The 111000-nt window shown below is 72.7% G+C and carries 116 protein-coding genes and 1 pseudogene (2 of these 117 running past the window's edge); 58 read left to right on the top strand and 59 right to left on the bottom strand.

Annotated elements, in window-relative coordinates; genetic code table 11:
* From ACIA8L_RS47525 to ACIA8L_RS47505, 5 genes are all read left to right on the top strand, one after another.
* Nucleotides 1–465, top strand: partial view of an ROK family protein gene (locus tag ACIA8L_RS47525; RefSeq protein WP_395915501.1) — the 3' portion only. Its footprint begins 288 nt before the window's first position; only the last 465 of its 753 coding nucleotides appear in the window; its start codon lies off the left edge, out of view; it ends in the stop codon at nucleotides 463–465.
* A gap of 244 nt (nucleotides 466–709) precedes the next feature.
* Nucleotides 710–1714, top strand: coding sequence for an ATP-binding protein (locus ACIA8L_RS47520; protein WP_395915499.1), 1005 nt, complete (start codon nucleotides 710–712; stop codon nucleotides 1712–1714).
* Nucleotides 1715–1839: 125 nt separating this feature from the next.
* Complete coding sequence (locus ACIA8L_RS47515) at nucleotides 1840–3129, top strand: MFS transporter (protein ID WP_395915498.1); 1290 nt, start codon at nucleotides 1840–1842, stop codon at nucleotides 3127–3129.
* An 85-nt stretch (nucleotides 3130–3214) separates the two neighbouring features.
* A complete protein-coding gene (locus ACIA8L_RS47510) occupies nucleotides 3215–3688 on the top strand; it encodes an ester cyclase (protein WP_395915496.1) in 474 nt (157 codons plus the stop codon).
* Nucleotides 3688–4326, top strand: coding sequence for a TetR/AcrR family transcriptional regulator (locus ACIA8L_RS47505; protein WP_395915494.1), 639 nt, complete (start codon nucleotides 3688–3690; stop codon nucleotides 4324–4326). Before ACIA8L_RS47510 ends, ACIA8L_RS47505 begins: the two co-directional genes overlap by 1 nt.
* On the opposite strand, the gene ACIA8L_RS47500 is transcribed toward ACIA8L_RS47505, so the two are convergent.
* A complete protein-coding gene (locus tag ACIA8L_RS47500; RefSeq protein WP_395915492.1) occupies nucleotides 4316–5665 on the bottom strand; it encodes a PQQ-binding-like beta-propeller repeat protein in 1350 nt (449 codons plus the stop codon). The genes ACIA8L_RS47505 and ACIA8L_RS47500 overlap by 11 nt on opposite strands.
* Before the next feature lie 116 nt (nucleotides 5666–5781).
* Between ACIA8L_RS47500 and ACIA8L_RS47495 the strand changes: the two genes are divergently transcribed.
* The 3 genes from ACIA8L_RS47495 to ACIA8L_RS47485 are packed head-to-tail and all read left to right on the top strand — an operon-like array spanning nucleotide 5782 to nucleotide 6959.
* A complete protein-coding gene (locus tag ACIA8L_RS47495) occupies nucleotides 5782–5973 on the top strand; it encodes a hypothetical protein (protein WP_395915490.1) in 192 nt (63 codons plus the stop codon).
* A gap of 27 nt (nucleotides 5974–6000) precedes the next feature.
* Complete coding sequence (locus ACIA8L_RS47490) at nucleotides 6001–6576, top strand: helix-turn-helix domain-containing protein (protein ID WP_395915488.1); 576 nt, start codon at nucleotides 6001–6003, stop codon at nucleotides 6574–6576.
* Nucleotides 6573–6959 (top strand): RidA family protein, encoded by a 387-nt coding sequence (locus ACIA8L_RS47485; RefSeq protein ID WP_395915486.1) that lies wholly within the window; start codon nucleotides 6573–6575, stop codon nucleotides 6957–6959. The genes ACIA8L_RS47490 and ACIA8L_RS47485 overlap by 4 nt, the downstream gene beginning before the upstream one ends.
* Here the strand turns inward: ACIA8L_RS47485 and ACIA8L_RS47480 are convergent, their stop codons facing one another.
* Nucleotides 6960–8213 (bottom strand): MFS transporter, encoded by a 1254-nt coding sequence (locus tag ACIA8L_RS47480; protein WP_395915485.1) that lies wholly within the window; start codon nucleotides 8211–8213, stop codon nucleotides 6960–6962.
* A 68-nt stretch (nucleotides 8214–8281) separates the two neighbouring features.
* On the opposite strand from ACIA8L_RS47480, the gene ACIA8L_RS47475 reads away from it, so the two are divergent.
* Complete coding sequence (locus tag ACIA8L_RS47475) at nucleotides 8282–8788, top strand: MarR family winged helix-turn-helix transcriptional regulator (protein WP_395915483.1); 507 nt, start codon at nucleotides 8282–8284, stop codon at nucleotides 8786–8788.
* On the opposite strand, the pseudogene ACIA8L_RS47470 reads toward ACIA8L_RS47475, so the two are convergent.
* Nucleotides 8777–9324, bottom strand: a pseudogene (locus ACIA8L_RS47470) (dihydrofolate reductase family protein). The gene ACIA8L_RS47475 and the pseudogene ACIA8L_RS47470 overlap by 12 nt on opposite strands.
* Before the next feature lie 24 nt (nucleotides 9325–9348).
* Nucleotides 9349–10242 carry an SDR family oxidoreductase gene (locus tag ACIA8L_RS47465; RefSeq protein WP_395915481.1) on the bottom strand — a complete coding sequence of 298 codons (894 nt, stop codon included), beginning with the start codon at nucleotides 10240–10242 and terminating at the stop codon, nucleotides 9349–9351.
* Nucleotides 10243–10335: 93 nt separating this feature from the next.
* On the opposite strand from ACIA8L_RS47465, the gene ACIA8L_RS47460 reads away from it, so the two are divergent.
* Nucleotides 10336–10902: a TetR/AcrR family transcriptional regulator gene (locus tag ACIA8L_RS47460; protein WP_395915479.1), complete on the top strand. Its 567-nt coding sequence runs from the start codon at nucleotides 10336–10338 to the stop codon at nucleotides 10900–10902.
* Nucleotides 10903–10951: 49 nt separating this feature from the next.
* On the opposite strand, the gene ACIA8L_RS47455 is transcribed toward ACIA8L_RS47460, so the two are convergent.
* From ACIA8L_RS47455 to ACIA8L_RS47445, 3 genes are all read right to left on the bottom strand, one after another.
* Entirely contained in the window at nucleotides 10952–11938 is a 987-nt protein-coding gene (locus ACIA8L_RS47455) for a helix-turn-helix transcriptional regulator (protein WP_395915477.1), read from the bottom strand.
* Nucleotides 11939–12001: 63 nt separating this feature from the next.
* Nucleotides 12002–12844: a chemotaxis protein CheB gene (locus ACIA8L_RS47450; protein ID WP_395915475.1), complete on the bottom strand. Its 843-nt coding sequence runs from the start codon at nucleotides 12842–12844 to the stop codon at nucleotides 12002–12004.
* A 146-nt stretch (nucleotides 12845–12990) separates the two neighbouring features.
* A complete protein-coding gene (locus ACIA8L_RS47445; RefSeq protein WP_395915473.1) occupies nucleotides 12991–13485 on the bottom strand; it encodes a YcxB family protein in 495 nt (164 codons plus the stop codon).
* 16 nt (nucleotides 13486–13501) lie between these two features.
* Here ACIA8L_RS47445 and ACIA8L_RS47440 point away from each other — a divergent pair, with 16 nt between their 5' ends.
* The gene (locus tag ACIA8L_RS47440; RefSeq protein WP_395915471.1) at nucleotides 13502–14104 is read left to right on the top strand and encodes a methyltransferase domain-containing protein; all 603 of its coding nucleotides are present in this window, start codon (nucleotides 13502–13504) and stop codon (nucleotides 14102–14104) included.
* On the opposite strand, the gene ACIA8L_RS47435 is transcribed toward ACIA8L_RS47440, so the two are convergent.
* The 4 genes from ACIA8L_RS47435 to ACIA8L_RS47420 all read right to left on the bottom strand — a co-directional run bounded on the left by ACIA8L_RS47435 (nucleotide 14089) and on the right by ACIA8L_RS47420 (nucleotide 17259).
* A complete protein-coding gene (locus tag ACIA8L_RS47435) occupies nucleotides 14089–15093 on the bottom strand; it encodes an ABC transporter permease subunit (RefSeq protein ID WP_395915469.1) in 1005 nt (334 codons plus the stop codon). The genes ACIA8L_RS47440 and ACIA8L_RS47435 overlap by 16 nt on opposite strands.
* A complete protein-coding gene (locus tag ACIA8L_RS47430; protein ID WP_395915468.1) occupies nucleotides 15090–15977 on the bottom strand; it encodes an ABC transporter ATP-binding protein in 888 nt (295 codons plus the stop codon). Before ACIA8L_RS47430 ends, ACIA8L_RS47435 begins: the two co-directional genes overlap by 4 nt.
* A complete protein-coding gene (locus ACIA8L_RS47425) occupies nucleotides 15974–16396 on the bottom strand; it encodes a GntR family transcriptional regulator (RefSeq protein WP_395915466.1) in 423 nt (140 codons plus the stop codon). Before ACIA8L_RS47425 ends, ACIA8L_RS47430 begins: the two co-directional genes overlap by 4 nt.
* Nucleotides 16397–16479: 83 nt before the next feature.
* Entirely contained in the window at nucleotides 16480–17259 is a 780-nt protein-coding gene (locus ACIA8L_RS47420; RefSeq protein WP_395915464.1) for a hypothetical protein, read from the bottom strand.
* A 128-nt stretch (nucleotides 17260–17387) separates the two neighbouring features.
* Between ACIA8L_RS47420 and ACIA8L_RS47415 the strand changes: the two genes are divergently transcribed.
* Nucleotides 17388–18098: a 2OG-Fe(II) oxygenase gene (locus ACIA8L_RS47415; RefSeq protein ID WP_395915462.1), complete on the top strand. Its 711-nt coding sequence runs from the start codon at nucleotides 17388–17390 to the stop codon at nucleotides 18096–18098.
* Between the two features lie 99 nt (nucleotides 18099–18197).
* Here ACIA8L_RS47415 and ACIA8L_RS47410 read toward each other — a convergent pair whose 3' ends face one another.
* On the bottom strand, nucleotides 18198–19814 hold the full coding sequence (locus ACIA8L_RS47410; RefSeq protein ID WP_395915460.1) for a copper resistance CopC/CopD family protein: 1617 nt from the start codon (nucleotides 19812–19814) through the stop codon (nucleotides 18198–18200).
* An 85-nt stretch (nucleotides 19815–19899) separates the two neighbouring features.
* Between ACIA8L_RS47410 and ACIA8L_RS47405 the strand changes: the two genes are divergently transcribed.
* From ACIA8L_RS47405 to ACIA8L_RS47325, 17 genes are all read left to right on the top strand, one after another.
* Nucleotides 19900–22134, top strand: a complete 2235-nt coding sequence (locus ACIA8L_RS47405) for an MMPL family transporter (protein ID WP_395915459.1) — start codon at nucleotides 19900–19902, stop codon at nucleotides 22132–22134.
* Between the two features lie 65 nt (nucleotides 22135–22199).
* A complete protein-coding gene (locus tag ACIA8L_RS47400) occupies nucleotides 22200–22577 on the top strand; it encodes an ATP-binding protein (RefSeq protein WP_395915457.1) in 378 nt (125 codons plus the stop codon).
* Between the two features lie 34 nt (nucleotides 22578–22611).
* Nucleotides 22612–24402 carry a glycoside hydrolase family 15 protein gene (locus ACIA8L_RS47395; protein ID WP_395915455.1) on the top strand — a complete coding sequence of 597 codons (1791 nt, stop codon included), beginning with the start codon at nucleotides 22612–22614 and terminating at the stop codon, nucleotides 24400–24402.
* A gap of 115 nt (nucleotides 24403–24517) precedes the next feature.
* Complete coding sequence (locus tag ACIA8L_RS47390; RefSeq protein WP_395915453.1) at nucleotides 24518–25168, top strand: carboxypeptidase regulatory-like domain-containing protein; 651 nt, start codon at nucleotides 24518–24520, stop codon at nucleotides 25166–25168.
* Nucleotide 25169: 1 nt separating this feature from the next.
* A complete protein-coding gene (locus ACIA8L_RS47385) occupies nucleotides 25170–26372 on the top strand; it encodes a phage tail sheath family protein (RefSeq protein ID WP_395915451.1) in 1203 nt (400 codons plus the stop codon).
* A gap of 13 nt (nucleotides 26373–26385) precedes the next feature.
* Nucleotides 26386–26877, top strand: coding sequence for a phage tail protein (locus tag ACIA8L_RS47380; protein WP_395915449.1), 492 nt, complete (start codon nucleotides 26386–26388; stop codon nucleotides 26875–26877).
* A gap of 766 nt (nucleotides 26878–27643) precedes the next feature.
* A complete protein-coding gene (locus ACIA8L_RS47375; RefSeq protein ID WP_395915448.1) occupies nucleotides 27644–27805 on the top strand; it encodes a hypothetical protein in 162 nt (53 codons plus the stop codon).
* On the top strand, nucleotides 27793–28524 hold the full coding sequence (locus tag ACIA8L_RS47370; protein WP_395915447.1) for a hypothetical protein: 732 nt from the start codon (nucleotides 27793–27795) through the stop codon (nucleotides 28522–28524). The genes ACIA8L_RS47375 and ACIA8L_RS47370 overlap by 13 nt, the downstream gene beginning before the upstream one ends.
* Nucleotides 28521–30041 carry a phage baseplate assembly protein V gene (locus tag ACIA8L_RS47365; RefSeq protein ID WP_395915445.1) on the top strand — a complete coding sequence of 507 codons (1521 nt, stop codon included), beginning with the start codon at nucleotides 28521–28523 and terminating at the stop codon, nucleotides 30039–30041. Before ACIA8L_RS47370 ends, ACIA8L_RS47365 begins: the two co-directional genes overlap by 4 nt.
* On the top strand, nucleotides 30038–30376 hold the full coding sequence (locus ACIA8L_RS47360; protein WP_395915444.1) for a hypothetical protein: 339 nt from the start codon (nucleotides 30038–30040) through the stop codon (nucleotides 30374–30376). Before ACIA8L_RS47365 ends, ACIA8L_RS47360 begins: the two co-directional genes overlap by 4 nt.
* Nucleotides 30373–30798 carry a GPW/gp25 family protein gene (locus ACIA8L_RS47355; protein ID WP_395915442.1) on the top strand — a complete coding sequence of 142 codons (426 nt, stop codon included), beginning with the start codon at nucleotides 30373–30375 and terminating at the stop codon, nucleotides 30796–30798. The genes ACIA8L_RS47360 and ACIA8L_RS47355 overlap by 4 nt, the downstream gene beginning before the upstream one ends.
* A gap of 5 nt (nucleotides 30799–30803) precedes the next feature.
* Nucleotides 30804–33368: a putative baseplate assembly protein gene (locus ACIA8L_RS47350; RefSeq protein WP_395915441.1), complete on the top strand. Its 2565-nt coding sequence runs from the start codon at nucleotides 30804–30806 to the stop codon at nucleotides 33366–33368.
* Nucleotides 33355–33837 (top strand): phage tail protein, encoded by a 483-nt coding sequence (locus tag ACIA8L_RS47345; protein ID WP_395915439.1) that lies wholly within the window; start codon nucleotides 33355–33357, stop codon nucleotides 33835–33837. The genes ACIA8L_RS47350 and ACIA8L_RS47345 overlap by 14 nt, the downstream gene beginning before the upstream one ends.
* A 3-nt stretch (nucleotides 33838–33840) precedes the next feature.
* A complete protein-coding gene (locus ACIA8L_RS47340) occupies nucleotides 33841–34905 on the top strand; it encodes a PASTA domain-containing protein (RefSeq protein WP_395915437.1) in 1065 nt (354 codons plus the stop codon).
* A 1-nt stretch (nucleotide 34906) separates the two neighbouring features.
* The gene (locus ACIA8L_RS47335) at nucleotides 34907–35371 is read left to right on the top strand and encodes a hypothetical protein (protein WP_395915436.1); all 465 of its coding nucleotides are present in this window, start codon (nucleotides 34907–34909) and stop codon (nucleotides 35369–35371) included.
* 5 nt (nucleotides 35372–35376) lie between these two features.
* Nucleotides 35377–36159 (top strand): hypothetical protein, encoded by a 783-nt coding sequence (locus ACIA8L_RS47330; RefSeq protein WP_395915434.1) that lies wholly within the window; start codon nucleotides 35377–35379, stop codon nucleotides 36157–36159.
* A 322-nt stretch (nucleotides 36160–36481) separates the two neighbouring features.
* Nucleotides 36482–37684 carry a methyl-accepting chemotaxis protein gene (locus tag ACIA8L_RS47325; RefSeq protein WP_395915432.1) on the top strand — a complete coding sequence of 401 codons (1203 nt, stop codon included), beginning with the start codon at nucleotides 36482–36484 and terminating at the stop codon, nucleotides 37682–37684.
* Nucleotides 37685–37740: 56 nt separating this feature from the next.
* On the opposite strand, the gene ACIA8L_RS47320 is transcribed toward ACIA8L_RS47325, so the two are convergent.
* Nucleotides 37741–38463 (bottom strand): MBL fold metallo-hydrolase, encoded by a 723-nt coding sequence (locus ACIA8L_RS47320; protein ID WP_395915430.1) that lies wholly within the window; start codon nucleotides 38461–38463, stop codon nucleotides 37741–37743.
* Between the two features lie 60 nt (nucleotides 38464–38523).
* Here ACIA8L_RS47320 and ACIA8L_RS47315 point away from each other — a divergent pair, with 60 nt between their 5' ends.
* On the top strand, nucleotides 38524–39087 hold the full coding sequence (locus tag ACIA8L_RS47315) for a TetR/AcrR family transcriptional regulator (protein ID WP_395915429.1): 564 nt from the start codon (nucleotides 38524–38526) through the stop codon (nucleotides 39085–39087).
* Here the strand turns inward: ACIA8L_RS47315 and ACIA8L_RS47310 are convergent.
* From ACIA8L_RS47310 to ACIA8L_RS47295, 4 genes are read right to left on the bottom strand one after another with little or no spacing between them, the layout of a single operon-like run.
* Nucleotides 39075–39698: a hypothetical protein gene (locus ACIA8L_RS47310; protein ID WP_395915428.1), complete on the bottom strand. Its 624-nt coding sequence runs from the start codon at nucleotides 39696–39698 to the stop codon at nucleotides 39075–39077. The two genes, ACIA8L_RS47315 and ACIA8L_RS47310, sit on opposite strands and share 13 nt — an antisense overlap.
* 33 nt (nucleotides 39699–39731) lie before the next feature.
* The gene (locus ACIA8L_RS47305) at nucleotides 39732–40202 is read right to left on the bottom strand and encodes a hypothetical protein (protein ID WP_395915426.1); all 471 of its coding nucleotides are present in this window, start codon (nucleotides 40200–40202) and stop codon (nucleotides 39732–39734) included.
* Between the two features lie 10 nt (nucleotides 40203–40212).
* Nucleotides 40213–40773 (bottom strand): RNA polymerase sigma factor, encoded by a 561-nt coding sequence (locus ACIA8L_RS47300; RefSeq protein ID WP_395915424.1) that lies wholly within the window; start codon nucleotides 40771–40773, stop codon nucleotides 40213–40215.
* Nucleotides 40770–41915, bottom strand: a complete 1146-nt coding sequence (locus ACIA8L_RS47295; RefSeq protein ID WP_395915423.1) for a S8 family peptidase — start codon at nucleotides 41913–41915, stop codon at nucleotides 40770–40772. The genes ACIA8L_RS47300 and ACIA8L_RS47295 overlap by 4 nt, the downstream gene beginning before the upstream one ends.
* Before the next feature lie 103 nt (nucleotides 41916–42018).
* On the opposite strand from ACIA8L_RS47295, the gene ACIA8L_RS47290 reads away from it, so the two are divergent.
* From ACIA8L_RS47290 to ACIA8L_RS47280, 3 genes are all read left to right on the top strand, one after another.
* The gene (locus ACIA8L_RS47290; RefSeq protein ID WP_395915421.1) at nucleotides 42019–44634 is read left to right on the top strand and encodes a CHAT domain-containing protein; all 2616 of its coding nucleotides are present in this window, start codon (nucleotides 42019–42021) and stop codon (nucleotides 44632–44634) included.
* A 421-nt stretch (nucleotides 44635–45055) separates the two neighbouring features.
* Nucleotides 45056–45688 carry a DUF402 domain-containing protein gene (locus ACIA8L_RS47285; RefSeq protein WP_395915419.1) on the top strand — a complete coding sequence of 211 codons (633 nt, stop codon included), beginning with the start codon at nucleotides 45056–45058 and terminating at the stop codon, nucleotides 45686–45688.
* Nucleotides 45689–45713: 25 nt separating this feature from the next.
* The gene (locus ACIA8L_RS47280; RefSeq protein ID WP_395915418.1) at nucleotides 45714–45968 is read left to right on the top strand and encodes a hypothetical protein; all 255 of its coding nucleotides are present in this window, start codon (nucleotides 45714–45716) and stop codon (nucleotides 45966–45968) included.
* Nucleotides 45969–46167: 199 nt separating this feature from the next.
* Here ACIA8L_RS47280 and ACIA8L_RS47275 read toward each other — a convergent pair whose 3' ends face one another.
* Nucleotides 46168–47322, bottom strand: a complete 1155-nt coding sequence (locus ACIA8L_RS47275) for an exo-alpha-sialidase (RefSeq protein WP_395915536.1) — start codon at nucleotides 47320–47322, stop codon at nucleotides 46168–46170.
* 89 nt (nucleotides 47323–47411) lie between these two features.
* On the opposite strand from ACIA8L_RS47275, the gene ACIA8L_RS47270 reads away from it, so the two are divergent.
* Entirely contained in the window at nucleotides 47412–49679 is a 2268-nt protein-coding gene (locus tag ACIA8L_RS47270) for an Hsp70 family protein (RefSeq protein ID WP_395915416.1), read from the top strand.
* Between the two features lie 13 nt (nucleotides 49680–49692).
* Here the strand turns inward: ACIA8L_RS47270 and ACIA8L_RS47265 are convergent, their stop codons facing one another.
* Complete coding sequence (locus tag ACIA8L_RS47265; protein ID WP_395915414.1) at nucleotides 49693–49956, bottom strand: hypothetical protein; 264 nt, start codon at nucleotides 49954–49956, stop codon at nucleotides 49693–49695.
* Nucleotides 49957–50082: 126 nt separating this feature from the next.
* On the opposite strand from ACIA8L_RS47265, the gene ACIA8L_RS47260 reads away from it, so the two are divergent.
* Nucleotides 50083–51555: an MFS transporter gene (locus tag ACIA8L_RS47260; RefSeq protein ID WP_395915412.1), complete on the top strand. Its 1473-nt coding sequence runs from the start codon at nucleotides 50083–50085 to the stop codon at nucleotides 51553–51555.
* Nucleotides 51556–51601: 46 nt separating this feature from the next.
* Here ACIA8L_RS47260 and ACIA8L_RS47255 read toward each other — a convergent pair whose 3' ends face one another.
* From ACIA8L_RS47255 to ACIA8L_RS47240, 4 genes are all read right to left on the bottom strand, one after another.
* Nucleotides 51602–51811 carry a hypothetical protein gene (locus ACIA8L_RS47255; RefSeq protein WP_395915411.1) on the bottom strand — a complete coding sequence of 70 codons (210 nt, stop codon included), beginning with the start codon at nucleotides 51809–51811 and terminating at the stop codon, nucleotides 51602–51604.
* A gap of 23 nt (nucleotides 51812–51834) precedes the next feature.
* Complete coding sequence (locus tag ACIA8L_RS47250) at nucleotides 51835–52368, bottom strand: GNAT family N-acetyltransferase (protein WP_395915410.1); 534 nt, start codon at nucleotides 52366–52368, stop codon at nucleotides 51835–51837.
* Between the two features lie 189 nt (nucleotides 52369–52557).
* On the bottom strand, nucleotides 52558–52791 hold the full coding sequence (locus tag ACIA8L_RS47245; protein WP_395915408.1) for a hypothetical protein: 234 nt from the start codon (nucleotides 52789–52791) through the stop codon (nucleotides 52558–52560).
* A 296-nt stretch (nucleotides 52792–53087) separates the two neighbouring features.
* On the bottom strand, nucleotides 53088–53798 hold the full coding sequence (locus ACIA8L_RS47240; RefSeq protein ID WP_395915406.1) for an NAD(P)-dependent oxidoreductase: 711 nt from the start codon (nucleotides 53796–53798) through the stop codon (nucleotides 53088–53090).
* A 94-nt stretch (nucleotides 53799–53892) separates the two neighbouring features.
* Here ACIA8L_RS47240 and ACIA8L_RS47235 point away from each other — a divergent pair, with 94 nt between their 5' ends.
* Complete coding sequence (locus tag ACIA8L_RS47235; RefSeq protein WP_395915404.1) at nucleotides 53893–54186, top strand: putative quinol monooxygenase; 294 nt, start codon at nucleotides 53893–53895, stop codon at nucleotides 54184–54186.
* Here the strand turns inward: ACIA8L_RS47235 and ACIA8L_RS47230 are convergent.
* On the bottom strand, nucleotides 54158–55258 hold the full coding sequence (locus ACIA8L_RS47230; RefSeq protein ID WP_395915402.1) for a PQQ-binding-like beta-propeller repeat protein: 1101 nt from the start codon (nucleotides 55256–55258) through the stop codon (nucleotides 54158–54160). The genes ACIA8L_RS47235 and ACIA8L_RS47230 overlap by 29 nt on opposite strands.
* Before the next feature lie 140 nt (nucleotides 55259–55398).
* Here ACIA8L_RS47230 and ACIA8L_RS47225 point away from each other — a divergent pair, with 140 nt between their 5' ends.
* On the top strand, nucleotides 55399–55848 hold the full coding sequence (locus ACIA8L_RS47225) for a pyridoxamine 5'-phosphate oxidase family protein (protein WP_395915400.1): 450 nt from the start codon (nucleotides 55399–55401) through the stop codon (nucleotides 55846–55848).
* On the opposite strand, the gene ACIA8L_RS47220 is transcribed toward ACIA8L_RS47225, so the two are convergent.
* A complete protein-coding gene (locus tag ACIA8L_RS47220; RefSeq protein ID WP_395915399.1) occupies nucleotides 55845–58232 on the bottom strand; it encodes a penicillin-binding protein in 2388 nt (795 codons plus the stop codon). The genes ACIA8L_RS47225 and ACIA8L_RS47220 overlap by 4 nt on opposite strands.
* A gap of 219 nt (nucleotides 58233–58451) precedes the next feature.
* On the opposite strand from ACIA8L_RS47220, the gene ACIA8L_RS47215 reads away from it, so the two are divergent.
* Genes ACIA8L_RS47215 through ACIA8L_RS47205 form a run of 3 tightly spaced genes read left to right on the top strand, consistent with a single transcriptional unit; the run spans nucleotide 58452 to nucleotide 60918 of the window.
* Nucleotides 58452–59333 (top strand): ABC transporter substrate-binding protein, encoded by an 882-nt coding sequence (locus tag ACIA8L_RS47215; RefSeq protein WP_395915397.1) that lies wholly within the window; start codon nucleotides 58452–58454, stop codon nucleotides 59331–59333.
* The gene (locus tag ACIA8L_RS47210) at nucleotides 59333–60175 is read left to right on the top strand and encodes an amino acid ABC transporter permease (protein ID WP_395915395.1); all 843 of its coding nucleotides are present in this window, start codon (nucleotides 59333–59335) and stop codon (nucleotides 60173–60175) included. Before ACIA8L_RS47215 ends, ACIA8L_RS47210 begins: the two co-directional genes overlap by 1 nt.
* Complete coding sequence (locus ACIA8L_RS47205; RefSeq protein ID WP_395915394.1) at nucleotides 60172–60918, top strand: amino acid ABC transporter ATP-binding protein; 747 nt, start codon at nucleotides 60172–60174, stop codon at nucleotides 60916–60918. Before ACIA8L_RS47210 ends, ACIA8L_RS47205 begins: the two co-directional genes overlap by 4 nt.
* 12 nt (nucleotides 60919–60930) lie before the next feature.
* Here ACIA8L_RS47205 and ACIA8L_RS47200 read toward each other — a convergent pair whose 3' ends face one another.
* Both ACIA8L_RS47200 and ACIA8L_RS47195 read right to left on the bottom strand, forming a co-directional pair.
* A complete protein-coding gene (locus ACIA8L_RS47200; protein ID WP_395915392.1) occupies nucleotides 60931–61521 on the bottom strand; it encodes a GrpB family protein in 591 nt (196 codons plus the stop codon).
* Nucleotides 61522–61547: 26 nt separating this feature from the next.
* Nucleotides 61548–61733: a hypothetical protein gene (locus tag ACIA8L_RS47195; RefSeq protein WP_395915390.1), complete on the bottom strand. Its 186-nt coding sequence runs from the start codon at nucleotides 61731–61733 to the stop codon at nucleotides 61548–61550.
* A 191-nt stretch (nucleotides 61734–61924) separates the two neighbouring features.
* Between ACIA8L_RS47195 and ACIA8L_RS47190 the strand changes: the two genes are divergently transcribed.
* Together ACIA8L_RS47190 and ACIA8L_RS47185 are read left to right on the top strand one after the other, a co-directional pair.
* Nucleotides 61925–62947 (top strand): LLM class flavin-dependent oxidoreductase, encoded by a 1023-nt coding sequence (locus tag ACIA8L_RS47190; RefSeq protein WP_395915389.1) that lies wholly within the window; start codon nucleotides 61925–61927, stop codon nucleotides 62945–62947.
* Complete coding sequence (locus ACIA8L_RS47185; RefSeq protein ID WP_395915387.1) at nucleotides 62944–64305, top strand: LLM class flavin-dependent oxidoreductase; 1362 nt, start codon at nucleotides 62944–62946, stop codon at nucleotides 64303–64305. The genes ACIA8L_RS47190 and ACIA8L_RS47185 overlap by 4 nt, the downstream gene beginning before the upstream one ends.
* A 292-nt stretch (nucleotides 64306–64597) precedes the next feature.
* Here ACIA8L_RS47185 and ACIA8L_RS47180 read toward each other — a convergent pair whose 3' ends face one another.
* The 4 genes from ACIA8L_RS47180 to ACIA8L_RS47165 form a co-directional block, all read right to left on the bottom strand.
* Entirely contained in the window at nucleotides 64598–64873 is a 276-nt protein-coding gene (locus ACIA8L_RS47180) for a hypothetical protein (RefSeq protein ID WP_395915386.1), read from the bottom strand.
* Nucleotides 64874–64898: 25 nt separating this feature from the next.
* Nucleotides 64899–65222 carry a hypothetical protein gene (locus ACIA8L_RS47175; RefSeq protein ID WP_395915385.1) on the bottom strand — a complete coding sequence of 108 codons (324 nt, stop codon included), beginning with the start codon at nucleotides 65220–65222 and terminating at the stop codon, nucleotides 64899–64901.
* An 8-nt stretch (nucleotides 65223–65230) separates the two neighbouring features.
* Nucleotides 65231–65809, bottom strand: coding sequence for a dihydrofolate reductase family protein (locus tag ACIA8L_RS47170; RefSeq protein WP_395915384.1), 579 nt, complete (start codon nucleotides 65807–65809; stop codon nucleotides 65231–65233).
* Between the two features lie 105 nt (nucleotides 65810–65914).
* Nucleotides 65915–66418 (bottom strand): nucleoside deaminase, encoded by a 504-nt coding sequence (locus ACIA8L_RS47165; protein WP_395915383.1) that lies wholly within the window; start codon nucleotides 66416–66418, stop codon nucleotides 65915–65917.
* Between the two features lie 506 nt (nucleotides 66419–66924).
* Here ACIA8L_RS47165 and ACIA8L_RS47160 point away from each other — a divergent pair.
* Nucleotides 66925–67494, top strand: coding sequence for a hypothetical protein (locus tag ACIA8L_RS47160; protein WP_395915382.1), 570 nt, complete (start codon nucleotides 66925–66927; stop codon nucleotides 67492–67494).
* Here ACIA8L_RS47160 and ACIA8L_RS47155 read toward each other — a convergent pair.
* From ACIA8L_RS47155 to ACIA8L_RS47125, 7 genes are all read right to left on the bottom strand, one after another.
* Nucleotides 67454–68278: a hypothetical protein gene (locus tag ACIA8L_RS47155; RefSeq protein ID WP_395915381.1), complete on the bottom strand. Its 825-nt coding sequence runs from the start codon at nucleotides 68276–68278 to the stop codon at nucleotides 67454–67456. The two genes, ACIA8L_RS47160 and ACIA8L_RS47155, sit on opposite strands and share 41 nt — an antisense overlap.
* The gene (locus ACIA8L_RS47150; RefSeq protein ID WP_395915379.1) at nucleotides 68275–68667 is read right to left on the bottom strand and encodes a hypothetical protein; all 393 of its coding nucleotides are present in this window, start codon (nucleotides 68665–68667) and stop codon (nucleotides 68275–68277) included. The genes ACIA8L_RS47155 and ACIA8L_RS47150 overlap by 4 nt, the downstream gene beginning before the upstream one ends.
* Nucleotides 68668–68710: 43 nt before the next feature.
* A complete protein-coding gene (locus tag ACIA8L_RS47145) occupies nucleotides 68711–69622 on the bottom strand; it encodes an NADP-dependent oxidoreductase (protein WP_395915378.1) in 912 nt (303 codons plus the stop codon).
* A gap of 1 nt (nucleotide 69623) precedes the next feature.
* Nucleotides 69624–70730, bottom strand: a complete 1107-nt coding sequence (locus ACIA8L_RS47140) for an LLM class flavin-dependent oxidoreductase (protein WP_395915376.1) — start codon at nucleotides 70728–70730, stop codon at nucleotides 69624–69626.
* A gap of 56 nt (nucleotides 70731–70786) precedes the next feature.
* Nucleotides 70787–71569 carry an SDR family NAD(P)-dependent oxidoreductase gene (locus ACIA8L_RS47135; protein WP_395915375.1) on the bottom strand — a complete coding sequence of 261 codons (783 nt, stop codon included), beginning with the start codon at nucleotides 71567–71569 and terminating at the stop codon, nucleotides 70787–70789.
* A 79-nt stretch (nucleotides 71570–71648) separates the two neighbouring features.
* Entirely contained in the window at nucleotides 71649–72290 is a 642-nt protein-coding gene (locus ACIA8L_RS47130) for a TetR family transcriptional regulator (RefSeq protein ID WP_395915374.1), read from the bottom strand.
* A gap of 71 nt (nucleotides 72291–72361) precedes the next feature.
* On the bottom strand, nucleotides 72362–73168 hold the full coding sequence (locus ACIA8L_RS47125) for an aldo/keto reductase (RefSeq protein ID WP_395915373.1): 807 nt from the start codon (nucleotides 73166–73168) through the stop codon (nucleotides 72362–72364).
* Nucleotides 73169–73332: 164 nt separating this feature from the next.
* On the opposite strand from ACIA8L_RS47125, the gene ACIA8L_RS47120 reads away from it, so the two are divergent.
* From ACIA8L_RS47120 to gsmA, 3 genes are all read left to right on the top strand, one after another.
* A complete protein-coding gene (locus ACIA8L_RS47120) occupies nucleotides 73333–75351 on the top strand; it encodes a hypothetical protein (protein ID WP_395915371.1) in 2019 nt (672 codons plus the stop codon).
* A 125-nt stretch (nucleotides 75352–75476) separates the two neighbouring features.
* Nucleotides 75477–75980, top strand: a complete 504-nt coding sequence (locus ACIA8L_RS47115; RefSeq protein ID WP_395915370.1) for a hypothetical protein — start codon at nucleotides 75477–75479, stop codon at nucleotides 75978–75980.
* A gap of 97 nt (nucleotides 75981–76077) precedes the next feature.
* A complete protein-coding gene (gene gsmA, locus ACIA8L_RS47110; RefSeq protein ID WP_395915368.1) occupies nucleotides 76078–76779 on the top strand; it encodes a sporangiospore maturation cell wall hydrolase GsmA in 702 nt (233 codons plus the stop codon).
* Nucleotides 76780–76856: 77 nt separating this feature from the next.
* On the opposite strand, the gene ACIA8L_RS47105 is transcribed toward gsmA, so the two are convergent.
* From ACIA8L_RS47105 to ACIA8L_RS47050, 12 genes are all read right to left on the bottom strand, one after another.
* The gene (locus tag ACIA8L_RS47105; protein ID WP_395915366.1) at nucleotides 76857–77525 is read right to left on the bottom strand and encodes a GNAT family N-acetyltransferase; all 669 of its coding nucleotides are present in this window, start codon (nucleotides 77523–77525) and stop codon (nucleotides 76857–76859) included.
* On the bottom strand, nucleotides 77518–78690 hold the full coding sequence (locus ACIA8L_RS47100) for an LLM class flavin-dependent oxidoreductase (protein ID WP_395915364.1): 1173 nt from the start codon (nucleotides 78688–78690) through the stop codon (nucleotides 77518–77520). Before ACIA8L_RS47100 ends, ACIA8L_RS47105 begins: the two co-directional genes overlap by 8 nt.
* Nucleotides 78691–78786: 96 nt before the next feature.
* Nucleotides 78787–78990: a hypothetical protein gene (locus ACIA8L_RS47095; protein WP_395915363.1), complete on the bottom strand. Its 204-nt coding sequence runs from the start codon at nucleotides 78988–78990 to the stop codon at nucleotides 78787–78789.
* Nucleotides 78987–79889 (bottom strand): NAD(P)/FAD-dependent oxidoreductase, encoded by a 903-nt coding sequence (locus ACIA8L_RS47090; RefSeq protein WP_395915361.1) that lies wholly within the window; start codon nucleotides 79887–79889, stop codon nucleotides 78987–78989. The genes ACIA8L_RS47095 and ACIA8L_RS47090 overlap by 4 nt, the downstream gene beginning before the upstream one ends.
* A 67-nt stretch (nucleotides 79890–79956) precedes the next feature.
* Complete coding sequence (locus ACIA8L_RS47085) at nucleotides 79957–80832, bottom strand: LLM class flavin-dependent oxidoreductase (RefSeq protein ID WP_395915359.1); 876 nt, start codon at nucleotides 80830–80832, stop codon at nucleotides 79957–79959.
* Nucleotides 80833–80842: 10 nt separating this feature from the next.
* Nucleotides 80843–81316, bottom strand: coding sequence for a SitI3 family protein (locus ACIA8L_RS47080; RefSeq protein ID WP_395915357.1), 474 nt, complete (start codon nucleotides 81314–81316; stop codon nucleotides 80843–80845).
* The gene (locus ACIA8L_RS47075; RefSeq protein WP_395915534.1) at nucleotides 81301–81729 is read right to left on the bottom strand and encodes a hypothetical protein; all 429 of its coding nucleotides are present in this window, start codon (nucleotides 81727–81729) and stop codon (nucleotides 81301–81303) included. The genes ACIA8L_RS47080 and ACIA8L_RS47075 overlap by 16 nt, the downstream gene beginning before the upstream one ends.
* Before the next feature lie 443 nt (nucleotides 81730–82172).
* Complete coding sequence (locus ACIA8L_RS47070; RefSeq protein WP_395915355.1) at nucleotides 82173–83615, bottom strand: PrsW family intramembrane metalloprotease; 1443 nt, start codon at nucleotides 83613–83615, stop codon at nucleotides 82173–82175.
* Nucleotides 83612–84553, bottom strand: a complete 942-nt coding sequence (locus ACIA8L_RS47065) for a hypothetical protein (RefSeq protein ID WP_395915353.1) — start codon at nucleotides 84551–84553, stop codon at nucleotides 83612–83614. Before ACIA8L_RS47065 ends, ACIA8L_RS47070 begins: the two co-directional genes overlap by 4 nt.
* 74 nt (nucleotides 84554–84627) lie before the next feature.
* A complete protein-coding gene (locus ACIA8L_RS47060; RefSeq protein WP_395915352.1) occupies nucleotides 84628–85185 on the bottom strand; it encodes a transcriptional regulator in 558 nt (185 codons plus the stop codon).
* A gap of 219 nt (nucleotides 85186–85404) precedes the next feature.
* A complete protein-coding gene (locus ACIA8L_RS47055) occupies nucleotides 85405–86733 on the bottom strand; it encodes a PEP/pyruvate-binding domain-containing protein (RefSeq protein WP_395915532.1) in 1329 nt (442 codons plus the stop codon).
* The gene (locus ACIA8L_RS47050) at nucleotides 86733–87080 is read right to left on the bottom strand and encodes a DNA-binding protein (protein WP_395915350.1); all 348 of its coding nucleotides are present in this window, start codon (nucleotides 87078–87080) and stop codon (nucleotides 86733–86735) included. Before ACIA8L_RS47050 ends, ACIA8L_RS47055 begins: the two co-directional genes overlap by 1 nt.
* A gap of 145 nt (nucleotides 87081–87225) precedes the next feature.
* Here ACIA8L_RS47050 and ACIA8L_RS47045 point away from each other — a divergent pair, with 145 nt between their 5' ends.
* Complete coding sequence (locus tag ACIA8L_RS47045; protein WP_395915348.1) at nucleotides 87226–88056, top strand: class I SAM-dependent methyltransferase; 831 nt, start codon at nucleotides 87226–87228, stop codon at nucleotides 88054–88056.
* On the opposite strand, the gene ACIA8L_RS47040 is transcribed toward ACIA8L_RS47045, so the two are convergent.
* Nucleotides 87993–88742 (bottom strand): YcnI family protein, encoded by a 750-nt coding sequence (locus ACIA8L_RS47040; RefSeq protein WP_395915347.1) that lies wholly within the window; start codon nucleotides 88740–88742, stop codon nucleotides 87993–87995. The genes ACIA8L_RS47045 and ACIA8L_RS47040 overlap by 64 nt on opposite strands.
* Before the next feature lie 112 nt (nucleotides 88743–88854).
* Here ACIA8L_RS47040 and ACIA8L_RS47035 point away from each other — a divergent pair, with 112 nt between their 5' ends.
* Nucleotides 88855–90774, top strand: a complete 1920-nt coding sequence (locus ACIA8L_RS47035; protein WP_395915345.1) for a cytochrome c oxidase assembly protein — start codon at nucleotides 88855–88857, stop codon at nucleotides 90772–90774.
* Between the two features lie 45 nt (nucleotides 90775–90819).
* A complete protein-coding gene (locus ACIA8L_RS47030; RefSeq protein ID WP_395915343.1) occupies nucleotides 90820–92241 on the top strand; it encodes a PepSY-associated TM helix domain-containing protein in 1422 nt (473 codons plus the stop codon).
* On the opposite strand, the gene ACIA8L_RS47025 is transcribed toward ACIA8L_RS47030, so the two are convergent.
* Entirely contained in the window at nucleotides 92168–92716 is a 549-nt protein-coding gene (locus ACIA8L_RS47025) for a copper resistance protein CopC (protein ID WP_395915341.1), read from the bottom strand. The two genes, ACIA8L_RS47030 and ACIA8L_RS47025, sit on opposite strands and share 74 nt — an antisense overlap.
* 69 nt (nucleotides 92717–92785) lie before the next feature.
* Between ACIA8L_RS47025 and ACIA8L_RS47020 the strand changes: the two genes are divergently transcribed.
* From ACIA8L_RS47020 to ACIA8L_RS46985, 8 genes are all read left to right on the top strand, one after another.
* Nucleotides 92786–93298 (top strand): copper chaperone PCu(A)C, encoded by a 513-nt coding sequence (locus ACIA8L_RS47020; RefSeq protein ID WP_395915340.1) that lies wholly within the window; start codon nucleotides 92786–92788, stop codon nucleotides 93296–93298.
* A 1-nt stretch (nucleotide 93299) separates the two neighbouring features.
* Nucleotides 93300–94418, top strand: a complete 1119-nt coding sequence (locus ACIA8L_RS47015; protein ID WP_395915338.1) for a Dyp-type peroxidase — start codon at nucleotides 93300–93302, stop codon at nucleotides 94416–94418.
* A gap of 434 nt (nucleotides 94419–94852) precedes the next feature.
* Nucleotides 94853–95464 carry a superoxide dismutase gene (locus tag ACIA8L_RS47010; protein WP_395915336.1) on the top strand — a complete coding sequence of 204 codons (612 nt, stop codon included), beginning with the start codon at nucleotides 94853–94855 and terminating at the stop codon, nucleotides 95462–95464.
* A gap of 4 nt (nucleotides 95465–95468) precedes the next feature.
* Complete coding sequence (locus tag ACIA8L_RS47005) at nucleotides 95469–95732, top strand: superoxide dismutase (RefSeq protein WP_395915334.1); 264 nt, start codon at nucleotides 95469–95471, stop codon at nucleotides 95730–95732.
* Nucleotides 95733–96060: 328 nt separating this feature from the next.
* Complete coding sequence (cbiM, locus tag ACIA8L_RS47000; RefSeq protein WP_395915332.1) at nucleotides 96061–97143, top strand: cobalt transporter CbiM; 1083 nt, start codon at nucleotides 96061–96063, stop codon at nucleotides 97141–97143.
* The gene (gene cbiQ, locus ACIA8L_RS46995) at nucleotides 97140–98072 is read left to right on the top strand and encodes a cobalt ECF transporter T component CbiQ (RefSeq protein WP_395915331.1); all 933 of its coding nucleotides are present in this window, start codon (nucleotides 97140–97142) and stop codon (nucleotides 98070–98072) included. The genes cbiM and cbiQ overlap by 4 nt, the downstream gene beginning before the upstream one ends.
* A complete protein-coding gene (locus ACIA8L_RS46990; RefSeq protein WP_395915329.1) occupies nucleotides 98072–99085 on the top strand; it encodes an ATP-binding cassette domain-containing protein in 1014 nt (337 codons plus the stop codon). Before cbiQ ends, ACIA8L_RS46990 begins: the two co-directional genes overlap by 1 nt.
* A 188-nt stretch (nucleotides 99086–99273) precedes the next feature.
* The gene (locus ACIA8L_RS46985; RefSeq protein ID WP_395915327.1) at nucleotides 99274–101457 is read left to right on the top strand and encodes a glycoside hydrolase family 3 N-terminal domain-containing protein; all 2184 of its coding nucleotides are present in this window, start codon (nucleotides 99274–99276) and stop codon (nucleotides 101455–101457) included.
* On the opposite strand, the gene ACIA8L_RS46980 is transcribed toward ACIA8L_RS46985, so the two are convergent.
* The 5 genes from ACIA8L_RS46980 to uvrA form a co-directional block, all read right to left on the bottom strand.
* The gene (locus ACIA8L_RS46980) at nucleotides 101428–101928 is read right to left on the bottom strand and encodes a hypothetical protein (RefSeq protein ID WP_395915325.1); all 501 of its coding nucleotides are present in this window, start codon (nucleotides 101926–101928) and stop codon (nucleotides 101428–101430) included. The genes ACIA8L_RS46985 and ACIA8L_RS46980 overlap by 30 nt on opposite strands.
* 75 nt (nucleotides 101929–102003) lie before the next feature.
* Nucleotides 102004–103491 (bottom strand): RICIN domain-containing protein, encoded by a 1488-nt coding sequence (locus ACIA8L_RS46975; protein WP_395915323.1) that lies wholly within the window; start codon nucleotides 103489–103491, stop codon nucleotides 102004–102006.
* Nucleotides 103492–103597: 106 nt separating this feature from the next.
* Entirely contained in the window at nucleotides 103598–104464 is an 867-nt protein-coding gene (locus ACIA8L_RS46970) for a class I SAM-dependent methyltransferase (protein WP_395915321.1), read from the bottom strand.
* Nucleotides 104465–104650: 186 nt separating this feature from the next.
* Nucleotides 104651–105055, bottom strand: a complete 405-nt coding sequence (locus ACIA8L_RS46965; protein WP_395915319.1) for a hypothetical protein — start codon at nucleotides 105053–105055, stop codon at nucleotides 104651–104653.
* Nucleotides 105056–105243: 188 nt separating this feature from the next.
* A complete protein-coding gene (gene uvrA, locus ACIA8L_RS46960) occupies nucleotides 105244–107712 on the bottom strand; it encodes an excinuclease ABC subunit UvrA (RefSeq protein WP_395915317.1) in 2469 nt (822 codons plus the stop codon).
* Between the two features lie 99 nt (nucleotides 107713–107811).
* Here uvrA and ACIA8L_RS46955 point away from each other — a divergent pair, with 99 nt between their 5' ends.
* The gene (locus tag ACIA8L_RS46955; RefSeq protein ID WP_395915315.1) at nucleotides 107812–108555 is read left to right on the top strand and encodes a DUF3592 domain-containing protein; all 744 of its coding nucleotides are present in this window, start codon (nucleotides 107812–107814) and stop codon (nucleotides 108553–108555) included.
* Between the two features lie 159 nt (nucleotides 108556–108714).
* Here ACIA8L_RS46955 and atzF read toward each other — a convergent pair whose 3' ends face one another.
* Nucleotides 108715–110400: an allophanate hydrolase gene (atzF, locus tag ACIA8L_RS46950; RefSeq protein WP_395915314.1), complete on the bottom strand. Its 1686-nt coding sequence runs from the start codon at nucleotides 110398–110400 to the stop codon at nucleotides 108715–108717.
* Nucleotides 110397–111000: the 3' portion of a 5-oxoprolinase/urea amidolyase family protein gene (locus tag ACIA8L_RS46945; RefSeq protein WP_395915312.1), read on the bottom strand. It continues 2891 nt past the right edge of the window; only the last 604 of its 3495 coding nucleotides appear in the window; its start codon lies off the right edge, out of view — the gene reads right to left on this strand; the stop codon is at nucleotides 110397–110399. The genes atzF and ACIA8L_RS46945 overlap by 4 nt, the downstream gene beginning before the upstream one ends.

Genomic DNA, 111000 nt, shown 5'->3' with positions numbered 1-111000 from the left:
GAGCACGCCACCGGCGCTCACGGCGACGACCTCGTGTTCGTGTTCGGCGGGGCCGAGGTCGGGGCGGGCATCGTCACCGGCGGCCGCCGGGTCCGCGGCGCCGACGGCTACGCCGGGCAGATCGGGCACCTGCAGGTCGGCGCCAACTACGACCCGTGCGCGTGCGGCCGGACCGGCTGCTGGACCACCAAGGTCGGACCGGCCGCGGCCGGGGCGGCACAGACCCCCGGGCAGCGGGTGACGCTCGGGCGGTGGCTCGGGCACGGCGTCGCGATCCTGGAGGCGGTGTGCGACCCGGGCCGCATCGTGCTCGGCGGCTACTTCACCGCCCTCGCCCCCGACGTCCTCCCGGTGGCCCGCAAGGCCCTCGACCGACCCGACCGGCTGACAGTGTCGGTGCTGGACGAATACGCGGCCGCCCGCGGCGCGGCCGCAGCCTCACTCGCGCTCGTGCCGGTCGCCTGAGGTCGCGCCCGCGCTTGCGCTGGTGCTGGCCGGCTGATGCGGCGTCACGGTTGCCGGTGCTGGATGAGCATGCGGCGGCCCGCGGTGCGGCCGGAGCTGCGCCGGTGCTCGTGCCGGTGGGTTGCGGTTGGGTGACGATGCCGGTGGTCGCGGGGGTCGGCCGAAGTGCTGGTCCATGCCCGGGACCCTACCGAGGGGGTACGACAGTTTCCGGTGAGCGGGCGGGCCGTACGGTGTAGCAATCATGAGCAGCGGCCTCGATCACCTCGCCGTGTTCTACGACGGCCTCGCCGACCTGGCCCTGACGCTGCGGCGGTTCGCGGGTGCCCGGGTCGTGCTCGCGTGCGGGCCGGCTCAGAACCGGGTTCTCGCCGCGGTCCTGCCCGGGGCCGTCACCCGCCCCGCGGTCGTTCCGGGCACGCGGCCGGCGGGGGCGATCGCGGAGTACCGCAAGATCTGCCGGGACCGCGGCGCCGACGGTGAGCGGCTCGTCATCGTCGGGCAGCCCCGCTACAGCCGCACCGCCGCCGACTGGCGCAACACCGGCATCTTCGAGGCGGCGTGCAACGTCACCCTCGCCCGGCGGCCGGTCACCGTGGTCTGCGCCTACCCGGCCGACTGCCCACCGGCGATCCGGGAGCAGGTCCTGCGCGCCCACCCGCACCTGCTCACCGCCGACGGCCCGGCGGCCAACGCCGAGTGCCGCGACCCCGAGATCCTGCTCGGTCTGCTCTCACCTTCCGTGCCGTGGCCGGCCCCCGGCGGCGCATCCCTGCTGCGGGTCAGCCGCTCGACCGGCCTGCACGACCTCAGCGACATCCGCTCCGCCCTGAGCGCCGCGCTCCTGCACCTGCCGACGCTCACCCGGGCCGACTTCGTCGCTGCGGTCAACGAGCTGCTGACCAACGCCTACCAGCACGGCGAGCCGCCGCTGGACCTGGCCCTGTGGTCCGACCGGGGTCACGTCGATTGCCGCATCACCGACCGTGGCCGTGGCCTCACCGATGCCCTCGCCGGTTACCGCCCCGACGAACCCACCAATCCGGCCCGCGCCGGCTTCGGCCTGTGGCTGGCCCGGCAGGCCAGTGACCGTATCGACATGTGGCGCGACCAGGACGGCTTCACGGTCCGGGCGGTCACCGCGGTGCCGACGACCAAGGTCCTGCCCACGAGTGGGGCCCGCGCGCGGGCGGAGGCGGCCCGAACCCGCCTCGTTCGCATCAACCGCCGGTTCGGCCTGGCGGGTTAGCACCAAAGCACAGAACGAGCGGGTCAGCACAGAAACCGAGCGGGCGGGTCAGCACAGCAACCGAGCGGGCGGTTCAGCACAGGAACCCAGCGGATTAGCACGGGCCCGCGCGGGTATAGGCGGACATGGCTGGACCCCGCGAGAGCGACAGCAACAGCAACAGTGAGCGCCGCTGGTTCGCCGAGCCCACAGCACCGGTCACGTGGCGGTACGTCACCGGCCTGGTCGTCGCCCAGCTCGTCTTCTACATCGCCCTGCTCGGCCCGGCGATCGTCGGGATCGGCATCAAGGTGCAGCAGATCGTGCCGGACGAGCAGAAGACGTCGGCGCTGGGGACGGTGGCCGGGTTCGGTGCGCTGTTCGCCGTGGTCGGCAACGTCGTGTGCGGGCGGCTCTCGGACCGGACCACGTCGCGGTTCGGCCGGCGGCGACCGTGGATTGTCGGCGGTACCATCGCGATGACCTTAGCTCTTCTGATCATGGCGGTGGGCAGCTCCGTCGCGGTCGTCACGGCCGGCTGGTGCCTGGCGCAGCTCGGCGCCAACGCGACCCTGGCGCCGTTCGTCGCCACGATCGCCGACCAGGTCCCGCGGCTGCAGCGGGGGAGTGTGTCGGCGCTGCTCGGCATCGCCCAGAACGTCGGCGTGCTCGGCGGCACGTACGTCGCGCAGGTGTTCCAGCACCACGTGGTGATCATGTTCGTGGGGCCGGCGGTCCTGTCGATCGGCGCCATGCTGCTCTTCGCGATCATCCTGCCCGACCAGCGGCTGCCCGTGCGCCCGCCGCGGATGAGCGGGCGGGAGTGGGTGTCGACGTTCTGGCTGAACCCGCGGACGCACCCCGACTTCGCGTTCGCGTGGTGGTCGCGGTTCCTGATCGTCCTGGCCACCTACATGTTCACCACGTTCCGGCTGTTCTTCCTGCAGGACCGGCTCAACCTGACCGCGGATGCCGCGCCGGCCGCGGTGACGATCGGCGTGCTGGTGTACACCATCGCGCTCATCGCCTCGGGCTGGGTCGCCGGGAAGATCTCGGACCGCACCGGCCGCCGCAAGTTCCTGGTCGCGAGCTCGACGCTGCTGTTCGGCGTCGGCACGGTGGCGCTCGCCCACGTCCGGACGGTCGGCCAGTTCTACCTGGTCGAGGCCCTGATGGGGTTCGCCTTCGGCGTCTACGTCGGCGTCGACCTGGCCCTCGTCGTCGACGTGCTGCCCAACCCCGACGACTCCGGCAAGGACCTCGGCGTGTTCAACATCGCGAACGCCCTGCCGCAGACCGCCGCCCCGCTGATCGGCGCCGCGCTGCTCTCGGTCGGCAGCCCGACGAACCAGAACTACCCGCTGCTCCTGTACTGCGCCGGGGCCGCCGCGCTCCTGGGCGCCCTCGTGGTCCTGCCGATCAAGAAGGTCCGTTGACTCGTTGCACCAATTGACTGGAACCGTCTTCGCACTTGCTCGAACGAGTTTGTGAGGCCACTGTGATTCGGTGGAGCGTGGTTCCATGACAACAGCCGCTGCACAGACGACAACCGCTGCACAGACGACAACCGCGGCCCAGCTCGCCCGCGACCTGCTCAACGCACTCAACGACGGCGACGTCGCCCGCATCGGTCCGCTCGTCGCCGCCGACTTCGTCGACCACGGCGCTCCGCCCTGGGCCCCGAAGGGCCGCGACGGCTACCTGCAGATCGCCGGCTTCCTGGTCGGCGTGCTACGGCTGCGATACGAGGTGCACGAGGTCGTCACGGCGGGTGACCTCGTCGCGCTGCGCACGACCGTCCACGGCCTCCACAACAGCGATCACCTCGGCTTCCCGGCGACCGGCCGCCCATACGCGATGCCGGCCATGCACATGTACCGCGAGCGCGACGGCGTCCTGACCGAGCACTGGGGCGTCCGCGACGAGCTCGCCGCCCTGTGGCAGGTCGGCGCGCTCCCGGCTCCGGCCCCGGTCGCACTGCCCCCGGCGGTGTGATGCCGGCGCGGCGCTACTCCAGCGAGGTCCGGGCGGAGCAGCGCCGCGCCACCCGTCAGCGCATCCTCGACGCCGCCCGGGACATGTTGCTGCACCGCGGCTACACGGGCGCGACGATCGAGGCGATCGCGGCCCGGGCCGGGGTGAGCGTGCAGTCCATCTACAACACGATCGGGGGCAAGGCCGCCGTCCTCAAGGCCGTCTACGACACGCTGCTGGCCGGCGACGACGAACCGATCCCGATCATGCGGCGCCCGGCGGTGGCCGCGATGCGCGCCGCCGCCGACCCGCGCGAATTTCTCGCCCGCTACGCCCGCCTCGGCCGTGACCTCTACGAACGGGCCGGCCCGCTCCTGCCGATCATGCTGGCCGAAGGCGGGGCGGGCGACCCCGCGGTGCGCGAGTTCACCGACACGATCGAACAAGAGCGCGCCGATGGTACGGCCGGGATCGCCGCCCTGCTCCACGAGCGCTTCGGCCTCAGGGACGGCGTCACCGTCACCGACGCCGCCGACATCCTGTGGACCCTGACCGCCCCCGACCTGGTCCTGCGGCTCGTGCACCGCCGCGGCTGGCCCCTGGCCAAGTTCGAGGCCTGGCAGGCCGCCGCGATGGCCGACGCGCTGCTCAGACGTTGACCGCGAGCAAGACCGGGGCGGTGCACGGCCGGAACCCGTCCGCCGACCGGGAGGCGGCGGCACCGGCGCAGCCGTAGCCCACCACCACTCGCGGTGCCGCGGCGTCGTCGGCGGCCGAGGAGAACGACGGCGGCCCCGGCACCTGCCAGCGGATCTCACGCGTGCGCGGGTCCGCCCCGACCAGGCCGGGCCCGCCGCGCACGGTGCCGGTGTCGAGGCTCACGCCGTCGAGCACCGACCAGCCCTTGATCCCGGCCGTCCCGAACGCCTCGCTCTGCGCACCGGTCCGGGCCGCGACCGCCCGGACCTGGTTGTCGTTCTCCGCCTCGACGTAGACCACCTCGGCGACGGCGTCGATCTCGCGGAGCTGCTGCGCGTACGGCTTGTCGGCGGCGCGGACCCGCCCGGTCACGACCCGCCACAGCACGGTGCCGTCGACGGTGGAGATCGCGGCCGCGCTGTCGTCGGAGGTGGCCAGGAGTACGCCGGGCAGGCCGTCGTAGGGGGAGGTGAAGCTGTGCCCGATCCACAGCCGGCCGTTGGCGCCGACCGGCGCCGACAGCCGGACCCGGGTCAGCGCACCGGTGGCCAGGTCGAGCCGCTGGAGCTGCTCGAGGCGGCCGGTGCCGAACTCGTCCAGGAACAGGGCCGGTCCGTCGCCGTGGTAGCCGGCGAACGCGGTCACCGCGGTCGCCCACCGCCGCTGCCCGGTGGCGAGGTCGACGGCGCTCACCTCGCCGGCGAGTGACAGCCAGACCGCCCGGTCGCCGGCCAGGCCGAACGCGCCGGCCGTGGCGATGTTGCCGGTGGAGTGCGGATACGGCGCGTCCCAGCCGCCGATCGCCCGACCGTCGGCCGCGGCGACGACGCCCGCCCGGTCGGGCCGGTCCTTGTCACCGGCCGCGACGACCATGACGTGCTGGGCGTCGGCGAAGAGCAGGCAGTAGTCCCCGATGTGGTCGAACGGCACCGCGGCCGTCCACCGGAGCCGGCCGGTCGCGGCGTCGTAGGCGAGCAGCCGGTCGCCGGCCCACAGGTAGTACGCGGCACCGACCTTGCGGCTGCACCCGGGCGCGACCCGGAACTCGCCGGTCCCGGCCGGGAACACGAACCGGCCGTTGTCCACGAACGCCCCGGGCAGCGGCACCGACCAGCGGATCGTCCCGCGGGTGTCGCAGGCGTCGGCGCAGAGGCGCTCCGCCGTCGGATACGGCGACGGCCCCGAAGCGGCGGGCGGGGCCGGATCGGAGCGCCGCAGCGCGACCACGACCACGACCGCCGCCACCGCGACCAGCGCGGCCGCGAGCACAGCGAACCAACGCCCCCGTCCGGCTCTCATGCGCGCAGCGTATCGGTGGGCGTCGAACCGGTACGAACGGGTCCAGGCACGCACGACTCGGTCCCATATGCGCACAGTTCGTTGCCGAAGCGCTTCTCTCTGTGATGATGGGATGCGTGGATCACGCACCGACCCCCGGCGAGCGGGCCAACGTCCTCCAGGACCACGCCTCCCGAGCCCGTCGCCGCGCGCGGGCCGGCGCGATGGCGGCCGAGCGGGCCGCGCGGATCGCCCTCGCCGCCGAAACGGCCGCCCGCGAGGCCCGGGACCGGGTGCTGCGGCTCGGGGCTCCGGTCGATCCGCTATAGCGGAGACATTCCGCTATAGTCGACGCCGTGGATGCACTCGTGGTGCGGCTCGGCGGGCGACTGCGTGCGCTGCGGCAGGCGCGCGGGCTCGGCCTGGAGGTGCTCGCCGAGGCCAGCGGGGTCAGCCGCAGCATGATCTCCGACATCGAGCGCGGCACCCGGTCGCCGACCGTGCTGGTGCTGGCCCGCCTCGCGACCGCGCTCGGCACCACCGTGTCCCGGCTGCTCGGCGAGGACGAGCCGGCCCGGGTGATCGAACTGCCCCGGGGCCGCCAGCACGCCATCGATCACCCCGCCGGGTGGCAGCGGCGCATCCTGTCCCCGGCGCTGCCGGGCGTGGAGTTCGAGCTCATCCGCACGCGCGTGGACGCCGGAGCCGTCATCGGCACCTTCGCCGCGCACGCTCCCGGCTCGCGCGAGTACGTCGCGGTCGAGTCCGGCGCGCTGACCGTGACCCTGGACGGCATCGAGCACCACCTCGGCGATGGCGACGCCCTGTATTACGCGGGCGACTGCGAACACGCCTTCGCCAACCCCGGCGACACCGAATGTGTCTACTACACCGCCATGTCCGTCATCGGCCCCCACCAGGAGCGCGTGTGAGCATCGCCCAGCTCGACCCGGCCGGACTCCCGGCCCCGACCGGCAACTACACCCACGGCACCCTCGTCACCGGCGCCCAGCGGACCGTGTTCGTCAGCGGCCAGGTCCCGTGGGCCGGGCCCGAAGGCCCGCCCCCCGCTGACTTCGAGACCCTGTGCCGGGTGGTCTGGGCCAATATCGCAGCGGTACTCGCTGAGGCCGGTCTGACCCTGCGACACCTCGCGAAGATCACGACCTACCTCGCCGACCGCCGATACCGCGAGGCGAACAGCCGCATCCGCGCCGAGGTGCTGGGCGGGCACCGCCCGGCCGTCACGATCATCATCTGCGACATCTACTCCGAGGACTGGCTCCTGGAGATCGAGGCCGTGGCGATGGCCTGATCAGCCGGGCGCCGACCCGGCCGCCGTGGCCTTCGCGGCCGGAGCCGGGGCCGGTGGTGCGACCGGCTCGGGCGTGCCCCGGGTGAGCCGCCGGGTGCCGGGGATGAACAGCTGGGACAGGGCCGCGCCGAAGAGGACGGCCGCGCAGACGGTGAGGACCCGGTTGGTCCCGTAGGCCTGGGCCAGGGGGCCGGCCAGGACGTTGCCGATCGGCATGGCGATGAACGAGGTCAGGGTGTCCCATGAGCCGACCCGGCCGAGGGCGCGGTGCGGCACGTTGTCCTGGATGGCGGTCTCCCAGCAGACGTCGAAGTAGATCAGGCCGGCGTAGCCGACGACCGCACCGGCCAGGACGGCGACGAGCTCGGCGGGCCAGACGTAGGCCAGGGCCCACAGCGGCATCAGCATCAGGGTCAGCCAGCCGGCCCGCAGCAGGCGCCGGGGCCGGAGCCGCATCGCGACGGCCGCGCCGATCACCCCGCCGAGTCCTTCCGCGGAGGCGATGAAGCCGGCCGACGCGGCACCGCCGAGGCGCTCGATGGCGACGACCTGCACCAGGACGAGGATGACGCCGTTGGCGATGTGGTAGACCGTGGCCCCGAACAGGCCGCCGACCAGCCAGTCGCGGCTGCTGATCTCACGCCAGCCGTCGGCCAGCTCGCGCAGCATCGGCTCGCGCGGGCCCCGCTCGGCGCGCACGCGCAGCAGCAGCGCGGCGGCCATCGAGGCGAGGAAGCTGGCCGCGTTGACGGCGAAGCCGGCCGGTGCGCCGAGGGCGGCGACGGTCAGGCCGCCGAGCGCGGGGCCGGCCACGGTGCTGCCGGTCTGCAGCATGCTCAGCGTCGCGTTGGCCGCCGGTCGCCGCTCGGCCGGGACGAGCAGCGGCTTGAGGGCGGTCATCGCCGGGCTGAAGAAGCTGCCGGCTCCGGCCGTGACCGCGGCCAGGGCGCCGAGCAGGAGCAGGTGATAGCCGCCGGTGGCGAACATGACGGCCATCGCGGCCGCGCCGAGCAGGCGGACCAGGTCGGAGCCGACCATGACCCGCTGGGGCTGCAGCCGGTCGGCCCAGACGCCGCCGAACAGCGTGCACACCAGCATGGCCGTGACCGAGCAGGCCATGACCACGCCGAGGTCGCGGGCGCCGCCACCGGCCCGGACGACGGCGACCGCGAGCGCCACCGTCTGGAAGCCGTTGCCGACCCAGGAGAGGGTCTGGCCGGCGGCGAGCAGCTTGAAGTCGGAGATCCGGGTCATGGACCGGGACGTTAGTTCACCGTCGAACTATTCACAATCTAATAATCAGACGGTGGCATACTGGCGGCATGAGCGAGGCGCGCGACGACGTCGACCACCACGTGGCCCGGTGGGCGGCGTTCTGGAAGGACGACCCGGCGTTCGCCCCGGAGGTCGAGGGCGCCCTGGTCCGGATGGGCCAGATCCTGCGGCACATCAAGCGGGTCGACGCGGCGGCGTTCGCGGACGCCGAGGACTTCACCCTTGAGGACTACCGGACGCTGCACGCGCTGATGGTGCAGCCCTACCCGACCGAGGCCAGCCCGGCCCAGCTGGCCGACGCCACCCACGTGACCCGGGCCGCGATGACGAGCCGCCTCGACCGCCTGGTCGCCGCCGGCCTCGTGCACCGCGAGGTCGACCCGGCCGACCGCCGCCGGGTGATCATCCGCCCGACCGCCGACGGCCGGGCCGCCTGGAACAAGCACATCTTCGAGGGCATGGCCCGCGACCAGCAGGTGCTGCGCGCCCTCACGCCGCAAGACCTGGCCCAGCTCAACGCCCTGCTGCGCAAGGTGATGCTGTCACTGGACTGATGCGGACACCCGGTAGGCCAGCAGCACGTTGCCGCCGCTGGTGCCGCGCACCTCGAGGAGCTCCAGCCGCCGCAGCGCGTCCGGGTGGTCGAACAGCTTCCGGCCGCCGTGCGCCAGTGCGGGCGCGACGACCAGCCGCAGCTCGTCGACCAGCCCGGCCGCGAGCAGCGACTGCGCGAGCGCGATGCTGCCGTGGATCCCGATGTCACCACCGTCCCCCGCCTTGAGCGCGGCGACGTAGTCGGCCGCCGGCCCGTCGACGAACACGGTGTTGGACCACTCGGTCGCGGGCTGGTCCGCGGTGAACACGTGCTTGGTCGTGCCGTTGATGAACCCGGCGAACGGCTCGACGTCGGAGTCGGCCAGTAGCCGGCCCAGTAGTCGTAGGTACCCCGGCCGAGCAGCACGGCGTCCTGGGTCCCGATGACGCGGGCGAGGTTGTCGAACACTCCCTCGTCGGCGTCGAACATCCAGTTGCCGGGCTCCTCGGCGACACCGTCGAGGGACATCAGCGAGTAGAGCACCACGTTTCGCATCCCCCGACCTTAGGGCGTAGTCGGTCAGGACTTGGTGTAGTGGCCCGCGTCGAGGTCTTCGAGCAGCGTCGGGTGGGTCGGCTTCCAGTCGTACTGCTGCTGGGTGTACTCGCTCGACGCGGGCATGTCGAGGCCGAAGAACATGCCGATCCAGCCGAAGTGGGCCAGGGCGTCCGCGGCCGGGACGGACGTGACGGGCAGGTCGAGGCCGCGGCCGATCGCCTCGGCGATGGCCTTCGTGGGCACCGCGGACTCGGCCACCACGTGCAGTACCGATGCCGCCGGAGCCTTTTCGACGGCCAGGCGGACCAGGGTCGCCGCGTCCAGCCGGTGCACGGCCGGCCAGGCGCCGTTGCCGTCGCCGACGTAGGCCGACACGCCCTGGCGGCGGGCCGTGTCGACCAGGACGGCGATGAAGCCGTGGTCGCCGTCGCCGTGCACGGTCGGGGCGAAGCGGAGGACACCGGCCCGGACGCCGCGGTTCGCGTACTCCAGGGCGGCGGCCGCGTTGGCCACGCGCGGGTGGGCGGACGGGTCGCCGCCGTCGTGCTCGGTGGCCGGGACGCCGTCGCGGCTCAGGCCGGCCACGCCGGAGGCGATGAAGAACGGGCGGCCGGTGCCGGCCAGGGCGTCGCCGAGCGTGGTGATCGCGAGCTGGTCGGTCCGCGCGGCGCCCTGCATGTCGGAGAAGTCGTGGTTGTAGCCGAGGTGTACCACGCCCTCGGCGTCGGTGGCACCGGCGCGCAGGGCGTCGAGGTCGTCGAGGCTGCCCCGGCGGACCTCGGCGCCGAGGGCGGCGATGGTCGCGGCGGCGCTGTCGGAGCGGGCCAGGCCGACGACCTGGTGGCCGTGGGCGAGGAGTTCGGCGGTGACGGCGGAGCCGATCCAGCCGCTGGCGCCGGTGACGAAGATGCGCATGGTGCGGTCCCCTACGGTTGAGGCGATGTCACTTGATGACATGACGAACGTACCACGTGATGTCATCAAGTGACATGGCTTAGACTCTGTGACGTGGGACGCTGGGAGCCGGACGCACGGGGCCGCATGGGCGAGGCGGCGATGCAGTTGTACGTCGAGCAGGGCTTCGAACAGACGACCGTCGCCGAGATCGCGGCCCGCGCCGGGGTCACCGCCCGCACCTTCTTCCGCCACTTCGCCGACAAGCGCGAGGTCCTCTTCGCCGGCTCCGAACTGCTCCTGCGGGGCCTCGTCGAAGCCCTCGACAACGCACCGCCGGCGGCCACTCCCCTCGAGGCGGTCACCGCCGCGCTCGACGCCGGGGCGGCGTTCCTCGGCCGCGAACACGCCCACTCCCGCCAGCGCCAGGCCGTCATCACGGCCAACCCGGAGCTCCTCGAACGCGAGCTCATCAAGATGGCCCGGATCGCCGCCGCCCTCGCCGAAGGTCTGCGCCGCCGCGGGGTCCCCGACCCGGACGCCGCCCTCGTCGCCGAGGCCGGGGTCGTGGTGCTGCGGGTCGCGTTCGAGACGTGGGTCAACCGCCCCGAGCCGACCGACCTCGCCGAGACCATGCGCGACACCAGGGCCCGCCTCACCACGACCGTCTGCGGACCCTAGCCTCGATCGGGCCGCGCACCGGGGCGGCGGGCTCGGCCCGATCGGCCGGTCAAGTGCGCAGGGTGCGGCTGGGGAGCCGGCCGTAGGTGCGGCGATACAGGGCCGCGAACTGGCTGGCGCTGACGTAGCCCCAGCGGGCCGCGACGGCGGCGACCGTGGTGCCGTCGTCCGGGTCGGCCGCCCGGAGCTGTTCGTGGGCGCGGGCCAGGCGGACCTGGCGTAGGTAGGCCATCGGGGTCAGCTCGAGATGCCGCCGGAACGCCAGTTGTACCGCCCGGACGGTCACGTGCGCCGCCCGCGCGATGTCGGCCACGCTGATGTCCAGGTCCGCGTTGGCGTCGACGAACGTGACGGCCCGGCTCAGGGTGCTCGGCGTCGCGTCGGTCCGGTCGTACGGCGGGGGGTCGGCGGCCGGCGCCGTCCACGTGTTGGGGAACGTGGCCAGGAGGGTGGCCGCCAGCAGCCGCGCGGTCGGGCCGGCCAGCAGCGGCTGCGCGAGCGGCGACGGGCCGGTGCTCAGGATCGCGGTCACGTAGTCGACGGTCTGGCGCCAGTGCCGGGCGTCGTCCGGGCGGGCCGGGCGCACGCCGGTGAACAGCAGCGGGCCGAGGTCGTCGTCGGGACGGTTGCGGGCGACCGCGGCGGCGATCGAGAGCGGGACGAGCACGGCGGTGAACCGGACGGCGTCGAAGCGCAGGTGGTTCGCCTCACCGGGTCGGGCGAGGGTGGCGAGGTCGCCGGGGCCGCAGCGGTCGCCGGAGCGCAGGTCGGTGCGCACACCGCTGCGCATCCGCAGGGCGCTGATGGTCCCGAAGGGTTCGACGCGCAGGTCGGCCGAGGCGGAGTGCTCCATCGTGTCGATGTGGAACGGCCCCGGGCCGCGCCGGACGTGCCGCAGTCGATAGGGGCCGCCGCTGACCCGCATCCGCACGCCGCTGCCGTAGACGGCGGTCAGGAACGCCTCGCCGTGGTCGGCGTCGGTGATGTCGCGCACGACCGGGTCGGGCGCGGCCGGCCGCGTGCCGGGATGGGGCACCGGTCCACCGTTGCACATCCCGGCAGCGCGCGGAAGGCACGTCCACCGGCGGGAGCCGTTCGCCTACTGCGGCCGGAACAGCGGCAGCACCTCGGCGGTGATCAGGTCCGCGGCCCGCAGCGCCCGGTCGGACTGCGCCTGCGCCTGCCCGGCCAGGGGCCCGAGCCCTTCGAGACGCTCGTGGATGCGCTGCTGCACCGCCGCGTGCGCCTGCAACCGGTCGACGGCCAGCCACAGCGCCTCATCGATGCCGTCGCAGCCCACGGCCGCACCCGGCCCGCCCGGCCGGATCGCACCGAGCCCGCCGGGCACGATCGTACCGGGCCCGCTCGACCCGATCGGACCGACGAGGTCGGCGATGGCCGCGCCGAGCTTCGCCGCCGGCCACAGTGCCGCGCCCGGCACCCGCGTGACGACGGCCTCCGGCATGTCCGGGTATCGCGCGTCCGCCGGGTCCTGCACCAGCACGCACCCGCCCGCGGCGGCGACCGCGGCCGCTCCCTCGGCCCCGTCCCGCAGCAGCCCCGACAGCACGACGGCGACGACCCGCGGCCCGCAGGTCCGGGCCGCGCTGAGCAGCAGCGGGTCGATGGCCGGGCGGGCCCGGCGCAGCTCCGGCCCGCGGTGCAGCCGCAGGACGTCCCCGGCCGTGACCACGAGGTGCCGGCGCGGCGGCGCGACGGTCAGCAGCCCGGGCGTGAGGCGCTGCCCGGAGACGGCGTATGCGGCCGGCAGCCACCCGGTCCGCCCCAGGATCTCCGGCAGGCGGGCGACCGGGCTCTCCGGCGTGTGGACCGCGATCAGGACGCTCGCCGGCAGCCCGGCCGGCAGATCGGCGACGAGCCGGCGCAGGGTTTCGACGCCACCGGCCGAGGCGCCGATGACCACGACATCGCGCTCGGGCACGGCGGCGACCTCCCCTTCAGCGGCGGGACTTCGCCTGCCGTCGAGCGTCCGCGCCGCCCGCCCGGCCCGGTAGACCATGCAGCGAAGACCACCGGCCCGGGCATGCCAGGAAAACGAAGTGCCGCAGGTGTACTCCCACAAGCCCGTCAGAGCGCGAGGAGCCCCCGCTCCCGCAGGAAGCGCTCCAGCGTCGCCGCGTCCGACTCCGGCATGTACTCGCGGGGAATCACCGTAGCCGGAATCCGCCCGATGTACACGACCCAGAAGTCCGGCGTCTCCACGACCCGGGTCACGCCGTCCCACGCGATCCCGCCCGACTCCGAGCCGCTCGTCATCATGATGTTGTCGTCGGTGATGTCGTAGGCGCCCTCGACCGCGTAGCGACCGGAGCGGCGCCGGGAGTTGTACCGCACCCACGGCCCGTAGAGCATCGAGAGCGTGCCACCCACGACCATCGCGAGGGAGAGCGGCTGGATGAGCACCCCCCACGACGCGTAGCGGGTGATCACCAGCCCGATGACGCCCAGCGCCACGAGCGCGGCCCCGATGTTGCGGTACCGCCGCAGCTTCTCACTGCTCATGACCGCCGCGACCCGTCCCGGATAGGCGGGGTCGGCGGGGACGTCGAATCGGATCTGCACGCACGTACGATAGGCCGTGACTATCGCAGCGTCATATTCCGCGGTGGCCGGGCTGTACATCGACCTGTTCGGGTCGCCCGACAAGTCCCACCCCGACGACCTCGCCTTCATCGCCCGCCACCTGAGCGGTCTGCCGGGGCCGGTGCTGGACCTCGGCTGCGGCCCCGGGCACCTAACCGGCTACCTGCACGGCCTCGGCGCCGATGTGTCCGGGGTCGACCTGGTGCCGGAGTTCGTCGAACACGCCCGGGCGACCCATCCGGGGCTGCGGTTCCGGCTCGGCTCGATGGACGACCTCGACGCCGGGGACGCTTCGATCGCCGGGCTCCTCGTCTGGTACTCCCTGATCCACCGCGACCCCCAGGACGTCCCCGAGGTCCTCGCCGAGCTGCGGCGCGTCCTGGTCCCGGGCGGTTCGATGGTCGTCGGCTTCTTCACCGGCGCGGCGGTGGAGCCCTTCGAGCACAAGGTCACCACCGCCTACCGCTGGCCGCCCGACGAGCTGTCGGCCGTGCTCGGGAAGGCGGGCTTCACCGAGGTCGACCGGCTCGACCGCCCCGACGGCGACGGCGGCGCGCACCGGCCGCACGCCGCCATCGCGGTTCAGACGACGCGCTGACGGATCCACCAGAAGCAGAGGGCGGCGAGCACTGCGGCCAGGCCGAGGAACAGTCCGGCCTCGGCCCACTGCAGCGTCCAGAACTGGCTGTCCGGGTGGTAGACCCGGTCCAGCGTCAGGTGCTGGGACTGGAGCCAATCGCCGCACTGGCGCGGGCCGCCGGTCGCCGGGTCGCACGCGGTGGGGTCGCCCGGGCCGGTGAACGCGCTGCCGTCGGCCTTGATCGCGCCGCTGGAGAGGGTCCAGGCGCCTTCCACCTCGGCGCCGCGGACACTCATCGTGCCCTTGCTCGGGCTGAAGGAAAGCCCCTGGATGGCGTCGGCGGTCAGCGGGATCGTCTCGTGCCGGACCGGGACCAGACGCGCCCGCAGCCACAGCGGCATCGCCACGGCCACGGCCACGTAGACGGCGAGGGTGGTCGCCATCGCCGCCACGACCCGGCGCAGCAGGATGCCGATCGTGACGCCGAGCACGAACGCGAAGACCGCGTACGCCACGGGGACGACGCCGCGGGAGCCGTACAACAGCGGCAGGATCCGGTCTTTGGAAGCGACGTCGACGTCGCTCGACCAGAGCGTCACGGCCAGGCTGAGCAGGCCGGAGCCGATGGCCGCGACCGCACCGCCGAAGAGCAGCTTGCCGGCCAGCCACCGGGTCCGGGTCACGGACTGGTTCCAGGCCAGGCGGTAGGTGCCGGTCTCGAGCTCCCGGGCGATCAGCGGCGCGCCCCAGAACGCGCCCACCAGTGGCGGGAAGGCGTAGGCGGCGCACAGACCGATCAGGTACACGGGGAAGGCCGCGCTGTCGTGGAACTGGGTGAGGAACGCGTCGATGACGCCACCGCAGTCCGAGGTGCAGGCGGCGACATCGGCGTGCAGGTCGGTGATGATGTGCGCGGTGGCCAGCAGGAGCACGCCGAGGGCCGCGATCGCCCCCGCGGCGACCACGGTCTGCGCGCGGAACTGCCGCCAGGTGAACCAGAACATCATCGGGTGGGCTCCAATACCGGGCGGGTGGTCATGGCCTGCGACATGTACGCGAGGACGAGGTCCTCGAGGGTGAGCTGGTCGGCGGTCCACTCGACGCTGTCGAGCGGCCCGTCGGCGCGGACGATGAACGTGGACTGCCGCTCGGTGTGGCTCTCCTCGATCACGTGCACCCCGGCCGGCAGGTCGGCCGGGTCGCGGCGGGCGCCGGTGAGCCGGAAGTGGGTGGCCACGAGGTCGTCGACGTCGCCGGCCACCTGCACGCGCGAGCCGACCAGCACGATCAGGTAGTCGCAGACCCGTTCCAGGTCGGAGACCAGGTGCGAGGAGAGGATCACGCTGGCACCGTGCTCGGCGGTGAAGCCCATCAGCGCTTTGAGGAACTCCCGCCGGGCGAGGGGGTCGAGGCTGGCCACCGGCTCGTCGAGGATGAGCAGCTCCGGCCGCTTCGCGATGGCGAGGGTGAGGGCGAGCTGGGCCCGCTGGCCGCCGGAGAGCTTCCCGGCCTTGTGCTGCGGGCTGAGGCCGAGCTGGGCGATGCGCTCCTCGGCCGCCCGATGGTCCCAGCGCGGGTTGGCCGAGGCCCCGAAGCGCAGATGGTCGGCGATGGACAGGTTGCCGTAGGTCGGCGCGTCCTGTGCGACGAAGCCGACCTTGGCCAGCTGCTCGCCGCCGGACCCGGGCCGGCCGCCGAGGACCTCGATCGTGCCGGAGGTCGGCCGCAGCATGCCCGCGGCCAGCTGCAGCAGGGTCGTCTTGCCGGCGCCGTTGGGCCCGACCAGCCCGACGACCCGCCCGGCCGGGATGTCCAGGGTGCAGTCGGCGAGCGCGCGGTGCCGTCCGTAGTGCTTCGTCAGAGCCACGGCTCTGAGCGCGGGTTCGGTCATGTGGACTCCTCGATGGGGGTGGCCGCCGTTGCCCGGGCTTGCGGGTCACGGCTGTGCAGGGTGCTCGCGATGAGGGCCTCGACGCTCTCGTCGTCGAGGCCGGCGGCGCGCGCCTTGTCCAGCCAGGCGCGCAGGTCCGCGCGCAGCGAATCGTGCGCGGCGAGCGACTGGTCGGCGAGCGTGCGGGCGACGAACGTGCCGACGCCCGGCCGTGCGGTGACGAGCCCCTGGTACTCGAGCTCGCGGTAGGCCTTGAACACCGTGTTGGGATTGATGGCCACCTTCGCGACCACCTCCTTGACGGTGGGCAGGCGGTCCCCTTCGACCAGCAGCCCGAGCCGCAGCGCGTGCCGGACCTGCTGGATGAGCTGCAGGTAGGGAGCGACGCCGGAGCGCCCGTCGAGATGGAACTCAATCACCGTGACGTCTCGTTTCACTAGATGCCTAGTACTATAGAGAGACGCACCGCCTCCGCGTCAAGCCGGCACTTCGATGTGTCGCGTCAGCCCAGTTCGACGGCGAGCCCGGGGAAGTCGGCGCGGAGCCGGCAGGCGGCCAGGTAGGAACCCCGCCGCATCCGCAACGCCCCGATGACCTCGTGCCGCCCGCACGCCTCGGCGAAGCAGACCTCGGTCAGCAGCGCGGCGACCTGGCCGAAATCAACGTCCTTGCCGAAATCAACGTGCTCGCCGATCGAATCAACCGGCTTGCCGAAATCAACGTGCGATCCACCCGACCGGTCGAAATCGACGTCGGCGATGCTGATCCGCCGGCTGCCGATGACGGCGTCGAGCTGGACGATCGTCGAGCTCGGCGCGGCGATCGTCGGGCGGTGCGCGGCCAGGTACGGCTCGTGCACGAGCAGCGTCACCAGCTCCGGCTCGGTGACGTGGACCCGGGCGCGCTCCGCGTATCCGGTGACGTTGACCGGGGTCACCTGGCGGCGGTTCAGTACCGGGACCAGGTGGCCTACTCGCAGTACCCCCGCGAAATCCTGATCGCCGAAACCCTGCACGGCCCGGGCCGCGTAGTAGACGAGGTCGAGCAGCTCCTGCTCCAGCCCCGGACGGACCTCCTCGCGGAGCCGGTCACCGACGGCGTCCATGGCCGCCTTCACCGCCGCGGGCCACCCGTCGAACGCGTGGACGCGCCGCTCACCGGCCCACATCGCGAGCTGGTCGACGGCCCGGTTGGTGGCGAAGCAGCTCATCACCAGGATGCGGCGTAAGGACTCGGGGACGACCCGGTACGGTGCGGGGAGCCCCGGCAACATGACTGTCATGGCTGAAGGACCGCCGGGCGGCACCGGGAGATACCGCAGCGGCCGTCATCAATCGGACATCGGGACGCGGGAAACGCGAGGTCCGATTCCCGCAAGCCCGGACGGCCCCGCGCGCGCAGGATGGGCTGATGAGCACCGAGCAGGACACCCGGGCGCGCACGGACTGGGACGCGGTGGCCGAGGGCCTCGACGAGGTCGGCTGCGCCCCGACCGGCCGGCTGCTCGAGGACCGCGACTGCCGTGACATCGCGGAGCTGTTCGACCGCGACGAGCACTTCCGCTCGACGGTCGACATGGCCCGCCACCGGTTCGGCTCCGGCCGCTACCGCTACTTCCGGCGCCCGTTCCCGGCACTGATCGAGCGACTGCGGCAGGAGTTGTACCCGAAGCTGCTGCCGATCGCCCGCGACTGGTCCGCCCGTCTGGGCCGCCCGGCGCCGTGGCCGGACACCCTCGACGAGTGGACCGCGATGTGCCACGCCGCGGGCCAGCGCAAGTCGACGGCGATCCTGCTGCGCTACGGCCGGGGCGACTGGAACGCCCTGCACCGCGACCTGTACGGCGCGCTTGTCTTCCCCCTCCAGGTCGTCATCGGCCTGGACCGCCACGGCACCGACTACACCGGCGGCGAGTTCCTCCTGGTCGAGCAGCGCCCGAGGGCCCAGTCCCGCGGCACCACGGAAGTCCTGGCGCAGGGCCACGGCCTGGTGTTCACCACCCGCGACCGCCCTGTCCGCACCGCCCGCGGCTGGTCCGCCGCCCCCGTCCGCCACGGCGTGAGCCTCGTGAAGTCCGGCCGCCGCCACGCCCTGGGCCTGGTGCTGCACGACGCCGAGTGAGCCGCCGTCGCCGACCAGCCGTCCGGCGGCCCGTCCCTCAGGTAGGCGATGGACAGCTCGCCGGCAGCCACATGATCCATACCGCCACCATACGGAACGTCAGGTGACGGGGACCTGGACGGTGACGGTGGCCTGGTCGAAGTCGGAGACGCGCAGGGTCAGGGTCAGCTTCCACTGCCCGGCCATCGGGAACGTGAGGTTGCCCAGGCCCTGGTTGCCCAGCAGCGAGTACACCGGGTTCGGCATGGGCTCGATGCCCTGGGCGGGCAGGGCGGCGGTGACGGTCCACTCGACGACCTCGAGGGGCTTGCCCTCCGGCGTGTACACGTACGCGTGGAAGCTGTTGTACTCGCCGACCGCGGCCGGGAAGATGTCGAACTGCACGGCGTACAACGGGCTCGTCAGCGTCGTGGCGAAGCCGCGGGCCTGCGCGGCCGCGGCCGCCTCGACGTCGATCGTGCGGCCCGGGGTGATCTGGACCAGCACCGCGCTCGCGGCCAGGACAAGCATGGCCACGGCGGCCTCGATGCCGACGGTCCGGCGCAGTTTGAACGGCGTCGCGGCGGTACCGATGCCGCGTTGCACGTAGCGGCGGGAGAGGGCGGCGGCCGCGAGGACGGCGACGACCAGGCCGACCTTGAGCAGGATGAGCCGGCCGTAGGTGCTGTCGGTCACCGCGGCCACGCTGCCGGTCTGCACCAGGGCCTGCACCACGCCGGCGGCGACGAGCCAGTACACGGAGATCATGGCCCAGCGCGACCACGACGGCAGGATCAGCCGCAGCTCGCGCGGGTCGGCCCGGCGCAGCAGCACGGCCACGAGCACGATCAGGCCGCCGATCCACACGCCCATGGCGGCGAGGTGCAGGACGTCCGCGGCCACCAGCAACGGCGCGTAGGGCGACGCCACCGGATGGCCGGTCAGCGGCCACGTGACCAGGCCACCGACCGCGACCAGGGTGAGCCCGAGGCCGAGCCGCTGGTCGGGGCGGCGGGACAGCCGGGGGAGCAGGACCGCGACCGCGGCCAGGGCGGCGAGCCGGGCCACGAGCAGGAGCCCGAACTCCGACGTGAGCACCTCCCACAGCTCGGCCGGGGCGACGTCGAGCAGCGCCGCCCCGGAGGCGGCCGGGGCCTGCAGCCACAAGGAGGCGACGGCCCCGGCGCCCAGCAGATAGAGCCCGGCCCGGGCCAGGCGGAGCGGGACGTGGCGGGAGAGGCGGCGGGGGTACCACACCGCAAGCATCACCGCCGGGCCGATCAGCAGCACCAGCCCGAGGTAGCCGGCGTACTTCGCGGCCGGGATCAGCGCCCGCACGATCGGGTCGGTGCCGGTCGGCACCGCGGCGGCCGGGCCCGACGACGGCTCGCCGACCGAGAACGTGAACGAACCCGACACCGGGTGGCTGTCGGCCGAGATCACCCGGTAGGAGACCACGTACGTCCCGTTCGCCTGGTCGGCGGCGCGCAGCTTGACGACGAGGGCGCCGTCGGTGACCTCCGGGTCGCCGGCGTTGAGCCGCTTGCCGTCGGGCCCGACGACGACCGTTTTGCCCGGTACGGCGTGCACGGCCTCGTTGAACGCGAGCCGGACCTCACCCGGCAGCGACGACACGATCGAGCCGGGGCGCGGGTTGGACTCGCTGAGCACGGCGTGGGCATTGGCCGGCAATGCCGGTGATACGAGCACAAACAGGACACCGACCGCCGCCGCCACGAGCCACCTCACGGAAGGGGTACGGCCGGGACCGCGCGAGAGTTCATTCGTTTTACGGTCGCGGCGGCGGGGCATCACGGCGGGCGTGGATGAGGGCATCGAAACTCGTGGCCGGTGGCGGCCCAGTCTGCTGCCGCGCGCCTACGCGGCGCTCGTGGTCGGGCTGCGCTGGCTGGTCGTCGCCGGATGGGCCGCGGCCGCGATCGCGTCCGTGCTGTACCTGCCGGCCGTCGGGCAGGGCGGCAGCGACCTGGAGCAGCTGGTCTCCAAGGACAATCCGGCCATCAACAGCGAGCTGCGCTCGTTCGACAAGTTCGGGTTTCCGCTGCTCAGCCGGGTCGCGGTGGTGCAGCGCGACCCGCGGGGCCTGCCACCGGAGGCCCGGACGGCGGCCGTCGAACGGGCCCAGGCGGTCAGCGACGGCACCTTCTCCGACGCCGGGCCCATCCGCGCCGCCGTGCCCGTCATGAACGTGCGGGGCCTGTTCCCGGGCTCCGAGGAGGACGGCACCACGATCGTCACGTACCTGTTCACCAACCCCAACGTGTCCTTCGCCGGGCAGGTCAAGGCGGCCGAGGCGTTCGTGCACGCCCACTACGGCCCCGGCGACCACGTCGTGGGGGTCACCGGCTCGGTGCCGGCCCGGGTCGAGCAGGCCCGGATCGTGCAGTCGTCGGTGTCGCGGCTGGAGCTGATCACCGTCGCCGCCGTGTTCCTCATCGTCGCGATCGCGTTCCGGTCGCTGATCGCGCCCCTCATCGCGCTCGGGGTGGCCGGGGTCGCGACGCTGCTGACCCTGCACGTCGGAGGTGCTCTCGCGCTGAAGCTGGGAGTACCGGTGCCGCAGGAGACACAGCCGCTGCTCGTCGCGCTGCTGCTCGGCGTCGTCACCGACTATGTGGTCTTCTACCTGGCCGCCGTCCGGCGATCACTGGCCGCGGGCGAGACCCGCCTGGAGGCGGCCCGGCACGCGACCGCCCGGTTCACGCCGATCATCCTGGTCGCCGGCTTGACCGCGGCCGCCGGCACCGGGGCGCTGATCGTGGCCGGATCACCGGCGTTCCGGGCGTTCGGGCCGGGCATGGCCCTCGCCATCCTGATCGGCGTCATCGTCGCCGTCACGCTCGTCCCCGCCCTCCTCGCGATCTTCGGCGCGGCCGCGTTCTGGGCACCGCTGCGCCGCCGCACCGTCCCGGCCGACCTCGAACCCGCCGGCAGCACCTGGTGGGCGCGGCTGCTGACCCGCAAGTGGTTCGCCGCGCCGGTGCTGCTGCTGTGCACCGCCGGGCTGGTCCTGGCCGCGCTGCCGCTGCAGCACATCAAGCTCGGCGTCTCGTTCGTCGACGCCCTGCCGCCGGACCGGCCCGCGAAGGTCGCCGCCGACGCCGCCGAAGCCGGCTTCGCCGACGGCATCCTGTCACCGACCGAGGTACTCCTCGAAGGCGGCGGCATCGCCGGACGCGGAGCCGAGCTCACGAAGCTGCAGCAGGCCCTGGCGAAGGAGCCGGGAGTGGCCGCGGTCCTCGGCCCGTCCACCGCCGAACTGCCCAAAGGCCTCGACGTCTTCCGCGCCGCCGACGGCAGCGCGGCCCGGTACCTGCTGATCCTCGACACCGAGCCGCTCGGGGCCAAGGCCGTCGACACCATCACGCGGCTCAACAAGGACCTGCCCGGGCTGCTGGCCACCGCCGGCCTCGAGAACACCCAGGTCAGCTTCGGCGGGGACACCGCCGTCGCCCGCGTCGTCGTCGAGCAGACCAAGAGCGACCTCGGCCGCATCGCCATCGCCGCGCTCCTGGCCAACCTGCTCTTCCTCGTGCTGTTCCTGCGGGCCCTGTTCGCGCCGATCGGGCTGCTCGCGTGCAGCGTCCTGGCCATCGGCGCCACCCTCGGCCTGACCACCTGGCTGTTCCAGGACGTCTGGCACGCCGACGGGCTGACGTTCTACGTGCCGTTCGCGGCCGCCGTGCTCCTTGTCGCGCTGGGCTCCGACTACAACATCTTCGGCATCGGCCCGGCCTGGCGCGAGGCCCGCACCCGGCCCCTGCGCGAGGCCCTGGCCCTGACCCTGCCGCACTCGGCCCGGGCCATCCGCACCGCCGCGATCACCCTCGCGGTCAGCTTCGGGCTGCTGCTCATCGTGCCGCTGCGGCCGTTCCGCGAGCTCGCGTTCGCCCTGTCGATCGGCGTGCTGATCGATGCCTTCGTCGTACGGTCGCTGCTCGCACCGGCCCTGCTGAGCGTCCTGGGCTCGACCGTGGCCCCGGAACCGGTGGCCGAGGAGTCAATCCCCGAGCAGATGGGTAGCCCGACCAGGTGACGACCTTGAGTGTTTCGCCACCACCGCCGGTGAGCACGGAGTTGCGCCGGTGGACCATCACGAGCGTGCAGGAGCTGCACGGGCTGCGGGAGGCGCTGCTGGAGACCCTCGAAGCCCGGCACCTCGTGGCCACGCCCGCGCTCGACGACCGGGCCGACCGGGTCATCCTGGTCGCCTCCGAACTGGCCACCAACGCGCTCGTCCACGGCCTGCCGCCGAGCGTGGTCCGGCTCCTGCTCGGCGACGGCTGCTTCGTCCTCGACATCGCCGACCACGACATGCAGGCCGTTCCCGAGCTGCGCGACGTCGAACCGTTCGACTCCGGCGGCCGCGGCCTGCACCTGGCCCGGCAGCTCTCCCTCGACGTCGGCTGGTACGCCACCGCCGAGGCCAAACACATCTGGGCCTCCTTCCCGGCGGTGACGCCGACCCTGGACGGGTGAGGGCAGGACCACCCGGGGGGACCACGGTCGGGGTATGGAGACAGTTGCCCCCATCGAGAGCCACGGGATCATCGGCGACCTGCAGACCGCCGCCCTCGTCGGGCAGGACGGCACCATCGACTGGTTCTGCGCGCCGCGGTTCGACTCGCCCAGCATCTTCGCCGCGCTGCTCGACGCCGAGCGGGGCGGGCTGTGCCGGGTGCGGCCGGAGACCGACGACTACGTGACCCGGCAGCTGTACCTGCCGGGGACCGCCATCCTCATCACGCGCTTCATGATGCCCGCCGGCGTCGGCGAGGTCCTCGACTTCATGCCGGTCACCGGCGACGAGCCGACCGACCGCCACCACATCGTGCGACTGGCCCGGATGGTGCGCGGGCACGGCCGATTCGTGTTCGAGTGCGCGCCCGCGTTCGACTACGGCCGGGACGAGGCGCAGGTCGCGTTCACCGGCTCGGGCGTTCTCTTCAGTAGCGGTAAGCAGCACCTCGCCCTCAACCCGGCCCGCGCCGAGATGATGGGGCAGATCGAGCGGACCGAGCGCGGGGTCCGGCTGGTGCTCGACGCGGCCGAGGGCGACACCGGCGGGGTCATGCTCACCGCGGGGCCGGACCCGAGCCCGCGCAGTGTCCCGATCGAAGAGCTGTGGCAGTTGTACCACCACACGCGCGACTACTGGCGGGACTGGGCGGGGCACTCGAGGTACACCGGACGCTGGCGGGAGCAGGTGGAGCGCTCCGCCATCACCCTCAAGCTCCTGACCTACGCGCCGACCGGAGCCCCGGTCGCCGCCGCCACCGCCGGGCTGCCCGAGCTCGTCGGCGGCGAACGCAACTGGGACTACCGCTACACCTGGATCCGTGACGGCTCGCTCTCCGTCCACGCCCTGCTCGGCCTCGGCTACCGCGAGGAGGCGAAGGCGTTCCTGCGCTGGATGCGGACCCGGATCACCGAGGGCGAGCCCCGCATCATGTACCGCGTCGACGGCTCGCCCGACCTGCCGGAGATCGACCTGCCCCTGCGCGGCTACCGCGACTCCCGCCCGGTCCGCATCGGCAACGACGCCAACGGCCAGCTGCAGCTCGACATCTTCGGCGAGGCCCTCGACGCCGTCTACCGCGGGTTCCGCTGCGGCCTGCGCCCGGCCTACGACGGCTGGCGGCACCTGTGCGCGGCCGTCGACCGGCTCTGCGACACCTGGGACCAGCCCGACGACGGCATCTGGGAGTCCCGCGGCGGCCGGCGCGACCACACCTACGGCCGGCTCATGTGCTGGGTCGCGTTCGACCGCGCCATCCGCATCGCCCGCGCGCTCGGCGCCCCGGCCGACATCGCCCGCTGGACCGCGGCCCGCGACGCCGTCCACGAACAGGTGATGACCCGCGGCTGGAACGCCGAGGCGGGCACCTTCACCCAGCACTACGAGACCGACGTCGTCGACGCGGCGCTGCTGTACATGCCGATGGTCGGCTTCATCGGGGCCGAGGACCCGCGCTGGCTCTCGACCCTGCGCGCCATCGACGAGCACCTGGTGTCGGACAGCCTGGTGTACCGCTACGACCCGGCGCGGTCCCCGGACGGTCTCGCCGGCGCCGAGGGCACGTTCTCCATGTGCACGTTCTGGTATGTCGACGCCCTGGCCCGCTCCGGCCGCCTCGACGAGGCCCGCCTCACGTTCGAGAAGATGCTGACCTACAGCAACCACGTCGGCCTCTACGCCGAGGAGATCGGCCCCACCGGCGAGCAGCTCGGCAACTTCCCGCAGGCCTTCTCCCACCTGGGCCTCATCAACGCCGCCATCCGCCTCGACCGGGCGCTCGGCTGATACGTCCGCTAGCGGACAGAACCTGGGTATTTCGAGGAGATCTCCACGGGTCTTCCTGACGCCCGATGCGGAACCGCCGCATCGCAGCGACGGGAGGAAGCCCATGCACCCCGGCGTGACAACGGCCGCGACCGAGGAGCTGCTCGGCTGGGCCCGGGCCGCGGGCGTCACGGTCGCCGCCGGCCCGCCGGTCACCGACGGGGCGCAGATGTACCTCTGGCTCCTCGCCCTGCTGCCGGAGCAGCAGCTGCGGCCGGGGGAGGGGGCGGCGGCGGTGCGGCTGCGGCTGCGGTACCTCTGCTGCGCCGCCCGCCCCGACGACCTGGTGTCGCTGGACCGGCTGCTGCAGGCGACCGTCGGCAGCCCGTACCCGGCGCTGTTCGAGGCCGTCCCGGTCGAGCTGTGGCAGGCCGCCGGGCTGACACCGCGGCCCGCGTTCCACATCGACGTGGTCGCGCGGCTCGACCGGCCCCTGCGGCCCGTCCCGCGGGTCGTCGAACCGCTGCGGCTGCAGACGGCTCCGATCACGACCCTGCGCGGTGCGGTGTTCGGGCCCGGTGGGCAGCCGCTCGCCGGCATGCGCGTGGCGACCGCCGACGGCCGGGTCAGCGCCGACACCGACCACGCCGGGCGGTTCGAGCTGCCCGGCGTCATCCACGGCAGCCCGGTCGCCCTGCGGCTCACCGGGCGGGGCCGGCGCTTCGAGCACGAGGCGGCCGCGGACGGTACCCCCGCAATGATCTTCTGCGATTTCGGAAAGGACTGACATGCCCTTCTACGCATCACCCGGCATCTACGTCGAAGAGGTCAGCGGCGGCGCCCGGCCGATCGGGGCGGTGGGCACGAGCACCGCCGGCTTCGTCGGCAGCGCACCGGACGGCGGCGCGCGCCGCAACGAGGCCGTCGCCATCGGCTCGTGGTCGGAGTTCCTGCGGGCGTTCGGCGGCGGTGACGAACCCGGCCCCGGTACCGCACTGTCCCGCGCCGTGTACGGCTTCTTCGACAACGGCGGCGGTCGCTGCTACGTGGTCAACGTCGCCCCCGGCGACCCGATCGGCGGTACCGGCCGCACCCGCAGCGGCCTCGGCCTGCTCGAGGCCATCGACGACATCGCGATCGTGGCCGCGCCCGGCTACAGCGACGCCGCCTCCCACGAGGAGCTGCTCAAGCACTGCGAGCGGCTCGGCGACCGGCTGGCGATCCTCGACCCGCCCGAGGAGCCGGCCGAGGTCGAGCGCTACACCCGTGTCGCCACCGCCGCCGCGCCGAAGAAGAAGCCCGACGGCGACGGCCCGCCGCCCCCGGCGACCGACGGCGCGCTACGGCCCCGGCAGTCCGACTACGGGACCTTCTACCTGCCGTGGCTGGTCGTGCGCGACCCGATCAGCGGCGAGGTCGTCACCACCCCGCCGAGCGGGCACGTGGCCGGCATCTGGGCCCGCACCGACACCCTGCGCGGCGTGCACAAGGCGCCCGCGAACGAGCCGGTCCGCGGCGCCCTCGACCTCAACTACCGGATCACCCGCGCCGAGCAGGAACTGCTCAACCCGGCCGGGGTCAACTGCATCCGCTACTTCCCGGCCGAGGGCATCCGCGTCTGGGGCGCCCGCACCCTCGCGGCCGAGGCGTCGGAGTGGCGCTACCTCAACGTGCGCCGCCTGTTCAGCATGCTCAAGGAGTCCATCGCCGACGGTACCCGCTGGATCGTCTTCGAACCCAACGACGAGCAGCTGTGGCGCTCGATCCGCCGCGACATCGGCGCGTTCCTGACCCGCGTCTGGCGCGACGGCGCCCTCATGGGGGTCACGCCGCAGCAGGCGTTCTTCGTCAAGTGCGACGCCGAGACCAACCCGCCCGAGGTCCGCGACGCCGGCCAGGTCGTCGCGCTGATCGGCGTCGCGCCGGTCAAACCGGCCGAGTTCGTCGTGTTCAAGCTCAGCCAGTCCTCCGTCGGCACCGAAGCGCAGTGAAGGAGCCCCGCCGATGACCGCGCCGCTGCACACTCCGTCCGCCCAGCCCGGCAACCTGGTCGACCCGTACCGGGCCTACAACTTCAAGCTCCTCATCAACAACGTCACCGAGGGCCACTTCACGGAGGTGACCGGCCTCGGCGTGAAGATCGAACGCATCTCGTACCGCGAGGCCGGCAACAACAGCATCGTCCGCGCCATCCCGAGCCGCGTCACCTACCCACCGGTCACGCTCCGGTTCGGCCTGACCAACTCGGCCGACCTGTGGGACTGGCTGATGACCGCCGTCGAGGGCCGCGTCAACCGCCGCAACGTCTCGATCGTCGTCCTGGACTCGTCGGGGTCCACGGAGGCGATCCGCTGGAACCTGCTCAACGCGTGGCCCCAGGAGTGGTACGGCTCGCCGCTGGACGCGATGAGCCGGGAGCTGGCCATCGAGACGCTGACGCTGGCGCACGAGGGTCTGCAGCGGGAGGCCGGCGGTGGTCAGCCGCCGACTGCGTAGCGGCCTCGCCGGTCAGCTTCGCCGCGCGGCCGTCCACGCCCACCACGTCGCCGACGGCCTCGACCGGTTGGCCGCCCGCCTGGCCGCTTCCACTCCACCGTCACCGTCACCGCCGCCGCCGCCGTCGCCCTCGGTCCTGGACCCGCTGTTTCGGCTCGAACCAGAGCCGGACCCGCAACCGGACGACGCGTTCGCGGACTGCGCGGGGCCGCCCGAACCGTTCGACAGCACGGCTCGTGACCCGGGCGAACCGTCCAACGGCACGCACCGCGCTCCACGCGGTCCGCTCGTGGGCGCGGCCGACACCGCTCCGCGTGGACCGCTTGCCGACGCGCAGGATGCGTGCTCACGCGGCTCGGCCGCGCCCTGGCCCGACGGTGCGGTGCCAGGCCGCGCCGGTTCGAGCGCGGTGTCCGGCCGGGCGCCGCTCGCGGAGCCGATCGACTCGCCAGGCCACGTGTGGGGCGTCTCCACACACGGCCCGGACCGCCCCGCGCGGGACATCCCGGCGCATCGGCCCGGTGAGCCTCGGCTGGGTGGCCGGTCGGCGGGCGGTGACGAGCCGCCCTCGGGTTCCGGGTCTTCGGAGTGGCCGCGGCCGGCGGGTGCGCCGCGGCACTGGCTGGATGTGGTGAACCGTCGTGTGCCGTCGGCATCGAAGCCGGAGTCGGAGTCGGGCTTTGTGCTCGGCCCCAATGCTACCCCCACCACCGCACCCCCGGGATCCACAGTGGACCCGAATTGTACGCACGGCGAAGTGGCAGACATGAAGCGTGCGGCCGAGCGGGTCGGGCTGGAGGTGGCCGGTGGGGTGTGGCCGGAGCTGCCGGACGACGGCGGGCAGTTCGTGGTCGTCGCGCGGCCGCGGCGGCCGGAGCGGGATCGGTATCTGGACGAGGAACAGCGAGGACTGCCATGGAACGCGTAGCGTTCATCGTCGACGACACCGGCGAGCGGATCGACTGCCTGCTCAACCCCGAGACATTCGAGGTGCGGCGGCTGGCCGGGGTGCGGACCCCGGCGGCCGGGGCCGAGGCCATCGTCGGGCGGGGGCAGGGCGACGACCCGGTGCGGTTCACCGGGGGCGGGCGGACCGAGCTGCTCCTCGACATGGTGTTCGACGTCGGGCTGGTGGAGGCGGCGGGGGCGCCGCAGGACGTGCGGGTGCTCACCGCGCGGCTGTGGAACCTGGCCGAGAACACCGCGCACGAGCTCGGGGCCGGGCGGCCGCCGCTCATCCGGCTGGTCTGGGGCAAGGCGTGGAACGTGCCGTGTGTCGTGTCGGCGATCGCCGAGCGGTTCGACGCGTTCAACTCCGGCGGGGCGCCGGGACGGTCGTGGATCCGGTTGAAGCTGCTGCGGGTCGGGGAGCCGGCCGGCGCGAGCGCCTGCTCGTTCGACGAGGAGCTGACGCGCACGGCGACGGCGGCCGGGGACGGCGATCGACCGGCCGCGGTGGAAGCGATAGGCGGCGGGGGTCCTGTGCCCGGGCAGCCCGGCACCGCCCGGATCGACCTGCTCGCGGCGGATGCGCTCGGCAGCCCCATGCGGTGGCGGGAGCTGGCCGCGCACAACGGCGTCGACGATCCGCTCGCGGTGCCGGCGGGCACGGTCCTGGCAGTACCGTCGCCGGGGCTTCCGTCATGATCCCCGCGGTCGAGGTCCGGGCCGACGGCCACACACTGCCCGATGGCTGCCGGGTCCGAGCGGTCCGGGTGGCGCGGCGACTGTCACAGCCGGCGCAGTGCGAGCTCACCCTCCAGGACCCGCAGGGACGGGCGGTGGAACTGCTCGGGGCCGCGATCACGGTGCGGGTCGGCGGCGACGCGGAGGACCTGTTCGCCGGGGACGTGACCGGCGTCGATGTGGTCCGGGCGGCCGACGGGGAGGCCGGTTCACGGGTCGTGGCCTACGACGCCCTGCACCGGCTGCGCAAGCGGCAGACCCCGCGGTGCCTGGAGCACGTCGACGCGGCCGAGCTCGCGGAGGCGGTCGCGGCCGGGCTCGGTGTGACGGTCGACGCCGACGAGCGGGGCCCGCGCTTCGAGCGGGTGCTGCAACATCGGCAACGGGACCTGGAGCTGCTCACGACGACCCTGGCCCGGGTCGGGCTCTCCGTGGTCCTCGACGACCGCCGGCTCCGGCTGATCTCCACGCGCGGGCACGGCGAGCCGATCGTGCTGCAGTACGGCCGCGATCTGCACCGGGCCGAAATCTCGGCCAGCCTGGAGCGCGCCGCGGCCCGGTGCGAGGCGTCGGCCTGGCGGCCCCGGACGGCGGACCTGCTGACCGCGGCGGCGGAGCGGCCCGGCAGCGGACGGGACATCAAGCTCAGACCACAAAGCACAAGCGGCGGCGGGGGTACTGCCGGCACGCTGGCGCTGCTCGACACGTCCGCGGCGGACGTCGAGGAGCTGCGGGCGGTCGCGCAGGCGGCCCTGGACGTGAGCGATGCCCGGACCGTCGTGTTCGACGGCGTCGCGGCCGGCCGTCCGCGGCTGCGGGCCGGCGCGCGGGTCCGGGTCGACGGGGTCGCGGCGGCGCTCGACGGGACCTACGTCCTGACGGAGGTCGTGACCACCGTCGACGCCGACGGGTACCTCGCGACGCTCTCGAGCCGGCCGGCCGAACGGCCCGCCGATCGGGGCGGAGCCAGGCTGACGCTGGGCACCGTCACCGACGTCGCCGACCCCGACGGCTGCGGACGGGTCCGGGTCCGGCTCGGCGCGGTGGCCGGGCTCGACCTCGGCTGGCTGCCCGTGCTCACCCCGGGTGCCGGCGGCGGGCGCGGCCTGGTCGTGCTGCCCGACGTCGGGGACGCGGTGCTCGTCGCGCTGCCGCAGGACGCGTTCGGGGCCGCGGTCGTGCTCGGGTCGCTGTTCGGGGCCGCGGCCGCGCCGGACCGGGCCGGGGTCCGCGGCGGGCGGGTGCGGCGCTGGTCGCTGCGGACCGGGGCCGGGCAGTCGATCGTCGTCGACGACGACGACAAGTCGCTGCGGCTGGAGAACGACGCCGGGTCCTATGTGGAGCTCGGGCCGGACCTGCTGCGCCTGCACGCCGCGACCGACCTGGTGCTGGAGGCCCCCGGCCACGGCATCACCGTCAAGGCCGCCACCGTCGACTTCGAACACTCCACCGTGGACATTCCCGGAGGCCGGACGTGAAGATCGTGACGCTGGCCGCCGTGGTCCGGTGCGGCCACGACGGGCGGGTCGGCAACGCGGCGTCGCAGTCGTGGGTGCGGGCGCACGGCCGCCCGGTGCTCGTCGACGCCGACCCCGAGGGGCGGCCGATCGCCGGCTGCCCCAACATCGGCCCGACGATGAAGCCGTGCACCACGACCCTGGCCGTGAGCACCGGCTACAGCACCTGGCTGCGGATCGGCGGCCGGCGGATCGTGCTGGCGAGCCTGGACGGGCTGACCGACGGTACCGTGCCCGGCACGGTCCACTACACCGTCCGCGACCCGGGCCAGGGGATCGTGGAGGCCGGCGGATGAGCCGGGCCGTCCGCTTCCACGGCGCCGGCTCCGCGGGCCACGGCGGCGGCACCGGCCCGGCCGTCACCGCGGCCGGCTCGCTGTCCATGGTGGAGGGTGACGCGGCGGTCCGGCAGGCGATCCTGCTGCTGCTCGCCACCACCCCCGGCGAACGGCTGATGCGGCCCGAGTACGGCTGCCACCTGGACCGGCTGCTGTTCGCGCCCAACGACGACACGACCGCGGGCCTCGCCGTGCACTACGTGCGCCAGGCGATCCAGCGCTGGGAGCCGCGGGCCGACATCGTCGAGCTCGACGCCGCCGCCGACCCCGACATCGCCACCCGTCTCAACATCCGGCTGCGCTACCGGGTCCGGGCCACGGCCGCGCTGCACGCCGTCGAACTGGCCCTGGACCTCGCACCGACGTCACCTGGGAGCTGACCGCCATGAGCCTGCCCGCCCCGAACCTCGACGACCGCGGCTTCGCCGACCTCGTCCGCGACGCCCGCGAGCGCATCGCCCGGACCTGCCCCGAGTGGACCGACCTGTCCGTGCACGATCCCGGTATCACGTTCGTCGAGGCGTTCGCACACCTGACCGAGGTGCTGCTGTACCGGCTGAACCGCGTGCCCGAGAAGACGTACGTCGAGTTCCTGAACCTGCTCGGGGTGGCCCGGCGGCCCCCGGCCGCGGCGTGGACGGGGCTGCTGTTCGGCCGCAGCGGCGAGGACCGGCCGCGGGTGCTGATCCCGGCCGGGACCGCGGTGGCGGGGGCGGCCGGCGCCGAACCGCGGCCGGTGGTGTTCGTGACGACCGAGTCGGCCGAGCTGGCCGAGGGCGCCGCCGACGTGACCGTGCGCGGGCACCACTGCGAGGTCGTCGCCGGGGAGCTGCTCGGGCTCGGCACCGGACGGCCCGGGCAGGTCCTGCGCACCGCGCACGCGCCGCTGGTGACGACGACCGAGAGGTACGACGTCGTCCTCGGGGTCGAGATCCCGGCCGAGGCCGACGCCGCGGCGGCCCGGGACTTCGGCGGGCGGACGTTCGAGATCTGGCCGGCGGTGCCCGGGTTCGCCGGTGTCGCCGCCGACGCCCGCGTGTACCACCTGGACCGCAGCACCGGCACCGTCACGTTCGCCCCGGCGGTCGACGGCGACGGGGTGCCGGTGGCGGCGGTCCCGGCCGCGGGGCGGGAGGTGCGGATCTGGTACCGCACGGGCGGCGGACCGGCCGGCAACGTCGCCCCCGGCACCCTCACCGCGCTGCGCACCCCGATCCCCGGCGTGACCGTCACCAACCCGCGGGCGGCCGTCGGCGGGCGGGCGCTGGAGCCGATCGAGACCGCCCTCACCCGCGGCCCCCACGAGTTCTTCGCCCTGCGCCGCGCCGTCACCGCCCGCGACTTCGAGCTCCTCGCGACCGCCGCGTCCCCGGCCGTCGCCCGGGCCACCGCGTTCACCCGCAGCGCCAAGTGGGCGTTCGCCCGGCCCGGCGAGGTCGAGGTGGTGCTCGTGCCGCACGTCGGCGCCGAGTCGCGGCCCGGCGGGCGGCTGCCGATGGCGGCGCTGCTGGCGCTGCAGACCGAGGACGTCCGGGCGCAGACCCAGGCCGACCTCGACACCCGGCGGGCGCTCGGCACGCGGGTCCTGGCCGGGTGGGCGCGGTACAAGCCGGTCTCGGTCCGGGGCAAGGTCGTCGTCGGCCCGCACGAGGACCCCGACGCGGTCCGGCGCCGGATCTACGACCGGCTCTACGGCACCATCAGCCCGCTGCCGACCCCGTTCAGCCAGGCGGGCTGGGCGTTCGGCGAGCCGTTGCGGGCGTCCACGGTGTATCGGCTGCTGGAGCAGGGCGAGCCGGGCGTGCGGTACGTCGACGAGGTCCGCTTCGTGCTCGACGAGGCGCCCGACGGGGCCGTGCGGGCCGTCGCGGCCGACCGGTATCAGCCCGACACCTGCTACGCGGGCGCCGGCGAGCTGCTCTTCCGCTCCACCAACGGCGGGGACGGCTGGGAGACCGTCGGGCGGTTCCCGGGGGAGGACGTGCGGTCGGTGACCGTCGCGGCCGCCGCCGATCGGCCCGGGATCGTCGCCCGGCCCGGGCACCTGGCGGTGGTGACCCGCGACCAGGACGGCGGGTCGGTGCTGCGGATCTCCGCGGACCTGGGGGAGACGTGGACGCTCGTCGCCGCGCTCGAGCCGGCCGTCGCCGACGTGGCCTGGATCGACCGGGAAGGGGCGGCGGCCCTGCTGCTGGCCACCGATGCCGGGCTCTACTCGGTGGCGGCGCAGGCGGGCGCGGTACCGCTGCAGATTTTGGTTGATCCGGCCGACCCCGACAAAGGTTTCGCCGGGGTGCGGGCCTTCGTCTCCGAACGGGGGGTGCACGGCGTCGCCGTCGCCGCTCAGGCCCAGCAGGGGGTCTACCTGTCGGTGCTCGGCGGCGCGGCCGGCTCGTTCACGCACGTCGGGCTGCGCAACGTCGACGCCCGCGCACTCGAGGTCCAGCTCGACGGGCCGGCCACCGTGCTGTGGGTCGGCGCCGGCGAGCCCGACGGCAACAAGCCCGGGCAGGGCTGCTACCGGGCCCGGCTGTTCGAGGCCAGCGTGCAGTGGGAGCGCATCAACGCCGGCTGGACCGGCGGCACCTGCTGGGACATCGCGTTCGACGGGCCGGCCGCGCTCGCCGCGACGCAGAGCGGCGGGGTCATGCGCCTCGACGCCGCCGCGCAGAGCCCGCAGTGGCAGGCGGCGAGCGTCAACTGCGGCCTGCCGCTGCGGGACCGGACCCGGTTCAACCCGGTGACGTCCCTCGCCGTCGGCGGCCCCGGCGGGCACCGGGGCCGGGTGCTGGCCGGGACCGGTAACGGCGCCTATCGGACCGACGACGGCGCGGCCTGGATCCAGACTGCCGGCCGCGAGGTCAAGCAAGCGGTGACGGTACCGGCGACGTGGCTGCTCTGCTCGGGCGAGCACGACATCGAAGTGGTCCGGGCCGATGCGGCGGGCTGACATCGAGCGGCTGCTGCCGGCCGTGTACCAGCGGGCCGCCGCCGCGGGCGGGCCCCTCGCCGCGCTGCTGGACGTCATGGAGGGGATGCACGAGCCGGTCGAGCGGCGGCTGGCCGCGGTCGATGACCTCGTCGCGCCGTACCGCACGCCGGACGCGTTCCTGCCGTACCTGCTGGGCTGGCTGGCGATGGACCACATCGGACGGTCGCTGCCGCCCGGCCGCCAGCGGGACCTCGCCGCGCGGGCCGGCGACCTGGCCCGGGCCCGCGGCACCGCCGCCGGGCTCAGCGCCCTGCTCAGCACCGTCACCGGCGTCGCCGGCTTCGCGATCGACGAGCCCGCCGACCGCCCCTTCCACATCGTCGTGCGGGTGCCGGCCGCCGCGCGCGACCAGCTGCCCCTGATCCGGATGGCCGTCGCGCTGGAGAAGCCGGCCGCGGTCACCGCGGAAGTTCTCGAGGAGGAGTAAAGCATGTCCACCAACTGGGTGGTCACCACCGCCGCGGAGCGGGTCGCGCTCGACGACGCCAAGCGCGGGGAGACCACGTTCACCGTCACCAACCCCGCCGCCCGGGCCGACCGGGCCGTGTTCCAGGTCGTCCCCGGCGAGGGCGCCGACCCGGCCTGGTTCACCGTCGACCAGCCGCAGCGGCAGGTCCCGGCCAGCGGCTCGACCTCGTTCCTGCTCGGCGTCCAGGTGCCCGCCGGTGCCACCCCCGGCACCTACGAGGTCCGCGGCCGGGTGTACTCAGCCAGCGAGGCGCCCGAGGAGTCCTCGGTGCTGAGCAACCGGATCGTCTTCGACGTCGCCGCCCCGGCCGCGCCGCCACCGCGGAAGATTCCACTGTGGATTCTGCTCGTCGCGGCCGGGCTCGTCCTCATCACGGTCGTCACGGTCACGCTGGTGCTGACCCTCGGCGGCGGCGAGGCCCAGCAGGCGCGGCCGCAGCCGTCGGCACCGGCACCCGCGTCCGGCCTGGTCGAGGTGCCCAAGGTGGTCGAGTACAACGAGGCCAACGCGGGGGTCCTGCTGCGCGGCAAGGGTCTCGTCCCCGGCGCCGTCAAGTATCGGCTCGACCTCGACCACGTCGGCAACATCGTCGAGCAGAATCCCCCCGCCGGGGCCAAGGCCGAGGTGGGCTCCAAGGTGGACCTCGTCGTCGCGGTGCGGCTCACCGCGCCGAACCTGAAGACCCCCATCGACGCCAAGATCAGCATCAAGGGCAAGGCCACGCTGCAGTGGGAGCAGAACGAGCCCTACGTCACCCACTGGCTGGTCGTCTACGCGCCGGTGGTGTGCTACCACAACACCCCCTCCGCCGTCCCGGCCTGCGGCCCCCTCGGCGTGAACCCCGTGCGGGTCGACGCCCGATCCGCCGTTCCGCCGGTGCAGCCGGCGTTCATCCAGGTGGTCGGGTCCTCCACCGGGGCCTTCCTCACCAACGACGGCAACTTCCGGTGGTACGTCGCGGCGGTCGACGACTTCGACCAGCCGGGCCCGATCAGCGTTTCTGCGGGCGCGCAGATGGTGGCCTGACATGGGCGCGTTCAGGCTCACCCGGCCGCGCATCGCGATCCTCGTCCTGGTCCTCATCGCCGTGCTGTATGTGCTGTCCGCGGTCAACCACACCGGCGGCGACGCCGCGGCCCTGCGCCGGCCCGGCGGGTTCGTCGGCTGGCTCGGGCACCACTTCGGCGGCACGCCCGACGCCGACCGGGCCGACCTCGCCGCCCCGTGCCTGCAGCAGGAGAGGCTCACCGTGACCAACGGCACCTGCACCCTCACCGTCGCCAAGGCCGACGTGGACCACCGCAACGTCCGGCTGCGCAGCGACAGCGCCGTCGCCGTCCAGGCCCCCGCCCCCGGCCGCGACACCATCGTGCGCAGCGACGTCGAGGCCGGGTCCACCGTCAGCGTCGCCGTCGGCTCGTCCGGCGCCGCCATCGACGTCATCTGCGCCGGCGCGCGGACCTGCGTGCTGACGCTGGTGACGGGGGAGTGACGGCGGTGAACACCGAGCGGCTGCGCACCCCGTTCTTCCTCATCGCCCTCGTCGCGATGGCCCTCGTCGTCGCCGTCGAGCTCGGCGAGCATCTCATCGTCGGCGGGTTCGACGCCGGGTCCGCCCTCACCGAGCAGGCGGCCGGGGCCGGGCTCCAGGTGCCGGCCGGCGGGCCGGTCGAGCGGCCGGCCGGGCTCGGGGTGCCGTACCTCGCCCTGGTCGACGTCACCGCCCTGTTCACGGTCGCGCTGATGGCCGCCGGGCTGCTGGTGCCGGCGAAGATTCAGGGCCGCCTGCAGGGGATCGTGACCCTGGTCTTCGCCGTGCTCCTGCTGCTCGCCGCGGCCGGGCTGCTGGTGCTGGCGATCGCGAAGGTGATCCTCATGGTGACGCTGCTGCTGGCGTTCCCGTTCGGGACGATCGCCTATCTCATCGGCTTCGGCTTCTTCCCCCGCGGTACCGCCATCGTCATCCTGTCGTTGCTCATGTTCCTAAAGTTCGTCTTCGCCGGTGCGCTGGCGGCCGCGCAGCAGCGCTTCCTGCAGAACAAGGGCCTCGTCGCGCTCGTGCTGACGTCGCTGCTGTGCACCGTGGTGGTCAGCTTCCTGCACGGCGTGGTCCCCGGCGTGCTGGTGAGCATCACCGACGCGGTCGCCGCCATCGTCTGCGCCGCCGCCGCCATCGTGTGGGCGATAGTCCTGCTGATCGGCGCCGTAGTAGCCATAGTCACAGCCGCCCGAGCCACCGCCGACGAGGCCCGCTCCAAGGCCCGGCCAGCAGCCGCATAGATGTTGCCGAACATCAACCTCGACTGTCACCGAACAAATTCCGCGACCCCAGCCTGTCCCTGCTTCGGTCGCCGGTGATGCCGCTGCCGTCGCCGCTGTTGGGTCCTTGTCCCGGTTCCGCGACCTGCGGGTGCGGTGCAGGACGCGAGCGGGTTCGGGGGCGTCGGGTTCGGGGGCGTCGGGGCCGGGAGCGGTACCCACCAAAGCGGCACCGAAACAAACTCCGCGTGTGCATGCTGATCTCATGAGTTCGCTGGTGTCGCGGCTGCCTCGTGGGGCTCGGTTGTCTGACAGTTCACGGGCGGCCCGGCACGCTATCGTGGTGCGGCTGCTGTGGCTGCACGTGCCGGTCCTCGTCGTGCTGGGGCTCGCCGGGCCGATGGCCGCCTGGGAGGCGGTCGTCCTGCCGGCCGTCGTGGCCGGCACCGCCGTCGCCGCCGGGCTCACGGGCGGGCGGGTCGCGGACTCCCTCGCCAGCGCGGGGCTGATCGGCTGCACGCTCATCGCCGTCGAGCTGTCGGGCGGGGCGATCGAGGCGCACATCCACCTGTACGCCGTGCTCATCTTCGTGGCGCTGTATCAACGGTGGGCGCCGCTGATCAGTTCGGTGCTCATCGTGGTCGTGCACCACGGGGTGCTCGGGCTGTTCGCGTCGCAGCGGGTGTTCGGCATGGCGGGCATGTCGGCCGGCATGGCGCTGGGGCATGTGGCGGTGCACGCGGGGCTGCTGGTGCTCGAAGTCGTCGGCATCCTCGTGTTCTGGCACTTCGCGGAGCAGGTCGAGCGGGAGAACGAGCGGCTCGCGGCCGACGCCGCGGCCGAGCGGGAACGCACCGAGCGGGACGGGCGCCACGCCCGGGAGCGCGCGGCCGAGGACGACCGGGTGCGGGCCGACGCCGCCGCTGCCCGCACTCAGCAGGTCACCGCCGACGTGGCCGACATCGGCGATCAGGCCCGGGCCGCCATCGACGCCGTCAGCGCCGTCGACGCCGAGCTCAGCCAGTTGACCGGTGCGGTCCGTGAGGTCGCCACCCGCTCGGGGCAGGCGGCCGGGGCGGCGGCGAGCGGGCAGGAGACGGCCCGGTCGGCGGCGGAGAAGGTCCGCCGGCTCGAGCGGTCGGTGACCGAGATCGCCGACGTCAACGCGCTGATCGCCCAGCTCGCGGCCCAGACGAACCTGCTGGCCCTCAACGCGACGATCGAGGCCGCGCGCGCCGGTGAGCTGGGCAAGGGGTTCGCGGTCGTCGCCACCGAGGTGAAGGAGCTCGCGCAGCAGACCGCCGACTCCGTCGACCGGGTCAACACGGTGATCGCGGCGATCACGGAGGAGACGGAGGAGGTCGCCCGGACGTTCGCGTCCACGTCGAGCGCGGTCGACGAGATCCACACGCTCCAGCTCGACATCGCCGGCTCGGTCGAGCGCCAGGCCGCGACCCTGGGCTCGGTCGCCGAACAGCTCACCACCGCCACCGGCGCCGCACAGCAGGTCCTCAACGGCCTCGACCGCCTGGCGACCAGCGGCTGAGGACCACGGACCCGGCCGGCCGCCGCTCGATCCGAACGAGCCCGAACAGCCGCCGGTCAGGAGCCGGCCGCGGCCCGGATGGCGGTGACCGCGGCCGGGATGCCGCCGGACCACGGGGCGCCGTGGCCGGGCAGCAGCCACTTCGCGTCGATGCCGGCCAGCCGGTCGAGGGAGTCGAGGGCCTGCTGCGGCTCGTCGGTGAACGGCGCCGGCTGCGGCCCGACCCGGCCGGTCAGGACGTGGCGGGTGGTGAGGCCGTCGCCGACGAACACGGCGTCGGCGACCGGGACGTGGACGGCGATGCTGCCGGCGGAGTGGCCGGGCAGCGCGATGATCCGGGGAGCGCCGGGCAGGTCGAGCACATCGCCGTCGGCGACCGGGACGACCTCGGTCAGGTAGGTGGTGCGCAGGCCGCCCTTGCGGATCGTGTTCCACAGGAAGCCGGTCATGGGCAGCAGCTTCTTGCTGCCCCAGGAGTCGGGGCTGTACTTCTCCTCGCCGCGGGCCCGGGCGGCGTCGGCCGCGCCGATGTACACGGGCACGCCCTGTTCGCGGCGGAGGCGTTCGGCGAAGCCGATGTGGTCGGTGTCGCCGTGGGTGAGCACGACACCGCGGATGTCGGCGAGCGATCGGCCGATGGCGGTCAGCTCGCGCCGCAGGTCGTTCCAGTGCCCGGCCAGGCCGGCGTCGATGACGGTGATGCCTTCGTCGGTGACGACGAGGTACGCCGCCACGAGATCGTCGCCGATGCGGTGGAGATGCGGGCCAAGGTTTGTCATGATGGCTATGGTACGTAGCCATGATAGCTACGGTCAATAGCTATGGTGAGGAGCACACCGATGCCGACGCCCGATCGCACTTCGGTCGAGGAGATCGTCCAGGCCGGCCGCGACATCCTGGAGTCGGCCGGCCTGGAGGGGCTGACCATGCAGGCGGTCGCGGAACGGGTCAGGGTACGGCCGCCGTCGCTCTACAAGCGGGTCCGCAACCGGGAGGACCTGATCGGCCTGATCGTCGAGGCGACCGCCCACGACCTGGGCGCGGCCCTGACCGCGGTCGAGGCCGCGGGCGACGCCGGCACCGAGCTGACCGCGATGGCGCACGCGTTCCGGGCGTTCGCCCACCGCCGCCCGGCCGCGTTCGCGCTGATCTTCGCCCGGCGCGCCGACCCGGCCCGGCCGCCGATCGAGAAGCTGGCCGAGCTGGCCGCGCCGCTGCTGCGGGCGACCGCGAAGCTGGCCGGCGACGAGCACGCGCTCCCGGCCGCCCGCACCTTCACCGCGTGGGCCTACGGGTTCGTGACGATGGAGCTGGCCGGCGCGTTCAACCTCGGCGGTGACGTCGACGAGGCGTTCGAGTTCGGGGTCGCGAGCCTCACCAGGACGGCGACTCAGCTGTCCTGATAGCCGCAGATCTTCCAGTCGCCGTCCTCTTTGACGAGGGTGAGCGGCAGGTTGTTGGTCGACGTCTTGCTGCTGCTCTTGCTGGCCTTGATCGTGAACTGGGTGAAGACGGTCGCCGTGTCGCCGGAGACGGTCTCGCCGGTCACGTGCCAGTCGACGATCAGGTCGTTGTCCGACGGGTCATTGGTCGAGAGCTCCTTCTCGATCTTCGCGGCCTCGGACCTGCACAGGTACTTCTCGAGCTCGCCCTTGTTCGGATAGTCCTTCGTGGCCTCTTTGAGGTATGCCTCGACGACCTCGGTGGGCGTGCTGACGAAGAGCTTCTGGTAGGTGAAGTAGCCGCCGACGACGGCCAGGATGACCGCGAGCAGGGCCCCGCCGGCGATCAGCGCGACCTTCCCGCCGCGCTGCTGCGTGGGCGGCGGCGCCGGCAGCTGGGTGGCCCACGGCACCGCCGGCGGCCCATACGGCGGTGGGACCTGCCCATAGGGAACCCCGGACGTCGGCGGCCCGTAGGGCGGCGGTTGTCCATACGGCGGCTGCTGGCCGTAGGGTTGCTGGCCCTGGCCATAGGGCGGCTGCGGATCCGTCGGTCCCCCGGGGTACGTCACCACCGGATCTTATACAGCGATCTCACTGTCCGCTCAGGGCGGCAGAATCGCCGGGGTGGTGATCGTCGCGCCGTCCGGGCCCGGCCCCCACGTCACGCGCAGCGGCCCGGCCGGCAGGTCGGCGACCGTGAACCGGCCCACCGCGTCGGTCGTCCCGGACCAGGTGCCGTCGCGGTGGCGGATCCGCAGGGGCGCGGCGACCGGCCGGCTGACCTGGCCGGTCACGTGCAGGACACCGTCCTCCGCGGTCAGCTCCAGGTCGAGCACCGTGTCACCGGCACCGTAGCTGAGCATCCGGGAGCCGCCACCCGGACCGGCCCGCACCCCGGCCGCTTCCCCCGAGACGGCGCTGTCCAGCAGCAGGGCCGCGAGCGCGGCGTCCGGCGAACGCCAAGCCAGAAGCTCAGAAGCGGCCTGCAGCAATGGTACTGGCGGTGGGTCCACAGCCGTGTAGACGCGCGCGACCGCGGTGCCCAGGGCGTCGTCGTCGCTCGCCCCGATCATGGTGTGCTCCTCACCGGTTCGGTCCAGTCGCGGCCATCAGGCCGCGCAGCATGCCCAGGCAGCGGGCGCGGGTCGGGCCGATGCTGCCGACCGGGATGCCGAGGGCCGCGGCCAGCTCCGCGTAGCTCGGCACCGGGTCGGTGCCCATCGCCCGCAGCAGCCGCGAGCAGCGGTCCGGCAGCCGGCGGACGGCCTGCCACAGCAGCCGGTCCTCCTCGGCCCGCAGCACCGTCTCCTCCGGCAGGTCGGACGTCGAGCGCACGGCGGCCATGTGCTCGTCGAGGTCGGTCGGCGACTCGCGGCCGCGGCGGCGCAGCACGTCGATGGCCTCGTTGCGGGCCGTCGTGGCCAGCCAGGCGCCGAGGCCCGCGCCGTCGCGGATCTGGTGCAGCTTCTCCACCAGCCGGAACCAGGTCGCCTGGAACACGTCCGCGGCGTCGGCGTCGGCCAGCCGGAAGCTGCGGGCGGTGGCCCAGACCAGGCCGGAGTAGCGGGCCACGAGGGAGTCCCAGGCCCGCTGATCCCCGTCGGACGCCTCGATCAGCGCGATCGTCGGATCGAATGTCGTCACGAGATGGCAGGGTACCCGGCGAAGCTGCGCACGGCGCCGGACCGTACCTGTTTCGCCGCCGCCACCACGCCACCGGGCTGGGCGGCGTCGGCGATCGCGGCCACGACGTGCGGCGTCGCGAACGAGGTGCCGCTCCAGGCGGCCCAGCCGGTGCTGAAGTCGGGGTGGTTGATGTAGGTGCTGACCACGTCGGCGCCGGGGGCCGCGATGTTGACCCAGGGCCCGGTGTTGCTCCACGGGCACACGGCCCGGCCGTCGTGCGCGGCCACGGCCAGAACCTGGTCCTTCCACGGCAGGTCGGTGCCGGCGAACGCGGCCGGCCAGAACGCGGGGCCGGCCTGGCCGTCGTTGCCCGCGGCGGCGACGGCGAGCCGGTCCCGGCCGGACAGGAACCGGTCCAGGGCCACCCGCAGCAGCACCGGCGGCCGGTCGTCGACCGTGTAGGCACCGAGGGACAGGTTCAGGATGTCCGCATCGTCCAGCTTCGCGATTTTGCGCGCCAGATCCAATTCGGTGCCGACGCCGAACGAGTCCAGCACCTTGACAATGCGGACCCGCGCGCGGCTCGTCCCTTGCAGGACCACACCGGCGATGAAGTTGGCGTGGCCGACGTCAGAGTCGATCACCGAGTCGCGGTCGGCGTCGACGTTGGTCTCGTAGTCCGAGTCCCCGACCGCGTATCGGCTGGCCGGGAGCGGGCTGTCGGCCCACACGCCGGTGTCCATGACGACGACCCGGACCGGAGCGTCCGTCCCGGCGGCGGCGAGGGCGGCGGCGGTGCTCATCACCGGCCGGCCGAACGGGCCGCCCTGCTCGTAGGGCGAGCCGAGCAGCACGTGGTTGGGGCCGACCGGGACGTCACCGACCCGCTCGCGGACCCGGCGGGCGGCCCGCAGGACGTCGAGGCCCTGTGCCCTGATTCGCCGTACCCCCGGAAGCGGCTCGTCCTCGACGAGATCCCCGGAACCCTTGCCCTGCGCGGAGATCGCGCTGCGGGCGTCGTCGTAGTTGGCGTCCACGGCCAGCAGTTCGCCGCTGACGTACCGGACCGGCCGCGCGCCCGCACCCTCCGTGGCCAGCCAGGGCAGCGCCGCGAGATGCGCCGCGCGGCGGGCCTGCCAGCGTTCCAACCGTCGGTCCACGGCTCCTCCTCCATGTCGTTCGGGTACGAGTGGATGACCGGCCCGATCATCCGATCGATACGTCGGGTAGGCGACAGTCGCCGCCGGTGGCAGGATCGGCGCTGTGACCGACGCCGCCGAACCGCTCGCGCTGGCGGCACGGGCGATCGAGGCCGCGGCCGGCGACCCGCGACGGGCGCGGACGCTCGCCGAGTCGGCCGTGGCGGCCGCACGCCGGGCCCGGGACCCGGAGGCGCTGTCGATGGCGCACCGGGCGGCCGGGCTCGCCGCCCGCGCATCGTACGACGCCGGCGCCGCGGCCCGGCACCTCCGCAAGGCGGTATCCGTGGCCACCCGACACGATCGGGCTACGCCGGCCGCCGAGGCGCGGATGAGCCTGGCCCTGGTCCTCGAGGAGCTGGGCCGCCCGGCCGCCGCCGTCCGGGAGATCGACGTGGCCCTGGGCGGGCTGCGCGGCCTGCGCCGAGCCCGGGCGGTCATGCAGCGGGCCGTGATCCTGCGCCGGCTCGGCCGCGACGACGAGGCGCTGGCCGGCTACGGGGCCGCGCTGCGGGTGTTCCGGCGGGCCGGCGACCGGCTGTGGCAGGCCCGGGCCCTGAACAACCGCGGCATCCTGCACGGGTACCACGGCAATCTGCGCCTGGCCCAGGCCGACCTCGACGCCGCCGCCGCGCTCTACGCCGAGCTGCACCTGCCGGTCGCCATCGCGCAGGTCGACCACAATCAGGGTTTCGTGGCCGCGCAGGCCGGCGACGTGCCCGAGGCCCTGGTCCGTTACGCGCGGGCGCGGGCGCGGCTCTCCCGGACCGGCCCCAGCCCCGTCGGCCTGCTCGACCTGGCCGAGGTGCTCCAGTCGGTGCGGCTCCTGCCGGAGGCGCAGCGGGCCGCGCAGGAGGCGCTCGACGCCTGCCGGGCCGGGCGGCTCGACGCGGTGCGGGGCGAGGCGGCGCTGCTGGTGGCCCGGATCGCCCTCGCCCGCGGCCGCGCGGACGAGGCCCGGGCGACGGCGCGGGCGGCCCGGCGCGCGTTCGGCCAGCAGGGTCGGCGGCTCCTGGTCCTGCGAGCCCTGGCGGTCGAGCTGTCGGCGCAGGTCGCGGCCGGGTCCGGGCACCGCGGCACCCTGCGCCGGCTGCAGGAGACGGCGGCCGCCCTGGCCCGGGCCGGATGGCTCATTCCGGCGTGGGAGGCCTGGCTCGATTCGGTGCATTTGGCGGTACTGCTCAATCGCCCGCAAGCCGCCGAAGCCGGACTGACCGGGGCCGCCGCGGCGTCGACCCGCGGCCCGGCGGCGCTGCGGGCCCGGCTGTGGCACCAGCGGGCCCTGGTCGCGGCGGCCGGCGGCGACGTGCCCGGCGCGATCCGGGCCGCGGACGCGGGCCTGGCCGAGTTCGAGGTGCACCGTTCGAGCCTCGGCGCCACCGAGCTGCGGGTGCGCAGCGGGGCCACGATCGCGGAGCTGGCCGAGTTTCGCCTGGGCCTGGCCGTCGCGCACGAAACCCCGGAGCGCCTGCTGGCCACCGCCCAGCGCACCTGCGCCGCGACGCTGTGGCTGCCCCCGGCCCGCCCCAGCGCCGACCAGGTCATCACCCGCGGCCTGGCGATGCTGCGCCGGGTGCACGCCGACCTGTCCGCGGCCCCGATCAGCGCGGCCCACTCCGGCCGGCTGATGCGCTGGCAGCACGACCTGGAGGCGCGCATCCGCACCCGGGCCTGGCAGGCACACGGCAGTACCGCCCCGGTCGCCGGCGCCATTCCCGGCCTGGACGAGCTGGCGGCCGCGCTCGGCCCGGCCGCCCTGGTCGACTTCGTCGCCGTCGGCGGCGTGCTGCACGCGCTCGTGGTCACCGACGGACGGGTCACCCACCGCCCCCTGGTCCCGCTAGCACCCTTGGTGGAGGAGCTCGGCGGCCTGCGGTTCGCGCAGCGGCGCCTGGTGATGGCCCGCGGGCACGCCGGTGCGGCCGCGGCCGCGGCTCAGCACGCGGCCGGCGTGCTCGACGCGGCCCTCCTGGCTCCCCTGGCCGACCTGATCGGCGACCGGGACCTGGTCCTGGCCCCGGTGACGCGCTTGCACGCGGTGCCGTGGGCGCTGCTGCCGAGCTGCCACGGCCGCCCCGTGCGGGTGGCGCCGTCGGCCGCGATGTGGTGGCGGGCGTACCGGACCCCGCCACCGACCGGCCCCGCGGTGCTCGTCGGCCCGTCCGACCCGCCACACGCCCGGGCCGAGGTCGCGCGGGTCGCCGAGTTCGTCCCCGGCTCCCGGGTCCTGGACGGCGAACGGGCCCGGACCACGGACGTCCTGGCCGCCCTGGACGGCGCCCGGATCGGCCACATCGCCTGCCACGGCGACTTCCGCAGCGACAACGCCCTGTTCTCGGCGCTACGCCTGACCGACGGCCCGCTGACCATCTACGACCTGTCCGCCCTCCGCACCGCTCCGGGTCTGCTGGTGCTGTCCGGCTGCGACACGGGCGTGTCGGCGGTACACCTGGGCGAGGAACTCCTGGGCCTGACCAGCGCTCTGCTGCAACTGGGCACCCGCACGGTCCTGGCGAGCACGGGCCCGGTCGACGACGAGGCCACGGCCGCGCTGATGAGCGACGTCCACAAACGCCTGGCCGCCGGCGCGACCGCAGCAACAGCCCTCTCCGCCGCCCAACTGTCCGCCGACCCCTCCCACCGCTACACGACGTCCGTCTTCACCTGCTTCGGCGCCTGACAAAACCCAACACCACCATCAAGCGACGCACCACCCACCACTCTCGGCGCCCACCACCCGTCACCCAGTCACCCGGCCACCCTCAGCGCCCAGCACGTGTCTTCCGCGACCACCACCAAGGTCAACGAGCCTTGCAGTGCCGGCGGACCAGCTCGCCTCCGATGCTGCGGCCCTTCGCTTGCTCTTGCGCTGAGGCCACTGGTGTCGACTCGAAGTATTTGCGGAGCTTGTCCGCGAACAACAAGCGCTGCTGAACGCGGTGACCAACTCGTTGCGCCGTACGACGTCGCGCTGCGTTCGCGGTTCTTCTTCGCCGCCCGCCGCCCGCCGCCCGCCGCCAACCGGCAGAAGGGGCACACATAGTCGTCCGGCCTGTGGTTGAACATGACACCCCTCGTGGTTCATTGTGAACAGGAGGCGGATGCTCAGGATCGACTACGCTTCCGAGGTGCAGTTTGAGCCTGGCCAGATCATCACGCGCCGATATGTGCGCGGTTCATGGTGCACATGGGCGCAGGCGATGCGCGTGATCGATGACGACGAGCACGGGCTGCTGCTCTGGCAACCAGACGGCGGCGACCTTGCCACGCTCATCGATGCGGACGGCAACACCCCGCACGAGGTCACCCCCGATCAGATGCGGGATCCCAAGTTGACCGTTCGAGCCTGGCGCAGCGACGTCCTGATCCTCATGCCTCCGCGAGCCACGTACTCCGTGTGGTGGTTCTTCAAGGAGGGAGTGTTCTCCGGCTGGTACGTCAACTTGGAAGAACCTTACCTGCGGCGGCACGACGGCGTGCAGACCAAGGATCTCGTCCTGGACATTGTCGTCACGCCTGAGCGCCACTGGGAGTGGAAGGACGCCGACGAGTTCCAGCGTCACATCGGCCACCCGCTCTACTACGACCGGGCAGCGGCCGACGCGATCCTCATCGGGGCCGAGCGGATCATCGATCTGGTCGAGACCGCCTCCTTCCCGTTTGACGGTACCCACACCAGCTTTTGTTCTGACCCCGCCTGGGCCCTGCCGCGCCTCGGCAGCGGCATCGTGTGACGGCCAGCCAAGCTGAAACTTCGATGTGGCTGGGGGGTTCGGAGCAGCACGGCTCGCATGCGGCGAACGGCTGCTCCAGCGCCGCCTCGTCGACCTGCTGCCGCTCAACATCGGCATCCGCGCACTCCCGCCCCCGTTCGAGGTGGCCCCGCTGATCGAGGCGATGTGGTGGCACCCGGTCTACGACGCCGACCCCGAGCACGCCTACCTCCGCGACGTGCTGACCAAGGCCGCCCGGCAGGCCATCGGTCCAGCTGATACCGAGGTTCAGCACTCGTGATTTCCGCTCGGCGCCGCGGCGTCCGACACTCGCCACCGTGCCGCCCTCGCCCGGATGACCGCAGCTGCTGATCCTGCTGGCCGCCGGCTGCCTGGCCGTTCGCCCGGCCGTCGGCGTGCTGGGCGTTGTCGCGATCGCGATGGCGGCCGTCGCGGTCCCGGCCACCCGTCGCGACAACGCCCCGCTCGACGTCACCGCATCAGTACTCGGACGCGAGGCTCCGCATGATCCAGAGGGAGCCGCCGTTGGGTGACTGGTTGTTGCCCTCGGTCGTGCTCTTCGCCTTCGCGTTGTAGGCCAGGGTGAAGAACGCGTACGGGTCGGCGGCGGTACCGGAGCCGACCTCGACGCTCGACGGGTTGGCCTGGTCGCCGTTGGCGATGCCGGAGTTGTAGATCAGCACCTTCGGGCCCGCCGGCCAGGTCCCCAGTGGCTGGTCGACCAGGATGCCGTACGTCGGGCGCAGGGCCACGGCCTTGTCCCCGAACGTGAACAGCACCTTGTCGTCGTGCGTCTTGAGCAGGTTGTGCGAGCTGGCCAGGACGTTCACGAACTGCGTGGTGTAGTCGCTCGCGGCGCCGGTGAACGTGTACGGGTTCCACCGCAGCACCAGCACGGGGGCCTGGTTGGAGGTCGAGCCCATGTTCTGCGCGTGCCGCACGGCGGCGACGACGGTGCCCTGGATCTGCACGAAGCTGGGTTCGGTGTAGTTCTCGGTGAAGCCGTTGCCGATGGGGGTGTTCGCGCCCAGCTGGAACGCGTCGGCCACGAGCAGGCGGACGGTGCTGACCGGCTGCCAGGTGGCCCGCACGAACCAGGCCCCGGTGCTGTTGTACACCGGGATCAGCACCTGGTTGACCTGGCCGTTCTGGTCGTCGAGCGCGAGGACACTGCCGTGCTCGGCGAGTGCGCTGCCGGTGATGCCGGGCACGACCAGCTTGACCGGGTCGGTGAAGTTGTTCCAGCCCGGTTTCCAGACCGAGTAGTACACCCCGTCGCTCGGCACGAAGAACGTCAGCACCACCGAGCCGTCGTGCATCTTGCCGATCTTCGGGTCGCGCATGTCCTTGTTCGCCATCGTCGCCGGGTGCGCGAGGGCCTGGTGGGTCACCCAGCTCCACGTCGAGCCGCTCTTGGTCCCGAACGAGACCTGGACGGTGCCGAAGCTGGTCGCGCTGACGTGCTCGGTGCCGCGGTGCCACACCGCCATGAGCCGGCCGTCGTCGAGCTTGAGGATGTCGGGGAACCGGGCCTCGTAGGCGTCGGGCTCCTGGTAGAGCTTCTGGAACTGGCTGACCGCCATGGCCGGTGCGGCGCCGAGCCCCAGGCCGGCCAGGACGACCGCCGCGATCACTGCCAACCGCCGTATCGTGAACATCCTCGATATCTATGTGGAAGATCGTTCCATGTCAATGCCCGCGACCGATTCACTAGGATCGCCCCATGGCGCACGGACCGTTCCGGCTCGGGGTCGACTTCGGCAGCTCCAACACCGCGGCCGTGCTGGCCCCGGCCGACGGCACCACCCCACCCGCCCCGCTGGTCTTCGACGGCTCGCCGCTGCTGCCGTCCGCGGTGTTCGCCGCCGCCGACGGGACGCTGCTGGCCGGGGCCGACGCGGTGCACGCGGCCCGCAGCGCGCCGGAGGCGTTCGAGCCCCACCCGAAGCGCCGCATCGACGAGGGCACCGTGCTGCTCGGCGCGGCCGAGGTCACGGTCGCGGACCTGATCGCAGCGGTGCTCTCGCGGGTGGCCGCCGAGGCCCGGCGGGTGGCCGGTGAAGACCCGGCGGAGGTCGTCCTGACCTGCCCGGCCGACTGGGGTGCACCACGCCGGGCGGTGCTCGCGCGGGCCGCCGCGTCCGTCGCCGGCTGGCCGGTCCCGGGTCTCGTGCCGGAGCCGGCCGCGGCCGCCGCCTGGTTCGCGGCGGAGGAGCGGCTCCCGGCCGGGTCCGCCGCGGTCGTCTACGACTTCGGCGCCGGCACGTTCGACGTCTCGGTGGTGCGCCGCGACACCGACGGGTTCACGGTGCTCGGGACCGCGGGCCGGCCCGACACGGGCGGACTCGACATCGATGAGGCCGTCGTCTCCGGTCTGCGGCGGCGGTACCGTCAGCAGTCCGCCGCCTGGCCCCGCCTCCTGAGCCCGGCGACGCCCGACGAGCACCGGCGCGCGTGGGAGTTTCGCCGCGACGTGCGGACCGCGAAGGAGATGCTGTCCCGCGCCGCCAGCGCGCCGCTGCACGTGCCCGGCCTCGACGACGTCCTGCTCGGCCGGGAGGAGTTCGAGGACCTGGCCCGGCCCGTGCTGGACCGCACGGTTTCGGCCACGAAGCGAGCGATCGCGGCCGCCGGTGCCGAACCCTCGATGGTGTTCCTGGTCGGCGGGTCGAGCCGGGTGCCGCTGGCGACGACCATGCTGCACCGGGCCCTGGGAATCGCACCGACCACAGTGGAGCAGCCCGAGCTGGTCGTGGCCCAGGGCGCGTTGTTGTCCGAAGTGGAGCCGGCCCCGCCGCCGGTTGTGGTCGCTCACGAGCCCGTGGCCGCCGCGCCGGTGGCGGAGGAGCCGCAGCCCGAGGTGCCGCTGCCGGTCATGCGGCAGCGGCCGCGATACTCGGCCTGGGCCGCGCTGTTCCTGACGTTGATCGGCATTCCGCTGCTCGCCTGGGCGGCGTCGTCCATGGGCGGGAAGCCGGGAGCCGATCGGGGCGACCCGGGGGCCTCGGACAGCGCGCCGCCCGCGATGACCGTGCCGGGCGCGGTGGGGCCGACCGCCGTGCTGGACCAGGACCGGGCCGTCGCCCTGAAGACGGACGCCGAGGCGAGCGGGCCTGTGCAACAGCTCGTCACCCGCAGTACCGATAAACACGTCCTGGCGGTTGTTCCGGAACTGCAAGGCCCGCTCTTCGCGGGACTGCCGGCGAGCCAGTATCGGAGCCGGATCCTCGACGTCACCACCAACACCGAGCTGGGATCGATCGCGGCGCCCGGGGTGCTCAGTCCCGACGGCCGGCTGGCGGCCGGGGTCGACGGGAACGTCGTGCGGCTCTACGACGCGGGCAACGCCCGTGAGCTGGCCCGGCTCGACAACTCCGGCGACGCCCTGCGACTGGGCTTCAACACGGACGGCACCCGCATCGCCGCGCTGATCGGGGAGCAGCTGCGAGTGTGGGACACTGCCGCACACGGGCAGGTCCATACCGTGCCGGCGCTCGGCGCGCGGACCTTCGCGCTCGGCCCCGGCGACCTGTCGGCGACGTGGACGGTGAACAGCGAGGTGACCGTCCACAACGGCAGCACGGCCGCCGGCACCTGGACCACCCGGTCGAAGCCCAGCAAGAGCGGCGGCACCCTGGCGTTCAGCCCGGACGGCACGGTCCTGGCCACCGGCTCCGACACCGACGGCTGGGTCGAGGTGTGGTCGCTCGCGGCCGGCCACCCCGCGCTCGGCCCGCCGCTGAGCCTGAAGGCGGCCGGCTACGAGCTCAGCACCGCGATCGCCTTCGGGCCCGACGGCCGGACCCTGGCCATCGCCGACACCAGCGGCCGGGCCGGGCTCGCCACCGTGGACGGCACGGCGACGACACTCAGCGACGCGTTCGACGGGCCGCAGGGCGACAACTACTCCGCCGTGCTGATCGGGCCGGACAACCGGCTCCTGGCGGCCAGCCGCCACACCGTCCACTCATGGCTGATCGCCGCCCGCTGACGGCCTGCGACCCCTATCGGTCGGTGAACTCGCCCGACTCCGCGGCCGGGCCGCTGGCGTCGCTGGTGCTGCCCTCGGCGGGGGAGTGCATGCCGCCGGTCGTGGCGTCGCCGGTGGTCGTCAGCGCGCCGGGCTCGACGTGGCGCTGCGGTGCGCGGCCGGCACCGCCCGGGCCCGCGCTGGAGCCCGTCGTCGTCTGCACGCCGCCGCTTCTCGTCGGTCCACCGTTGCGCAGGATCTCCTGTTCGGCTTCCATCTGTTCCGGGTCCAAGGTCATGACCCGTCGTCTACCCCTACGGCGGGGAGATACTCACCCCCGATGTGATGTAAACCGCTGTTGACTTGATTGCGGATCTTTCGCTACCGTTCAAGTCAACAGTCGTTTACATTCTGAGGAGTACTCGTGACACAATCCGTCACGGCGCCGGGCGGCGGCAGGACCGGCCGGCACTCCAACAGCACGCTCGTCGTGCTGTTCCTGTCGCTCGGCGGCCTGGCATTCGCGGTTCTGCAGTCGCTCGTCGCACCCGCGCTGCCGATCATCGCCAAGGACCTCAACGCGTCCACCGGCGACATCAGCTGGATCCTCACGGCCTACCTGCTGTCGGCCTCCGTCCTCACGCCCATCCTCGGCCGCCTCGGCGACATGGTCGGCAAGCGCAAGGTCATGCTCGTCGTCCTGGTCATCCTGGCCGCGGGGACGCTGCTGGCCGCCCTCGCACCGAACTTGACCGTCCTGATCGTGGCCCGCGCGCTGCAGGGCGCCGCCGGTGCGATCATGCCGCTGTCCATCGGCATCGTCCGCGACGAGCTGCCCCGCGAGCGGGTCGGCGTGACCGTCGGCCTGCTGTCGGCGATCTTCGGCATCGGCGCCGGCGTCGGGATCGTGGCCGCCGGACCGATCGTCGACAACCTGTCCTGGCACTGGCTGTTCTGGTTCCCGCTGGTGGTGGTCGGGGTCGCGCTGCTGGGCGTCTTTTTCGGGGTACCGGAGTCACCCGTGCGCGCACCCGGCCGGCTCGACCTCATCGGCGCCGCGATCCTCTCGGTGGCCCTGGTGTCGCTCCTGCTGGCGATCAGCAAGGGCCGCGAGTGGGGCTGGGGCAGCCCGGAGACGCTCGTCCTGCTCGCCGCGGGCGTGGTGCTCCTGGCCGTGTTCGTCGTCGTCGAGCTGCGGGTCCGCGAGCCTCTCGTCGACATGCGGCTGATGGCCCTGCGCGGGGTGTGGGCCACCAACCTGGTCGCGCTGATCTTCGGCTTCGCCATGTTCGGCACGTTCGTGCTCGTCCCGACCCTGCTCGAGCTGCCCGCCGCGACCGGCTACGGCTTCGGCAAGTCGGTCTCCCAGGCCGGCCTGTTCCTGCTGCCGACGGTCCTCATGATGCTGGTCTTCGGCCCGCTCGCCGGCCTGCTCGACCGCCGCTTCGGCCCCAAGGTCCCGATGACCCTGGGCGCGGCCGCGGTCACCGCCGCGTTCGTCCTGCCGGCCGTCGGGCACGGCGCGATCTGGCAGATCCTCGTCTCCGGCCTGTTCACCGGGGCCGGCATCGGCCTGGCGTTCGCCGCCATGTCCAACGCCATCATCGAGAGTGTCCCGGCCACCCACACCGGCGAGGCGGCGAGCGTCAACACCATCGCCCGGACCATCGGCAGCAGCATCGGCACGGCCGTGATCGCTGCCGTCATCGCCTCCAACACCACCGCCCGTGGCCTGCCGACCGACGACGCGTTCACGAAGGGCTTCTGGCTCTGCGCGGGCGTCGCCGTCCTCGGCATCGTGGCCGCCCTGATCCTCCCCTCCGCCCGCCGCCGGCACGAGCAGGCGGTCGCGGTCGGCGTCGAGGAGGTACTGGAAGAGGAGAAGTCGCTGTTGTAGCACCGCTTGCGGGGCCGTCGTGACCGCGGCGGCCTCGCCGGCCGGTTCAGGGCTTGTTCGTGGGGCGCCAGGAGTCTTCCCAGGAGTCGCGGATCGTGGCCTTGCGGCGTTTGAGGCTGGTGATCTCGCCCTGGACCCGCTGGATGGTCTTCAGGGCGAACTTTTTGTCGTTCGGGTCCGGGTAGCGGCGGTACTTGTCGATGTGGTCGCGGACGGCCTTGCGGTGGCCCTGGATCTTCTTCTCGGCGTCGGTCACGTCCGGCTCTGACGGACGGGACCTCAGGCGTTCGACCCGCGCACCGGGGCGCTGGAGGTGTCTCGGAGCGTGTGCTGCATCAGGACGGTGTCGAGCCAGCGGCTGTGCTTGTGGCCCACGTCGCGCAGGCGGCCGGCCTCGGTGAAGCCGTGCTTGCGGTGCAGGGCGGCCGAGGCGCCGCTGTCGGCGTCGACGATGACGGCTATCACCTGGTGCAGGCCGCGGTTCGCGCACGCGTCGAGCAGGGCCCGCAGGAGCGTCGAGCCGTAGCCCTTCCCGGCCTGGCCCGGGGCCAGGTAAATCGAGTCCTCCACGGTGTGGCGGTACGCGGGCTTCGGGCGCCAGGGTGTCGCGTAGGCGTAGCCGGCCACCTGGCCCTCGGACTCGGCGACCAGGAACGGCAGGTCGCGGGCGGTCAGGTCCTCGTATCGCTGGTGCCAGTAGTCGAGCGTCGGCGGGGTCTCGTCGAACGTGGCCACCGTCTCGGTGACGTAGTGCGCGTAGATGGCGGCCACGGCCGAGAGGTCGTCGGGCGTCGCGCCGCGGATGGTCAGCACCCCGCCAGCGTAGGAGGTGAGGGCCCGGTCAGATGCCGACGCGCTGCCGGCGGATCAAGAGGAAGCCGAACAGCTGGTCGACCTGGCCCGGGGCGGACGGGGGCGGGACGGGCAGTTCGCTCGGTCCGAGGCGCCAGCCCTGCAACATGGGGTGGTGAAGGCCGGGGCCCGCATGGGCTCCTCCGGCTGTCAGTTCAGGGGCACGCCGGCGGCACTGAGGCGGCGGCCGCGGACCACCACGACCCGGTCGCCGACCTCGCGGCCCTCGCGGCCGAGCTGGATGCCGTGCACGTAGTACCAGAGCTCGTTGTCGTAGGTGAGCGGGGCTTCTCGCTCGACGTGGCGGACGCGCAGCGCCAGCTCGCCGGTGCCGTACATGTAATCCCGCTCGGCCAAGAGCAGAACGAGCTTTTCGGTGCTCACGCTGCCTCCAGGCAATCGGGAACGCCGACGTTACACTTTTCGGAGCGCAAGGTATACCGGACAGTAGGTGACTGTTCGGGTGCTGGGCACATGGTTCGCTTAGTGGACCGTCAGCCGGTCAGTGAAACCTTTTAGGCGCCACTTTGGTGGTGCTCACATGGAATTCACATGTGGCGCTTACCTGTGCATCTCTGGCCGAACGCGCACGCTTGGAATGAACGGCCCGCGCGGAGTGCGATCGCGCACGGGCCGTTCATGGCTCCAGCACACCGCGCCCGCTGTATCGATGGAAACCCCTATCTGGGTCTCCTTGAGCGAATCTTGCGGAAGCTGGCAGTTTGGGGGAGTGCGTCCACAGTGGAGCGGGGCGGTTCGGGTTGGGGTTCGGGTCGCCGCCCGGGTTCGGTGGTGACGGTGACCGACCGGCTCCGGTAGCGGTTCGCGCGGAGCTCGGTCAGGATGAATCCGGCCAGGTCGGCGCGGGAAACCTTGGCGGTGAACGACAGGCGGAGGTCGGTGCCGGCCCGGAGGCGGCCGGTTTCCGGTCCGTTCGTGAGGATGGGGGCGCGGACCACGGTCCAGGCGGTACCGCCGGCTCGGATCAGGGCTTCCATCTGCTCCTTGTCCTGGAGTACGGCGCGTTCGAGGAGCCAGGACACGGCGACGTACGCGGTGCGGTGGCGGCTCGCGGCCACACCGTAGTTGCTCAGGACGACCAGCCGGGCGTCGGCCGGCGCGACGGTGAGGATCGATCGGATGCCCTCGGTGCAGATGTCCGGTCCCCGCCGCGGCCGGGCCAGGGTGCTGACGATCGCGTCGGCGCCGTCGATGGTTCGGGCGACCGCCGCCGAGTCGCGCACGTCGCCCTCGACGACGTGCAGGCGTGGACGCGGTTCGATTTGTGTCGCATCGCGGGTCAATGCGTGCACCTCGTGACCGTCCTGCAGTGCACGTTCGAGCACGACACGGCCCGCGCGGCCGGTGGCGCCGAACATCGCCAGACGCATCTGACCTCCTCAATGACCTATCCGGTATGCACGTCCCGTTTAGGTGCTACAGTGCCCGGGAAGCGTCGGTACGTCAACTTGTGGAGGTTCGGTCATGCTGATCGTCGCCGGGGCCGGGTACGTCGATCCCGCACAGCGCACGGCCCTGCTGGAGCTGCTCGTCCCGGCGGTTCGTGCCGTGCGGGACGAGCCGGGGTGCCTGGATTACCAGCTCGCGGCCGATCCGGTCGAGGCGGACCGGGTGAACATCTTCGAGCGGTGGGCGTCGCCGGACGACCTGAACGCGCATCTGGCCCTGGTCGCGCGGAGTGCGCCGCCGATGGAGGCGGTGCGGCGGGTCGAGATCGTGCGGTACGAGGTCAGTTCGGCCGGCCCGCTGGGGGTGTGAGGGGCCAGACCAGCACGCGGCCGTAGTCGAGGCAGGTGAGCAGCTCCCCGGTGGTGGCGCACTCGGTGGGGGCGGGTGGGGACGGTACCCGGCCGAGGACCGTCATGCCGCCGGTGGCGTTCGGGCGAGTGACCAACCAGGTGCCGGCGCCGCTGGGGGACACGGCCGGCGGTGGGACCGTCGCGGCGTTCGCACAGGTCACACGGCCGCACCAGCCGGAGAGGTCGCCGTTCGGCCCGGGGAGGAACTCGCCCACCCGCCGGCCGGTGCCAAGGTCGAAGAGCGTTCCAGTGATCATGGTGTACTGCCCGGCGCGGTACGCCAACAGGCGGTCCCCGGTGATCAGGAAGCCGTCGGCCGGCCCGAGGTTCGTCAGGCTCACGGTGCGCAGGACCTGGCCGGTCTCGGCGCTGTGCATCGTGAGCTCGCCGTCCTTGGTGAGCATCGCGACCTCGACGCGCTCCTCGCCGACGTACGCCAGGTCCCGATGGCCGCCCGGCGGTGTGCGCAGCTCCCAGCGGACGTTGCCGGTGCCGGTGTCGATACCGGCCACGTACGGCGTGGACCGCTGCTCCTCCTGCTCCCGCTCGATGCCGGGCGGATACCACTCAGCGACCACGGTCCCGCTCGCGCAAGCACACCCGTTGACGGCCGGCACATAACCAGGTTGCCGCCACGCCACTGCACCGGAATCAACGTCCAGACCCATCAGCGTCGACGTCTTCAGACTTCCGTCAACGTTGACGAAAATCAACACCCGGTCGCCGGTCACGGTCAGGAGCTCGGTGCCGGTAGTCGCGGCAACGGTCCACAGTTCCGCGCCGTCACGGACCCGGTAGGACGTCAGCGAGTTCCAGGTCAACACGTACACCTTGGAACCGTCGGTCTCGACGGCGATGACGCCGTTGCCGCGCAGTACCAATGCCGGCTCCAAAGCAAGAGGCCGCTGAGCACCGGCGAGCGCGATCGTCATGACGGCCGCCACCAGCACTCCGCTCCACCGCCCGCGCCCGCTCAGCCATCGGCGGCCCCGGCCGGCAGCGCCGCGCGGCTGCAAGTCCAGGTCGATCACAGCGCCTCCAGGCCCAATAGCGGTGCCTTCAGGAAGAGTCGCAGTGTCTCCGGAGCTGACTCTCGGCCCTCTTGTGCTCGATTGCGGGTGCAGTCGAAGGGTGTCACAGGTTGTCAGGCTTTGCTGGAAGTGTGGGCGGCATGGCGACTTGGCAGGCGTTCGAGGACGAGGCCGGCGAGCTTGCGGCGGAGATTCGCAAGCGGTTCGAGGCGGCGGAGACCCATGTGCTGGCGACGCTGCGGAAGGACGGATCGCCGCGGGTCAGTGGGTCGGAGGTAGATTTTCGCCAAGGTCAGCTGTCGTTCGGGTCCATGCTCGGGGCACGCAAGGCCAGGGATCTGCAGCGGGACGGCCGGTGCGCGATCCACGCGCATCCGTTCGACGGTGGTGACGCGAAGGTGTCCGGGTTGGCGGTCGAGGTGGTCGGGGCGGAGAAGGCGGCGTACACGACGGGGAGCGAGCCGGGCGGAGACTTCCATGCGTTCCGGCTGGAGCTCGAGGAGGCGGTGCTGACCGCCGTCGAGGGCGATGAACTGGTCATCACGCACTGGCGGCCAGGCGCGGGCGTGCGCGTATTCCGGCGCGGTTAGCGGGGGCCGGGGCCGCCGCCTCCGCCGGGGCCGCCGCCTCCGCTGACCACGAGCTGCACGCCGCCGCCCCTTGTCGTCGCGCCGGCCGGGTTGGTGTGGTCGACCGTGCCGGGCGGGCACTTCGAGGCTACGGGGCCCGCGGCGACCGAGACGGTGAAGCCGGCGCCCTTGATGCGGGCTCTCGCCTGGTCGACCGAGAGGCACTTCACGGACGGGATGTCGACGAGTTTGCCCTGGGTCTTGTCGTTGGTCGGCGGGGTGAACGGCACGATCGGCTGGCCGGCCAGGCCGTCGCGGAGCACGCCCAGAGCGGCGAAGTTGACCGGCGGGTGCTTCATGTCGACGTTCGTCTCGGGCCAGTCCGGGTCGGTCAGGAAGCCGGACACCGCCAGCTGCTTCGTCATGACCGTGAACGTGGCGCTCTTCTCCGAGTCGGTGGTGCCGGTCTTGCCGGCGATCGGGCGTTTGACGAAGTCGCGGGAGTAGCGGGCGGTGGCGCCGGCGCACTTGCCGGTCGCGGACTGGTCGCCGACCGGGCAGCGGGCCATGTCGACGGCGGCCCGGGCGACCTCGGGGTCGATGTTCTGCTTGCACCTGGGGTCCAGGCCGTCGACCTTCTTGCCGCTGTTGTCGCGGACCTCGACGATCGGGGTCGGCTCGCAGTAGAGGCCGTCGGCGGCCAGGGTGCCGTAGGCATTGGCCAGCTGCAGCGGTGTCGTCGCCGACACGCCCAGCGTGAACGCGCCCCAGTACTTGGGGTCGTTGGCCAGCTTGGCGTCGTCGGGGGCGTTGAACTGGATGCCCATCCGCTTGGCCACGTCGACCACGTGGACGACGCCGACCTGCTGCTCGAGCGGGACGAAGAACGTGTTGATCGAGCTGCCGAAGCCGGTCCACATGTTGTAGGGGCCGGTCTGGCCGCCGGAGTTCTTCGGGCAGTAGTGGGCGCCGTTGCAGGCGGCGTCGCTGCTGGGGTTGATCGGGAAGTCGGAGACGAACTGCTTCTCGACGTTGATGGTGGTGGCCAGCGGCAGGCCGGACTCCAGCGCGGCGACCGCGGTGAAGATCTTGAACGCGGAGCCGGCCTGGTAGCCGGGGGTGTCGGCGTCGCCGGTGATGATCGGGACCGTCGTGTTGGGCCAGTTGCCCTTCTGGCCGCGCTTGGTCGGGTTGGTGTTGCCGCCGTTGCCGGTCTGGTCGTTGCTGAAGACGCGGTTCGTGGCCAGCGCGGTCACCCGGCCGGTGCCGGGCTGGATGGCGGCCAGCATCATCGCGTTGGACTGGCCCATCCGGACCTGCTGGTCCTTGGCCACGTCCTTCGGCTGCTCCTTCGCATACTTGGCGGCCGCCGTCTGCGTCTGCACGTCCAGAGCCGAGATCACGGTGTACCCGCCCGCCCGCAGCCGGTTCGCCCGCTGATACTGATCTTCGCCGAACACCTTCTGGTCCAGCCACCAGCGGCGCATGTAGTCGCAGTAGAAGCCCGCGCCGAGCTCGGCGCGCTGGATCGACTCGCAGCCCTCGGGCGTGCGCTTGCCGACGATCTTGATTTTGGGGTCGACGGCGGCGTCGGCGGTGGCCTTGTCGATGAACTTCATGTTGACCATCTGGTTGAGCACGTACTTCTGCCGTTCGAGGGCCCGGGGCAGACCCTCCGACGTCGCCGGGTCCAGCGTGCCGGGGGCCTTGACCAGCCCGGCGATGAGCGAGGCCTCACCCAGCGTGAGGTCCTTGGGGTCCTTCTCGAAGTAGACGTGCGACGCCGCGTAGACGCCGTAGGCGCCGTGGCCGAAGGGCGCGATGTTGAGGTACCGCTCCAGGATGTCCCGTTTTGAAAGCTTCTTCTCGAGGTCGATCGCGTACTTCATCTCGCGCAGCTTGCGGGTCGGCGTCTTGTCGGTGGCGTCGACGACCTCCTGCGGCGTGCGGGCCGAGTATGCGATCGCCTGGCGGACGTACTGCATGGTCAGCGTCGAGGCGCCCTGCTGGTCGGAGCCGTTCTGGTTGGCCACGAACGCCCGGGCCACACCCTTCACGTCGACGCCGCGGTGCTGGAAGAAGCGGTTGTCCTCGGCCGCGACCATCGCCTGCCACATGACCTCGGCGACGTCGTCGATCTTCACGTCGCGGCGGTTCTCGTCGTACATCATCGCCAGCAGCGTCTTCTGATCGCTGGCGTACACGTAGCTGATCTGCGGCGACGGGAGCACCTCGAGCGGGTTCTCCAGGCTCTCGAACGTGTCGGAGCCGGTCTTGGCGAGCAGGCCCGACATCGCGATCGCCGGGAACGCGGCGGCCGCCACGACCAGGCCCGCGAGCAGCCCGCACAGCAGGAGTGAGGCGAGGTCGGCCATGATGCCGAACTGCCGCTTGCGCATCCGCATCCCGCTCACTCCTCAGCCGGTCAGCTACGGGGCCGACGGCGAGCCGCCGGACGTCTTCGCCAGAGGTAGACGCCCGACGATGAGAGCCAGGTTGTCAGATGTCGGTCGCGACTTCATAACGCCGGAGATCGCCCCGATGCGCGGGCGGCCGATCATACGGGTCGTGATCGGCCTTACAGGGCTGCTAATCCTACCGGTGGCATATGTATGATCGCGGCCATGCGTCCCGCGAACCTCTTCATCGCGGCCGGGCTGGCCGGTGTGCTGGCCGCCGCGGCCGGTTGTGCACCCGCCGACGAGAACGACACCGCGGCGCCGGCCGGCTCCGGGAGTGCCGGCTCCGCCGCCGCGTGCGCGCCGGCGCAGCTCAAGACCGTGGCCCAGGGCAAACTCACCGTCGGTACCGACGATCCGGTCTATCCGCCGTGGTTCAACGACAACAAGCCCGAGAGCGGCGAGGGCTTCGAGGCCGCGGTCGCCTACGCGGTGGCCACGAAGCTCGGCTACACCAAGGACCAGGTCGCCTGGACCCGGGTGACGTTCAACAACGCGATCGCGCCCGGGCCCAAGACGTTCGACTTCGACATCAACGAGTTCTCGATCACCGCTGAGCGCAAGCAGGCCGTCGACTTCTCCAGCCCCTACTACGACGTCACGCAGACCGTCATCGCGCTCAAGAGCTCCAAGATCGCCGGGGCGAAGAGCCTCGCCGACCTGAAGGGCGCGAAGCTCGGCGCGCAGGTCGGCACCACGAGTTACCGCTCGATCACCGAGATCGTCAAACCGTCGGCCGAGCCGTCCGTGTACAACAACAACGACGACGCGAAGAAGGCCCTGCAGAACGGGCAGATCGACGGGCTCGTCGTCGACCTGCCGACCGCGTTCTACATCACCGGCGCCGAGATCACCGACGCCGTCATCATCGGGCAGCTGCCGCCGACGACGGGCACCCCGGAGCAGTTCGGCCTGGTCCTCGACAAGGGCTCGAAGCTGACCGGCTGCGTGAGCGGCGCCGTCGACGCGCTGCGGGCCGACGGCACGCTGCAGAAGCTGCAGCAGCAGTGGCTCTCGGCCACCCAAGGCGCCCCGACGCTCGCCTGATGTTCGAACCTTCAGCGGTACAGCGGGCGCGCGAGCAGTACCGACGACGCCAGACCGTGCTGTCGGTCGTGGTCGCGGCGGTCTCGACCGCGGTGCTCGGGGGGTTGCTGCTCGTGGCGATCACGGGCGCCCCCGGGTGGGCCAGAGTGCGGGAGAGCTTCTTCGATCCGCACACGGCGGCCGAAGCCCTCCCCGCGGTCCTGCACGGGCTCTGGCTCAATGTCACGCTCCTGGTGTTCTGCGCTGTGGGGGCCCTGGTGCTGGGGCTCGCCCTGGCGACGCTGCGCACGCTGCGCCGGCCCGTGTTCTTCCCGCTCCGCGCGCTCGCGACCGGCTACACGTACACCTTCCGGGGCATGCCGCTCATCATCACCCTGTATGTGTTCGCGTTCGGGATCCCCGGGCTGCGGCTGACGGGCACGCCGTCGGTGTTGTGGCTGGGCGGGGCGGCGCTGGTGCTGACGTACGCCGCGTACATCGCCGAGGTGTTCCGGGCCGGCATCGAGTCGGTCCACCCCTCGCAGCGGGCCGCAGCGCGCTCGCTCGGGCTGACGTACCGCCAGACCATGCGCCACGTCGTCCTGCCGCAGGCCGTGCGCCGGGTCTCCCCGCCGCTGCTCAACGACCTGGTCGCGATGCAGAAGGACGTCGGGCTGATCTCCCTGGCCGGGCCGGTCGACGCGATCCGGGCCGCGCAGATCCAGACGTCCGTCACCTACAACTACACCCCGTACATCGTCGCCGGCGTGCTGTTCGTGCTGCTCGCGATCCCGCTGGTCGCCGTGACCGACTGGGTGACCCTGCGCGCGGCCCGCCGCCAGTCCGCAGACCTCGGCCTATGACCACGGTCCTGTCCGTCGAGGGCGTCCACAAGGTCTTCGGCGACCGTCACGTGCTGCAAGGCATTTCCGTCAACGTCGACGAACATCAAGTCGTCGCGCTCATCGGGGCCAGCGGCTCCGGCAAGTCGACGCTGCTTCGCTGCGTCAACCTGCTCGAACCGGTCGACGACGGCGTGATCCGTCTCGACGGCGAGGACATCACCGACCCGCGGGCCGACCCGGACCGCGTCCGCCGCCGCATCGGCATCGTCTTCCAGGCGTACAACCTGTTCCCGCACATGACCGTCCTGGCCAACGTGACCCTGGCCCCGCGCCGCGTCCACCGCGTCCCGGCCGCCGAGGCCCGCGCGAAGGCCCTGGAACTCCTGGCCCGCATCGGCCTGGCCGACCTCGCCGACGCCTACCCGGACCGGCTCTCCGGCGGCCAGCAGCAGCGCGTCGCGATCGTCCGGGCCCTGATGAACTCGCCGCGGCTGCTCCTGCTCGACGAGGTCACGTCGGCGCTGGACCCGGAGCTGGTGGGGGAGGTCCTGGCGCTGATCCGGGACCTGCGCGGGGAGGGGATGACGATGCTGCTCGCCACCCACGAGATGGGCTTCGCCCGGCAGGTCGCCGACCGGGTCTGCTTCCTCGACGGCGGCACCCTCGTCGAGCAGGGCCCGCCGGAGCAGGTGCTGGGCGACCCGCGGGAGCCGCGAACCCGGCAGTTCCTGGCCCGGATCATCGAGTCGGGCCGCCTCTGATGACCGCCGGGCTCAGCGGGGTTCGTCCAGGCGGCGCAGGACCGTCTCGATGAACGGCGCCTTCCCGGCCCGGTAGCGGGGCCGGTCCCGGTCGTCGTCGGCGGCCAGGTCCTGCTTGAGCCGGGCGTACTCGGCGGCCAGCTCCGGGTGGGCGCGCAGGTGGTCGCGGAAGCGGCGCAGGATGGCCGGGCCCGGCGCGGCCGCCTCGTAGATGTGCAGGTGGTGGCTGCGGTGGGCGATGCTGGGGAAGCAGAACGACCACTTGCGGGCCTCCTCGTCGCCGGGCTCGGGGGCGTGGACCCAGCCGATCGGGGCCAGGTCCGCGGCGAGGCCGGCGGCAGTGTCGTAGTCGGCGATCGTGGCCATCATGTCGATGATCGGCTTGGCCGGCAGGCCCGGGATCGCGGTGCTGCCGATGTGCTCGACCCGGCCGACGAGGTGGCCGTGCAGGGCCGCTTCGACGCGGCGGCGTTCGCGTTCGAAGCGGGCCGGCCACTGCTCGTCGTAGGCCACGATGACGATCGGGTCGCGGCGGGTCGTGGTGGCCGTGGCGATCCGGCGCGGGTCGTGGGGGTGGTGCGCCTCGCGGCGGGTGCCGGTCATGCGCCCTCCGCTTCGCTCCGGACCGGTCATGGGTGGCGGTTGCGGTCCAGGCGGCCGTGGCGGGGGCGGGCCCGGTAGACCAGCGGCGGGGCAACGTCGTCGTCCGCGCCGGCGCCCGGGCCGGGGACGGGCAGGGCGATGACGACGTAGGCGGAGTCGTAGCGGTGGGAGTCCACTGTGGACTGGTGCTTGCGGGTGGGAGGGACTGACATCACGGGTCCTCGTGGTGAGGGGCGAATGGGGGCGGGGTGGATGTCAGTCCGGACAGGACGCCGACCACACGCGACCGAAGTCGATGTGGTGGCGGGCCCACAGCAGTGCCATGCGTCAAGTGCAGCGCGCCGATGTGGCGACTGTCAATGATTCTCGACAAATTGCTATCAAGCCGATAGGTTTTATAGGTATGACGTTGGTGCTCGCCGTCGAGATCGACGGCGTCGGGGTCGATCCGGCTGTTTTGCGCCGGACCGCTGAGATCGCCGAGCGGGCCGGGTTCAACCTTGTCACGCTCGAGGACGATCTGGTCACGCCGGGGCGGATCGGCGGTGTCGAACGGGCCGCCTTCATCGCCGCCGCGACCAGCGTGCTGGGTGTCGCGCCGGTGGTGGCCACGACCTACACCGAGCCGTTCCACATCTCCTCGCAGCTGGCCTCCCTCGACCACGTCTCGGCCGGGCGGGCCGGCTGGATCGTGGCCGCCAGCCCGGACCCCGCGGTCGCCGCGGCCTGGGGACGGCCCGTCGCCGACCTCGCGCAGGAGGCCCTGGACTCGGTTCGCGTGGTGCGGGAACTGTGGGACTCGTGGGAGGACGATGCGGTCGTCCGGGACGTGGCCACCGGGCGGTACCTCGACCAGGACCGGCTCCACTACATCGACGACACCGCCGCCACCTACTCGGTGAAGGGGCCGGCCATCGTGCCGCGGCCGCCACAGGGGCAGCTGGTCGTGTTGGCGCCGCGGGGTCTGCTGGCCGGCGACGTCGACGTTGACGTCACGTTGATCGGCGGCGTCAACGTTGACGAAATTCAAGCATTGGCGTCAACGTTGTCGACACCGCGGACGTTCGTCAACATCGACGTCGCGCTCGACACCGCAGCCGCCGACGGCGCCGACCGGGCGGCCACGTCGATCGCGGAGCGGACCGCGCACCCGGCGTGGGGATCGCGCGGGCACCTGCGCTACACGGGCAGCTCGGAAGGGTTCGTGGCGCTGCTGCGGGAACTCGATGCGCGCGGGGGCGTGGACGGGGTCCGGCTGCATCCACTGGCACTCGACGATGACCTGGCAGTGCTCTCGCAGTACACCCTCCCGGGTTTGCACCGAGCGCGAATCGTCAACCGGACGCTGCCGGGGACCACGCTGCGCCAGACCCTCGGGCTGCCCCGCCCGGTCAACCGCTACGCGACCGCCGGAGGCGCCGCATGACCCGCACCGACCCCACCGACGTGCCGAGGCCCGACGCGCAGGTCCACTTCGGCGTCTTCTTCCAGGGCGTGAACTACTGGACGATCTGGTCCGACCCGTCGAGCGGGTCACAGATCGCGCCCGAGTCGTATCAGCGGGTGGCGCAGACCGCCGAGCGCGGCCTGTTCGACGCGTTCTTCCTCGGCGAGGGGCTGCGGCTGCGCGAGGTCGCCGGGCGCATCCACGACCTCGACGTCGCCGGCCGCCCGGACGCGATCACGCAGCTGGCCGCCCTCGCCGCCGTCACCGACCGGATCGGCCTCGTCTCGACGACGAACACGACCTACAACGAGCCGGCCGACCTGGCCCGCCGCCTGTCCGGCCTCGACCTGCTGTCCGGCGGCCGGGCCGGCTGGAACGTCGTGACCACCGACAACGCGTGGACGGGCGAAAACTTCCGGCGCGGCGGGTACCTCGACCACGCCGACCGCTACAACCGTGCCGAGCAGTTCGTCAACGCCGCCCGCGCGATCTGGGACGGTGAGGGCACGACGGTGCGGGTCCGCACCGAGCAGTTCACGATCGACGTCCCGGCCACCCTGCCCCGCAGCCGCCAGGGCCACCCGGTCATCTTCCAGGCCGGCGACTCCAGCTCGGGCCGCGACTTCGCCGCCCGCAACGCCGATGTCATCTTCTCCGCCCACGGCACCGAGTTCGACGACGCCCTCGCGTTCGCCGACGACATCCGGGCCCGCCTGCGCGCGGCCGGCCGCCCCGAGGACGACATCCGCATCCTGCCGGGCACGTCGATCGTCATCGGTGACTCCGAGGCCGACGCCGAGGAGAAGGCCGCCTGGGTCCGCCGCGAGCAGATCACCCCGGCGACCGCCCTCGCCCAGGCCAGCCTGCTGTGGAACCTGGACCTGAGCGATTACGACCCGGACGGCCCGCTGCCGAAGGAGGACCCGCTGCCACCGGACGACTCCGGTGCGTTCGGCTCCTCGCGGGTCACGGCGGCCGAGACCACGATCCGCCAGTGGCGCGAGGCCGCCGACGCGAACAACTGGTCGATCCGCGAAACCGTCATCCACCTGGGCGGCCGCTCCCGCGGGCACGTCGGCACCCCGCAGGCCCTGGCCGACAAGTTCGCGCACTTCGTCCGGCACGGCGCGCTGGACGGGTTCAACATCTCGCCCTACCTGATCCCACACGGCCTCGACGACATCGTGGAGCGCCTCGTCCCGGCTTTGCAGGAGCGCGGGGTGTACCGCACCGCGTACACCGGCACCACCCTGCGCGAGCACCTGGGCCTGCGCCCCGCCCGTGACCACCGAAGACTTGGACCGCTCGTGACCACCGGACACCTGGAACGCCCGTGACCGCCGGCTACCTGGACCGGGTGGCCGGCAGCGACGCCGGCCGCCGGTACAAGCTCGACCTGCTCGCCGCCCTCGACGTCCGCGCGGGGCAGACGGTGCTCGACGTCGGCTGCGGGCCCGGCACCGACCTGCCCGCCCTGGCGGCGGCCGTCGGTCGCCGAGCGGGCCTGGCGGGCCGGGGCGTTCGACGAGGCGGCCGGGCGGGCGTGGCTGGCCCGGCGGGCGGAGGGGCCGTTCCTGGCCGCGGTGACGCTGTTCACCGCCGTCGGCCGGGTGCCGGCCCCCTCCTGGGTCAGTCCCGGTCCTCGTCCCGGACCGGCTGCTCGTTGAGCAGGGTGAACTCGAACTCGACCTGCTGGGTGTCGGGCGCCTCCTCGGGCGTCACCAGGTAGGACTCGACCCGGAAGCCGAGGTTGAGCGTCTCGGCCGCCTTGACGTGCTCGACGAGCTCGTCGACGGCGGAGAAGTACGCGGTGTAGATGACCGCGGGGGCGGCGGCCGGCTCTTCGAAGGACTCGGCCGGCTCGGCGCCGGTCTCGGGGGCCTCAGCTGCGTAATCAATGCTCACGAGCGGCGAGCCTACGACAGGTCGGTCAGTCCTTCCAGTCGAGCTGGTGCTCGGGCACGCCGACGGCCCGGCCGTGGGCGATGGCGGCGGCGCGGGTCGCGTCGTCGCCGGGGAGTACCGGAAGATCGCCGAGGCCGCCCGGGACGTCTGCTGCACCGGCCTCCTGCCGCGGGTGCGCCGCGAACCGTCGCCCGGCCGTGTCCGCCGCCGTCGAGGCCTTGACCGACCGGCCCCAGGTGCCGGACGTCGTCGCCGAGTTCGCGGCCCGGGTCCCGAAGGCCCGCATCGAGGAGCTCGACGCCCGCCACAACATCCAGGAGCAGCGCCCGGCCGAGCTGGCCGGGCTCATCGCCGGCTTCAGTGGGGCGTCGGACGGTAGATGAGCTCCTGAATGTGCCCGTCGAGGGTACGGCTCTGGAGAAGCTCGAGGTCGAAGTCGCCCGCGCCGCCGAGGATGGGGCTGGTGCCGGTCCGGCCGGAGATGACCGGGAAGATCGTCACCTGGATGCGGTCGACCAGGCCGGCGGCCAGCAGTGCCCAGTTCAGCGACAGGCTGGCCTGGGAGCGCAGCGGCACGTCGGACTCGGCCTTGAGGCGGGTCACGATCGCCACGGCGTCGCCGCTGACGATCGTCGCGTCCGGCCAGCCGAGCGTGTCGGTCAGCGTCGAGGAGATCACCGTGGCCGGTGAGCGCAGCGTGCGCACGTTCCACTCGTCGAGCGCGTGCGGGTCGTGGCCGGACAGCAGGATCCCGGCGTTCTCGCGGAACGTGGTCGCGCCGAAGACCATGCGCTGCGGGGTGTCGAACTGCGAGGCGCGGTGGGCGAGCAGCTCCGGGCCCTGCTTGCTCCAGTAGCCGCCCCAGTCGCCGGGCTCGGCGTAGGAGCCGTAGCCGTCGAGGGTGGAGAAGACGTCCCAGGTGTACGTGGCGGTCATGGCGGTTTCCCTTCAGTGTCGGTTGCCTTCATACCCGGCTACGAACACCCGCCGCCCGATCCGACACCCGCCCGCAGCATTTTCGCGAGGAGTCCGGCCTCCTCGTCAGTCGGGGAGGTCGGCGATCGTGCGGGCCCAGTCGCGCAGCGGCGAGTCGGAGGCCGCGTCGACGTATCGCCGGAACTGCTCCCGGCTCTCCGCGCGCCGGATGCCGCCCTGCACCGACGGGGCCTGGTGCCAGCGCGTGCCGGGGCCCGGCTGCCAGGTCCGGGCGACGCCGGCCGCGCCGTCGTCGGGCGACTCGACCCCGAAGTACACCTCGCGCACGCCGAGCGCCATCGCCGCGCCCAGGCACATGACGCACGGCTCGAGGTTGACGCCGAGGCGCAGCGGCTCCGACTGGTCGGACCAGCCGAGGCGTTCGTCGGCCTCCATCATGGCGAGCAGGCCCGCGTGCACCAGCCGCCGGCCGTGGCCCCGTTCCCGGGTGTAGGCCCAGCCGATCACGTCGTCACCGGCGAGCACCACGGCACCGATCGGCAGCTCGCCAACTTTCAGGCCGGCCGCACCGGCCTCGATCGCGGCGCCGACAATCTCCTCTGGGGTCACCCATCCATCCTTGCGTGACCGGCGCGTGTACACAAAGGGCCGACCGTCCACGCGAGCATGGCGCGGACGGCCAGGGCGGTATGGGGAGAACCGCCGATTTATCGGTTGGGGCCGTTGTCCCGGGCGGCGATGGCCAGGCGATGAACTCCTGGAAGGCGGCCAGCCGCTCGGCGGTCATCGTCCAGCGCCGGCCGCCCATGATGTCGTTCTCGCCTCGAGCCATTCGCCGGCCGTTCGCCGGCAACACCTCCGCGACGATAGACGGCCTCAGACCGGCCCGCCCGCGAAGGTCCGCCGGTCCGCCGCCGGTGAAACCCGACGATGCGTCCTGCACGGCCGGGTGCGGGCGGCGGGACTGGTCACGGCCGGCCAGGCGTTCGAGCCGGTCGATTTCCTCGGCGCGCTGCCCCTCGACCGGCTGCGGCTCGGCTGAGCGGGCGCCGGGGCGGCGCGAGACGCCCGGGTCACCGGCTGGGGTCGCGGGGGCTGCGGTAGGTTCGTCGGCCATGGGTATGCACCACGGTTATCTCGCGGCCACCACGACCGGCGCGCACCTCATCGGCGCGCTCAGCCGGTTCTGCGGTGACTTCTACCCCGGCGCACCGGTGGCCGACCCGGATGACCTGGACCTCGACGGCGGCGACGGCGGCTGGGGCCTGGCCCTCGAGGAGTGGCCGCGCTACGCGGTGCTGCTCGACACCTCGCTGCTGCTGGTGGACACTCCGGACCTGGTGGTCGACCTCTCCCGGGTCCTCGGCACCGTCGTCGCCGGCATGGCCGAGACCCTGTCCGGCGCCTACTCGCTGGCCGCGGCCAGCGACGGCCAGCTGCTGCGCCTCGTCACCGTGCAGGCCGGCGTCGAGACGGTCTCCGTGGGCCCGCCCCTGCCGACCGAGGCCACCCGCCCCATCACCGACCCGCACGGCGACGGCCTCGAGGCGGCCCTGGAGCACTTCGGCTTCCACCTGAGCGGGTCCGCGATCCTGCGCCCGGTCCGCTATACCGCGACCCGCCGCCCCCAGCCCAAGCCCGTCGTCACCGCGACCGGCCGGGCCCGGGTGGAACCACGCCGCTGAGCTCGGCCAGGGTGAGCGTCGCCCCGGGCCGCAGCGACGCCCGCACCGCGGCCAGGTCGGTGCCCGGCCCCACCGGGTGCCGGCGGTCGTCGCCGTCCAGGGACTCCAGCAGCTCCAGCGGATCGGCCGCCCCGGCCACCAGGCGCGCCGCCTCCGACCACCAGGCGTCGCCGGCCGGCGGCGGCGGGAGCGCGATGGCCGACGCACGCCCCATCAGGTCCAGCAAGGTCGCCGGCCGGTCGGCGGGGCGGCGCAGCGGCGCCACTGTGGAGCGCCGGAGCACGGCGTAGACGCGCCGGTGCAGGGTGAACAGGACCACGCCGAGCACGGCGACCAGGGCCAGGCGGGCCTCGAGGATCGGGGCCATCCAGCGCAGCCGCGCACCGAACGCGTCGGCGTCGACCGCGTCGGCCCCGGGCAGGACCCGCGCCGCGACGAGGGTGGCCGCGGCACCCACCTGGAACGTGAGCGTCCACGGCGTGAACAGGACCCGCTTCGGGTCCTCGCCCAGCTCCCGCAGGGTCCGGGCGGTGAGGACGAACCACCCGCCGAACACGACGATGACGCCCCAGAACAGGACCAGCTCGCTGGTGCCGAGCCCCTGGCCCGCGCTGAGCAGTTCCAGGTCCGGCGCCGGCAGTGTGGCCTCGACCCGGTAGAGGTATACCAGATCGAAGGCCGCCACGACCGCGAAGGCGGCGGCGACGGCGGCCACGCCCCACATGACCAGCTGTACGGTGGCGGCGGCACCACCGGCCGCGCGCCGGAACGACGTCGTCGTCATACCCGCCACCCACCGGCCAGGGTGTGCAGCCGCTCGGCCGCCTCGGCGTCGGTGGTCTCCACGACCCAGCGGTCCCCGGTGACCAGAGCCCCGCCGTGGCCGTTGAACCCGGCGACGAGAAACACGTCCCGCTCGGCGTCGACCCAGGCGTCGCGCTTGCCGTTGTCGTCGAACGTGTACGCGGCCACGTCGAGGCCACCGTCGCCGCAGGTGACGGTTTCACGGGCGCCGCCGTGCGACGGCTTCGGCTCGACGCCGGCGCAGCCGGCCAGGCGCGCGACAGCGGCGGCCGACGGCGGCCGACCGGCCGGGCCACCGCCGAATCCGATGCCGTAGGCGGTGATCAGCGCCACGGCCGCGAGCAGTACCAGGAGGGGTCGCAGCGACACGCGGGCACTCTACAGCGCCGCGAATCCGGAGTTCGACCCCGTTTCAGGGGATGAGGGCGACCTTGCCGCCGGGGTGGCCGGAGCGGACCAGGTCGACCGCGGCCAGGGCCTCGGTCAGCGGGAACGTCTTGGCGATCGGGACGATCAGGCGGCCCTCGCCGGCCCAGGCCAGGAGGCGGGCGCGCACGCTGTCGCGGTAGGCGGCGCTCTCCGGGAGGTTGCCGGCGATGGCTTTGATGCCGGCCGCGCGGGAGTGGTCGGAGGCGACGATCGTCACGGCGCGGGACGGGTCGTCCATGGTGTCGATGGCCTCGTCGGTGCCGACGGTGTCGATGACGGCGGCGATGCCGTGGGGGGCGGCGGCCTGGATGCGGTCGCGCAGGCCGGGGCCGTAGGCGATCGGGACCGCCCCGGTCTGGCGCAGCAGGGTGAAGTTGCGCTCGCTGGCAGTACCCACGATGGCAATGCCTTGAAGACGGGCCTGCTGGAGGACGCTGATGCCGACCGCACCGGACGCGCCGTGCACGAGGACCGTCTCACCCGGCGCGGCCCGGACCACGTGCAGACACTCCGCCGCGGTGGTGCCGGCGAGCAGCAGGTTGGCCGCGGCCGGAAAGTCGAGGGACGCCGGCTTGGGGTAGACGTCCTTCGCCGGCACGGTGACCTGGGAGGCCCAGCCGCCGCTGATGCGGAACGCCACGACCGCTTCGCCGACGGCCCGGTCGGTGTCCGGCCCGACCGCGCTGATCACCCCGGCCACCTCGTAGCCGATCTTCAGCGGCAGCGCCCGGTCGGTGCCCCGGGCGGCCGAGATGTGTTTGTAGTCGGCCGGGTTGACGCCCGCGGCCCGTACGTCGATGGTGACCTCACCCGCGGCGGGCGGGCGGACCTCGGTCTCGACGAGGGTGAGCACCTCCGGCCCGCCGAACGTCGGTGCGACCCACTGCAGAGCCATCTCAATCTCCCAACAAGCCGGCGCGGCGCAGGATGGGCATGACGCCCTCACCGAAGTGGTACGCCTCCTCCAGGTGCGGCTGCCCGGAGAGGATGAAGTGCTCGATGCCGAGATCATGGTACTCGCGGATGCGTTCGGCCACTTCGGCGTGACTGCCCACGAGGGCGGTACCCGCTCCGCCGCGAACCAAGCCATAACCGGCCCAGACATTGGGGTACACCTGCAGCTTCTCCCGGTTTCCGCCGTGCAGGGCGGCCATCCGCCGCTGGCCGACCGACTCGCCGGCCGCGAACTGGCCCTGCACGACCGCGACCCGCTCCTCGTCGATCCGGCTGATGAGCCGCTCCGCCTCCGCCCACGCCGCCGCGGCGGTGTCGCGGCTCAGGACGTGGAAGCGGATGCCGTATCGCAGCGTCCGCCCGGCCTCGGCGGCGAGTTTGCGCATCCGGTCCAGCCGCTCGGCGATCTGCGGCGGTGTCTCGCCCCAGGCCAGGTAGGTGTCGACCCGCTTGGCGGCGACCCGCTCGGCGGCACCGCTGGCCCCGCCGAAGAAGATCTGCGGCGGTTCGAACGGCTCGAACGGGATGCGGGCCTGCTCGATGCGGTAGTGCTCGCCGGTGAAGTCGAACGGCTCGGTGGCGGCGCTGACGCCGCGCAGGACCGCCAGGAACTCGTCGGTGCGGGCGTAGCGCTGGTCGTGGTCGAGGTGGTCGCCGAAGCGCCGCTGCTCCACCGGGTCGCCGCCGGTGACGATGTTGAGCAGCAGCCGGCCGCCGGAGATGCGCTGGAAGGTGGCGGCCTGGTGCGCGGCGAGGGTCGGCGTGATCAGGCCGGGCCGGAACGCGACCAGGAACTTGAGCTTCGTGGTCACCTGGCTGAGGGCGGCCGTGGTGATCCACGCGTCCTCGCACCAGGTGCCGGTCGGGGTGAGCACGGCCTCGAACCCGAGCTGCTCGGCCGACCGCGCGATCTGCCCGAGGTACTCGATGCCGGGCCGCCGGAACCCGTCGGCGACGGCACCCAGTGTCGACTGTGAGCCGTCACCCGAGCCGACGATGTCCCGGCTGTCGCCGTTCGTGGGCAAGAACCAGTGAAGATGCAGGGTCACAGCGACTCACAATACCGGGTAATGCCGGTCGCTTTAATAGGCATCATGGTCTTCGATCAGGCGCGGGGGCGTACGGTCCGCTCGGCGATGCCCAGCACGGCGCGGTGCGGCAGGAAGCGCTGCAGCGTGGCGACCGTCGCGTTGGTTCGGCCGTCCACGATGGAGGGACAGCCGTTGGCGAGGCCGCGCAGGGTCGTTGCGACGACCTGCTCCGGGGTGCGCCGCCGGCCGAAGGACGCCTCCTCGGCCCCGACGACCTCGAAGAACGGCGTCTCGGTCGCGCCGGGGCAGATCGCGATGACCTTGACGCCGGTGGGCCTCGTCTCCGACCACAGCGCCTCGGTGAAGGCCAGCACGAACGCCTTGCTGGCCGAGTAGACGGCCATGTGCGCGACCGGCTGGAACGCGGCGGTGCTGGCCACGTTGACCACGGCGCCGCGTCCGCGGGCGGTCATGGCGGGCAGGAACCGGGTGGTCAGGTCGACCACGGCCGCGCAGTTGAGCTGGATCTGGGCCTGCAGCCGGGCCGGGTCGGCGTCGGCCACGTCGCCGTGGGTGGCGAAGCCGGCGTTGTTGATCAGGATGTCGACGGTACGGCCGAGGTCCGCGACGTGCGCGACGAGCCGCTCACCGGCGCCGGGCGTGCTCAGGTCCAGGGCCACGACGTCGGCCCGGATGCCGTGTGCGGCCCGCAGCCGGTCGGCGAGCGCGTGCAGCCTGTCCGCGCTGCGGGCGACGAGGATCAGGTGGGCGCCCTGCTCGGCGAGCCGCTCGGCGAACACGGTGCCGATGCCGGTCGAGGCGCCAGTGACGAGTGCGGTCTGTCCGGTGAAGTTCATGGCGATGTCCTCACGTTAAACCAACTGGTCGGTTTGTTTTGGGGGCAGCGTGGTGCCTCGGATGGGGGTGCCGGATCGTTCAGCCGGCCCGCTCGGTGAGCAGGCCATGGCGCACCAGGTCGAGCAGGACCAGCGCTTGCGTGGTGAAGCGCTCGCCGGCCTCGTGGCCGGGGTCGAGCACGTCGGTGAGCGACTTGAGCCCGTCGAACGCCCCGACCAGGATCGCGGCGACGGCCTGCGGGTCCAGGCCGGCGCGCAGGTCGCCGGCGGCCTGGCCGCGGCGCACGAGGTCGGCGACGAACCCGACCCATTCGGCCATTGGTTTGCTGACCTCGCCGGCGAGGGCGGGGTCGCTCGCCATGTCCCGGGAGAGGCGGCTGACGCTCCACGCGCCGGGTTCGGCGTCGAGCAGCTCGAGCATCGCCGGGGTCAGCGCCTCGAACTGCTCGACGGCCGTCGCGTGTGCCAGCACCCGCTCGCTGACCTGGCGCAGCCAGCGCGCCTGCTGGTCGTGCAGCACCGCCAGGGCCAGGGCCGCCTTGGAGGAGAAGTAGAAGTAGAAGGCCCCCTTGGTCAGGCCGCTGGCGGCGATCAGGTCGCTCAACGACGTGCCGAGGTAGCCCCGCTCGGCGAAGACCTGCGCCGCCGTGCGGAGCAGGAAGGCGCGCGTCGCCTCGCCCTTGGCGGTGGCCGGTCCGGCCGGCTGTGCTCGCGTCGTCATGCCTCCACTCTAAACCAACCGCACGGTATGTAAATACCTACCGTGCGGTTTTTTCCGGCGGCGGCGCGCGCTCACCACCACGGGTGCTCGTGGGCGGTGGCGGTGCCGCCGGTGCGGTCGAGCGCGTCGAGCGCGGCCAGGTCGTCGTCGCCGAGATCGAAGCCGAACACGTCGAAGTTCTGGGCGATCCGGTCCTGGTGGACGGATTTCGGCAGGACGATGAGGCCGCGCTGCAGCGACCATCGGATCAAAACCTGCGCGGGGGTACGGCCGACACGCCCCGCGATCGCCGCCAGCGCCTCGTCGCCCAGGTGCCGTCCGGTGCCCAGCGGGCTGTAGGCCTCGACCGCGATATCGTGCCGCTCGCAGACGTCCTGCAGGGCGCGGCGGTACTCGAACGGGCTGAACTGGATCTGGTTGACCACCGGCGCCGCCCCGCCGAGCGCGATGACGGCCGCGAGCTCGCCGACGTCGAAGTTGGAGACGCCGATCGAGCGGGCCAGGCCGCGCTCCCGCGCCCGCTGCATGCCGGCCCAGGCGCGGGTCGGGCCGCCCTGAGGCCAGTGCACGAGGTAGAGGTCGACCTGGTCGACGCCGAGCCGCCGCAGGCTGCCTTCGAGCTCGGCGACCGGGTCGCGCCGCGCGGGCGCGAACTTGGTGGTGATGTAGATGTCCTCGCGGGCCACGCCGCTGTCGCGGATCGCGCGGCCGACGCTCTCCTCGTTGCCGTACACCTGCGCGGTGTCGATGTGGCGGTAGCCGGCCTCCAGGGCCCACCGCACCGCGTCCTCGCACTCGCGCCCGTCGCCGACCTGCCAGACCCCCAGGCCGAGCAGCGGGATCTCGGTGCCGTCGGCCAGTTTGCGCACAGTATTCACATCCAAGATCCTAATTCAACCGGGACAACGGCATGGCGCAACGGGTCGGACGCCCCCGCGCCCGTCCGGGTCGACCCGGTGCGGCCGACCGGAGGCCCGGCTGTGCGCACCGCGCAGCCGGGCCATGCACTGCCCGCACGGCTGCGACGCGTAGCGTGCCAGGAGTGATCCAACACTGCCCGGAGTGCGGCGAGCCCGGCAAAATGATCATCTACGGGTTGCCCGATCCGCAGCTGCGCCAGGGTGCCGCCGAGGGCCGGGTCAGCCTCGGCGGCTGCCTGATCGAGGACGGCGCACCCGACTGGCACTGCCCGCGGGGGCACAGGTGGGCGGATCCTGATCTGGACGGCCGTTCGCGGCTGCTGGACTCGATGCTCGCCGAATACGGCGCCCCCGCCCCCCGCCCCGCCGTCCACGACGGCGACCGGGTCGCTGTCCGCGGCGGGGCGAGCACCGTCGAGTGGCGTGCGGGCACATCCGCACTCACCCTCGTCACGCCCGGCGCCCCCGACGAAGTGGCACCGTTCCCGGGCCCGCCGGAGGCCGGTGGGCACGAATTCGTCGTGTCACCCGACGAACGGCACCTTGTACTGTTCAGCTGGTCGGGGCAGGGCACGCTCGGCCTTGAGGTGTTCCGGCTGCAGCCTGCCTTCGCCCATATCGGCGGGCTCGGGCCGACGCACGCTCACGGCGGGTCGCCGGTGTTCTCGCCCGACGGCCGCTGGCTGGCCCTGTTCACCGACGGTGAGTACACCGTGCGCGGCACCGGCGAGGACTTCGAGGAACGCTACGACGCGAACTCCGACGCGCATGCCGTGCTCGACTGGGCGTGCCTGCACCTGCTGCGCCTGCCCGAGCTCACGACCTACCGCGTCGACGTCGGGGTCGACCTGCCGGTGGCCACGAACCCGGACGTGTACTCCGCCTGGGAACCCTACGACGTCGTGCAACGCGTAACGGACCATCTCGTCGTCCTGCGGATGCCGTGGGGGCCGGAGGTCGCGGTACCACTTCCCCGGGACACCGTCGACAACGCCGTCACAACACTCGGTCCCGCGGTCACGACACTCGGTCCCGCCGTCACGACGCTCGGTCCGGCCGCCACCGGGGAGGTCGCATCACCGCCTCCCCTGGCCGTCCGGGTCCGGCGCGACGGCGAGACGCTCACCGTGGACGGCACCGGCCAGGTGTGGGGCACCGTCCTGGTGCTCGCCGTCACCGGGGAGGTGACCGCGCTGGCCGTCACCGCCGGCCCGCCGCGACTCCTCGCCGGCGGCACGGACGGCGGCCTGCGGCTGTGGGACCTGACAACCGGCACCCCGGCAGGGGAGCAGCCCGACGGGCGGCATGACCGTTTCGCGGCGATCGTCGCGGCCACGATGCCCGGCCTCGGGCCCGTCCTGGGCACCGCCGGCATCGCGGGCAGCCTGGGCCTTCACAACGCTGTGACGGGCCGCGCCGTCCGAGCGCCGGTCACCGCGCGGACCGCCGGGTTCACGGCGATGGCGGCCGTCACCATGCCGGACGGGCGGGTCCTGCTGGCCACCGCGGCGGCCAACGGCATGATCCGGTTACGGGACCCCATCACCGGTGACCCCGTCGGCGCTGAGCTCAACCGGGCCGGTGCCGGGGTCCGATCGATGACGGTCCTGCCGCGGCCGGACGGCCGGCACCTGATCGCCACCGCCGACGGCCCGTTCCGCCGGTGGGATCTCACCCGCGGCGGACAGGTCCGGCTGTGGGACCCGGCCCTCGCCCAGTCCGCGACCGGTGTCCCCGGCGCGCCGAGCGACGCGCGGCTCGCCGAAGCCGGCCAGACGGATGTCGTCGCCGTGCACAGCCTGGTCCTCGACGGCCGCACGCTCCTCGTGACCGCCGGCGGCGACGGCGCCGTCGCGCTGTGGGATCCGGCCGACGGTGCCCTCGTCGGCGACCCGCTCCCGCCACACGCCGGCCCCGGTGCCGTGACCGCGCTGACCGCCGCGTCAGGCCCTGGCGGACGGACGGTGCTCGTCACCGCGAGCCGCACCCTGCGATGCCTGTTCGTCTGGGACCCGGCCACCGGCGCACTGTGGCAACTCGACCTCGGCGTGGCCGTGCACGCCCTCGCCGCTGACGGCGTCCACATCGCCGCCGCACACGAGGGCGGTCTGCTCGCCATCACCGTCGCCGATGCGACGTAGCGAGACGTCGCGGCGCGCGAACGGCAGCTTGCACATCCGGCGGCCGTCGCCGGCGTAGGGCAGGGACAGCCGCACCGCGGCGAGGCTGTGGACGGTGTAGGTCAGCGCCTGACTACCATCCACGCATGCGCCTGTATCGGTACGTGGGACCGCCCGGCGTGGCGGCCGCGGCGGCCGGCTCGCCCGCGGGCACCGCGATCGTCTCCGCGCCGGTCTTCGAAGCGTGGATCGCCGCGCGGGGTGCGGACGAGCCGTTCACCTACGTCGTCGACCGGCACAACTACCTGCTCCTCGCCCCGCGCCGTTCGGAGCACGTGGCGTGCGCGGCCGGGGCCCGGGTCCGCGGGGCCGGTGAGGTGGCGTTCGTCCGCGATGCGACGGGCTGGGCCGTGCGTGCCGTCAGCAACCAGTCGACCGGATACTGCCCGGACGTCACATCCTGGCCGTGCGTCGCCGCCGCGCTGGAGCGGGCCGGGCTACGCCACCCGGGCCGGTTCACCGACGAGCTGACGTTCCGCCGCTGCCCGGCCTGCGCCGAGCTCAACGTCGTCAAGGACGCCGACTTCACCTGCGTGTTCTGCGGGGCCGCGCTGCCGGCCGGCTGGAACGTCGACCTCGGGGCCCCGTAGACCGCAACCGCAGCGCACCTTCGCGGGGACCTTCCTGCGCCGGGCGTGTCGGACCTTTGGTGTTGCCACCAACCGACATGCCTGACAGGAGGCCCACATGCTGCCCGGTATCCGGCGCACGCTCGTCACCACCGTTGCCGCCACGTTCGCCGCGCTCGCCGTCGGCGGCGGGGTCGCCGCCGCGGCGCCCGCCGACGGGCCGCTGTTCTCGTGCCGGTCGGTCGGCGACCCGTGCCGGCAGCCGGGCGCGCCCGTGACCGTGCCGAGCACGCCCGCGCCAAGCGCGCCGGTGCCCACGGTGCCGGTGGTGGCCGCGGAGCCCAATGGGACCATGACGACCGGTGAGTTCATCGCGGCCGCTGTGCCGGGTGCGCAGCAGAGCCGCCGCGAGCACGGGGTGCCCGCGTCGGTGACCCTGGCCCAGGCGATCCTCGAGTCCGGGTGGGGCAAGAGCGCGCTGTCGACGTTCGACAAGAACTTCTTCGGCATGAAGTGCAACGGGCAGGGCAACTACGCGACCGGGTGCCGGACGCACGACACCAGCGAGTGCACCACCGCCGGGCAGTGCTTCCCGACGCAGGCGTCGTTCCGCACCTACACCAGCGCCGCCGACTCGTTCCGCGACCACGGTGCCACGCTCGCGTCCCTGGCCCGCTACAACGTCGCCTTCCAGTTCAAGAACGACCCGAACCGGTTCGTGGCCGAGATGCACAAGGCCGGCTACGCGACCGACCCGCAGTACACGGTGAAGCTCACGAACGTCATGGCGAAGTACAACCTGTACCAGTACGACATCTAACGCCGCAGAGCCCGGCGGGCCAGGAAGTTGCCCAGGAACTGGCCCGCCTGGACGATGACGATGCATGTGTCCTGCGTCTACTCGGGACTGCGCAGGACGGCGAAGAGGACCGTGCGGCGGAGCTTGAAGCCGAGGTGCTCGTAGAGCCGGATCGCCGTGGTGTTGCCGGCCGCGGTGTGCAGGAACGGCGTGTCGCCGCGGGCTCGGATGCCGTGGGCGACCGCGCGGACCAGCCGCGTCGCCAGGCCCTGACCGCGGAAGGCGGCGTCCGTGCACACGGCACTGATCTCCGTGAACCCCGGTGGGTGGAGGCGCTCGCCGGCCATTGCGACAAGCGCGCCTTCGTGGCGTACCCCCAAATATGTTCCTAGCTTGTAGGTCTCCGGCTCGAACGGTCCCGGTTCGGTGCGCTTCACCAGCGCCCGCATCTCCGGCACGTCCGCGGCGCCGAGGGTCACCAGGTCCGCGTCCGGCCGGCTCACGAACGCGTCGGTGGCGACCAGCTGCACGCCGGGGATGGCCAGGGTGGTCTCCCATTCGTCCGGCGCGTCGATGGTGCCCGAGAGGAACGCCGGCTGCCCGGGCCCGACGAGCGCGCGCAGGTCGTCCCAGACCTGCTTGTCCTGCCTCGGATGCACGGCCATGATGGGCGACACCGCGGCCGGGTAGCGCCGGGCCTGGCCGAGGACCTCGGCGAAGTGGGCGTGCGGCCCGGTGAGTGAGGTCCAGGCCGCCTGATCAAGCACGGCCGGCCCATTCCTCGGCGAGGAGCTCGTAGGAGCGCACCCGGTCGGCGTGGCCGTGGGTGATCGTCGTGACGGCCAGCTCGTGGGCGCCGGTGGCGTCGCGCAGCTGCTCCAGCTTGTCGGCGACGGTCCGCGGCGAGCCGACCAGCTGGGTGTCGATGCGGTCGCGGACCAGGTCGCGGTCCTCGTCGCTCCACTCGTGCGCGGCCGCCTCTTCCGGCGTGGGGAACGCGATCGCGCCCGAGCCCTTGCGGATGCTGCGGACCCACAGGCCGTAGCCGGAGGCGAGGATGGCGGCCTGCTCGTCGGTCTCGCCCACGACGACGTCCGCGGAGACCGAGATGTGCGGCTGGTCCAGCTCGGCCGACGGCTTGAACGCGGCCCGGTAGGCCTCGACCGCGTCCAGCACGGTGCTCGGGCTGTGGTGGTAGGAGGCCGCGAACCGCAGCCCGTTCTCACCGGCGACGGTCGCGCTCGAACCGCCGGACGCGCCCAAAATCCACACCTGGAGATCGGCGCCCTCGCCCGGGTAGGCCCGGACCGCGACGCCGCGCGGCGAGACGTAGGTGCCGGCCAGCAGGGCCAGGATGTCGCTGATCTGCTCGTCGTAGCCCGGGGTGTACGCGCCCGGCTGCTGCAGCAGGTCGAGCTGGGTGGCGATCTTCTCGGCCGAGGTGGCGAGGAGGCGGCTGAAGTCGTACTGCTTCGGCAGCAGCAGCCCGTTGTCCGTCCGCTGCTCCTGCGCGTGGTCCGAGCCGCCGCGGTTCGCCGCGTACGCCGACACGGCCTCGTTGACCGAGGCGCTGTCCTCGCTCGGCTTCGGCCGGCCGAACGACCGGCCGATGCCCAGGTCGAGGCGGCCCGGGTAGACGGCGTCGAGCAGCCCGAACTCCTCGACCGTGGCGAGGGGCTGGCGGTGCCCGACCTGCACGCCGGCCGAGCCGATGCGGATCGTGCTGGTGGCCCCGGCGACCAGGGCGATCGACACGGCCGGGGACGCGCCGAGCACGCCCGGGTTGAGGTGGTGCTCGGCGAACCAGTAGCGGTGGTACCCGAACCGCTCCGTCTGCCGCGCGAGGTCGATCGCGTTACGCACGGCGGTGGCGTTGTCGACGCCGCTGCTGCGCGGGATGAGATCCAGGACGGCGAGTGGGGTTGTGCTCATCGTGTTCCTTTCTTGCCGTGGAGCCTCAGCATTCGGACCTCAGCTTTTTGCGCGTCAGCTTCTGGGCCTCAGCCTTCGGGCCTCGGCTCTTGGGCGTCAACCGAGAATCCGGGCGGCGCCGAACCCGGCGGCGAGGCCGGCCCCGGCGGTGAAGCGGGCGGGGGAGAACTGGGCCAGCCGCGGGTCGGGCACGTCGAGCAGCAGCCGGGCCACGTGGTCGCCCCACACCGGGGCCAGCTTGAAGCCGTGCCCGCTGGTCCCGGCGTCGACGAAGACGCGCTCGCTGACCCGGCCCGTCACCGGCTGCCAGTCGGGGCTGACGTCGTACAGCGACGCCCACCCGCGCTCCGCCTCGGCCCGCCCGCGCACCGGTGCCCGCCGTGCGGCCCGGGCGGCGAGCCAGTCGTGCTCGGCGGCGGTGATGGCGGTGCCGAAGTCGTCCGGGTCGGTGGACTCGGCCGGGGCCAGGGGCCCGAGCAGGAACCGGCCGCCGGCCGCGCGGGCCGGGAGTAGTAGCCGTGCTGGATGTCGATGAGGACGTACGGCACCGCCCGCCCGGCGTCGGCCGGCCGCTGCCGCAGCGCGGCCACGACATGGCGCTCGGCGCTCAGCGGCGGCGCGGCCCCGAGCTGGTCGAGCAGCGGCCCCGTCCACGGGCCGGCCGCGACCAGCAGCCGGTCGACTTCGTGCCCGGAGCCGTCGTCGAGCAGCAGCTTCACCGATCGCGGCCCCTCGGCGATCTGGCACACACCGCTGTGCTCCAGCAGCGTGGCGCCCTGCTCGACGGCCCGGGCCGCATAGGACAGGGCGGTCGCGTGCGGATCGGCGTAGCCGGCCCGCTCCTCCCACACCCCGAACGCCGTGCCGTCGAGGTTGAGCTCCGGGAACCGGTCGGCGAGCTCGGCCGCGGTCAGGACCTCGTGCTCCAGTCCGGCGTCGGCGCTGTCGGCGGCCGTGTGCAGGTACAGGCCGCCGGTCCGCACGTAGCCGGTCAGGGCGGCGACGCTGTCCCGGGCGACCTCGGCCAGGAACCGGTTCGTGTAGTAGGCGCGCACGACCCCGCTGGCCTGGCCGGTGGGCCCGCCGGCGCGCCGCCCGCGCTCGAACACGACCGTGGAGACGCCCCGCCGGGCCAGGTGGTACGCGGCGGTGAGGCCGTGCACCCCGGCGCCGACGATACCGACGTCGTAGGTGCTCATGGCTCGAACGATAGAGCCCGCGCGGTTGAATGTCTACTTATCCGATAGGATTACGATAAGGCGCTGGTCACAGCAGCTTGGCCGCGATCGCGTCCACGACCGCCGGGTCTTCGGTCAGCACCGGGTCGCCCGGCCGCGGATCGTGGAACACGACGTCGGTGAAGCCGAGCCGCTCGTAGCGGCCCACGAAGTCCTCGAACGCGCCCACGCTGGCCAGGGGTCGCTCGTCGGTGTCGCCGGTCACGATGATGCGCTGCAGTGACGCCGGGTCCCGGCCGGCCGCGGCGCACTGCTCGTCGAGGCGCTCACCCTGCCGGCGCACGGCCGCCTCGATCGCGGCCCCGGACCGGTCGGTGGCGTTCGGCTCACCGGTGGTGACCCAGGCGTCACCGTACCGCGCGGCGAGGGCCAGTCCACGCGGCCCGGTCGCGGCGATGGCGAGCGGCACCCGGGGCCGCTGCACGCAGCCGGGGATCATCCGCGCTTCGTCGACACCATAGAAACGGCCCCGGAAGTTGTACTGCGACGAGCTCAGCAACCCGTCCAGCACCTCGACGAACTCGGCGAACCGGGCGGTGCGCTCCCGGGCCGTCGGCGCCACGTTGCCCAGGACGGTCGCGTCGAACCCGGTCCCGCCGGCCCCGACGCCGATCGTCACCCGGCCGCCGGAGATGTGGTCGAGTGTCATCACGTCCTTGGCCAGGGTGACCGGGTGCCGGAAGTTCGGCGACGTGACCATGGTGCCGAGCCGGATCCGCGAGGTGGCCGCGGCGACCCCGGTGAGCCAGGGAACGGTGGCGTGCCAGGGTTCGTCCCGATACCGCCGCCACGACAGGTGGTCGTAGGTCCACAGATGCGCGTAGCCGAGCTCCTCGATGTGCCGGGCCCGAGCGACGGTCTCGGGCCACGGGTCAGCGGGAAGCAGCAGCACACCGATACGCATTGTGAGGAGTCTAGGGGATGATCTCGTCCGCCCCGGGCACCACGGCCCACCACCGATCGCGCCGGACCTTGTGCACGACCCCACCCACCCGGGTCAGCAGCAGGACGTCGCCGTTCTGCAGCAGCGCGGCGTCCTCGGCGCCGGCGGCCAGGACGGCGGCCACGCTGGCGAGCATGTTCCGCTCGGCCGGCACCGTCCAGCCGGGCTCGTTGACCAGGGTGTAGGTGACGGTGACGCCGATCGGCACCTCCCACTCGAGCTCGTCGGCGCTCTCACTGTCGCCCGCGGCCGAGAAGTAGGCGTCGCGGATCTGCCGGACGCTGATCGAGTAGCCGTGCGAGTTGCTCAGATCCGCGTTCAGGACGTCACGCCAGGGGGTCAGCGGCACGCGGGGGTCACCGACGGCGCGCTGCGCGACCTGAGCCACCGGCGTCGGTCCCGACACGCTGAGGCTGTACTCGATAGCCACTACTGCTCTCCCCATATGTTCCAGATCGGGACGACCTGACCGTTCGTGATCGCCATGACCTCTTTGAGACCGTCGATCGCCCAGTCGGCGAACTGTCGCCGAAGCGCCTCGACATTGTCGCCCCAATCCTCGAGATTGAGGACCACGCGCTGCGTCTGCCCGAGATCCACCTTCTCCTTGGCCTTGGTCCAGACGCCCCGCGTCGACTTGTTCGCCAGCGGGCTGTAGCAGTCCCACACGAACCCTTCGATGAGATAGTCCGGCTTCCTGGTGGGGTTTCCGACATCACCGGTCGCGGCCCGGGCGGCGGCGATCTCCTCCGGAAAGGGCCGCTGGTAGGTCCGAAATCCGTTGCGGGCCAGGATCACGGCGGCCTCATTCTCCCGGCGGTTCCCGCGCTGGTCCTCCGCATTGGTGTCCGCCTCGATGACGGCCAGGCGCCCGGTGGGTGTCCCCCCGAGCGGACCGGTCGGGCGGGTGATCGTCGGTGCCGGTGCCGGTGCCGGTGCCGGTGGCGGTGGCGGTGGCGGTGGCGGTAATGGCGGCGGCGGTGCGGTGACGGCGGGCGCGGGGTCGCCGCCGGATGTGTGCGGGGCGGCCGGTCCGGCGGCGGGCAGGTGGGCCGCGAGGTCGGCCGACGGGTCCCCGGCCGCTCGGGCAGCGGCCAGGAACCGGTAGATGAGCACGCCCGCGGTGACCGCGACCGCCGCACCGCCGACGACCGCGGCGGCGATGAGCGCGACCGATCGGCAGCCCCCGCCGTCCCCGCCGGCCTCGTAGCTGATGCCGCCGCAGCCGGCCCCGGTCTGCAGCGGCAGCAGCAGGGTGAGCCATCCGACGATCAGGACCGTCCGGACCGTGTCGCGCCAGGTCATCGGCGTCCTCCGGTCATCAGGGCGGCGTGGCGCCGCTTGAGCTCCCGCACGCGGCCACGCCGCACCGCCAGGTCCTCTGGCTCGTCGCCGGGCGGCTCGCCGCGGGAGCGGTGCCAGCGGCCGGCGGCCAGGTCCAGCTCGGCGGCGTGGAGCCGGCGCAGGTTGCGCAGCGCCGGGAGGCCTCCGCGGCGGAAGGCGGCGACGTGCAGCGCCCGCCGGCGGCGGGGGTCGAGCAGGATGGGTACCTCCGGTGGGGTGATCGCGGCCGCCGGGTCGGCGGTCTCGGCGCGCAGCTCGGCGGCCAGGCCGGCGGCCTGGGTGCGTAGCCCGTGGCGCAGCAGCAGGCTCTGCAGCACGATGAGCGGCCCCTGCAGCACGAGCATCGAAGCCGGCAGGACGACGAGCAGCTGCACCGCGTCGCTGACGTCGGGCAGCAGCCGGCCCTGCACGATGGTCCACGTGTTGTAGAGCGCGTGGGCGCCGGCCGCGGCCAGGACACCGCAGACGATGGCGGTACGGCGGACACGCTGGTCGCCCTGCTGGGACGCGGCGCCGATGGCGGCACCGAGCACGGCGGAGAAGGTGGTGTGCGCGGCGAGCAGGCCCAGGATCTGGCGGGCCCAGTACTGCGCGCCCGCCCCGCCGTCGGCCCCGCTCATGTAGACGACCGTCTCCGTGAAGTTGAACCCCAGCCCGGCGGCCGCGCCGAGCACCGCACCGGAGACGACGCCGTCGATCCGGCGCCGGGCCAGCAGGCAGGCGACGGCGACCCCGGCTCCCTTGGCGAGCTCCTCGACGATCCCGGCGTGCATCCCCCGCAGCGGCCGTACCGCGACCGCCGCCTGCAAGGGGTTGTCCGTGAAAAGATCGAGATACGCCGCGGCGTAGTGCACGAACAGCTCGTTGAGGGCCCCGGAGAGCCCGGCCGCGACGAGCGCGCCCCAGCCGAACACGGCCAGGTAGAGCCGGCCGGGCAGCCGCCGGTGCCGCTGCACCGCGAACATCGTCCACAGGCCGAACGCGGTGGTCGGCACGCACGCGGCCAGCAGCAGCGGATGCGACCCGAGGTTGATCACCGGCTGGATCAGCAACGGCGCCAGCAGCGCGACGGTGCCCGCGACGGACCACCCGCGGGTCAGCACCCGGCCCGGGTACTGCTCCCCGTGCACCCGCCGGACCAGCAACAGCCCGAGCCAGGCCACCGACACCGCCACGATCATCAGCCGCAGGACGAACGGGACCTCCACGAGGAACGGCCCCGGCCCCGGCGCGGCGAAGAACAACACGACGGCGGCCGTGAACCCGCCACCCATCACCAGCGCGATCCGCAGCACCCGCACCCACGCCCGGTCGGCGACCTCGCGTGGTCCGATCGGTTGCCGTTGCCGGTCCAGCCCCGGCGCGGGCCGCTGCACCGCCGCCGCGCTCACCGGGCTCACCGGGTGCTCCGGCTCGGCTGCGGCGACCCGCCGGGCCCGGCCGGCGTCCCCGGCACGGCGACCGGCGGAGGGTCGACACCGAAGCCCAGCACCAGTGCCCCGCCGCACATCAGCGCCCCCGCCAGGCCGGCCGCCAGCAGGACCCGCAGCTGTGGCCACGGCTCGTAGCCGGGCACGTCGCGGCGCGGTGCCAGCCCCATCGCGATGCTCTGCCCGAGGTCGCGCACCGCCCGCCCGGCCCCGGTGGCCGCCCGCACCACCAGCACCGGCCGCCGGCGCGGAAGCCTCGGCAGCAGCGCCGTGCCGACCGTGGCGACGAGCGCACAGACCACCGCCAACACGGACACGATGGCGAAGGTGCGCGGCGCTGCGGTGGGGTGCACCGGGCCGCCGGTGCCCAGCGCCCGCGACAGGGCCGCCGCCCCGGCGACGGAGAACCCGGCGACGGCGGCGTAGAGCACGACCAGCATCGCCGAGTAGACGACGTGCAGCCGGCACAGCAGCAGGATCGCGGCCAGGCCCAGATAGGCGAACACCACCGTCACGACGGTCGTGGTCTGGTGCAGGACGGCCACGTCGCGGGCGTCGCCGACGTTGAGCAGCCGCCGGCCGACGTTGTCACTCGCCGCGCCGGCCAGCGCCGCCCCCGCGACCACGGGCAGCAGCGCCGCGTAGAGCCGTGACGAGGGCCCGCGCAGACCGGCCGTGACCGCGGTCACGGCGATCAGGGGACCCCACGGCAGCGCCGAGACCATGAAGAAACGCACGAAGCCGCCGGCGTCCGCCGGGAGCTGGTCCGTGTGCAGGAGCATCGCCTCGGGCTCGCCCCAGGTCACGGCCGAACCACCGATCCAGTCGGCGCCCTGCAGCCGGACCAGGACATAGCCGCACACAACCGAGCCGATCATCCCGGCCCACCGCATCACCTGCGCGACCATCCAACCCCCATGCCTCCGGCGCCCGCCCGCCAACATACCGGCAACCGTCAATGGCCGGGGGCCCGCGACCGGGCTCAGGCGCGCGTGATGCCGAGCGTTGCGATGAGGTCCTCGTGCAGTTCGAACCACACTTTGTGGCACGAATCCACATTGATGCCGGTAATCCAGGCCGGGTCCCGGGCCGCGTTGCGCAGCGCCGCGTCGAACCGCGCGTGATAGCCGCCGAACCGGTCCAGGCGCGGTGCCAGCTCCCCTTCGAGGGCGCGCAGCTCGCCGGCGAGCCGGAGGAAGGTGTCCGTGCTCCGATCGGTCTCCAGCTGCCAGGCGGTGAACGCGCGGGACGCCTCCGCGTTGAGCGGGAGGAAGCGGTCATGGACGGCGGCGACGGTACTGCGAGCGCCGGCGCGATCCAGCTCCTCCGACAGCAGCGCCTCGTTGCGGGCGCGGCCACGTTCGGTGAGCGACCACCCGGCGAGCCCGGCGAACTCGGACCGGCTGACCAGCCCGTACGCCTCGGCATCGAGGAGCTGCTCCCCGGTCTCCGCCCGATCCAGCCCGAACCGACCGGCGATGACTTCGACGTCGGCGAACCCTTTGAGCCGCACCGCATGCAGCACCAGCAGCTCGGACATCGCCACCCTCCCGCCAGACTCGGACATCAAGCACCTCCCACCGAAGTCGACATCACGCAACTCCCACCGGAATCGACACCACTCAACTCCCACCGAAGCCGACACCACGCAACTCTCACCGGAATCGGCGTCACGCAACTCTCACCGAAGTCGACACCACGCAACTCTCACCGGAATCGACACCACTCAGCTCCCGCCGAAGTCGACATCACTCGGCTCTCACGGATCTTCCGCGAGAATGGCACCGGCGCCCCCGTCGACTACGACGTCGGCCCCGTCGGGCAGCACGGTCAGGGCGGACGCGACCCCGGCGACGGCGGGGATGCCGTACTCCCGGGCGACGATCGCCGCATGGCTGAGCACGCCGCCGGTCTCGGTGACGACGGCCGCGGCCACGCGGAACAACGGCGTCCAGGCCGGGTCGGTGGTCCGGCACACGAGCACGTCGCCGCGCTGCAACCGCCCGAACTCGTCAACCGACCGGATGACCCGCACGACCCCCCGAGCCACCCCCGGACTGCACGGAACCCCGATCGCGAGCGGTTCCCGCCGCCGTCCCGACTCACCGAGCGGCGAGGACCGCGGCCGGCCTCCGTCCGGTGCGCCGACGGCAGTGATCGGTCGCGACTGCAGGACCCAGAGCGTGTCACCTTCGATCGCCCACTCAACATCCTGCGGCGCCCCGAAGATCTCCACACACCGCCGCCCCAACGCAACAAGCCGCCGCACGTTGATTTTCGTCAAGTACGTTGATTGCCCCGCAATATTGTCAACGTGGTCGCCGTCAACGTCGGCGCGGTCAATGTTGACGTTGAGTCTGCGGACGATGATTTCGGCAGGTACGACGGAGCCTGAGACAACGCCTTCGCCGAGGCCTGGCGCTGCGTTGATGACCACCGCGTCGGCCCCGTTGCGTGGGTCGAGGGTGAACAGCACGCCGGCCGTGTCCGCGCGAACTAAGTTCTGCACGATGACCGGCACGGCTTCGGGATGGTTGCCGTAGCTCCGCACGCGGTCGGTCAATGTCGAACACAGTTCGATGGCGGCCAGGACCTCCTCGAGACCCCGCGCCCCGAGCACGGTGTTCAGCTGCCCGGCGAACGAGGCGGTTGCGGAGTCCTCGGCCAACCCTGACGAGCGCACGGCCACCGGTCGCCGCTCGAGATCCTGGGCGTGGCGCCCATCGAGGTCACGAGCGTGGTGCCCATCGCGATCCCGCGCGTGGTGCCCACCGAGGTCGTGGGCGCGGCGCTGGGCGCGATCCGGCGTGAGCTCCCGGTCGGGCTGCTCGGCGGCGGGCTGGCCGAGATCGTTCGGGGAACGCGAATCGAGATCGTTGGGGGAACGCGGGTCGGCGTCGTTCGGGGGATGCGGGTCGGGGTCGTGGGAGTTCAGACGGGCCAGGTGCGGGGCTAGGGTCGCGGCGTCTATGGGGCCCAGCACCACGAAGCCGTCAGGCACGGGCAGGCCGGCGCGGATCAGGACGGCTAGGGCGTGTGCCTTGTTGCCGCACTCGGGACCGGCGTCGGCCAGTGGAACGACCCTCATCACCCGAGCCGGCCCAGGACGCGCTCGTGACGCTGCTGAGCGGCCTGGGCGGTGCGCAGGCCCAGCGGCTCGGCGATCTGGTTCCAGGTCAGGCCCTCGGCCCGCGCTACGAACAGCAGGCCGGCCTCCAGTTGGTCGAGCTCGGCCCGGGCGGCGGCCAGGAGGGTGAGCGCGGCCAGGAGGTCGTCGGGCAGTTCCAGAGCGTCGCGGTCGGTGTTGGCCCGCCACAGGGCCTGGCGGATCAGTGTCACCGCGTTGTGTGGCTGGCCCGGAGCGAGCCACGGCAGGCGGGGGAGGTCGTCGCCGCCGCGCTCGGTCAGCCTTGCTTGTGCGGTCCGCTCATCCACCGCACCAGCGTGACCATCAACAACTTGTTTGTCAACAACCTGTTGATGCGCCTGTTCACGTGCGCGGCGATTGCTGATCACCGGAGCGGCCCGGTGCCGGAGCCGGTCCTTGCCGGTAAGGTGCCACTCCGGCATGATGACTTACATGAGCGGACTGGGGCGATTGGCTGCTGTAGATGTCGCGGCATTGCAGGAGAGCTGGGACCGGCAGCAGGAGGGGTACATGCCGGATCGGGAAGAGCGGTTCGGCGCCATGCTCGACGCCGTCGCCGCGACCGCCGGACCCGGGCCCGTCCGGCTCCTGGACCTGGCCGGCGGCACCGGATCCATCACGCTGCGGGCGCTACGGCGATTCCCGGCCGTGGAAGCGACAGTCCTCGACCTCGACCCGGCGCTGCTGGCCATCGCCGAAGCGACGTTCGCCGAGCCGAGCCACGCCGAGCCGAGTCACGCCGGGCCGAGCGACGCCGAACCGGGCCGCACCGGGCGGGTTGCCGTCGTCGCCGCCGACCTGAGCGCGGCCGGGTGGGTCGACGCGCTGCCGCGGCGCGAGTATGACGCCGTGCTCACCGCCACGGCCCTGCACTGGCTGCCGGGCGAGCGGGTCAGCGGGCTCTACGGCGAGATCCGGCAACTGCTGCGACCCGGCGGGATCTTCGTCAACGTCGACCACATTCCCGACGACGGGCTGCCGACGTTGACGAAGCAGTTGCTGGCGGCGGAAGAGACGGTGCGCAATGCCCGGTATGCGGCCGGGGCGGCGCTGTCGTGGGCGCGGTGGTGGGAGCACCTGGCCACGATCGAGGAGCTCGCGCCGCTGGTCGCCCGGCGGCACGAGATCTACCCGACCGGGCACGCGGCCGAGTTCACGCCCTCCCTCGCGTGGCACGTGGACGCGCTGCGCGCCGCCGGCTACAGCGAGGCCGGGGTGCTTTGGCGCGGCGGGCCCGACGCGGCCGTCGCCGGGGTGCGCTGACCCGCTCGGCGATAGGCGAGCAGACCGGCCACGAGACCGGCGAAGCCGAGCACGAGGCCGGCGATGCCGAGCGTCAGGGCAGTACCATCGACGCCTGCTTTGCCGTTGTTCATAACGGCATTCGCGTCCTGCGCGGCGGTGCCGGTCGACGTGGTCCGGGCCGTCGTGGTGCCGGCCTTCGTCAGCTTCAGGACCGGGGCCGGGTGGTCGGCCGCCGGCTCGTCGATCCAGCGCACGACCTCGCCGTTGGAGTAGGTCTGCAGCGCCTTGAAGACGAGCTGGTCGGTGTCGGGCAGCGGGCCGAGCGAGACGTCGAACTCCTGGAACTGGTGCGGTTTGATCTCCGCGCCCGGACCGGCGGTCCACGTGATCTTCGAGATGGCCTCGGTGAGCTCGCCGTCGTCGGTCTTGACCGGGGTGGCGAGCTTCGTCGAGTCGGTGACGGCCGTCCATCCCGGCACCGGACGCAGTGCGACCGACGCGATCGGCTTGTCCGTCGGGATCGCCACCTCGACCTTCGTCGTCGAGGCGCCGTCGCGCTCGTTGGGGACGCGGAACGTGACCTTCGTGTAGCCGCCCTGGGTGGCGGTGCCGGGGTTGACGGTCACGTGCGCGGAGGCGGCCACCGGGAAGGCGAACGCCCCGGCCGCGGCCGCGATGAGGATCGTGCCCAGACGCAGGCGCATGGCGGTTCCTTCTCGTCGACGGGAACTTCTGCGCCGGTCGCGCCGACCAACACAGTGATGGTCAGGCTAGAGCATTTGTGCGGTTATGAGCATTAAGCGCCTTTTAAGCATTTTGGGGTTACTGTCAGCGCTCGCCCTCACACTGGCGTGCGCGCTGCGCTGGGGCGGCGGCATCACCGGACGGGCGATCGTAGGACTGCCCGACGCCGGCGCGGTCACCACGTGGGGCCTGCCGCTGACCCGCGCGGCCGCCGACGCCTGCGGTGTCGTCTGCGTCGGGTTCGCCGTGACGGCCGCGTTCCTGCTGCCCGGCACCGGCGACACCGGGCGCCATGGTGCGGGCCAGCTCGTCGGCCCGGCCGCCTACCGGCTGCTGCGGGCGGCGGCGTGGTGGGCCGGCGGCTGGGCGCTCGTGTCCCTCGCCCTGCTGCCGCTGACGCTCTCGGACCTGCTCGGGCGGCCGCTGTCGGCCCTCACGTTCGCCGGGGTGCGCAGCCTCGCCTGGTCCGTGTCGCAGGGCCAGTCCGCGCTCGCCCAGGCCGTCCTGGCCCTCGCGGTCGCCGTCGCGGCCCGGCTGGTGCTGACCCGGACCGGGGCCGGCGTGGTCGCGCTGCTGGCCGGGGCGGCGCTCGTGCCACCGGCGCTGACCGGGCACGCGGCCGGGGCCGGCAACCATCAGCTCGCCGTCACCAGCCTGGCCGTGCACATCCCCGCCGCCGCGCTGTGGGTCGGCGGCCTGGCCGCGCTCCTGGTGCTGCGCAAGGACCGGGACCTCGCCGTGGCCGTGCGCGGCTACAGCCGGCTGGCGCTGGGCTGCTGGATCGCCGTCGCGGTCAGCGGGGTCGCGAACGCGGCGGTGCGGCTGGGCGCGCTCGACCAGGTGTGGCACTCGCGATACGGGCTGCTGGTCCTGGGCAAGGTCGCGGCGCTGCTGGCGGCCGGCGGATTCGGGGCGGTACACCGGCGCCGGACGCCCCCGACCGCGATCCGCCGGCTGCTGCTCGGCGAGCTCGTGCTGTTCGGCGCGACCCTTGGCTTGGCGGTGGCACTGTCGCGGACGCCGGCACCGACCGGCGACTTCGAGACCGATCCGATCACCGACCTGCTCGGATTCCCGGCGCCGGCAACGATTTCGGCCGCGCGGGTGTTCTGGCCGCCGCTGCTGGACGGGTTCTTCCTCGCCGTCGTCGCGGTCGGTGCCCTCGGCTACGGGGCCGGCGTGTGGCGGCTGTACAGGGCCGGGCACCGGTGGCCGTCGGCGCGCACCGCGAGCTGGCTCGGCGGCGTGGCGCTCCTGGCCGCGTTCACGGTGTCGGGGTTCGCGCGCTACGCCTACGTCCTGTTCTCCGCGCACATGGCCCAGCACCTGGTCCTGGCCATGCTCGTGCCGATCCTGCTGGTCAGGGGCGCGCCGGTCACCCTGGCCCTGCGCACGCTGCGGCCGCCCGCCGACCCGCGGGTCCGCGGTGCCCGGGAGTGGCTGCTGCTGCTCGTGCACAGCCGGGCGCTGCGGCTGCTGACCCATCCGCTCGTCGCGCTCGCGATCTACGTGGTGAGCCTCTACGGGCTGTACTTCAGCGATCTGCTCGGTGTGCTCATGCGTTACCACATCGGCCATCTGGTGATGCTCGTGCACTTCGTGCTGTCCGGATACCTGTTCTTCTGGGTCCTGATCGGCGTCGACCCCGGCCGCCGGCCCGTCCCGGCCCCGGTCCTGGTCCTCGTGCACTTCGCCGGGATGGCGTTCCACGCGTTCCTCGGCGTCGCCCTCATGCAGTCCCGGACGGTGATCGCGGCGGACTGGTACACCTCCGTGCATCCGCTCTGGGCCGGTGGCCTGCTCGCCGACCAGCGGGTCGGGGCCGGGCTGGCCTGGGGCTTCGGGGAGATCCCGGCCGTCGCCGTCCTGATGCTGCTGGTCGTGCGCTGGATCAAGGCCGACGAGCGCGAGCAGCGCCGCCTCGACCGGGCCGCGGACCGCGCGGAGGCGGCCGAGCGCGCCCGCGCATTGGCAACCGCCGAGCGCCACTGAAAGGTCAGACGGAACTTCCCGTGCGGTGCCGACGACTACCGTCGTATGTCCATCGCCACCGATGTCTCGCCACCGGCCGAAGAGTCGCCGGTCCGGCCCGCCGCCACGGGCCGCTCGTGGTCGATCGTCCCCCTGCTGACCCGGCTGCACTTCTACGCCGGCATCCTCGTCGCGCCGCTGCTCGTCATCGCGGCCGTCACCGGGCTGCTGTTCGCGTTCAGCCCGCAGCTCGACCGGCTGGTCTACGACAAGGAGTTCCACGCCGCCGCGGCCGGGCCCGGCCTGCCGAAGCCGCTGTCGGAGCAGGTCGCGGCGGCGATCGCGGCGCATCCGGACGGTACCCTCGCCACGGTCGTTCCGGCGGCGGCGCCCGACGCCACCACCCGGGTCGTGTTCAGCGTGCCGGCGCTCGGCGAACAGCAGCACACCGTCTACGTGGACCCCTACACCGGCGAGATCCGCGGCCAGCTGACCACCTGGTTCGGGGAGACGCCGCTGCAGACCTGGCTCGACCAGTTCCACATGAACCTGCACCTCGGCGAGTTCGGCACCCTCTACTCGGAGACGGCCGCGAGCTGGCTGTGGGTCCTCGCGCTCGGCGGTCTGGTCCTGTGGTGGAGCCGGCAGCGCCGCAACCGCCTCGAGCGCATGCTGACCTACGACCTCAAGGCGGCCAAGGGGGTGCGGCGGACCCGCAGCCTCCACGGCGCGACCGGCATCTGGCTCGTCGTGGGCCTGCTGTTCCTGTCCGCGACCGGGCTGACCTGGTCCACCTACGCGGGCGACAACTTCACCGCGGCCCTGGACTCCCTCGACGCGCGCCGGCCCGACCTGGACAAGTCGCTGACCGGCGGCGCGGCCCCGACCGCGAGCGCGCACCACGGCGAGGCCCCGGCCGCCGCCGCGGGTGACCCGGCGCAGGTCGATGCCGTGCTGCGGGTCGCGCTGGCCAACGGGCTCACGGCGCCGATGGAGATCTACCCGCCGGCCGAGGCCGGCGCGGCCTGGTCGGTGATCGAGAACGACAACGTGTGGCCGGTCCACTTCGACAAGATCGCCGTGGACCCGGTGGCGGGGACGGTGGCGCACCGGACCGACTACGCCGACTGGCCGTTCCTGGCGAAGCTCAGCGCGCTCGGGATTCAGGCGCACATGGGATACCTGTTCGGGCTCGCGAACCAGCTGCTGCTCGCGGCGCTGGCGATCGGGCTGCTGTGCGTCATCGTCTGGGGCTACCGGATGTGGTGGCAGCGGCGGCCGACCCGGGCCGACCGGCGGGCCGTGGTCGGGCCGCCGCCCGCGCGGGGGACCGCGCGCCGGGTCCGGCTGCCGTTGCTGGTCGTAGGTGTGGTGGTGACCGCGGCGGTCGGCTGGGCGCTGCCCGCGTTCGGGGTCACGCTCCTGGCGTTCCTGCTGTTCGATTTCGCCGCCGGTGCCACAGCCAGGCTCCGGTCGCGAGCACGATGACGAGGAAGCCGCCGGTGACGATCCAGGGCCACCGGTCCGGACCCTGATCGTCGCCGACGGCCGGCTTCTCGGCGACGGACGGTGCAGTCGTGGGGGAGGGCGCTCCGGGTGTGTTGTTGGTGAAGGCGAACTGACCCTCGATCGGGTGGCCGTCGGCGGACACCGTGCGCCAGGCCACCTTCACCACGCCCGCCGGCAGCGGCCGTACCGGCTGGCTCAGCGTCTTGTCGACGACCCGCGGTGCGCCGTCCACATAGGACTTGCCGTCGGAGCCGGTCACCACGACGGTGCTGAACTGTTGTTTGACGCCGTCGTTGAAGGTGAGCGACACGGCGGTCAGTGGCGTGCCCACCGTCGCCCCGTCGGCCGGGTCGCTCTGCAGCAGCCGGGAGTGGGCCCAGGCCGGTGCCGCCGGAATCAGGATCGTCAGCACGGCGGCGGCGAGGATGCCGCGGATGGTCGAACGCAGTCGCATACCGGGGAACTTTAGGCCATCCGGCGGCGACTATCCCGGTGACTGTCCACACTGTACGGAGGCTGCTCGATGCGGTTCACCCTGCGCGTTTCCGGCGTAGTCCTGCTCCTCGCGCTCGCCGGATGTAGTGCCGATCCGGCCACGCCGGCGGCACCGTCCGCCCCGGCGCCCTCGTCGTCTCCGGCGGCGGCGCTCACGGTGAAGGACCCGTGGGTGAAGACCGCGGACTCCGGGATGTCAGCGGCCTACGGCACGCTGCTGAACACCGGCGACAAGGACATCGTGGTGGTGTCGGCCACCTCGACCGCGTCGCCGATGATGGAGCTGCACGAGACCACGATGGTCGACGGGAAGATGGCGATGAAGCCCAAGGACGGCGGCTTCACCATCCCGGCCAAGGGCAGCCACGAGTTCAAGCCCGGCGGCGACCACTTCATGCTCATGGACGTCAAGACCCCCGTGAAGCCCGGCGACCAGGTCACCGTCACCCTGACCCTGAAGGACGGCAGCACGGTGCCGTTCACCGCGCTGGGCAAGGACTTCGCCGGCGGCAACGAGTCCTACCAGCCGGGCATGGGCTGACATGCTCCGGCGCACCCTCCTCGCCGGCGGCGCCCTGACCCTGGCCGGCGCGGCGACCACGGGCTGCACGGCCCGCGAGTCCACTGTGGACTCCATCGCCTCGATCATACCGTTTCACGGTCCGCGTCAGGCCGGAATCGAGACACCGGCGCCGACCAACGCCACGTTCCTTGCGCTGGACCTGAAGGCCGGCACCGACCGGGCGGCGCTCGGGCGGCTGATGCGGCTGCTCACCGACGACGCCGCCCGGCTCACCCAGGGCATCGCCCCGCTCGCCGACGCGCAGCCCGAGCTGGCCGCGCTCCCGGCCCGGCTGACCGTCACGTTCGGGTTCGGGCCGGGCCTGTTCACCGCCGCCGGCCGGGCGAGCCCCGTGCAGCCGCTGCCCGCGTTCACCGTCGACCGGCTCCAGCCGCGGTGGTGCGGCGGGGACCTGCTGCTGCAACTCTGCGCCGACGACCCGCTCACCATCGCGCACGCCCAGCGGATGCTGGTCAAGGACGCCCGCGCCTTCGCCACCGTCCGCTGGGTGCAGCGCGGGTTCCGCCGCGGCCGCGACCCGCAGCGCAACGTGCTCGGGCAGGTCGACGGCACGGCCAACCCGCAGCCGGGCACCGACGTGTTCGCCGGGGCGGTGTGGAACGACGACGGCGGCACGACGCTGGTGCTGCGGCGGATCCGGGCCGAGCTCGAGACCTGGGACGCCGTCGACACCGTCGGCAAAGAGTTCTCCGTCGGGCGCCGGCTGTCCGACGGGGCGCCGCTGACCGGCCGGGCCGAGCACGACCCGCTCGACCTGACCGCGAAGACGGCGAACGGCTTCCCGGTCATCTCCGAGTTCGCGCACGCGGCCCGCGCGCACGTGACCGACGACCGGCAGCGCATCTTCCGCCGGCCGTACAACTACGATGAGGCGCCGGCTGGGGACGGTACCCCCGAAGCCGGTTTGCTCTTCGCCTCGTTTCAACAAGACATCACGCGCCAGTTCCTGCCGATCCAGCGCAAGCTCGACGAGGCCGACCTCCTCAACGAGTGGATCACCCCGATCGGCTCCGCCGTCTTCGCCATCCCACCCGGCTGCCAGGAGGGCGGCTGGATCGGGCAGGGGCTGCTCGGATGACCGGGTCGTGACCAGTTGGGCGGGCCACGATCCCACCGGTCACGCTGCGCATCCAGTTCGGGTTGCAGTTGCCCGCGACGGGCGGAGCGACCTTGTGGGTTTGCGGGCCCCACAGTGCATCGCGCCGGCGGCCCGGCGAAACACTCACGGTAGATCTGCTGGAGCCGCGCCGCCTCCCCGAGCAGCGCGGCGGCATCGGCGGATCGGATGTGCGTCACAACACCCGGCTGGATTCGTCGAGGAGAAAGCAGAGTTGTTGCTGAGGCGGCGCCCAGCAACCCAGCTGAGGACCATCGCGCTGGGCGCCGCTGCACTCGTCCGGCACGGCCGCCGATCGAGCATGCATCGGTGCAGCCGTCTCCTGCTCCACCAATGCCACTCTCGCGTATTTGCCAGTCATTTGCAATAGTGGCAGAATACGGAGAGGACCGCGAATGGCTGTCTACACGCTGCCCGACCTGCCCTACGACTACGGTGCCCTGGAGCCGGCGATGTCCGGGCAGATCCTGGAGCTGCACCACGACAAGCACCACGCCGCCTACGTCAAGGGCAGCAACGACGCTCTGGACCAGCTGGCCGAGCTGCGCGAGAAGGGTGACTTCGGCGCGCTGGTCGGGCTGGAGAAGACCCTGGCGTTCAACCTGTCCGGGCACGTGCTGCACTCGATCTTCTGGAACAACCTCTCGCCCGACGGCGGCGATCGGCCCGACGGTGACCTCGCCGACGCGATCACCGAGCACTTCGGCTCGTTCGAGGGGTTCGCCGGGCAGCTGTCCGCGGCGACCAAGGGTGTGCAGGGCTCCGGCTGGGGCGTGCTCGCGTGGGAGCCGCTCGGCCGGCGGCTGCTGGTCGAGCAGGTGTACGACCATCACGGCAACGTCGGGCAGGGCTCGGTGCCGCTGCTGGTGTTCGACGCCTGGGAGCACGCGTACTACCTGCAGTACAAGAATGTCCGCCCGGACTACGTCGACCGGCTGTGGAACCTGGTCAACTGGGCCGACGTGCAGGCCCGCTACGCCGCGGCCGTCGCGGCACCGGCCGCGTAGCCGGATGGGCGCACCGTCGCCGGCCCGCACGGCCGAGGCGGTCCAGCGCGCCGCCGGGGTCATCGCCGCGAAAGCACGCGGTGACCTCGACGGCGCGGAGGCCCTCCTCGCCGCGTTCGCCACCCCCGCTGATCAGGCCCGCGCCTTCGCCCTGCTGGCCGAGCTCGCCCTCGGTCTGGTCCGCGCGCAGACCGGACAGAACATGGACGACCTCGTCCAGGAGCTCAACCTGCTCGTCGAACAGGCGCTGAGCGGGCCGCCGCGGTAGTCCTCAGGCGCAGTCGCCGCAGCGGCCGCATCGCGTCGTCGGGGACCTCGGCGACGCGGCCGCACGCGGCGCGGACGGCGTGGTGGTGTGGCCGGTCGGCCAGTCCGTAGCGGGCCTCGCCGGGCTGACCCAGGATCCCGGATGTCTTCGATCCGCTGGTCGTCGACGGGTGCGGCGTCGATGTGGGGCATCTCGACCTCCAGTGTTCGCCCGCCGGTCGTCTCTATCACAACACATGCATCTGTACTGTTCTTGCCAAGAACTTGCGATAGCCGCAGACTGCCAGGAAGTACCGTACGGGCGGTACGCGGTGGCTGGGGAGGACATCATGCACATTCCGGACGGGTACCTCAGTCCTCAGACCAGTGCCGTCTTCGGGGTGGCGATGCTGCCGCTGTGGTGGCAGGCCGCGGTCCGGGTCAAGAAGGTCGTCAAGAGCCGCTACGTGCCGCTGGTCGCCCTGGGCGCCGCGTTCTCCTTCGTGGTCATGATGTTCAACGTGCCGATCCCGGACGGCACGACCGCGCACGCCGTCGGCGGCGGCCTGATCGCGATCCTGCTCGGGCCGTGGGCCGCGTGCATAGCCGTGTCCATAGCCCTGCTCATCCAGGCGCTGTTCTTCGGCGACGGCGGAATTCTCGCGTTCCCCGCCAATGCCTTCAACATGGCGGTGGTACTGCCATTCGTGGCCTATGGCGTGTACCGGCTACTGACCCGCAACACCGCACTCACGTCCGGCCGGCGCGTCTGGGCCGGTGCCGTCGGCGCTTACGTCGGGCTCAACGTCTCCGCCCTGGTCGCCGCGATCGAGTTCGGCATCCAGCCGGACCTGTTCCACAAGGACGACGGCACCCCGCTCTACGCCCCGTTCCACCTCGCGCAGACCATCCCGGCCATGATGTTCGCGCACCTGATCATCGCCGGGGTCGTCGAGGGCGTGCTCACCGGCGGCGTGGTCGCCTACCTGCAGCGGGCCAACGTGCCGCTGCTGCGGATCAACGCGCCCGAAGTACCGCTGACCGAGGCCGAGGTGCGGCGCAAGCCGGTCAGCCCGCTGCGCGCCGCCCTCGTCACCCTCGGCATCATGGCCGTCATCAGCCCGCTCGGCCTGCTCGCCCCCGGCGGCGCGTTCGGCGAGGACGCCCCGGAGGACCTCGACCTCGGCAAGTACGGGTTGAGCGCGGTGCCGGAGGGGCTGTCGAAGTACACCGACTTCTGGGGCAGCACGCTGCTGCCCGACTACGGCGACGGCAGCTGGTGGCAGTACATCCTGTCCGCCCTGATCGGCATCGTCGTCGTCGCCGCCATCGTCTTCGGCATCACCTGGCTCATCGGCCGGCTGCGCGGCGGCGAACGCGAGGCCCAGGACCTCGACGAGCCGCCCGTGGCGACGGCCGCGCCCCGGTCATGACCGCTCCCACCCAGACCCCGCAGTGGCTGCTGCAGCCGGAGCTGGCCCTGTGCCCGTGCGGGTGCATCGGCAAGCGGCGCAAGGGTAGCTTCGTCGGAAAAACCTTGGAAGGCGCTTCGGGGGTACTGCGGCAGGCGATGTTCTCCGAGGACATCGCCGCGTCCAAGGGCCTGCTCCAGCGGCTCGACCCCAGGGTGAAGCTCGTGACGATGATCGGCCTGCTCGTCGCCGTCGCGCTGGTGCACTCGCTGCCGCTGCTGGCGGGCGCCTACGTGGCCACCGTCGCCCTGGCGGTGGCCTCGGGGCTGTCGCTGGGCTTCTTCATCAAGCGCGTCTGGCTGTTCATTCCCATCTTCACCGGGATCGTGGTGCTGCCGGCGACGCTGTCGGTCGTCACGCCCGGAGCGGTACTGCTGCCGCTGTGGCACTGGCACGGGCACGTTGAGGGCATCACCGAGCAGGGCCTGCACGGCGCCGGGATCATCGTGGCCCGCGTCGCCACCTCGATCTCCCTCGTCGTCCTGCTCACGCTGACCACGCCCTGGGTCCGGCTCCTCGCGGCGCTGCGGGCACTCGGCGTGCCGAAGATCTTCGTGCTCATCATCGGCATGGCCTACCGGTACCTCTTCCTGCTCCTCGACGCCGTCGACGACATGTACACCGCCCGCAAGGCCCGCACCCTCACCGGCGACACCGGCAAGCGGCAGGTCGCCGAGGGCCGCAAGTTCGTCGCGGCCGGCGCCGGCACCCTGTTCGGCAAGGCTCACCAGCTGTCCGAGGAGGTGCACCAGGCGATGACCGCCCGCGGCTACACCGGCAACGCCCGGACCCTGACCGGCTTCCGCCTGCGCGGCGCCGACGTGCTCTGGACCGTCGCGGCCCTCGCCTTCGCCGTCGCGCTGCTCGTCGCCGACCACCAGGTCCGCTGATGAGCGTCTTCGAGTGCACCGACCTGCACTACAGCTATCTCGGCCGGTTTCCCGCGCTGGACGGGGTGAGTTTGCGCGTCGGCCACGGCGAGACCGTCGCCCTCCTCGGCGCCAACGGCTGCGGCAAGTCCACCCTGCTCAAGCTGCTCGACGGGCTGCTGTTCGCCGACGCCGGGACGTTCACCGCGTTCGGTGCGCAGGTCACCGAGGACAAGCTGGAGGACGAGCAGTTCAACCAGGGCTTCCGATCCCGGGTCGGGTTCGTCTTCCAGAACTCCGACGCCCAGGTCTTCTCGCCGTCCGTCCGCGAGGAGATCGCCTTCGGCTGCCTGCAGCTGGGCCTGGACCAGGCCACCACCGCCGAACGGGTCGGCGACGTCCTGGCCATGCTCGACATCGCCGAGCTCGCCGACCGGGCCCCGTTCCAGCTCTCCGGCGGCCAGAAGAAGCGCGTCGCCATCGCCTCCGTCCTGGTGATGAACCCGGAGGTGCTGCTCTTCGACGAGCCGACCGCCGCCCTCGACCCGCGCACGCAGTTCTGGCTCATCGAGCTGCTCGAGCAGCTCCGGGCGGCCGGCAAGACGATCGTCCTGGCCACCCACGACCTCGATACGCTGCCGGACCTGGCCGACCGCTGCGTCGTGTTCAGCGAGCAGCACCGCATCGTCGCCGACGCCCCGACCGCCGACGTGCTGTCCGACCGCGCGCTGCTGCTGTCGGCCAACCTGATCCACGCCCGCGCCGCCGATCGCGGCCCCGCGGCCGCCCGCGAGCCGCGCCCGGCGGTCGTCAGCGTCTACGCCGTCGAGGGGATGACCTGCGCCGCCTGCACCCAGAAGGTCGGCCGCGCGCTGCGCGGCCTGCCCGGTGTCACCGCGGTCAGCGTCGACCTGCCCACGGCGAGCGCGTCCGTCACGTCGGCCGCCCCGCTCGGCCCCGAAGCGGTCCGCGGTGCCGTCGCCGCGGCCGGCTACGCCACCGACGGCACCGCCCGCAACCAGACCCCGGCCTGACCGCGCACCTGTCCGGCGGGCCGCCGCCGGTCTCCTGGCACCTCGAGGCGCTGCCCGCCGCGGGCTACACCGAGGCCGGCGTGCTGTGGCGCGGCGGGCCGGACGCGGCCGTCGCCGGGGTGCGCTGACCACGGGCGGATATGACGGATGCCTGGTGTTTGCGGACCCGGAATGGGAAGAATGGCGGCATGACGAGCGAGCGGGTCGAGGAACTCCTCGGCGCAATGTCGGCGGCGGACAAGGCCGGGCAGCTGATCCAATACTTCTACTTCAAGCTGCCCGCCGTCGAGCTGGCCGACCCCGCCTCGGGCATCGACGACTCGCAGCCGCACGCGGTGGAGGCGGCCCTGGCCCGGGGCGCCGTCGGGTCGTTGCTGTTCGTCACCGACCCGGCCGAGATCAACCGGCTGCAGCGGCTCACGGTCGAGGGCAACCCGCACGGGTTGCCGGCGCTGTTCGGCTACGACGTCATCCACGGCCTGCGCACCATCTTCCCGGTGCCGATCGCGATGGCGGCGTCCTGGGACCTCGACGCCATCGAACGCGGCCAGGCCGTCGCCGGGCGGGAGGCGCGGGCCGTCGGCATCCACTGGACGTTCGCGCCGATGGTCGACATCGCCCGCGACCCGCGCTGGGGCCGGATCGTCGAGGGCGCCGGCGAGGACCCCTACCTGGGCGCCGCCGTCGCCGCCGCGCAGGTCCGCGGGTTTCAGAGCGGCGGGGTCATCGCCGGGCCGAAGCACTTCGCGGGCTACGGCGCGGCGCTCGGCGGGCGCGACTACGACGAGGCCAACATCGCCGAATACGAGCTGTGGAACACTTACTTCCCGCCGTTCCGGGCCGCGGTGGAGGCCGGTGCCGGCAACATCATGACCGCCTACATGGACCTCAACGGCATCCCCGCGTCCGGGAGCCACTGGCTGCTGACGAAGGTGCTGCGGGAGACCTGGGGCTTCGACGGGTTCGTGGTCAGCGACGCCAACGCCGTCAAGAGCCTGGAGATCCACGGGTTCGCGGCCGCACCGGCCGACGCGGCCGCCCGGGCCGTGCTCGCCGGTGTGGACCTGGAGATGGCGGTGGCCGAGCCGGCCTACGCGCACCTGCCCGACGCGCCCGAGGCCGCGGCCGCCGTCGACGCGAGCGTCCGGCGGCTCCTCGCGGCGAAGGAGCGGCTGGGGCTGCTCGAGGACCCCTACGTGGACGAGGACCGGGCCCGGGAGATCCTCGCCGACCCGCAGCACCGCGAGGCCGCGCGGGCGGCCGCCCGGGGCAGTGCGGTCCTGCTGCGCAACGAGGGCGACCGGCTGCCCCTCGACGCCGCCGCGCTCGGCTCGATCGCCGTGCTCGGGCCCCTCGCCGATTCGCAGCGCGACACGCTCGGGCCGTGGGTGTTCGACTTCGACCTCGACGAGACGGTCACCGTCCTCGACGGGATTCGCAACGCCGTCGGCGACGGGGTGCGGGTCGATTACGCGCGGGGCATCGGCGTCGGGCGGCGGGCGTTCCCGTCGATCTTCGACATGTTCGGCCGCAACGCCCCGGAGGACCCGGAGGGCTTCGACCCGGCGGCCGAGTTCGACCGGGCCGTGTCCGTCGCGGCCGCCGCCGACGTGGCCGTCGTCGTGCTCGGCGAGTGGCAGAACATGATCGGCGAGGCCGCGTCACGGTCATCCCTCGACCTGCCGGGCCGCCAGCTGGAGCTGCTGCAGGCCGTCGTCGCGACCGGCACGCCGACCGTGCTGCTGGTCATGAACGGCCGCCCGCTCGACCTGCGCTGGCCCGCCGAGCACGTGCCGGCGATCCTCGAGATCTGGTATCCGGGGACCCAGGGCGGCAACGCGGTCGCCGACCTGCTGTTCGGGGCGGCGTCGCCGGGCGGGAAGCTGCCGTTCAGCTGGCCCCGCACGGTCGGGCAGATCCCGATCCACTACTCGCACACCACGTCGCACCAGCCGGAGAACCAGGACCGGCGATACTGGGACGAGGCGAGCACGCCCCTGTTCCCCTTCGGGCACGGGCTGAGCTACGGGCGGTTCGAGTACAGCGACCTGACGGTCTCGCCGGCCGGCGACAGCGTCCGCATCGCCGTCACGGTCACCAATGGCGGTTCCCGGGAGGCTCCCGAGGTCGTCCAGCTGTACCTGCACCAGCGGCACGGGTCGGCGTCGCGGCCGGTGCGGGAGCTGAAGGGCTTCCAGCGGCTCGTCCTGGCCCCGGGCGCGTCCGAGCGGGTCACGTTCACGGTCGGGCCGCAGGAGCGGCGCTACTGGCACGCCGCCGTCCGCGACTGGGTACTGGACGCCACCACGTTCGACGTCTGGGTCGGCGGCAGCTCGGACGCGTCACTGACGACCACGTTCGACGTCGCGTAGGTCGGTGACCCACTCGAGGACGCGGTCCACGTCGGCCCGCGTCCAGCCGATCGCCGGGTCGGTGTCGACCAGCAGCGTCGGCGCGGCCCGGCCCGCCGCCCACGCCCGGCCCCGGGGCGTGTGGTTGTCGTCGATCCACGCCGCCGGCCGATCCCCGACGAGCGCGGCGACGGCCGGCACCTTCAGCTCCGGCTCGAACGGCACCGGCGGAAACTCGACCACCGGGAGCGGATCGAGCCCGAGCATCGGCAGGTACCGCTCGTTGGCGTGCCGGCCCCAGCCGGTCGCCCACCACAACTCCCCGGCCGCGGCGAGCTCCCGGATCCAATCGGCGTGCGCGACACAGTACCGCTCCGGGCCTTCACCCTCGAAGAAGACCTTCTCCTGATAGCCGTCGGGGCAGGTGGGCGCGTCGAACGGGTTGAGGACACCATCGAGGTCGAGCAGCAGTATCGGTACCGTCGAATCCATTGCTGTCACGTTACGGCGCTCCCGCGATGAACCGGCGGCCGACCGTGACGCGGGGTCACGGCCGGCCGCCGAGGATCAGGACGCGGTGCGGGTCCACTGCTGGTTGTCGCCGGTGCCGCAGGTCCACTGCTGGATGTCGGCGCCGTCGGCCGTGCCGGACTGGTAGACGTCGAGGCACTTGCCGCTGTGCCGGGCGACCAGGCGGAACGAGCTGCCCTGGGCCTGCCACTGCCACTGCTGATTCGTGCCGGTGCCGCAGGTGTACTGCACGATGTTCGCGCCATCGCCGGTGGCGGCGGACGCGACGTCGAGGCACTTGCCGCTGTTCTGGTTGACGATGCGGAAATAGCCGCCGCCCGCGTCGTCGAAGCGCCACTTCTGGTTCGCGCCGCCCCACCAGGTCCACTGCTTGACCTCGGCGCTGTTGGCGGTGGACTGCCCGGAGACGTCCATGACCTTGTCGCTGTGCCGGTTGGTGATCCGATAGTAGGAGCCCGACGGCGGCGGTGTCGTGGAGCCGCCGCCCACCGTGTCGCCCCAGGCATACCGGACCCGGTCGGCGCCCGAGCTGTTGCGGACGGTCAGGTCGAGGCTGGTGCCGCTGCCGCTCAGGGCGAACATCGAGTACCAGTCGTGGTCGGGGCTGCTGGTCTTGCCGCCGAGCGCGGGCCAGTAGGTGCCGCCCATCTGGTTGTCCCGCATGACCTGGGCCATGGCCCGGATGTAGCGCACGAAGTTGTCGGTGCTGTTCGCGTCGGCGTAGTCGAGCCCGTTGTCCATGGGCGCGCCGAACTCGGTCGCGACCGCGCGGGCGGCGCAGTTGCCCAGTCGCGTCTGGATGTGGCTGCGGAACGCGTCGTAGGTCATGGCACTGTAGAAGAACGCGTAGTAGTGGAACGACAGCAACGTCGCGTTGAAGCGGCTGTCGTTGCAGATGTCGCGCAGGTCCTGGCTGAAGCCGGTGCCGCCGACGAGCACCCGGCCCGGCACGGCCGAGGGATGGGAGCCGAGCCAGTTCGCGGCGACGTCGCGCCACTCCGCCGAGCTGTACCCGTGAGGCTCGTTCATCGGCTCGAAGTACACGTTGGGGTTCGAGCCGTAGGCGCTCGTGACGCTGGACCACATCGCGTTCCAGGCGCCGAGGTTCGTGATCCGGCCGCCCGCGGCCGACGCGGCGTCCTCCCAGTAGGCGAGGATGACCTTGAACCCGCGCTCGGTGGCGGCGTCGATGGCGCCCCGGTAGGCGCTCCACCACGTCGTATTGGACACCGTGTAGGTGTTGACGGGCAGCCGGACGGTGTTGACCCCCATGGTCGAGGCCATGTCGTCGTACAGGGCGTTGGCCTTGGCCCGCACCGTCGCGTTGCTGTCGGACTGGCTCAGACCCTGCAGGACGAGCGGGTTCTTGTTGAAATTGTCGCCGAGCACGGCCCAGTTCATGCCCCGGAACTGGGCCGTGGCCGCGTGGGCCGGGCCGCCGCTCAACGCGACCGACATGCCGGCCGCGGCCACTATTGTCACCGCGGCCAGTCCGGCGGCCCTGATCTTCGTGCGAATCCTCATGCAGGCTCCCTCTTCCGCCACGCACCCGGGCCCGTAACCTCCAGCAACACCTTTGATAAGCGGTAGGTGTACAGCCGGGCCATGATTCGAACGTGTTCGTTCACAATCATGCAAAGGCGAACAGGCCGGGATCAGTGCGGGCGGTGACCAGGGTTTCCACGTTGTAGGGGCGCAGGGCGTCGGAGCGCCCGGCGAAGTATCGCGCCTGGAGGTCCGCGCGGGTCGGGTGGTCGACGACCTTCAGGCCGCACCGGCCGATCAGACGTTCGATCTCCACGGCCGGCCAGCCCGGCTGCAGCGGCTCGCCCAGTGCGGCCGCCAGCGGGGCGTAGATCTCCATGAACGCTCTCCCGGCGTCATCGAGCACGGATTCCTCGGCCAGGTAGGAGAACGCCACCTCCGAGCCGGCGGCCGCCCCCGAGATCGTGCGCAACGTCGACACGATCGCCTGCGGCGTGAGGTAGGGCGCGACGCCGGTCCACGAGAACAGCGTCCGCCGGCTCCAGTCGAACCCGGCCGCGGGCAACGCCGCTCGAAGGTCCTCGGCCTCGAAGTCAACCGGAACGAAGACGTGGGCGTCATTGGGCGGCAGCGAAAGATCCGTTATCCGTTGCCGCTTCCACGCCTGGGACGCGGGGTGGTCGACCTCGAACACCGTGAGCGAGCGGAGCAGGTCCGGGCGCCGCCACGCGAACGAGTCGAGACCCGCGCCCAGGATGACGTACTGCGTGAAGGCGCCGGCCGCCAGCCGCTCCTCGCAATATCGGCTGCGCGTGCAGATCGCCGCGATGATCTCGCGGCGGAGCGGTTCGGGAAACCGCAGGTACACCCGGTCGTGCAACTCCCGCCACAACGGGCCGAGCAGCACCAGGGCGAACGCGTCATCCAACACCCAGGGCCGCTCCACCTCCATGCGAAGCCATCCCCGGGCCAGCGCCGCGAGCATCGCCGTCCTGCTCGGTGCGGCCTCCATGGGCACCCCCCGACGCTCACCGATCACACCCGGCCGACCCGGTGATGCCCAGCACCGCGCACTCACATGGTGCACCCGGACCTGATCGGCATCGACGATTGGTCTGATACCGAACAGAGCGCCTTTGCCCCCTCCGCTTGAGCAACCCGGCCCATATGCAGGGCCTCCCGGCGGGAGTGCGCCTGATCACGGCCCGGGTTCGTCCTGCTCGGGCGGCAGTGCGAAGACGTCTCCACGGAGACAGTCCGACCGGGGCGGGGGTGACAGTGGCCAGGGTTCGTTCGGCACGACCTGAGCCCGCCACCCACCGACCTCCAAGCCGTCACGAGCGTACCCTTCGAGCCGGCTGTCGGTCTCCTCGCCTAGCAAGCCGGCGTGTTCGAGGATCACGAACAGCGCATCCGCGGCGCACGACACCATGGCGGAGGCATCGGCGGCGCCCGCACCCGGGTTCAGGTCCTGGTAGATGCGGCGGGCCGCGGACAGGAGCCGGCCGGCGTCGGTGACCGAGAAGTCCCGCCGCAGTCGTAAGGACAGCGCCATGCCGTCAACCAGCGGATCGTCGCCGGACACCGTGTCATCGCCGCCCATGCCGACACAGTACCGGCGCCGCGGCCCGAGCCCTTGCTCGCGCACCGGCCGTCAACGCTCGGCTCGCGGCCGATCCGTTCTTGGATCCGAAGGTGGTGACTCACGGGGATCGAGATTAGGTGAGCGCGGCGGGCATGGCCGGGTGGCGCCGAGTCTGACCCGGTGTGCAGCATCCGGCGCGCCGGCGCTCAGGAGCGTTCGAGGCGCCGCGCCAGATAGCGTCCGGTCGCGCTGCCCCCGGCCTTGGCGATCGTGGCGGGAGGGCCGGTCGCGACGACCCGGCCGCCCGCGTCCCCGCCGCCCGGGCCGAGGTCGATGACCCAGTCGGCGCCGGCGATCGTGTCCAGGTCGTGCTCGACCAGGACGACGGTGTTGCCGGCGTCGACCAGCCGGTGCAGTTGCCGCAGCAGCAGCGCGATGTCCGCGGGGTGCAGCCCCGCAGTCGGCTCATCGAGCAGGTAGAGGGCGTGGCCGCGGCGGGCCCGCTGCAACTCGGAGGCGAGTTTGATGCGCTGGGCCTCGCCGCCGCTGAGCTCGGTCGCCGGCTGGCCTAGCCGCAGGTAGCCCAGCCCCACCTCCCGGAGCGTCTCGAGGCTGCGGGAGATGGCCGGGACGTCGGCCAGGAACTTGGCGGCGTCGTCGACGGACATCGCCAGCACGTCCGCGATGTTCTTGCCGCGGTACGTCACCTCCAGCGTCTCCGCGCGGTACCGCGCACCATGGCAGGTCGGGCACGGCGCGTAGGTACCCGGCAGGAACAGCAGTTCGACCGCGACGAACCCCTCGCCCTGGCAGGTCTCGCACCGCCCCTCCGCGACATTGAAGGAGAACCGGCCGGCCGTGTACCCACGGGCCCGCGCCTCGTCCGTCGCCGCGTACAGTTGGCGCACCGCGTCGAACATCCCGGTGTAGGTGGCCAGATTGGACCGGGGCGTGCGGCCGATGGGCCGCTGGTCGACCAGGACCAGCCGGTCGAACGAGTCGAGTCCCGCCGCGTCCCACACGTCGACGTCGAGTTCCGCTTCGTCGGGCTCGTCGCCGGCCAGCCCGAGGTGGCCGCGCACGACCTTGGCGAGCACCTGCGTGACCAGCGTCGTCTTCCCGGAACCGGACACTCCGGTCACCGCGGTCAACACCTGTAGCGGTACGTCGACGGACACGCCGTGCAGGTTGTGGCGGGACACGCCGCGCAGGTGCAGCCAGCCGTGGGGCGTACGCGGGCGATGGTCGAGCGGCTCGGCGCGGCCGAACAGGTGCCGGCTGGTGGCTGACACCTCGACCTGTTCGAGGCCGGGGACCGGACCGCTGTACAGCACGCGTCCGCCGCTCTCGCCCGCACCGGGGCCGATGTCGACCACCCAGTCCGCCCGTCGGACCACGTCCATGTCGTGCTCCACGACGAACAGCGAGTTGCCCGCGGCCTTCAGCCGGTCCAGCACGTCCAGCAGCGGCTCCGCGTCGGCCGGGTGCAGGCCCGCGGAGGGCTCGTCGAGCACGTAGACGACCCCGAACAGCCCCGAACGCAACTGGGTGGCGATGCGCAGGCGCTGCGCCTCGCCGGCCGACAGCGTCGTCGATCGGCGGCCGAGGCTGAGGTACCCCAGGCCGAGGTCGAGCAGCACCTCGACGCGCGCGACCAGGTCCGCGCAGAGCCGGACCGCGACCTCGGTCGCCTCCCCGGACCGGGCGGTCGGCGTGGCTGCCGCGGCCTCCGGCAACCCCGCGACGGGCCGCAGGAGTGCCACGACGGCGGCGAGGGGCATCGCGTTGACCTCGGCGATGGTGCGTCCGGCGAAGGTCACCGCGAGCGCCTCCGCGCGCAGGCCGCCGCCGTGGCACACCGGGCAGGGCACGCTCCGGACGAACCGCATCGCCCGCTCGCGCATCCGGTCGCTCTTGGAGTCGGCGAGCACGTGCATGACGTGCCGACGGGCGCTCCAGAACTTCCCGTAGTAGCCGCTGTCGATGCGGTCGGGCTCGGGCGCGACCAGGACGGACGGCTGTTCGTCGGTGTACAGCAGCCAATTGCGGTCCTTCTTCCTGAGCTTGCGCCACGGTTTGTCGATGTCGATCCCCAGGCCGCTCACGACGCTGCGGAGGTTGGCGCCCTGCCAGGCGCCCGGCCAGGCCGCTATGGCGCCGTCGCGGATGCTCAGCGACGGGTCCGGGACGAGCAGATCCTCGGCGACGTCGTGCACGATGCCCAGTCCGTGACACCGCGGGCAGGCGCCGGCCGCGGTGTTGGGGGAGAACGCCTCGGCCTCCAACCGAGGCGCGTGCGGCGGGTAGGTCCCGGCGCGCGAGTAGAGCATCCGCAGCAGGTCGGACAGCGTGGTGATGGTCCCGACCGTCGACCGCGAACCGGGTGCTCCCCGCCGCTGCGGCAGGGCCACGGCCGGTGGCAGTCCGGTGATCTCCTGCACGTGCGGCGCACCGACCTGCTGCAACAGCCGGCGGGCGTACGGCGCGACGGACTCGAAATAACGACGCTGCGCCTCGGCGTACAGCGTGCCGAAGGCCAGCGAGGACTTGCCCGAGCCGGAAACGCCGGTGAAGGCGACCATGGCATCGCGGGGAATGTCGACGTCGACGTTGCGAAGGTTGCGCTTGGCGGCGCCCCGGACCCGCACGAACCGGTCGATAACGTCGGATGTCACCAGGTGGGCTTACCCTGTTCGGTGGCGCCGAACCACCGCCACGAGCGGCACAGCGGCCGCAGTCTGGACGCTGTTGCCGCCGGACGATTCAATGCAGGCGTGAGCACGATCGATCCAGTGCAGCGCGAGCGCGACCCGGCCGGCGCCGCCCGCCGCCGAACCGTGCGGACCGCACTCATGCTGGCCTGCGCGCTGATCGCCGGGTACGGCATGTCCGTCGACGCCGACTTCCCCGGCAGCAGCATCAGCTTCGGCGCCGGGGAGCCATGGGCCGTGCTGAAGAGCCTCCTGCTCCTCGCCGGGCTCACCGCGACCATGCTGCTCATCGGCGTGATCGTCCGCCTGCCCGAGCAGCCCGGCCCACGTGGCGAACCGACCTTCATCCTGGGTTCGGCGCTGCTGGCCGTGACCGCCGGCCTGCTCATCGGCACGTTCCTGCCGTCTTCATTTCGCGAATTCGCCGACACCGACCTGTCGGATGCGCGCACCAACGTCCGCGTTACCTGCGCCTTCCTCGTGATCGTCGCGGTCGCCCTCTTCGGCTGGGCCATCCTGCGCAGCCGCCGCCGACAGCACACCGCGCAGCTTCGCAAGACCGGCAGACGAGTCTCGGCTGAGGTGACCGAGGTACACGACACGGGCTTCACCACCAACAACGCCCCCCGGGTGCGACTCACGGTCCGCTTCACCGATGCCACCGGTACGAACCGCTACGTGCGCCGCCACCTCTCCGTCAGCCGCTTCGATCGCCCAGGCGTCGGCGACAGAATTCCCCTCTGGTACGACCCGAACGACCCAGGCAACGAAAAGAAGATCGTTGTCGGCACACAGAGCGCTCGCTGAGTCCGTACTCATGGTCGACGAGCGGGCGCACACGTCAGGTGAGTGGCGTCCAGCCGGCCGATCCCGGCTCTGCGCACGTGGCGGACCGTCATCGTCATGAGGAGCCGGCGGTCGGGCGCCTCACCGCGCGGACCCCGTCGATCTCGGTCAGCGAGGCCGTCAACCGCCTTGGCGCGGCGGCTGGGGGAGCGAGGCCAGATAGGCGCGCCAGCCGCCGTAGGCCGTGATGTCGGGAGCGTCGCGGACGGCGATGGCCTCGCACAGGAAGCCGGTGACGGTCGAGCGGTCGTCGAGGTGAACCTGTCCCAGTACCATCGGGGCGGGCAGGGCGGCCAGGAACGGGCCGAGCGCGGCGGGTGGCAGCTGCCACAGCTCGCCCTCGATGGCGGCGCCGTCGGTGGCGACGCGGATCAGCCCGGGCTTCGGCGGGTCGGTGGCGAGGCAGTGCAGCCGGTAGTGCGCAGCGGTGCGGGCCGGGCGGAGCAGGCGGCCACCCACCCGGGTGAGCTGGTGGTTGAGCGGCTGCCCGGCCAGGTGCGCGCCGACGACCAGCAGCGGCAGGCCCCGGTCGCGCACGGCGATCGGCGCTTCGCCGGCGAGCAGGGCGGCGATGTCGGTGGCGACGGCGTCGGCGAAGCCGCGCGCGACGACCTGGACGCCGAAGTTCGTGCCGGCGGCCTCGCCGGCCGGCACGGCGACGGCGCTGAGGCCGAACAGGTTGCAGAAGTTGGTGTACGTGCCGAGGGTCGCGTTGACGCCGATCGGGTCCGCGGCGACCTCGGCGATCGTCGGGTGGCTCGGCGCGGTCGGCAGCAGCAGCGCGTCCGCGTCGCCCCATGCGGTCATGGCCTCGTGGCGCAGCCGCGCCAGCCGTTCGGTGTCGGCGACCAGCGCGTGGGCGGGAATGTCGCGGGCGGCGCCGATGACGGCCCGCACGGTCGGGTCGATCTCGTCGGGGTGGCTGTCGATGAAGGCGCCGACGGCGGCGTACCGTTCGGCGAGGAACCCGCCGTCATAGAGCAGTTTCGCCGCGGCGAGGAACGGCGCGAGCCGGATCGGGCGCAGCCGGGCGCCGTTGGCTTCGAGTGACTTGGCGGCCTGCTCGAACGCGTCGAGCCACTGTGGTGACAGGGCGCCCAGATCGGCCCGGTCGGGCACGGCGACGATCGGGTGCGGGGGCGCGGCGAGCGGTGCGTCGGCGGGGAACGCCGCATCGCTCATCAGGGCGACGGCCTGGGCGGCCTCGGTGATGGTGCGAGCGAAGACGGTCACGCAGTCGAAGCTGCGGCAGGCGGGGACGACCCCGTCGGTGGGGACGAGGCCGGGTGTCGGTTTCACGCCGACGATGCCCTGGAACGCGGCGGGCACCCGGCCGGAGCCGGCCGTGTCGGTGCCGACGGCCAGGTCGGCGATGCCCAGGGCGACGGCCACGGCGGAGCCGGAGCTGGAGCCGCCGGCGACGCGGGCGGGGTCGCGGACATCGCGCACGGCGCCGTACGGGCTGCGGGTGCCGACCAGGCCGGTGGCGAACTGGTCGAGGTTCGTCTTGCCGAGGATCAGCGCGCCGGCGTCGACGAGGCGCTGCACGGCCGGTGCGGTGCGGGTCGGCCGGTAGGCGTAGGCCCGGCAGCCGGCCGTGGTGGGCAGGCTCGCGACGTCGATGTTGTCCTTGACCCCGACGAGGCGGCCGGCCAGCGGCAGGTGCTCACCGGCCGCGAGGCGGGCTTCCACCCGGGCGGCGTCGGCGAGCACGTCATGTTCGGGGCGTAGCGTGATCCACGCCTCGGGGCGTTCGCCGCGGGCGAGGCGAGTGTAGGCGGCGCGGACGCGATCGGTCGGGTTCATGCGAGGACCACCAGCGGGCTGCCGGGTGCGACCTGCGCTCCCGGGGCGACGAGAATGTCGGTGATTGTGCCGTCGCGGGGTGCGGTGACGACGCTCTCCAGTTTCATCGCCTCCAGGGCGAGCAGCGGCTGCCCGGTGGTCACGCGGTCACCGGGGCGGACGTCGACCCGCCACACGCCGGCGACGAACGGTGCCCGTACCAGCGCGCCGCCGGGCGGGACGGCCACCGGGGCGGCGGCGGGCGGCTCGGCCGGCTCGGGACGGGGGTCGAACTCGCCCGCCGCGGCCCAGGCGTCGCGTTCGGCGCTGAAGGCGGCGGCCTGCGTGGCCCGGAACGCGGCGATGGAGGCGGCGTTGGCGGCCAGGAAAGCCTCGTGGTCGGCGAGGCGGAAGGTGCCGTCGTCGATGCGCAGCCGGTGCCGGCCGGCGGCGACATCAGCACGCAGGTCGAGCAGTTCCCCGGCGCCGACCGGGTACCACTGGATGCGGTCGAAGTGCCGCAGCAGCCACGGGTCACCGGGCTCGCGCCGCCAGCGGGACCAGACCTGTACTGTGCGGCCGACGAACTGATAGCCGCCGGGGCCTTCCATGCCGTAGATG

The sequence above is a fragment of the Dactylosporangium sp. NPDC051541 genome (assembly GCF_044454505.1).
Lineage (GTDB): Bacteria > Actinomycetota > Actinomycetes > Mycobacteriales > Micromonosporaceae > Dactylosporangium.
This window is presented reverse-complemented; position numbering and strand designations above follow the sequence as displayed.

Bases quoted from the DNA above. Each gene is read 5' to 3' on its own strand.
- ACIA8L_RS47520 (WP_395915499.1), top strand. From the start codon at position 710: ATGAGCAGCGGCCTCGATCACCTCGCCGTGTTCTACGACGGCCTCGCC.
- ACIA8L_RS47515 (WP_395915498.1), top strand. From the start codon at position 1,840: ATGGCTGGACCCCGCGAGAGCGACAGCAACAGCAACAGTGAGCGCCGC.
- ACIA8L_RS47510 (WP_395915496.1), top strand. From the start codon at position 3,215: ATGACAACAGCCGCTGCACAGACGACAACCGCTGCACAGACGACAACC.
- ACIA8L_RS47505 (WP_395915494.1), top strand. From the start codon at position 3,688: ATGCCGGCGCGGCGCTACTCCAGCGAGGTCCGGGCGGAGCAGCGCCGC.
- ACIA8L_RS47500 (WP_395915492.1), bottom strand. From the start codon at position 5,665: ATGAGAGCCGGACGGGGGCGTTGGTTCGCTGTGCTCGCGGCCGCGCTG.
- ACIA8L_RS47480 (WP_395915485.1), bottom strand. From the start codon at position 8,213: ATGACCCGGATCTCCGACTTCAAGCTGCTCGCCGCCGGCCAGACCCTC.
- ACIA8L_RS47475 (WP_395915483.1), top strand. From the start codon at position 8,282: ATGAGCGAGGCGCGCGACGACGTCGACCACCACGTGGCCCGGTGGGCG.
- ACIA8L_RS47465 (WP_395915481.1), bottom strand. From the start codon at position 10,242: ATGCGCATCTTCGTCACCGGCGCCAGCGGCTGGATCGGCTCCGCCGTC.
- ACIA8L_RS47435 (WP_395915469.1), bottom strand. From the start codon at position 15,093: ATGATGTTCTGGTTCACCTGGCGGCAGTTCCGCGCGCAGACCGTGGTC.
- ACIA8L_RS47430 (WP_395915468.1), bottom strand. From the start codon at position 15,977: ATGACCGAACCCGCGCTCAGAGCCGTGGCTCTGACGAAGCACTACGGA.
- ACIA8L_RS47420 (WP_395915464.1), bottom strand. From the start codon at position 17,259: ATGACAGTCATGTTGCCGGGGCTCCCCGCACCGTACCGGGTCGTCCCC.
- ACIA8L_RS47415 (WP_395915462.1), top strand. From the start codon at position 17,388: ATGAGCACCGAGCAGGACACCCGGGCGCGCACGGACTGGGACGCGGTG.
- ACIA8L_RS47395 (WP_395915455.1), top strand. From the start codon at position 22,612: ATGGAGACAGTTGCCCCCATCGAGAGCCACGGGATCATCGGCGACCTG.
- ACIA8L_RS47385 (WP_395915451.1), top strand. From the start codon at position 25,170: ATGCCCTTCTACGCATCACCCGGCATCTACGTCGAAGAGGTCAGCGGC.
- ACIA8L_RS47380 (WP_395915449.1), top strand. From the start codon at position 26,386: ATGACCGCGCCGCTGCACACTCCGTCCGCCCAGCCCGGCAACCTGGTC.
- ACIA8L_RS47375 (WP_395915448.1), top strand. From the start codon at position 27,644: ATGAAGCGTGCGGCCGAGCGGGTCGGGCTGGAGGTGGCCGGTGGGGTG.
- ACIA8L_RS47370 (WP_395915447.1), top strand. From the start codon at position 27,793: ATGGAACGCGTAGCGTTCATCGTCGACGACACCGGCGAGCGGATCGAC.
- ACIA8L_RS47365 (WP_395915445.1), top strand. From the start codon at position 28,521: ATGATCCCCGCGGTCGAGGTCCGGGCCGACGGCCACACACTGCCCGAT.
- ACIA8L_RS47355 (WP_395915442.1), top strand. From the start codon at position 30,373: ATGAGCCGGGCCGTCCGCTTCCACGGCGCCGGCTCCGCGGGCCACGGC.
- ACIA8L_RS47350 (WP_395915441.1), top strand. From the start codon at position 30,804: ATGAGCCTGCCCGCCCCGAACCTCGACGACCGCGGCTTCGCCGACCTC.
- ACIA8L_RS47345 (WP_395915439.1), top strand. From the start codon at position 33,355: ATGCGGCGGGCTGACATCGAGCGGCTGCTGCCGGCCGTGTACCAGCGG.
- ACIA8L_RS47340 (WP_395915437.1), top strand. From the start codon at position 33,841: ATGTCCACCAACTGGGTGGTCACCACCGCCGCGGAGCGGGTCGCGCTC.
- ACIA8L_RS47335 (WP_395915436.1), top strand. From the start codon at position 34,907: ATGGGCGCGTTCAGGCTCACCCGGCCGCGCATCGCGATCCTCGTCCTG.
- ACIA8L_RS47320 (WP_395915430.1), bottom strand. From the start codon at position 38,463: ATGACAAACCTTGGCCCGCATCTCCACCGCATCGGCGACGATCTCGTG.
- ACIA8L_RS47315 (WP_395915429.1), top strand. From the start codon at position 38,524: ATGCCGACGCCCGATCGCACTTCGGTCGAGGAGATCGTCCAGGCCGGC.
- ACIA8L_RS47305 (WP_395915426.1), bottom strand. From the start codon at position 40,202: ATGATCGGGGCGAGCGACGACGACGCCCTGGGCACCGCGGTCGCGCGC.
- ACIA8L_RS47285 (WP_395915419.1), top strand. From the start codon at position 45,056: ATGCTCAGGATCGACTACGCTTCCGAGGTGCAGTTTGAGCCTGGCCAG.
- ACIA8L_RS47270 (WP_395915416.1), top strand. From the start codon at position 47,412: ATGGCGCACGGACCGTTCCGGCTCGGGGTCGACTTCGGCAGCTCCAAC.
- ACIA8L_RS47265 (WP_395915414.1), bottom strand. From the start codon at position 49,956: ATGACCTTGGACCCGGAACAGATGGAAGCCGAACAGGAGATCCTGCGC.
- ACIA8L_RS47240 (WP_395915406.1), bottom strand. From the start codon at position 53,798: ATGCGTCTGGCGATGTTCGGCGCCACCGGCCGCGCGGGCCGTGTCGTG.
- ACIA8L_RS47235 (WP_395915404.1), top strand. From the start codon at position 53,893: ATGCTGATCGTCGCCGGGGCCGGGTACGTCGATCCCGCACAGCGCACG.
- ACIA8L_RS47225 (WP_395915400.1), top strand. From the start codon at position 55,399: ATGGCGACTTGGCAGGCGTTCGAGGACGAGGCCGGCGAGCTTGCGGCG.
- ACIA8L_RS47220 (WP_395915399.1), bottom strand. From the start codon at position 58,232: ATGCGGATGCGCAAGCGGCAGTTCGGCATCATGGCCGACCTCGCCTCA.
- ACIA8L_RS47215 (WP_395915397.1), top strand. From the start codon at position 58,452: ATGCGTCCCGCGAACCTCTTCATCGCGGCCGGGCTGGCCGGTGTGCTG.
- ACIA8L_RS47210 (WP_395915395.1), top strand. From the start codon at position 59,333: ATGTTCGAACCTTCAGCGGTACAGCGGGCGCGCGAGCAGTACCGACGA.
- ACIA8L_RS47205 (WP_395915394.1), top strand. From the start codon at position 60,172: ATGACCACGGTCCTGTCCGTCGAGGGCGTCCACAAGGTCTTCGGCGAC.
- ACIA8L_RS47200 (WP_395915392.1), bottom strand. From the start codon at position 61,521: ATGACCGGCACCCGCCGCGAGGCGCACCACCCCCACGACCCGCGCCGG.
- ACIA8L_RS47195 (WP_395915390.1), bottom strand. From the start codon at position 61,733: ATGTCAGTCCCTCCCACCCGCAAGCACCAGTCCACAGTGGACTCCCAC.
- ACIA8L_RS47190 (WP_395915389.1), top strand. From the start codon at position 61,925: ATGACGTTGGTGCTCGCCGTCGAGATCGACGGCGTCGGGGTCGATCCG.
- ACIA8L_RS47185 (WP_395915387.1), top strand. From the start codon at position 62,944: ATGACCCGCACCGACCCCACCGACGTGCCGAGGCCCGACGCGCAGGTC.
- ACIA8L_RS47175 (WP_395915385.1), bottom strand. From the start codon at position 65,222: ATGAGCCCGGCCAGCTCGGCCGGGCGCTGCTCCTGGATGTTGTGGCGG.
- ACIA8L_RS47170 (WP_395915384.1), bottom strand. From the start codon at position 65,809: ATGACCGCCACGTACACCTGGGACGTCTTCTCCACCCTCGACGGCTAC.
- ACIA8L_RS47160 (WP_395915382.1), top strand. From the start codon at position 66,925: ATGGGTATGCACCACGGTTATCTCGCGGCCACCACGACCGGCGCGCAC.
- ACIA8L_RS47155 (WP_395915381.1), bottom strand. From the start codon at position 68,278: ATGACGACGACGTCGTTCCGGCGCGCGGCCGGTGGTGCCGCCGCCACC.
- ACIA8L_RS47145 (WP_395915378.1), bottom strand. From the start codon at position 69,622: ATGGCTCTGCAGTGGGTCGCACCGACGTTCGGCGGGCCGGAGGTGCTC.
- ACIA8L_RS47135 (WP_395915375.1), bottom strand. From the start codon at position 71,569: ATGAACTTCACCGGACAGACCGCACTCGTCACTGGCGCCTCGACCGGC.
- ACIA8L_RS47130 (WP_395915374.1), bottom strand. From the start codon at position 72,290: ATGACGACGCGAGCACAGCCGGCCGGACCGGCCACCGCCAAGGGCGAG.
- ACIA8L_RS47115 (WP_395915370.1), top strand. From the start codon at position 75,477: ATGCGCCTGTATCGGTACGTGGGACCGCCCGGCGTGGCGGCCGCGGCG.
- gsmA (WP_395915368.1), top strand. From the start codon at position 76,078: ATGCTGCCCGGTATCCGGCGCACGCTCGTCACCACCGTTGCCGCCACG.
- ACIA8L_RS47100 (WP_395915364.1), bottom strand. From the start codon at position 78,690: ATGAGCACAACCCCACTCGCCGTCCTGGATCTCATCCCGCGCAGCAGC.
- ACIA8L_RS47090 (WP_395915361.1), bottom strand. From the start codon at position 79,889: ATGAGCACCTACGACGTCGGTATCGTCGGCGCCGGGGTGCACGGCCTC.
- ACIA8L_RS47085 (WP_395915359.1), bottom strand. From the start codon at position 80,832: ATGCGTATCGGTGTGCTGCTGCTTCCCGCTGACCCGTGGCCCGAGACC.
- ACIA8L_RS47080 (WP_395915357.1), bottom strand. From the start codon at position 81,316: ATGGGGAGAGCAGTAGTGGCTATCGAGTACAGCCTCAGCGTGTCGGGA.
- ACIA8L_RS47065 (WP_395915353.1), bottom strand. From the start codon at position 84,553: ATGGTCGCGCAGGTGATGCGGTGGGCCGGGATGATCGGCTCGGTTGTG.
- ACIA8L_RS47060 (WP_395915352.1), bottom strand. From the start codon at position 85,185: ATGTCCGAGCTGCTGGTGCTGCATGCGGTGCGGCTCAAAGGGTTCGCC.
- ACIA8L_RS47055 (WP_395915532.1), bottom strand. From the start codon at position 86,733: ATGAGGGTCGTTCCACTGGCCGACGCCGGTCCCGAGTGCGGCAACAAG.
- ACIA8L_RS47045 (WP_395915348.1), top strand. From the start codon at position 87,226: ATGAGCGGACTGGGGCGATTGGCTGCTGTAGATGTCGCGGCATTGCAG.
- ACIA8L_RS47040 (WP_395915347.1), bottom strand. From the start codon at position 88,742: ATGCGCCTGCGTCTGGGCACGATCCTCATCGCGGCCGCGGCCGGGGCG.
- ACIA8L_RS47030 (WP_395915343.1), top strand. From the start codon at position 90,820: ATGTCCATCGCCACCGATGTCTCGCCACCGGCCGAAGAGTCGCCGGTC.
- ACIA8L_RS47025 (WP_395915341.1), bottom strand. From the start codon at position 92,716: ATGCGACTGCGTTCGACCATCCGCGGCATCCTCGCCGCCGCCGTGCTG.
- ACIA8L_RS47020 (WP_395915340.1), top strand. From the start codon at position 92,786: ATGCGGTTCACCCTGCGCGTTTCCGGCGTAGTCCTGCTCCTCGCGCTC.
- ACIA8L_RS47015 (WP_395915338.1), top strand. From the start codon at position 93,300: ATGCTCCGGCGCACCCTCCTCGCCGGCGGCGCCCTGACCCTGGCCGGC.
- ACIA8L_RS47010 (WP_395915336.1), top strand. From the start codon at position 94,853: ATGGCTGTCTACACGCTGCCCGACCTGCCCTACGACTACGGTGCCCTG.
- ACIA8L_RS47005 (WP_395915334.1), top strand. From the start codon at position 95,469: ATGGGCGCACCGTCGCCGGCCCGCACGGCCGAGGCGGTCCAGCGCGCC.
- cbiM (WP_395915332.1), top strand. From the start codon at position 96,061: ATGCACATTCCGGACGGGTACCTCAGTCCTCAGACCAGTGCCGTCTTC.
- cbiQ (WP_395915331.1), top strand. From the start codon at position 97,140: ATGACCGCTCCCACCCAGACCCCGCAGTGGCTGCTGCAGCCGGAGCTG.
- ACIA8L_RS46990 (WP_395915329.1), top strand. From the start codon at position 98,072: ATGAGCGTCTTCGAGTGCACCGACCTGCACTACAGCTATCTCGGCCGG.
- ACIA8L_RS46985 (WP_395915327.1), top strand. From the start codon at position 99,274: ATGACGAGCGAGCGGGTCGAGGAACTCCTCGGCGCAATGTCGGCGGCG.
- ACIA8L_RS46980 (WP_395915325.1), bottom strand. From the start codon at position 101,928: ATGGATTCGACGGTACCGATACTGCTGCTCGACCTCGATGGTGTCCTC.
- ACIA8L_RS46975 (WP_395915323.1), bottom strand. From the start codon at position 103,491: ATGAGGATTCGCACGAAGATCAGGGCCGCCGGACTGGCCGCGGTGACA.
- ACIA8L_RS46970 (WP_395915321.1), bottom strand. From the start codon at position 104,464: ATGGAGGCCGCACCGAGCAGGACGGCGATGCTCGCGGCGCTGGCCCGG.
- ACIA8L_RS46965 (WP_395915319.1), bottom strand. From the start codon at position 105,055: ATGGGCGGCGATGACACGGTGTCCGGCGACGATCCGCTGGTTGACGGC.
- atzF (WP_395915314.1), bottom strand. From the start codon at position 110,400: ATGAACCCGACCGATCGCGTCCGCGCCGCCTACACTCGCCTCGCCCGC.